The sequence below is a fragment of the Nonomuraea sp. NPDC049419 genome (genome assembly GCF_040676995.1).
Taxonomy (GTDB): domain Bacteria; phylum Actinomycetota; class Actinomycetes; order Streptosporangiales; family Streptosporangiaceae; genus Nonomuraea; species Nonomuraea salmonea.
In genome coordinates this window covers 1-115,343 of the sequence record NZ_JBFAQB010000014.1, presented here as the reverse complement: position 1 = coordinate 115,343, position 115,343 = coordinate 1, and the positions used below count along the sequence as shown (strand labels likewise).

Below are 115,343 nucleotides of genomic sequence, written 5' to 3'. Positions count from 1 at the left end.
TGGTTCCGCTACAGCGACGAGCACCCCTGGATCCTGCGCGGAGTCGATCTGTTCATCCCCTCGGGCCGGACGGTCGCCCTCGTCGGGGTGAACGGCGCGGGCAAGAGCACGCTGGTCAAGCTGCTGTGCCGGATGTACGACCCGAGCAAGGGCCGCATCACCTGGGACGGCGTGGACCTGCGCGACGTGAGCCCCGCCGATCTGCGGGCCAGGATCGGCGCGGTCTTCCAGGACTACATGGACTACGACCTCACCGCCGCCGAGAACATCATGCTCGGCGACCTCACGGCGGAGCCGGGGCGGATCCGCGACTCGGCCAGGCGGGCGGGCGTCCACGACACGATCGCCGCGCTGCCTCGTGGCTACGACACCATGCTCAGCCGCCTCTTCGGCGACCGGGACGACCAGTCGGGCGTCTCCCTGTCGGGCGGGCAGTGGCAGCGCCTGGCGCTGGCCCGCGCGTTCCTGCGGCAGCGCCAGGACCTGCTCATCCTGGACGAGCCCAGCTCCGGCCTCGACGCCCAGGCCGAGCACGAGGTGCACACCAGCCTGCGCGGATACCGGGGCGACCGGACGAGCGTGCTCATCTCCCACCGGCTCGGCACCGTACGCTCCGCCGACCTCATCGTGGTGCTGAGCGAAGGGCGGATCGCGGAACGCGGCACGCACGACGAGCTCATGGCGTCGGACGGTGCGTACGCACGCCTGTTCACCCTGCAGGCCACCGGCTACGAAACCGCGCCATCCGACACCTCAGGAGACGACGGACCGGGCGATTCAGGAGCGGGGGACAGCGTCCGCACGACCACGCCGAGCACCCGATCGGCCGGCAGGTAGCCGTAGACCCGCGAGTCCGCGCTCGACGTGCCGTCGCCGACGACCACGAGCGCCCCTTCCGGCACGCGATCGCCGGGCCGCGCCTTGGCCGCCTCCGCCACGTCACCGGGCACCAGGTCGCCCGGCACCGCGGTCACCCGCTTGATCGCCCAGGGCGGCGCCGGCGGCCCCGTGCCCCACCCCGTGGGCCGCGTCGACTCGAACACCACCACCTGGCCCCGCCGCACCGCCGCGGTCCTGCGTACCAGCACCCGATCACCAGGACGGAACGTCGGCGCCATGCTCACGCCGCCCACCCGCACGACGACGAGAGCCCGTCGCGCGACGACCGCGAGGACGGCGAGCACCGCGACGGCGCCGAGCACGTACCACACGCCCTCACCCTAGCCCGACAGCTGGCGGGTGATGGAGGGGTCGGTGATCGCGGTGTCATCGGCCAGCAGGAACGCCTTGCTGAGGATGAGCGCCAGCCGCCCGTCCTCCTCGAACGGCAGGAACAGCCCCGGCTGGAAACCGCGCGCGGAGACGATGCAGAGGTAGGCGTCGTTGGGCTCCATGAGGATGTTCGCCGACCCGAGATGGATCTTGTACGTGCGCAGATCACCTCGTACCACCAGATAGCGGTCGGTGAGCGTGCACCGGTCGGCGATGGCCGTGCGCCCGATGAGGCGGGCCAGCGCGTCCTTGCGCACCTCGGCGGAGGGCGTCAGCGGCGCGAACGGCCCGGCCTCCCAGTGGTCCCGCAGCCGGTCGGGCCCCTGACCGGCCCACTGCGGATCGAGGGTGATGGAGGCGACGCCCACGAACAGGTCGATGTCCCGCATGCCCTCGCTGAACACCAGCGGCGGCACCTCCCTCAGCGGCACGTCACGCCAAACGCCGCCGCTCCTGCGCTGGAAGCTCGCCCGGCCGATGTCGGCGTGGACCTCGTCCGCCAGGTAGTGCTCCAGCGTCGCCCGCCACTCGCCGCCCGCCATGACCCGGTGCGCGTCGCCGTCATCCTCCCAGTGCCCCTGGAACTTCGACGTCCAGCCCCGATCCTTGAACAGCGCCCGCAGCCGCCGATAGTGCACCACCTGCCCCTCGAACCGGCTGGAGTAGACGCCGGACGCCTCCTCGGCGGGCGTCAGCAGGTAGATCTCGCGGAAGGCCTGCTTGAACGGCTGGCGCAGCTCCTTGTCCTGCACCACCTCCCGCCAGCCGCGCACCTCCGCCACCGACGCCCTGGCCGGATGCCACAGCCGCACCGGCACGTCGGGGACGTGCATCCCCAGCTCGGCCCGCCACACGCCGGGCTCGACCTCGAACTCCCAGATCAGCCGCTCGGCCACCGGGTGCCCTTCGAGCTGCCGGTACGGCGGCGCCGTCGCGCCCGTGTAGCCGGCCTCCAGCGCCCTGGCGAGCGTCGCCTGCTGCTGCTGGGTGAGCTTGGCCAGCTCGCGCAGCCGCTTGACCTCGTCGGGATGCTCACGCCTGACCGCCGCCGGGACCGACCGCAGCTTCTTGGGCCCGTGCCACCACGACAGCTCGACCCCGCCGTCCGTCGAGATCACCGCCGTGTGCTCGCCGAACTCCTCCCGCACCCGCCCGTCGGGGATCCTGAACGCCACCTCCAGCCGCTCGGCCAACGCCGGCTCCATGCGCTTGAACTTGCGGTCGAGCTGCATCGGCACCCCGCCGTGCCGGGTGATGCGGCGGGCGGTGCGCAGCGCGGAGATCACCTCGGGCGTCGGATGTTCCTCCGCCGCGCGGGCGATCTCGAACAGCAGCTTCTGCGACGGCAGCGTCTTGGCCTGGGTGGGCGCCACCGCGATACCGCGGACCAGCTCGTCGAGCAGCTCGGGCAGCCAGCTCTCGTCGCGCAGGAGCGCCAGCCGCACGGCCCTGCCGAGCGTGCGCCGCTCACCGTCGTCGAACGCCTTCTCCGCCCGGTAGGGGATCTCACCCGCGTGGATCGCCACGGCGCGATCGCGCGCCATCTCCAGCGCCGTACGGGCGAAGCCCACATATCCCGGCAACCCGCCGATCCACTCGATCGGGACGGGCACCGGCTGGCCGTCCTGCATGCGGGTCTCGGCGAACAGCGCCCGCAGCTCCACCTCCCAGCCGAGCACCAGGTCGATCTCGGCGACCGCGATCGGCCCGTGCTGCCCGGCGAGCGCGGCCCGCACGTCGGCGTCCATGCCCGCCAGCCCGGCCGCCACCACGACGGCGGGCCAGCCGTACGTCTTGGACAGCATGAACCCGACCAGCTCCCGAGCCGGCTCGACCAGCTTCTCCCTGGTCCGCGCGTCGAGCGCGTAAGGCGCCGGTCCAGTGGCGATGGGTGATCCGCTGCCCATGCCTGCGAGACCGACGCTCAGCCGAGGCACCTCAGGCCAGCGGGTGGGATCGTCGGCGGTGCCGTCGATCAGATCGCAGAGCCGCCGCGCGAGCGGGGACAGCCCATCCACGTCAGCCACCCACCAGCGGCACGAGCGAAGACCTCACGTCCACGTCAGCCACCCACCAGCGGCACGAGCGAAGACCTCACGTCCACGTCAGCCACCCACCAGCGGCACGAGCTTGACGAACGACACGACCGGGTCGGCGTCGAGGTCGATCTGCACGTCGAGGTCCATGATCTGCCGGTCGCCGACCAGCAGCAGGAACCCGTTGCGCGCGAACGCGGCCTCAGCGGCGTCGGCCTGCTTCTCCCAGTCGAGCTTCCGCGCGGCGCGTAACCGGTAGCCGTTCAGCTCGGCCTCGGCATCGGCCGGCTTCACCAGCCCCCTGAAATGCCGCTTGGGGGCGGCGTTGTGGCGTGCCACCTCCTCGCGGACGCGCAGCCGTACGAGCTCCCTGGCCGAGATCCGGTCAGGCAGGCCCGGCAGGGAGAACTCCTCCAGGGCCCGCCCACTCGCGGACTCGTCACGAAACGTCACCGATGCCATCGGCCATCCTTCTGTCGTCGGAGATCAGGTGGTGGCGTCATCTATAGCAGCGCCGAACGACAGAACCCGCGCTCAGTCGGTGACCGACCGCCACCTGGGCGGAGCGCCCTACCAGGACGTCTGCCCTCAGTAGCTCGCGAGCCGCCGATCAACCAGAGGCAGCAGGACGTCGATGGGCTCGCAGGCGGTGCACCGCCACAGCCGCACGGTCGCGTCTCCGTGCGCGGTGGCCACAAGTTTCCCGTTGACGGATAACGAGATCCCGCCCACCCGCGCCGCGAAGCCGCCCACCGTTATGGGCAGGGCGGCCACATCGGTACGCCAGATGCGGACCGTCCCGTCATTTCCCGTCCCGGCCACCCAGCGCCCGTCCGGACTGAACGCGACGGCCCACACCATGCCCTGGTGGCCGCGTAGCACCAGAGGTTCCCCCTGGCCGGACGCGGGCCAAACCCTGACGGTGCCGTCGGTTCCCGCGCTGGCCAGCTGCCGCCCGCCGGGGCTGAACGCGACCGCGTAGACCAGCCCCCGATGGCCACGCAGGATCACGGGCGGCAGATCGCGGTGGGCGTCCCAGAGCCGTACGGTGCCGTCCTGCCCAGCGGTCGCCACCCGGCGTCCGTCGGGGCTGAAGGCGGCTTGGCGGATCTGGTCCGTGTCGGCCCATCGGACCAGCGGGGGACTTCCGCCCGTCAGGTCCCAGATGCGCAGCGCGCCGTCCTGCCCGGCGCTCGCCACCCGGCGTCCGTCGTGGCTGAACGCGGCGCTCCACACCGCACCCTTGTGACCACGAAGCAGCACCGGCTCCGTGTCTCCGCCGGTGACCCTGATCGTGCCGTCCATCGCCGCGCTTGCCACCCGCTGCCCGTCGGGGCTGACGGCCAGGCCGGTCACCTGGTCGTCGTGGCGGGTCAGCACGCGGTGCGTGCCGGCGTGCCGGTCCCAGCGCCGTACCGTGCCGTCCGCGCCGCCGCTGAACACCTGCCGGTCGTCGGTGCCGAACGCCGCCACCCACGCCTCTCCCTCGTGACCGCGCAGCACCGATACCCGGCCCATCCCGTGCGGGTCCCAGACCCGTACGGTCCCGTCGTCGCCGGCGGATACGAGCCTGGTCCCATCGGCGCTGAAGGCCGCGCCCCACACGACCCGTTCGTGGCCGCGCAGGACCAGCGGATCACCGGCGCCGTTCGGCGACCAGACGCGGATGGTGGCGTCGTCGCTGGTCGTGGCCAGGAAGTGTCCGTCGCGGCTGAAGGCCAGCCCCTCCACCGAGCCCTGATGTCCCTGCAGCACGACGGGCGGCAGGTCGCCGGCGAGACTCCAGACACGTACGGTGCCGTCGGTGCTCACGCTGGCCAGCAGCCGCCCCTCAGGGCCGAACACCACGTTCTTGATCGCCGCCGTGTGCCCGCGCAGAACCCGGGGCCGGTCGGGCCGCCTCAGGCCCCAGAGGCGGATGGTCGCGTCGCGGCCGGCACTGGCCAGCGTCCGCCCGTCGGGGCTGAACGCCACGTTCCACACTGGACCGTCGTGCCCGGTGAGCGTGATGCGTCCGGTCTTGCCGGACAGGTCCCAGATCCGGATCGTCCCGTCGGTGCCCGGGACCGCCAGCCGCCCCCCGTCCGGACTGAACGCAGGACCCAGCGCCTCGCCACGATGTCCGCGCAGCACGACCGGCGGCTCGGCCGGCAGGCCGTCTCCGCGCCACGGCCACACCCGGACCAGGCCGTCGGCCGAGCTGACGGCCAGGCGTGTGCCGTCCCGGCTGAACGCCACGCCCATCGCCCGTCCCAGCCCGGGGATCGTGGCGCGTAGATGGTCCTCCACCATGCCCTGCCGCAGGACCGACTCGGCCTCGATCGTCGGCCACAGCCGGTACGCCCGTCGCGCCAGGTTCAGCCCGCGCCCCGGGTCCAGCGCCAGTTCGGCCCGCGCCTCGGCGGCGAGCTGCCGGGACAGCGCTACGTCCCGCTGCTCCCTGGCCTGACGGCCCTGCAACACGGCGACCCCGGCGAGCACGCTGACCACCACCGTCGTCGCGGCGAGCGCCGTCCACGCCAGGCGGGTGCGGCGGCGCCGTACGGCGGACCTGGCCGCCTCCCGGCGCCGGCCCGCGTCGAGAAACGCGCGCTCAAGGTCGCTCAGCGTGTCGGCGGGACGGTCGAGCCAGGTCGCGAGGCGAGTCCCGTGATAGAGGAACGTCTCGTCGCGGCCGTGCTGCTCCCATTCGACGGCGGCCTCGGCTAGCCGGCGCAGACCGTTCAGCCTCTCGCGGTCCTCCTCGAGCCAGGTACGCAGGCGCGGCCAGCCGTCGATCAGCGCCTCGTGCGCGACGGTCACGGTGTTCTCCTCGGCCACGACCAGCCGCGCCTCGATCAACCTGTCGAGCACCTCGGACGTACGCCGCCCCGGTCGCCCAGCCTCCAGTTCCGCCCGCGACGCGCGCCTGCGGGTGTCCCTGGTCCCCTCGCCGGGCCTGGTCAGGCGCAGGAACACGTCCCTGGCGATGTCCTGGCCCGCCGGATCCAGCTCGCCGTAGACGTGTTCGGCGGTCTGCGAGATCGCGCCGCGCAGGCCGCCCGTCGCCAGGAAGGCGGCCACGGTGAGCGAGGCGCCCGCACGGTGGCGCCAGGTCTCCAGCAGCGCGTGCGAGACCAGCGACAGCGCCCCCACCTGGCCATGCGCCTCGTCGACGACCAGGTCGACCAGCTCGGGATCGACCTTCACGCCCGCCTGCCGCGCCGGTCCGGTGATGACGGCGCGCATGTCGTCGTCCTCCATGGGCCCGATCAGCACCTGGTTCTCCTGGAGCGCGGCCACCAGCTCCTCATGCTGGGCGCAGTGTCCGTAGAAGTCGGCCCGGACGCCCAGCACGACCCGCACCCGAGGCTCGCGGGCGGCGCTCAGCAGCGCGGCGATGTAGTACCGGCGTTGCTTCTCGTCATGGCAGAGCGTGAAGACCTCCTCGAACTGGTCCACCACGACCGCCAGCCGGGCTCCATCGGCCGTACCGGTCATGGCCTGGGCGCACAGCAGGCCGACGCTCTCGGGGGAGTCCAGCAGCGCGCGTTCGACGGGGGCGGCCGCGATCCCGCACAGACCGGCCAGCCGGATCGCCAGCTGCCGGAGCGGCCGCTCGCCCGGCGTGACGAACGCGATCCGCCACGCGGATCCGCTCTTGGCGAGGGCGGGAAGCAGCCCCGCCCGCAGCAGCGACGACTTCCCCGCCCCCGAGGGGCCGAACAACGCCAGCAGCGGAGTGTCCGTCAGGCGTTTGCGCAGCCGCCGTACGAGGCGCTCGCGCCCGAAGAACAGCGGCGCGTCTTCCTTTCGGTACGACATCAGCCCCAGATACGGTGCCGCATCGTCCGCGGGGGAATCGGCCGACGCGAGCTCACGCATCAGGGAATACCACCGGCGCTCCCACCGCGCCCGATCGCCCTCGCACGCCTCGACATACCCGAGCGTCACCGCGAGGCTCGGAACGACCGTTCCGCCCGCCGCCTCGGAAAGCGTCGTCACCGAGAAATGGGCGCGTTTCGACAGCTCCCGATAACTGGGCTGTCCTGCCTTGAGCCTCAGCTGTCTGAGCTCGAACGCGAATCGGTGGAGTGGGTCGTTCTCCGGATCCAGCACACGCTCAGGACGTCCCATCGCCCCCATCCCCGGGCAGTGCGGGCCAGCGTCAACGCATGCTGGCACTTTCCGGCAAGGCCCGTCAAACCTTTTGACCGGCTGACTCCGTGCCTGGTCGGGCTGCGCGTTGTTTGTCCGGTGGCCTTCGCCCTCGCCGGACAACCACCGGCTCCCTTACAACGGGGACATGTCGCCCGCCGTACCTCCATCCAGGCCGGCCAGGAGCGGCCACTTCCCCTTCTTTCAGTTCTGCGAACGGAGAACCATGCGTAAAAGAGGAATCCTGTTCACCACGCTCACCGTGGCCCTGGCGACGCCGGTGGTCGCGCTGTCGGCGCCGGTCGCCCAGGCCACCGCCACCACCCAGCAGGCGGCGGTATGCGAGTTGCACATCGGCCGCACGACAAAGAGCGGCAACACCATCATCGGCTACGGCAGCCAATCGCAGGACTGCGGCACCGGCGGGACGTCCCAGCTGGTCATCCAGCGCCACCGCTGGAGCGGCTGGACGGACGACCTCGCCACCGCGACCGTCGTGGGCCGCGGCCACGACGTCTACGTCCGCTACAACTGCTCGGGCACCGGCACCCACACCTACCGAACCATCCACAGGGGCCGGACGGTCGGCGGCTCCCCCGAGTTCAAGGAATCCAACCACCTGCGCGTCTCCTGCTGACACTTGCGCTGTTCGCCCTGTGATGCCGCGTTGACCGCCTGGCAGCGGCCGGCGACCGACCTCCATGAGCCGCCCCGTGCGACGAGACCTTCTCTCTCGCGTGTCCCGTCGCACGGGGCCCGTCAGGACCACGGCAGACGGACCCACATGTCGGGTGGACCGACGACGGCCCGCGCATCGACGGGCCGAAGCCCCGCCGCTGCGCAGCAGTAGGCCACGGCGTGGCCTTGATAGAGGTACTCGGCGAGAATCTCCTCCGACGTCAGGTGCCCGCCGGCATCGCCCCCGCCGGGATGGGTGTCGGCGTCTTCGACCGTACCGTCGCGAGCCACGATGCCCTGGTTACCGCTCTTGGGATTGGCCGCCACGCCGTAACAGACGCTCCCCACGGAGAGAGGCCCGACCACCTCCGGATCGGCCGGAACGTGCCCCCAAGGCTGGATCACCACACATCCCCCAGGAACGTCGCTGAGCCCGACGACCCGCGAACTCCCATCGAAGTCGGCCAAGGGATCCCCCAGGATCGCCGCGACGGCGTCCGCATCGACCGGCCGGGCCCGCAACCGCCGAACAGCCTCGACCGCGGTGACTCCGGCGACACACGCAAAAGCCGCTCCCTCCTGCCCACATCCCCCGAGAACGGAGATCAGCCGCCGCGCCTCCACCACCGCCGCACTCTCGGCCGGCGACAAACCCGCCTGCCCTGCCGGCAGCGGAAACAAGCCCGGCTCAGGACCGGCGAGCGCAAGCCGCCCAGGAGCCCACCCAGCCATCATCGACCGCCACGGATCCGCCCCGGCCGCGACCAGAACGCGAGCATTGTCGAAGCGACGCGCAAAGACAGCCACCCACAGCGCGGTCCGATCGTCGTACTCGGCATCCACATCCTCCACCCACCCGACCAGCTCCGCCACGGTCTCTGGGCTGCCCCACTCAGCCACAAAATGCAAGGGTCGCCCCTCGTACCCGCCAAAGGCGTAGACCCCCGAATTTGCATCCGCCCCTGCGTCAAGCCGAGCACGCACCAAGGCCAGATCAGCCCACCCGGCCCCACCGACACCGCCCCACCCACCGAACCCGAATCCGCCCACGACACTCCTCGGCTCGCACTGACTCGAGTGAGAAGATCATGCCGCACCCAGCCGGAGTGCTGCACCGCTTGAGGGACCATGACGCACGGACTATCTGAAAGGACCGCGAACCGGACAGGTTCGACGCACTTACCCTTCTATGACTCTCCGATTGAGCTCGATTACCGAGAGTGCCACAATGTGGTGGCGTGTGCGGCGTTGCCGAGCTGGGCGCTGAAGACGACTGGGATGCCTGCCTGACTGCAAGACCGAAAACCCCGGCGAAGAATTGGAGGGACCGGCGTGCTGACCGGAGCCGCTTCCCGTGAGCTCCCGCAATGGTCCCGTCAACGCCGACCAGGACTTGCCGCACTTGCCGCACTGCTGGTGCTCGGAGGCGCCCTGACCTCGATGACGCTCGTGATGCGCGCCGACGAACGCATGTCCGTCATCCGCGTGGTCGGCCGAGTCGGCGCCGGCCAGCCCTTCGGAGGCAACGCGCTCCAGGAGGCAAGCATCGCCGACGATGGGGCCACTTATTGGCCCTGGTCACAACGCGATCAGCTGGCAACCACCGTGGCAACGGTCACGGTCCTGCCGGGAACGCTGCTCACGAGAGCGATGGTGCTGGGCGCCGACGGCGAAGCAACCACAGGAAAAGCAGTCAGAGTGGGCCTAGCCCTCAAACCCGGCCAAGCCCCCTACGACCTGCAACGAGGAGAACGCGTCCAACTCATCCACGTACCCGGCCGCAGGACCGGCTCCGCAGCCCCAGTAGTCATAGCCGAAGAAGCCATGATCGACGGCGTGAACTACACGTCCGGCTCAGCCGCCCAGGCCACCGTCATCGTCGACAGCGTGGCGGCACCCACGGTCGCAGCTCACGCCATCAGCGGCGAAATAGCCATCGCCGCCATCCGCCCCAACCCCTGATCCTGTAATTCGTTGGCACCTACTGGCGCATAGCTCGCCGGACCGCTGCCAGCAGATCACAGGAGCTCCATGCCGAGCAATTCTGACTTCATGGTGTCTGTGGGGCTCTGGCCAAGAGGCATCGACCCCTCAGGGAGCGGAAGAGGGCTCAGGGGTTCCGTTGGGCCAGAGGCAGGTGGAGTTGGCGCCGAGGGTGAGCACACCGTCGGCCGCCCAGCCGATGGCCATGAGAAAGTCTTCAGGGCGGGAGTGCGCGTACAGTTGCAGCCCGCTCTCATTCTGCCCCGAGATGTAGTGGCCCTCTTTTTCCCAGTACGCCTTGACATCGGCGAGCACCCGCTTGAGCGCATCCTCATTCTTGGGGAGGCCGCGCAGGTGATATTCGCGGCCGACCACGATCCGGTCTTCGGAGCCTCCATCAAGCGGGCCGAGGCAGGGGTCGTCGATGAGGCTGGGCTTGTACAGGTCCACCTGCGGCTTGGGGCTGATGACACTGATCGTGCCGTTGATCAGCTGCTCGATGCGGTCGAGCGCCTGAGCTTTGGTGATCGTGGGCTTGTGGGCCGGCTGGTTCATGGCTCCTCCCGGGACTTCGCCGGGTGCGCATCCGCTGACGAGGACCGCAGCGGCGATGATCAGGCTGGCGGCGCGGAACATCTAGTCTCCCGTCGGCGTGGGCGAAGGCTGTGCAGTGGACGACGGCGGGGACACCGGTTCGGGTGACGGGCGGGGCTGAGGTGACGGCGATGGGGGTGGCGCTTGTTTCGGCGTCGGAAGCACCGTGACGCGATCGTACTGACCGTTGATGATGAATCCCATGTTCCTCAGCGATTCGGACTGCGCTTCCCAGTAATCGGAGTGTGTGCCGATGTCATAACCCGTGAAGGCAAGAGGGCCTGACACGGGCTTCGGATCGACCACAAAGCGGTTGGCGCCGAAGGCGATGTTGCTGGGGTCGGTGCCGAAAGGGCCGGCGCCGTTCGGGAACCAAGGGTTCAGGACGCCCGAGATCGGGTTCCGCCCGCCGCTCAGCGGAAGATGTCCCAGATCAGCGATGGGATCATGAGGTGATTCGCCGACCCATACGTGCTTGACTCCGAGATCGTTCGCACGGGCCGCCATCGTTCCTGGACTTCCCACCAGGATGAGTTGGTCGGCGAACGTCCCCTTCCGCGCTTGGGCAGCTATGCCGGTGACCACGCTGCCGTAACTGTGGCCCAGCACCGTGAACCGCGGTGTGCCGGTCGGTCGGTGCGTGGCGTGGAGACCGTCGAGGAAACCGGCCAGCGCGCCCGCCCCGGTCTGGGCGAGACGAGGTGACGCTACCGAGGAGTCAGCCATGAGCACGCCGGCGTTGAGCTGCGGTGCCTCGTAGCCGAGCCAGATGGTCGAAGCGACCTCGGTGCCGGGTGGAACATTATGGGCTCGCTCCCACAAGGCCATGGCACGGGCTGCGTCACCGCCGACCCCCTCCAATGTGCTTCCTGTACCCGGTACGGAGGTGACCACCGAGTCGGCCTTATCGGGATCTCCGAAGGAAATAGCCGTCTTACCGAGCCCGCCCAGTTCGAGGTGGAGTAGCAGCGCCGGCGGCCGGCCCTGCAACCCACCCATCGCCAGACTTCTTTCAACGGCTGCGATCTGTCGCTGTTCCGCGTCCAGCGCACTCATTTCCATGAGTAGGTGAGAATGTCGCGCTCCTCGCTTCATGTTCTCTTCAAGCTTGCGCAGTTCCGCCAACTGCTTGGCGACGGCGCTCTTGCGCAGGCTCAGATACGCACGGTTCGCACTGTCTCGCGTGGCGGACGGTACGCCGTTGAGCGAGCCGACCAGTTGCGGCGCGGCGTTGATGAGCTGTTGGCGGGCGGCCGGGTCGAGCATCTGCCACCAGGCGCTGACGCGGGAGGCGAGGGTCGAGTCCCTGCCGCTGTTCTGCGCCTCCAGCACCTTCTTCAGCGCCTCGGGGTCGCCGTTCGCGGCGGAGGTGAGCAGGCCGCCGAGGCCGTTCGGGTCGGGAGCGAACCCGCCGAACAGCCCGAAGCCGAGCGCGGCCGCGTTGGCCATGTCACCGGCGGGGCGCTGCTGCAGCACGGTCAGTCGTCTGCGCAGGTCGGTGGCCTGCCCGGAGGCCCAGGCGCCCACGGCCCCGACTTGTTGCCCAGGCGCGGCGCTGACGCATGCGGTGCCCAGCGCTGCGGAGAGCCGGCTGCCCGCGGTGGGCAGTTCGTGGCCGGCGCGCTCCAGGTCGGTCACCATGCGGGTCATCGCCTCTACGTCCATCCCCGCGTAGCCGCCGCGCGCGGACGTGCTGATGGGGAGCGAAGTCGAGAGCGAAGGCGCCGTGGCGTTGCCGCCGAGGGCTCGAATCCGCTCGGCGATTTGTGCTGCCGCGGTGTCGAAGGCCAGCTGGAGCCGGGAGCGCTGGTCCTGGGTCGCTTGGGTGAAGGGGGCCGCACCACCACCGACCCAGGCGTGGGCCGCCATGTGGCGCATCGTGGAGTCGAGCGCGCCAATGTGATCGCCCGCCAGTCGCACCACGCGACTGAGTGCTTCTTCTAGACCGGCTGTCTCGCCTGCCACGGATGAGACGATCTCATGCTGCACACCTTCTCGTCCGCGCGGCATGCGGACTCGTTATGGGAATCGCCTGGACTGTGGATTTGCGGACATTAGTGAGCGTTCCCGGAAAATCTGAGGAAGAGCTTTGCTGGGGTACCGTCGAATGCATTTCTTAGTACCAACAGAGCCGCTCACGGATACTCGTTCGTCTCCTGCCTGTGGAGAAATGTCGGTTCAGCCGGCGGTTGCCTTGGCGTAGTGGAAGACCTCGGGTGGTAGGCGGTGGTCCAGGCGCCAGGTGAAGCGGACGGGGCGTTCGCCCTCGTGGCTCACGTACCGCATCGGCCCCGCGTACGTGTACGGCGGTGCGCCCAGTCCTTCGTCGCGCTTGGACTGCCTGATGAGGAGGTGCACGGTGGACTCGCCCGACATGTAACGGCGGGCGGTGGGGGCGGCGGAGCGGAGAGTGCTCTGCGACTCCCACTGGAACAGGTTCTCGCTGATGGCCCGGTCGGCGTAGAGCGTGGTGGGGGAGTAGTGGTCCGCTGATTTGTCGATGGTGACGAAGAACAGGTCCGCCTGGTGCTCCTGTACGTATTTGACGCCCTCTCGCATGTGCGCGGGCTTGTCGATGCCGAAGGCGGCCAGGACCTCGTTCTTGCTGTAGCGGGCGTGTACGTGCAGGGGCACGACGGGGTCCAGGGGCGGGGCCACGTGACGGAGGCCGGAGCGGAGGACGTTCGCCAGTTCTTGCAGTTCCGCCGCGCGGACGCCGGTGAGGCGGGCGAACCGGGCTTCCATTCCGGAGGTCGGTTGGGTGCCGCCCCACATCATCGCGTCCAGCATGGCCATCAGGCGAAGCTCGCGCGGTGATCGGGGAGCTCGTCCGGCCAGCACTTCGGCGAGGAAGGCGAGGCGTTCGACGTCGTCGATGTGCAGCATCCGGCCGAAGGCGCGTCCGAGCGCGTCGTCGCCTGGTGCGGCGCCGAAGCCGGCGGTGTGGCGCAGTGAGGCCCAGCCCTGGCGGCTGCGGCGGTAGAGATCTTCGACGTCGAGTCCGGTTTCCTGCAGGAACGTGGGCAGGGTGACGTCTCCGAGGTCGCGGAGTTCGCGTGCGAGGTCCCGCCAGTTCAGGTTGAGGGCCTGGCGGACGTTGTCGAGGACGAGGCGGCGTACGTCGCGGTCCAGGTCGATCACGCAGCCGGCGGGCAGCGTGGGGAAACCCTGCTCGATCTCCCGGGCGATGCCGGTACGGCTGGCGCCGGTGAGTGCCCGGTAGCGCCGGTCGAAGCGGAACTGCTTGTGCTGGTGGCCGACGAAGTCGAGCACGGTCAGGCAGGGCTTGTCGTCGGCCAGCCGGAGTCCGCGGCCGAGCTGCTGGAGGAAGACGGTGGCGCTGTCGGTGGGGCGCAGGAACAGGACGGTGTCGATCTCCGGGACGTCGACGCCCTCGTTGAAGAGGTCGACGGTGAACACGGCGTTGACCTTGCGGTCGCGCAGGTCGCGGAGGGCTTGGTCACGTTCGTCCCGGAGGCTGTGCGCGGTGACCGCGACGGAGGGGAGTCCGGCGCGGGTGAAGCGGTCGGCCATGAAGCGGGCGTGGTCGACGCTCGCGCAGAAGCCGAGGGCCCGCATCCGTCCGACATCGCCGACCTTGCGTTGCAGCGCCTCCAGGATCACGGCGGCGCGGCGGTCGTTGCCGGTGTAGACGTTGGAGAGCTGGCCGATGTCGTAGCCCTGGCCCCGGCGCCAGCCGATCTGGCTCAGGTCGGTGCCGTCGTGGATGCCGAAGTACTGGAACGGGGCCAGCAGTCCGCGTTCCAGCGCCTCCCATAGGCGCAGTTCGGCGGCAATCCGGCCGCCGAACCAGTGCTTGATGTCCAGGCCGTCGGCGCGTTCCGGGGTGGCGGTCAGGCCCAGGAGCACCTTGGGCCGCACTCCGGTGAGCAGTTTGCGGTAGGTGGCGGCCTCGGCGTGGTGGAACTCGTCCACGATCACCATGTCGTAGCGGTCCGGCTCGGGGAGCGGGTTGGCGTCCAGGGTCTGGATCGAGGCGAACACGTGCCGCCACTGCTCGGGGCGGGCGCCGTCCACGTACAGCTCGCCGAACGTCTCGTCCCGCATCACCTGCCGGAATGTGAGCAGGCTCTGCCGCAGGATCTCCTTGCGGTGCGCGACGAACAGCACCGACTCCGCCTGCCCGGCCGCGCGCAGCCGCCGGTAGTCGAGCGCGGCGACGACGGTCTTGCCGGTACCGGTGGCCATGACGACGAGGTTGTGCCACCGGTCGTGGATCTGCCGTTCGGCGTCGAGCTCGTCGAGGATCTCGCGCTGGTAGGAGTACGGACGGACGTCCATGTGCGCGAAGTCCAGCACCACGGCTTTGCCGCCCGACCGCTCGGCGGACAGGGCGCGGTCGAGCCGATGGGCGTCGCGTGCCGGGTCGTAGGGTTCGAACGACGGATCGCCCCAGTAGTCGTCGAACGTGGCGGCGAAGGTGTCGATCAGGTGGGGCTGTTCGGCCTGGGCGAGGCGGACGTTCCACTCCAGGCCGTGGCTGAGGGCGGTGCGCGACAGGTTGGAGGAGCCGACGTAAGCGGTGGACAGGCCGTTGCCGCGGTGGAACAGCCACGCCTTGGCGTGCAGCCTGGTCATCCGGGTGTCGTAGGAGACGCGGATCTCGGCGCCCATCTTCGCGAGGCGGTCCAGGGCCAGGCGGTCGGTGGCGCCGATGTAGGTGGTGGTGACCAGGCGCAGCCTGCCACCGCGCTGGAGGAATTCGTCGATCGCCTCGGCCAGCACCCGCACACCGTTCCACTTCACGAACGCGCACAGCAGATCGACGTGGTCGGCGGAGGCCAGCTCGCGCTTGAGCTCGTGGCCGATCTCGGGCTGGCCGCGGCCGTTGACCAGCAAGGCGCTGCCAGTGAGAGGGATCGCAGGTCGCGCGGGGAAGCGCACGTGTCCGCCCGCGTCCCTGCCTGTGGCGATGCCCAGCAACTCGTCGGCGGCTTCCACGAGCTCCTCGGGCGCGGCGGCCTCGGGCACCAGCTCACCGATCAGGCCGGCGATCCGGTTGACGATCTCCACCTGCCGCGCCAGACGTACCGTGTCGCTCTCGCCCCGCACAGAGCGCAGCGCGCGGCGTGTGAGGGCGGCCAGGTGCCGGGCCAGGGTGACGTCAGAGTCGGCGGGATCCAGTGACCGGCGATCGATCAGGTCGCGATCGGACACCGCACGCAGCAGGGCGTCCAGTTCGCGAGTGATCAGATGCTGGTAGACACCCGGCTGGAGATCGCTCACGTCGGCGACTATAGAGCGCGGCCGGCTCCCGCGTGGGCTCCGCACTGACCGATCGGGGACTGGGTCGAGCGGGTCGCCGAGGTCCGGCGCTGGGGCCGGGGTGGTGAGCGGGCTCCGCACAAACCGCTGCTCCTCCTGTACGCCCTGGGCCACTTCCAGCGGCACGGCAACCGGCCCATTTCGTTCAGTGCCGCCGAGGCCGTCGTCGCGGGACATGGTGCTCGCGCTGGCCGGCCGGTCCGCCAGGCGGCCCCAGCCAGGACTGGGCGTCGTCGGACAGGACCACATCGGCTGGCACAGCGACCAGGTGTTCCGCAGACCCGCCCGCGGCTTAGGCCGCGAACGTTTCCCTTGAGCCCGTCAACTGTGCTGGGGTGGCTCCAGGAGTTGTCCGGGGGCCGGTGTCGAGTGGTGTCTGCTCGGCTGGGTTCTGGGTCGGGTGCGGAAGGGGGCGAGGGTGGTGTGGACTATGTCGGCGGCGCCCCAGTCTGGTGCGAATTGGGCGATGACGGCCAGGTGTTGGCGTAGTTGCAGGATGGGCATGCGGTTGCGCCAGCCGGGGTCGAGGTCCGTCAGGTCGGCGTACAGGTCGAAGAATGCCCTTGCTTCGGGGGGTGGTGCGGTCGTCCAGAGGTGGGCGAGGTCGACTTCGGCCCAGGTGTACGACACTGCCGGGTCTATCAGCGCGGGGGGGCCGTCAAGGGTGGACATGACGTTCTGTGTCCACAGGTCGCCGTGGGTCAGGCAGGCGGGCCTGGGCGGCAACAGGTCGGGGAGGCGGTTGCAGAGGCGTTCGAGTGCTGCTCGGTCTGCGGGGTCGAGGGCCTCCTGGACGCGGGGTTCGGTGAGCCAGCGCAGCAGGCGGTGCTGGGCGAAGAAGTCGTAGCCGTCGTCGGTCCAGGTGTTGAGCTGCCGGCGGCGGCCCAGCCAGTTGTCCTGGTGCCAGCCGAAGCGGGGGTGGCGGGTGGTGGTGTGCAGGTGGGCGAGTGCGTGCGCGAACTGCTCCCAGAAGGCCTCGGTCGTCGGGCGGGGGTGCAGCGTGGACAGTACGAGCACGTCGCGGTCGGCGAGGATGATGTCGGGGGTGGTGATGCCGCCTGCCTCGCGCAGCACGGCGAGGCCCTCGGCTTCTGTGGCGAAGACGTCGTCCGAGGGCGGCTCGGTGAACGCCTTGACGAACACCGACGTGTCGTCGCCGCGGCGGGCGAGGCCTGCGGTCGCGGCGAGGCCTCCGGTGGCCGGCTCGACGGCGGTGATGTCGGTCAGGCCGGCCGCGTGCAGGCGTTCGAGCAAGAAGGACCCCGGCGCAGTAGACATGAGGTCATCTTGCCTGGTTTGTGGCGGCAACTAGGAGAAAGTCGCTTATATGGCAGCGCCGGCCCAGGTGAGGTCTGTCGCGCGACGGCTTTGAGCCCCGCTCAACCCGCCGCGCCGCTCCTCAAAGTCTTCACATACTGCCGGACCCGGTCGGGGTCCTGGGGGAAGAAGCCGGCCCAGTCCGCGTCCAGCCGATGCCACAGTGCCGGTTGTCCGGGTTCTGGGGTCAGCGGCTCGGCCGGGTGGGCGATCGCGGCATAGGACATCGACAGTGTCAGCGGCAGGTCCGGGTGGAACGAGCGCACGGCCACCGCGGCGGGCCGGTCCAGCAGCTGTGGGCGCAGCCCGCACTCCTCGGCCAGCTCTCGTGCCGCGCCCTGGCGCGGGCTCTCGCCCGGTTCGACCTTGCCGCCCGGCGGCACCAGGCCGCGCCATGGATGCTGGACCAGCAGGATCTGCTCCAACCCAGGATCCAGCACCCAGACCTCGGCGCCCAACGGCTCCATCGGTCCGTCCAGCGCCGAGCGCAGCCAGGACCGGGCCTGATCGAACTCCAGCGTCGCGGACTCGGCATCGAGGGCGGCGGCCTCCAAAGAGCGTTGCTCCCACGGGTCACGGATCACCGCGCCAGGCTACGGCGCGGCGCTGACAACGGAATCAGGCGTTGTAGCCGCCGTGGGCGTCCAGTACGGCGCCCGTGACGTACGACGCTGCCGGACTGGCCAGGAAGGCGATCGCGGCGGCCATTTCGTCCGGGTGGCCCATGCGCTGCAACGACAGCGAGCTGAGCAGGGCCTTGATGATTTCCGGGTCCGGGTGTTCCATGCCGTCCGTCATCATGCCGGCTTCCACGACGTTGGCGGTGATGTTCCTGGGGCCGAGGTCGCGGGCGGCGCCCATGGTGTAGCGCTCGACGCCGGCCTTGGTCGCCGCGTAGTCGGCCACGCCAGGGACGCCGGCTCGGGTGCCCAATCCGGAGCTGATCGTGATGATGCGGCCGCCTTCGCGCAGCACCTGGGAGGCGGCCCGGATGATGGCGATGACGCCGAGGTAGTTGGTGGCGTGCATGCGGTCCAGGGCGGCGGTGTCGGCGTTCGGGTCGTCGACGGTGGCGTTGATGGAGATCGCGGCGTTGTTGACGAGGATGTCCAGGGCGCCGAAGTGGGAGATCACGTTGTCGATCAGGGCCGGTGCCTGGCTCGTGTCCGACTGGTCGGACTTGTACGCGGCTACCTTCGCTCCCTTGGCCCGTACCTCGTCGACGATGGCCTGGGCTCGCTCGTCGGAGCTGACGTAGGTGAAGGCGACGTCGGCGCCCTGGTCGGCGAGGAGCCGTACGGTCGCGGCTCCCAGCCCGCGGGATCCTCCGGTGACCAGGGCGACCTTGCCGGTCAGTGGCTTGTTCATGGTTCTCGTCCTAACTGGTTGGCCATCTCCGACTGTCGTAACGCTAATAGTTACGACGACATGTCGCAACCATAGCTGTTACGACGAGCATGTCGTAACATCGGGAGTTGCGACCGGGAGGGACGACAGCATGAGCGCCAACAGCAGGTTGACCATCGCCGCCCACGCGCTGGCCTGGATCGGCCTCTACCAGCGGCAGGGCCATGAGGTCGCCACCTCCGAACAGATCGCGTCCAGCGTGAACACCAACCCCGTCGTGATCCGGCGGCTGCTCGGCGACCTGCGCAGGGCGGGGCTCGTGGAGTCGCGGCGCGGGCTGGGCGCGGGCTGGACGCTGGCGCGCGACCTGGAGTCGATGACGCTGCTCGACGTGTACGAAGCGGTGGAAACCGGCCCCCTCTTCGCCCTCCACCGCGCCACTCCGGACCAGGATTGCGTCGTGGGCCACGGCATCCAGCCGGCGATGCGGCGCATCTACGACGGCATCGAGGAAACCCTCCGGGGCGAGCTGGCCCGCGTCACCCTGCAGAACGTCCTTCAGGACGTCCTCGCAGCACCTGAAGACGTCAGGTCCAGGGCCACCTCCAGGCGTAGGTAGGCGTCGATCCAGGTCTGTTCGGCCGTCTCGGTCGCGAACGCCGTGACCGCCCCGGAGATGCGGTGGAGGCCGAACGTGGTCAGCCGGCGGGCGGCGGTGGCGAGGCGGTCGTCGTAGGTCGGTGGGAGGTGGGCGAGGCCGTGGTGGGCGGCTTCGGCGAGCAGGGCTCGGGTGTCGGTCAGGACGGCGGTGAGCGGGTCGGACGGGCCGGGCTCGGCGATCGCGAAGGGGGCACTGGCTCCGGCAGCTTCCAGGTCGGGGACCACGACCCGCTCGCCGGTGGACAGGCCGATGGGGTCGATGACGATGCCGCCCGCGCTACGGCCCACGACTCCGCTGACGTAACGTAACCCGCCTTCCAGGACGGCGGCCAGCGCGTCGAGGCGGCCAGGAGCGGCGGTGGTGTGGGTGGCGGTGATGGTGGCGGTGTTGCCCGCTCGGTCGGCGACCAGGGCGTCGAGGCGCTGGTCGCCCGGGACGTACGCCGTGGAAAGCACCTGGGAGACGGCGACGACGCGGACCAGCTCGGCTTCCACCCGCGGGCGGATCGGGCGGAGGGTGAGGGCGTCGAGCTCGCGGCCGAGGGCGGCGAGGTCGGTGACCAGCAGGGACGGTGAGAGGTCGGCCCAGGCGCCGCGCGACGCGCTCACCGTCGTCTTGGAGATGCGTCCGGTGGCCAGCCGCACGGTACGGCTGGCGCTGCGGACGGCCGACTCCGTGACGAGGTCGCCGGTGGCCAGGTCGGCGAGGGTGGTGCCGGCGATGCGGCGGCCCGCCGGCGCGGGGCCGTCGTCGTCGCCGTCCCATTCGCGGCGCAGTACGAGGACCATCGCGCTGGCGCTGTGGGCCAGATAGACCTCGGCGATGCGGCGGCCGGCGAGGCCGCGGATGCGGCAGCCCAGGCTCTCCAGGCGGGCCCGGCGCAGCGGGGTCTCGGCGGCTTCGGTGGTGCCGAGCACGCTGCCGCGGAGGGTGGCGTCGGGGCGGGTGACGGCCCGGTGCCGGGCGTGGAGCTCGGCGAGGTGGCTCGCGAGCAGCTCGGGGCGGTAGTGGGCGCTGCGGTCGCGGTACGCGGCTAGCTGTTCTGCGAGGTCGCCGACGGCCAGCAGGGGCCAGCGGGCTCCGGCGGCGTCCAGATCGTGCTGTACGTCGGCGATGGTCGCGTCGAGCCCTTCCCCGAGGTGTGCCGCGCCCTCGCGCAAAACCGTGCCGGCCAGCTCCAGGGCTCGTTCCAGCCCGGATCCGGTGCCGGGTCCTGGCGAGCCCCCGACGTCCACCCGTGCCTCCCGCACCCCTGGATGCAGCTCGTCGGCCACCCGGAACGCCCACACGGCGAGGGCGATGAGGTGGTCGCGGCTGCCCGCGACGGTGTCGGTGTGGACGAAGCCGAGGTCGCCGGGGATGAGGAAGCGTACGGTCGCGGTGGGGAGCTCGACCTGCGGGGCAGGGGTGCGGCGGACGCGGGCGGTGTAGCCGGCCTTGAAGGTACGGCGGGCGGCGGTCATCAGGCGGGCGCCGATCCGCAGAGCCAGCTCGTCGTCGGTCACGTCCCCCGGCGACCAGGCGGCAGCTTCCGGGGCACGATCGGCGTGCCGGCGCTGGTACGCCAGCACCACCGCGACGACATGCCGGCACACCCCATGCGCACCACACGTGCACCGGGCCACGTCGAGCCCACCGGACGGCAAGCTGGCGGTGGGCCCGCCCGCGAAGTCGCCGTGCACGGTCCCATCGGCATCGGTACGCAGGTCCGGCGCGGCCTCCTTGCCCGCCCGCTTGACCAGCCCCCGGTTGGTGAGCGCGGCGAGGGCGTCGGTGGTGAGCCCGAGCAGATCCGTCCTCATCGGCCCACGTGCTCCGCGACGAAGGCCGCCAGCTCCCCTGGAGTCATCGCGCCCACGGACGCCCCGGCATCGGCCAGGCGCTGGGCAAGCTCCCGGTCGTAGTCGGGATTGGCCTGCGAATCGAGCGCGGCCAGGCCGAGGACCTTGCTGCCCTGTTCGACCAGGCCACGGACGATGCGTACGAGCCGGTGGGCATCGCCGCCCTCGTAGAAGTCGGAGATCAGCACGACGATGGCCCGCCGCGGCCGGTCCACGAGCCCGGCGCCGTACGCCGCCGCCCGCGCGATGTCCGTGCCACCCCCGAGCTGGACTTTCATCAGCAGCTCAACGGGATCGTCCACGTCCGAGGTCAGATCGACCACATTGGTGTCGAAGGCAACGAGGTGGGTGCGTACGCCGGGCAACCCCCACAGGCAGGCGGCGGTGACCGCCGAGTGGATCACGGAGTCGGTCATCGAGCCGGACTGGTCCACGAGCAGGATCACCTGCCACTGTTCGAGGTGGCGGCGGGTGCGGGTGAAGAACAGCGGGTTCTCGATCACGACCTTACGGGTGTCGGGCTGGTAGTGGCCGAGGTTGGCGCGCAGCGTCCTCGTCATGTCGAAGTTGCGCGCCACCCGCAGCCGGCCTGGCCGCCGCAGCTTGGTGCCGGAGAAGGCGGTGCGCACCTCGGTGGCGAGCTTGTTCATGAGCTCCCGTACGACCTGCTCCACGAGCCGCCTGGCCAGCCGCAGCACCTGCGGGTTCATCAGGTGTTTGGTGTGCAGGACGGCCTTGAGCAGGGCGGGGTTGGGCTCGATGCGGGCGAGCACGTCGGGGTCGGTGACGAGGTCGTGGATCTCGTAGCGTTCGACGGCGTCGCGTTGCAGGCGTTCGACGGTCTCCTTGGGGAACAGGCGGGTGATGTCGTCGAGCCAGTCGAAGGTGGTCAGGTTCGACGGGCCGTTCCCCGACTGCCGGACGCCGCGTTCGCGCAGGTCCTCGTCGCGGCCGTACAGCCACTCCAGGGCGGCGTCGCGGCCGGCGGACTCATCGTCCAGGCGGCCGCCGCCGAGGCAGGCGCCGCCGGCCTCGCCGAGCAGCAGCCGCCACCGTTCGAGAGTCATAGGAGCCCCTCCCCGCGCAGCGCCGTGTCGACGCGTTCGTCCAGTGCCATGCCCGCGGCGACCAGCTCCGGCGGAGCGTCCAGCCGCAGCAGGTCCCGGGCGGACATGCCGGAGCGCAGCTCGACCAGGCGGGTGGCGATGAGGTGCCGCTCGCGGGGCGGGAAGTAACTGAACGCCTGGCGCAGCGCGGGCAGGGCCACCAGGAAGTCCTGCTCGGTCATCGCCTCGACCAGCTCGTCCAGCAGCTCCAGCATGCCGCCGGTGTGCAGGACCTCCTCCCGGGCGAGCGCGAACAGCCCGGCCAGCCAGTCGCCGGCCGACTTGGGGACGAACGCGCCGCGTACCGCACGTACGGGATCAGCAGCGGTGCCGCGCAGCGACCAGGTCAGCCCGAGCGAGGCGCCGCGCAGGTCGGGCGGCGCGTCCTGGCGGGCGGCGACGCGGTCGGCGACGCCCAGCGCCGCGTCCACGTCCAGGCCGAGCTGAGGGCCGGCGTGCCGGAGCGCGTCGCGTACGGCGGCCATGGCGCCGATGCGTCGCGGATCAGCCGGTACGGACCCGCCGCGCACCCCCTCGGCCAGCCACAACACCCGGAGGGCGGCGGCCCGCACGACGGTGCCCGAGGTGATCGCGAACAGGTCGTCGTGCCGCCACATGCCCAGGGCGACGGCGAGGGTACGGCCCAGCGCGCCCAGGTCGGCCGCCGCGCCGATCGCCCGCTCAAGGTCGTTCAGCACCCGCCCCGCCAGCTCGCCGATGCCGCACAGCGCGGCATCGAACAGCACGTCGGTCAGCCGGCCCAGGCCGGCGTCCCTGATCCGCTCGGCGAGGACGGACGCCGCCGCCTCCTGCGGGTCCACGCCGTAGGAGCCCGCCTCGATCAACGCGGGCATGCGGTCGTCGGTGTCGGTCAGCGTCCACTGCTCGACGCGGAGCCCCGACGCACCGCGGACCACGCCGGGAATGCCCAGAACGCGCAGCCTGTGCAGGAACCGGCTGCGCTCGCGATCGGCGGGATCGCCGAGGTGGAGGCGTTCGTCGCCGGGGCCGCCCAGCTCGGCGAGCACCGCATGGACCAGCGGCGGCAGCGGCGTCGAGGGGTGCAGGCGGCCTGTCCGGTCGCCGCTGAGCGCCGCGATCATCTCCACGACGACCGGATGGTGACCGGCCTGGAGACGTCCGCGAGACGCCCAGGGCAGCGGGGTGTCGAGCGCCTCGCCGACCAGCGCGCCGGCCAGCCCGTCGAGGACGTCCACCCGCGCCGGATGCGGGTGGCCGCGCAGCAGCCCGAGGGCGTCGGCGGTGGCACGCGCGGCGACCAGGTCGGCCGTGGACACCGGCTGCCGTCGGGAACGCAGCCTGGCCGTCACCGCCTCGATGAGCCGGCGGGCGGCTTCATCGGGGCCGTGCTCCCACAGGTCCTGGTAGTAGCCGGGCGACGGCATGCCCGCCTGGTAGCCGTCGAAGGCGTCCAGCCGGCGGAACGCGTACGGCACCAGATAGCTGCCGGCCACCGCGCCCTCGGGCGGCCGTGGCACCTCCGGCCAGCTCCGCTCGCCCCGCGCGGCCAGCCGGATCAGCGCGGGACGATGGAACCCGCCCGTGACCACGACCACCGGCCGCTCGCCCGCCTCCCACGCGGCCGCGCGGACCCAGTGCGCCATGTACGCCTCGCGCGCGGCGTCGTCAGGACCGGCCTCGGCGTCGCCGCGGACGAGGTCGAAGTACGTGGCCAGCCGTTCGGCCAGTCCGTCGGCCGGTGCGACCTCGAAGAGGTGGTCCCACAAGGCGTCCGCGTTGTCCACATCGAAGGCCCGGCAGAGCTTGTCCGTCACCTCGTCGTAGCGGGCGTCGGCGTACCGGTTGGCGAGGTCCGCGAGCGCGGGGTGCCAGGCGGGCAGGTCGATGAAGCGCAGCTCGGCGCCGGTTTCTCGGCCCGCGCTCAGCGCGGCCCATTCGGGGGAGTAGTCGCACAGCGGGGTCCACGAGCTGTGGCGCCGCTCGTGGTCGCGGTAGCCGGTGTGGACGGCGATCGGCAGGTCGTGGCCGAGCAGCAGCTCGTCCATCCGATCGTTCATCTCGGCCGGGCCTTCGACCAGCACGTACGCGGGACGTACGGCATGAATGGTCTCGGCGGCCAGCCGGGCGCAGGCGGGACTGTGGTGCCGCACGCCCAGGAAGACGACCCCCATCGCGTCAGCCCGGCAGGAGGTGGCGGGCCTCGTACAGGGCCTGCCACTGGTCGCCGTGCCGCCTGCGCTCCAGGTATCTGCGGAGCTTGGCCAGATCGTCCGGGCTGTCCTTGGCGGCCGTGCCGGCGAGGCAGGAGACCAGGTCGGCGGCGGTGCCCGGCTCGCCGCGCAGGAACCAGCCGCGCAGCCCGACCGCATGAGCGACCGACACGGCCTCCGCGGTGCTCATCACCCCCGACAGCCGATCGGTGGTGTCGCCACGCGCCGTCTGCCCCTGGCGCAGCTCACGGAAGGCGGTGACCAGCACCTCCAGCACGTCGCGGCGCGGCGGCGCGGTGACGCCCGAGCGCTTGAGCAGCGCCGTCGCCTCCGCCTCCACCAGCGCCAGCTCGGTCGCGAAGTCGGCGATCGGGAAGACGGTCTCGAAGGTGAAGCGGCGCTTGAGCGCGGCGCTCATCTCGTTGACGCCCCGGTCGCGGGTGTTGGCGGTCGCGATGACCGTGAACCCCTCCCGCGCGTACACCATCGACTCGGGACCGCTCAGCTCCGGCACGGCGAGCACCCGGTCGGACAGCGGTGACAGCAGGCAGTCCTGCACCTCCAGCGGGCAGCGGGTGATCTCCTCGAACCGCACCACCTTGCCCTCGGCCATGCCGCGCAGCAGCGGCGCGGGCACCAGCGACCGGGGGGAGGGGCCCTCGGCGACCAGCAGCGCGTAGTTCCAGGAGTATTTGATCTGGTCCTCGGTGGTGGCCGCGCCGCCCTGGATGGTGAGCGTCGAGGTGCCGCTCACGGCCGCGGCGAGCAGCTCCGAAAGCAGCGACTTCGCCGTGCCCGGCTCGCCCACCAGCATCAGCCCGCGGTTGGTCGCGAGCGACACCAGAGACCGGTCGATCAGCGAAGGATCGCCCACGAACTTGCGGCTGACGCCCAGCGTCTCGTCCCCGAGGACGAACCGGCGGGCGGCCCGCAGGCTGAGCGCCCAGCCGGGCGGCCGGTCGCCGGTGTCGTGCTCCCGCAGCCTGGCCAGCTCGTCGGCGTAGCGGAGCTCGGCGGGAGGCCGCTGGGCGTTCATCGGGCGATGTCCTTCAGGTCGCGGAGGATCTCGGAGGCGGTGATCGGGTCGAGGTCGTCGAAGCCCGGCGTCATCAGGGTCTGCTCTTCTGCGAAGTCGGGGTGGCCGACCACGATGCCGGGATCGAAGCTGATCGTGATGATCCTGCCGCCCGGTACGTCCCGCTCGATCCAGAACTGCCAGCCGGCGTCCTGGGGCGCGCCACGCCGCCAGCCGCGCCGCTCCAGGCCGATCACCGCGCGGGTGGGGACCTTCGCGGCCTCGATCTCGGCGATCAGCTTCGGGTCCGGCTCGTACGTCTCCCTGTCCAGCTGCTGGAACGGCTGCAGGATCTCGTAGTCGGCGAACACCTCCGCCCACGCGGCCAGGTCGTCGCCCAGCTCCAGCGGGTGCACCACGCCGACGAGGGCGTCCTGGGGGAGCGGCAGCGCGTCGTCGTTCACGTCGGCGAAGCTGCGGTCCTCGGCCACCCGCAGGGTGCCGGTGAGCCGGCCCGACGGGTCGTACGTGCCCCAGACGAGCCGCCGGACGATGTGCCACAGCAGCGGGTGGCCGACGAGCAGCCTTCCGAAGTCGGCGGCGCTCCAGCGGCGCCGGTCCACCATCGCCTGCTCCAGGCGGTGGATGGTGTCACCCGCCACCGAGCGCACGTCCTTCTTGAGCCCCGCGAAGCGGCGGTAGGCGGCGGGCGCGAGCTTCTGATCGTCGTTGACGCCCGGCTTGGGGAGGTTCTTCAGCCGCTTGCCGGCCGCGTCCGTGACGTAGGGCTTGAGCTGCTCGTCGAAGCCCACCACGAACTGCCTGCGCCCGTAGTCGAGGGTCAGGCTGCCGTCGTCGGACAGCCCGAAGCCGGGCACCAGCCGGTCGGCCAGCTCCTGCGGTGTCAGGCCGAGCTCGGCGGCGACCTCCTCCATCTTGAGCTTGGCCCGGTTCTTGAGCCCGGCGAACTTGCCCTTCTCCGCGAGCCCGTGCAAATGCATCAGCGCGACCTCGGAGCCGATGGAAGCCAGCAGGTCGAGGCCGGTGACCGCGCGCGCGTGCCCGTTCTCGCCGGGCCAGGCCCTGATCAGCGGGGTCAGCCGGCGTACGGTCTCGTCGTCGCCGAGCAGCGCCTGCGCGTGCATCACCCACTTCTCCGTGGACGGATATCCGGCCCCCTGCCAGCGCTGGAACAGGCCCCAGGCGAACTCGGCGAGGCTACGGCCCTCGCAGGTCTCCTTGACCACGGCCAGCCCGGCGTACGGCTCGCCGAGCTTGGAGATCGCCAGCATCGTCATCAGGTGCCGGACCGCCTCGGCGGGCAGCGCGCCCGCGCCGCCGCGCAGGTGGATCGGGGTCATGATCGCGACCTCCGTCCACTCGGGCAGCTTCGGCATCGTGGCCGGCAGCACGTCGAGCGGGTCGGTCACGAGCAGGCCGGCGATCGCGGCTTCGGCGGCCGGTCCATAGCCTGTGGCGGCCTCGGCCACGGCGTCCCGGTGGCCGGTCGCGACCAGCGTCACCAGTGCCTGCTCAGCCCGCTGCCTGGCGGTGCCCGGCTTGCCGAGAGCCGGCGGGATCAACGCTCTGGCGGCCGCCGCCGGGTGGCGGTGCAGCCAGGCCAGGGCGGTCATGCGTACGGACTTCAGGCGGCTCAGCCAACCGGCCATCAGCACGGCGACCTCAGGCGCGGCGAACGGCAGCAGCGACGCGGCGAGCGAGCTGGGCGCGCGGCGGGCGCTGTCGAGCACCATGGGCAGCGCCGCCGTCCCGAACCTGGCCACCACCGTCGGCATCCAGTCGCCCGCGCCCCACAGGTCGCCGGGACGCCACTGCTCGATCAGCGGGGCGGCCATGTCCTCCGGCCCCGCGACGAACAGGGCGATCTCGTCGGCCCAGTAGCCGTCCGCGCCCTTGGCGATATTGCGTGCTATGTCCTTCCAGCTCCGGTGCCGGTCCCATGAGGTGTTGTTCGTTCTCGCCCGCCAGCTGTCCTGCTCGCCCGGCGCCCACACGAGGGCCGGCGCGTCGGTGCACGTGAGGCCGTTGACCACGACCGTTTCAAGGGCTCTGCGCTCCCGGGTCCAGGGCGGGCTGACCAGCACCTCGGGCAGGGCCTCCCGCGGAGCGGCGGTGGTGTCCACGAGCTTCTTGAGGCGCTCGTCCGCCAGGTCGGGATGGGTGGCCACGTGGGTGCGCAGCAGCAGGTCCACGATCTTGCCGTCGTACTCGGGCAGCAGCCGCATCGCGCGGCGCGGGAAGCGGGCGGCGGCGCGCAGGAAGGCCGGCTGCACGTACGTCTGCTCGACATGGCCGAGGAGCGCCCGCATCGCCGGGTCGTACGGCAGCTCCGCGAGCACGCCCAGCAGCCGCTTCCTGGTGTCCGTGCCGTGGAAGCCGGCCGTCCAGAAGGCCAGCAGCGGCACGGCCGCCTCCCCCATGCCGTCGATGACCGTGACGGGCAGGGCGAGGTCGTCCCCCACGGAGTAGGGCGGCACGAGGTCTTTGATCAGCTCGGCCTGCTCCGGTGTGCTGATGGCGGGGAGCAGGCGTGGGGCGAGGGCCGGGAGGTTCTGGCGCACTTCGGTGCAGTCGGCCGTCACCCAGCCGGTCTCGGTGGGCGCCAGGTAGGAGGCGGCCACGCGGTGATGGAGCCCGCTCTCCCTGCTCACCGCCAGCGCCGCGACGACCTCGGCGTACTCGGTGTCGGGCACGGTGGCCAGGACGGCGCGGACCCGGGCGTCGATCCGCTCCGTGGCGTTCCCGCCGTACCACCTGTCGGGGGCCGCGCCGCTGGGCACCTGCCGGATCTGCAGGGTGGCCCCGTGGTAGGCGTACTCCAGTGAGGCCAGCTCGGTCACGGCCACCGCCGCGAACGCCAGGCCGCGTCCGGCCAGCCAGGCATCGGCGAACAGGGACAGCTTCTCGCGCTCGCTGTAGGAGAGGGTCGCGGCCATCGCCGTCGCGACCACCGCCGCACCCAGCGGCGTGCCGCCCGGATCTCCCGCCAGGTACGCCGCGCCCGCAGCCGCGAGCTCGGGGTCCTGGCACGTCGCCACCATGCCGGCGAGCGCCTTCCGGTGCTCGCCCAGCTCGGCGGCCAGCTTCTGGGGCGCGCTCGCATCCGGCCCCGGCACGGCGACCTTCGTTCCGCCGCGGCGGGGGTGGAGAGCGCGCAACCAGGCAACCGGCCACGTCAGCCGGTCCTCATCCGCGCCGCCGCCGCCGGTCGCCTGCGGCGTTTCGTCCTCCGTGTAGCCCTTACGCGCCTTCTCCGCCACCAGCTTCTCCGCGGCCGCTGCAGCGGTGGCGTCCGTGTCGAACGACTTGACCTGGGTCTGCCCGGCCGCGCCGATCCGCCCGTACCGGATGTGCAGCTCCGCCCCGTCCTGCCGCACCTCCCAGAACTTGGCCGAACCCCCGCCCACGAACGTCAGCCTGCGCTCCACGCCCATACCGCTCCCACCGCCCTGCCTCATCGTGATCGACAGCGGCGAGTATGGCGGCACCGACCGACAAAGCTCTGCGACCGGTCAGCCAGGGGAGTCGTTCACCCACCTATGCGGCACCACCAATGGTCGTATTCCACGCTTACGGCCATCAATTCCATGTCTCCGGTCATTCTGTTCACGGTCGCATCGCGCTCTCGTACTCTCCCCGTCATGAGCGCCCCTTCGCCGACGGCCGGCCGCCGGCACTTCGTCCTGCATCGCTGGCCCACCGCACTGGGACTGGCGGTCGCCATCCTGTCCCTGGTGACCGGCAGCAACGAGGAGTCCCTGGCGATCACGCTGGCCGTCGCCGCCGTGTGCTACCTCGCCGCGGCGGCGCTGGGCAGGCCCTGGACCGTGTGGCCGGCCGTCCTCGGCGCCAGCCTGGTCGTCGTCGTCAGCGAGCTGATCGGAACACCTTGGTGGGCCGGCCTCGGCGGCACGGCCGTCGTCCTGGTGGTCGTCGGCCTTGCCCTGCGCGTGTCACGGCCCGCGCTCCTCGCTCAGGCGCTCGCCGTGGCCGGATTCGGCGGTGCCGCCGTGATCGCGGTGTTCATCGCACCTCAGGCAGGCGTGATCGTGGCCGGCCTCGCACTCGCGAGCCACGCGATCTGGGACGTGATCCACCTCCGCCGCAAGCTGGTCGTGGCGCCGTCGCTGGCCGAAGCCTGCATCTTCCTCGACGTGCCGCTGGGCCTCGGCCTCATCATCCTCACGTACGTCACCTGACCGGTCGCCATGGCGCGGTTCTCTGGCCGGCGAGCCGAAAGCGATGCCGGTAGGCCGACGGCGAGACGCCGAGCACCCGCAGGAACGCCCGCCGCATCGTCTCGGCCGAGCCGAAACCGCAGGCACGGGCGACGGCCGGCACCGCTTCTTCGCCGGACTCCAGGAGAGCCTGCGCCGCTTCGACCCGGAGGCGTTCGACGAACTGACCGCACGTCATCGCCAGCTCCCGTCGGAACAGCCGGCTCAGGTGGCGCTCGCTGACGGCGAGCGCGCCGGCCATCGTGGCGAGGCGGTGATCGCCGGACGGGTCAGCGGCCACGAGGTCCAGCGCCCGGCGCAGCGTCGCAGAACGCGGCCCGCCGGCGGCGTCGCGGGCACGGAACTGGGACTGTCCACCGGGACGCTGCAGGAACACGACCAGGTACTTCGCGACCGCACGAGCCCGATCCTCACCCCGATCCTCCCCGACGAGCGCGAGAGCGACGTCAATCCCGGCGGTCACCCCCGCTGAGGTGACGACCGGCCCATCCCGCACGTAGATGGCGTCAGGCTCCACCCGCACCCCGGGATACATCTCCGCCAGCGCCGCACATGCCTGCCAGTGCGTCGTGGCCCGCCGCCCATCGAGTAACCCCGCCTGCGCCAGGACGAACGCCCCCGTACACACCGAAACCACCCGCCGCGCACCAGCCGCCACCCGCCGTACGCCGTCCACCAACCCCGGCACAACTCCGGCGAACTCATCCCGCGGATAACCCGGCACCACCAAGGTGTCCACGTCACCGCCCACCTCGGACAGCGCGAGATCGACGCCCAGCGAGACGCCGACATCGGTGCGTACGGCCCGCCCGTCCACCGAGGCCAGCCGCACCCGATACCCACCCGCGCTGTCGAACACCTGGACAGGCCCGGCCACATCGAGCAGCAGAACACCGTCGGACACAGCGAAGACGACATCACCGGTCGCGCTCATCACCATCTCCCGGGGCATCGAGGCAGTCCCGGCGAACGGAGCAGTGCCGCGTCGGGGGACACCGCTCCAGCGTAGTCACGGCCGTGGCCGGCCCGGCACCGGCGAACGCCCAGCATGCCCCATAGGCGGTATCCGCACCGGCCGGAGGACTGGTGCGTGTCACCTCTAAGGTGGTTTTTCGCAACAGGAGTCTGGAACGACGGGGGTTCGTAGTGCAGCGCGTCAGCCGACGGATCAGCACCATCGCAGGAGCGGGCGTTCTCGCACTGCTCCTGGCCGGCTGTGGAGGCGCCGGCGCCGGCGCCGGCGTTGAGAAGCCGAAGACGGCGGACAAGACGCAGGCGGCGGACAAGCCCGCGTCCCCCGGTACGCCGCTGACGCTCGACACCGCCCCGCGTCGCGTGAACTACACCGACCGCGACGAAAAGGTGCACAAGCTGACGCTCAACCCGACCCGGCTCACGCGCGGCTCGGCGAGCGACCTCGACGGGGTGCGGCTCGACGACGACATGCGCGGGATGGTGCCGCACTACCTCACCGTGTCGATCACCAACGCCGGTACCGGCGCGGTCGAGCCCTCCATGGCCGTCAGGAACTTCCGCGTGGCGCTCGCCGACGGCACCGCCGGAAAGGCCGTCCAGTTCTTCAGCGGCAACCCGCTGGCCACGCCCGGCACCGGACCGCTGGAGACGTGCATCGCCACGAAGGCGCCGGAAAGCTTGACGGCCGGCCAGGCGGCGACCGAGTGCCGGGTCGTGCTGCTGCCCGAGGACGCCAAGCCCGCCACCGTCTCCTACAGCGACGAGTCCGTCACCAGGACGTGGAAGGTGGAGGGCGGCGACCTCGGCGGCGGCGTGCTGGCCGCGGGCAAGCCGGCCAAGGTGACGTGGAAGGACACCGACGACAAGGACGTGCCGCTGACCGTCACGCTGAAGAGCGTGCGCAGGGCCGGCGCCGGCGCGCTCGCCGGCTACAAGCTGAACGCCAGGCAGAAAGCCGCCTCGGTGTACTTCGTCACGCTCGCGTACCGCAACAACGGTAAGTCCAAGCTGTACCCGGGCATGGACGACGCGGTCTTCCTGCGTACCGAAAGCGGACAGACCCTGCGCAAGCTCACCCTCATCGCGATCGGCAGCAACGGCCCCAAGGGCTGCCCGTCCTCCCAGCCGTACGGCATGGTGCAGCCCGGCAAGAGCGTGCAGCAGTGCGGCGTGTACCTCGTCGACAAGGGCGACAAGCCCGTCACCGTCACCTTCTCCTCCACCGCCGAGGGCGCCGAGCCCGTCACGTGGAAGGCCTCCTGAGACGGCGGTCAGGAGCTGTCAGGCGGCGCAGCCTTGCATGGGGATACCGGCCCTTGGGCCTCTCAGCCGTTTCTGACCGCCTTGCTCACCTGGGAGGGTGAGGTGCGCCAGGGGGCGCCATGGCCGGGGAGCACCCAGGATGCCGGCAGCCCGGCGATCCGGTCGAGGGAGGAGAGTGCTTCGGCCGGGTCGTCGGTGAAGGGCGCGGGCTGGGGGCCTTCGCGCCCGGTGAGGACGTGCCGCGTGGTGAGGGCGTCGCCGACGAAGACCGCTTCGGCGAGCGGGACGTGCACCGCCACGCTTCCCGGAGAGTGGCCTGGCATGCCCACGATCACCGGATTGCCCGGCAGGTCCAGGACGTCGCCATCGCCGATCTCGGTGACTTCGCCGACGTAGCGGGTGCGCAGACCGTTCTTGCGGAGGGAGTAACCGAAGAATCCAAGCGTCGGCCCGAGGCGCATGGGGCCGAACGCGACCTTGGGCTTGTCTCCCGTACGGGTGCGGACGGCGTCGGCGGCATGCACGAACACCGGTACGCCGTGTGCGCTTCGCAGGCGTTCGGCGAAGCCGATGTGGTCGGAGTCGCCGTGGGTCAGGACGAGTCCGCGGATGTCGCCGACGGACTTGCCCAGGGAGCGGAGTTCGCGCTGCAGGTCCCGCCAGTGGCCGGGCAGTCCCGCGTCGATGAGCGTGATGCCTTGGGGGGTGTCGACGAGGTAGCACGCCACGAGATCGTTACCCAGGCGGTGCAGATGGGGTGCGATGTGCATGGGGCTTCTTTCGGGGTGTTGGAGCGTGTCTTGGTAGGCGGCCGGCATGGGCTTCGAAGCGTTCTAAACGTTTAGATCAGGTGCAACGATGATGGTCGCGCACGTGGGCTGTCAAGGAGGGAGCGGGTATGGCGCTGACGATGGCCGACGTGGCCTGGCTACCTGCGCTGCCCGTCCGGTTCCGGTCCGCGTAGACCGGCATCGCGCGCGACCACCGGGGGCGCCGCCTCCAGCTCGGTGTCCGTCGCCCCGAGCCCGGAGAAGCCCGGGTGGGAACAGCCGCAGCTCCGCCGGATCGCGAGCGTGGCCGCCGGAGGGGTGTCAGGCGCGGGTTCGCCGAGCAGGTGGCGTACGGCCCGGCGGGCCATCTCGGCGAGCGGCTGTTCCACCGTGGTGAGCGGCGGCACGGTGAACGCGGTCTCCGAGCTGCCGTCGCAGCTGATCAGAGCGAGCCTGCCAGGCACCTCGATGCTCGCCGCGCCGCAGCCGGCGAGCACGCCGACGGCCTGTTCGTCGGTCGCCGCGACCAGCGCCCGCGGCACGGCCTCCAGCCCGGCCACGAGGCGGGCGGCGGCGGCCCGGCCGTACTCGGAACGCAGCAGCTCGCCCGGCACGCCGGTCGCTCGCCAGGCCGCGACGCGGTCGCCCACGGGTCCCTCGTCGGTGGGGCCGGCCAGGAAGTCGACCCGGTCGTGCCCGTGCTCGCGCAGGTGGGCGACCGCCGCGGCGACCCCGGCGGCGTTGTCGGCGGCCACGAGCGTGGTGTCCGAGCCGGGCGGCCGATGGTGGACGTGCACGAGCGGGACGCCGCTCTCGGCCGCGAGGCCGGCCGGGTCGCCGGCGCCCGGGGTCGAGACGACGATCAGGCCGTCGACCTGCGCGCCCAGCAGGGCGTCGATCACGGCGGCCTGGCGCCGCCCGTCGTAGCCCGAGTTCGCCACGACCATCAGCTTGCCGGAGGCGGTGAGGGCCTCCTCCAGCCGCTGGCCGAGGGCCGCGAAGTAGGGGTTGACCGTGTCGGGAAGCACGACGCCGACCAGGCCGGAGGAGCCGGAGCGCAGCGCGGCGGCCACCCGGTTGTGCCGGTATCCGAGCTCTGCCGCGGCGGCGAGGACACGTTCCCGCGTGCGCGCCGCGACCGGCCGCGGCCCGCCGTTCACGACGTAGCTCACCACCGCGATCGAGGTTCCGGCGCGGCGGGCCACGTCGGCCATCGTCACCGCCATACCCGCTCCCTTCTTGACAGCTCACGTGCGCGGCCACCATCGTTGCACCCGACACTGAATCTAAACGTTTAGAAAGTCCGTTTCCCTCCACGGAGCCGTGATGAAACTGATCGTGGACACCGACACCGCGTCCGACGACGCCGTGGCGCTGCTGCTCGCCGCGCGCGACAGGCGCGCCGAGCTGGAGGCGGTGACGACCGTCGCGGGCAACGTCCCGCTGCGGCAGGCCACCCGCAACGCGCTGCTCACCCTGGAAGTCGCCGGGATGGACGGCGTGCCGGTGTTCGAGGGCTGCGACCGCCCGATGGTGCGCCCGCTGTCCACCGCGCAGCCGGTGCACGGCGACGACGGGATGGGTGATCTCGGCCTGCCCGGCCCCGCCCGCCATCCCCATGCCGGGCACGCCGTCGACGTGCTGCTCGACCGGGCCCACGCGCGACCGGGCGAGTACACGCTGGTCACCCTCGGGCCGCTGACCAATCTGGCCGCCGCGCTGCTGCGCGACCGCGACCTGCTGGGCCGCTACCAGCAGGTGTACTGCATGGCCGGCGCGCCCGACGCGGTCGGCAACATCAGCGCGACGGCGGAGTTCAACGTCTGGGCGGACCCCGAGGCCGCGCACGTCGTCCTCGCGGCGGCCGATCCCGGCCGGGTCACCTGGATCGGCTGGGACGTCTCGCGGCGCGACGCGGTGATGACGCCGGCCGACCAGGAACGGCTGATCGCCCTGAACTCCCCGCTGGCCGGTTTCACTCACCGCATCAACCGCAAGGTGACCGAGTGGGCCGCCCGGGTGACCGGGCTCTCCGGTTACGACCTGCCCGACCCGGTGGCCATGGCGGTGGCGCTGCGCCCCGGCCTGGTGGCCGAGCGGGAGACGGCGCACGTACGGATCGCGCTCGGGGACGAGGCCCGGGGCCAGACCATGGTCGACCGGCGGCTGACCGGCCCGCCGCCCAACGTCACCCTCGTCCGCCGCGTGCACGAAAAGAGCTTCAAGGACCTGTTGTTCGGCCTGCTGGCGCCGGAGGAGGCACACGCATGATCGGCCGTTACGAACTGCACTGCCATCTCGACGGTTCGGTACGGCCCGCCACGGTCGCCGAGCTGGCCGCGCAGCAGGGCATCACGCTGGGCGGGCCGGTCGAGTCGCTGGTGGTGGCCCCGCGCGAGTGCGGCGACCTGATGACCTACCTCACCTACCTCGACCCGGTCCTGCGGGTGCTGCAGACCCCCGAGGCGCTGCGCCGGGCGGCGCTGGAGCTGGTGCACGACTGGCACGCCGACGGAGTCGTGTACGGCGAGGCCAGGTTCGCGCCGCAGCTGCACGGCGAGCGGGGGATGACCCTCGACGAGGCGGTCGAGGCGGTGGCCGACGGCCTGGCGGCCGGATCGGAGCAGACGGGCGTCCACTGTGCGCTCCTCCTGTGCTGCCTGCGCCAGCAGCCGCCGGAGGTCAGTGAGCGGGTCGTGGCCGCCGCGCTGCGCCACCGAGGATCGGTCGCCGGCGTGGACCTGGCCGGCGACGAGAGCCGCCCCGGCGCGCCGCACCTGCCGGCGTTCGCCGCCGCGCACGCCGCCGGGCTCCCCGTCACCGTGCACGCGGGCGAGGCGGCCGGGCCGGAGAGCGTGTGGGAGGCGCTCGACGTGCTCGGCGCCGCGCGCATCGGCCATGGAGTGCGGGCGGCGGACGACCCCGCCCTGCTCGACCGGCTCAGGCGGGACGGCGTCGCCCTGGAGATGTGCCCGACCAGCAACCTGCAGACCGGGGCGGTACGCGAGGCCGCCGCCCATCCTGCCGCCCATCCCGCCGCCCATCCCGCTGACCGCCTGCTGGCCGAGGGGCTGGCCGTCACCGTCTCCACCGACGCCCGCACCACCTCCGGCACCACGATCGCCCGCGAGTTCCAGCGGATGGGCGAGTGGTACGGCTGGACCGAAGACCACGAAACGCGGTGCCAGGAACACGCGCGGGCCGCCGCGTTCGGCGACGTGCCCGGCGGCCGTGCTCGGGCTCAGCATGGCCGCCGGCTGCCGCCCGATCTTTCGACGCCTGACGCCATGGACGTCCCAGGTGACCTGGCCCCCGGCCCGAGCCCGCGCCCGGTGTCCGTCCTGCGCGCCACACCAGAGCACCCGCGCGAGCTGTACGCCACGGCGCGCCCGGGAGACGAGCTGATCACCGGAGGTCTCGACCGGCAGGCCCTCGACCGCGACGACCATCTCGCCGCGCCGGCGGCGACCTCGGGCGAGCAGAGCGACCAGGTCGCCGTCGCGGTGTCCGGTCCACGCGACCGTGTCACGGCGGTGACCGAACACCTTCCTCACCGTTCGCAGGACGCGAAGCGGCACGATCAGGGCCCGCTTCTCCCCGACGCGGACGGTCGGCGGCGGCGAGCCGAGATGTTCCCCACGGCCGATGACCGCCGGTTCGACACCCTCACCACGGGCGACGAGCGGCGCATGCTCACGGACTTCCTGCGAGCGCAACGTTCGACCCTGGAGGTGAAATGCTCCGGCCTGGACACCGAACTGTCCCGCCGGTCGGTCAAGCCCTCCACCCTCTCACTGCTGGGGCTGGTCCGCCACCTGGCCGATGTGGAACGTCGCTGGTTCCGGCGCGTCCTGGCCGGCCAGGACGCACCGCATCTCTTCTCCTCGGCCGCGCGGCCCGATGAGGACTTCGACGGCGCGGTGCCCGATCGGCGGGTCGTCGCGGAGGCATGGGAAGCATGGCGCAGCGAGGTGGCGTTCGCCGACGCGTTCACGGCCGACGCACCCGACCTGAACCTGGAGGGCCACGACGAGTGGCGCGGACGGGTGTCGCTGCGCTGGGTGCTCATCCACATGATCGAGGAGTACGCCCGGCACAACGGCCATGCCGACCTGCTCCGTGAACGGATCGACGGAGCGATCGGACTGTGAGGACGGCATGCGGCCGTCACCACCCCAGGCGCTGTTCAGTGCCTTGCGCGCGCCTGCCCACCCTCGCCGGCAGCGGCTACGACGGTGCCGGAACCGGCATTCGTACACCGATCCCGGCGGCACGACGAAGCCACGCAGGCCCCCGGCTGCTGCAGGACGCCGGGCCGCGTTCAGAGCTGGGAGCCGCCGCCGTCCACGGGGAGTTCGGCCCCGGTGGTGAAGGTGGCCTCGAAGGCGAGGAACACGACCGCCTTGGCGACCTCGGACGGTGTGCCCATGCGGAGCATGGGGTTGTCGGCGGCCATCTGCGCCTTGGTCTGGTCGGCCGCCTCCTTGGGCATCGACTTCTCCAGGATGCCGCTGTCGATCGGGCCGGGGCTGACCGCGTTGACGCGGATGCGGCTGGGCAGGAGTTCGCGGGCCAGGCTGCGGGTCATGGAGCGCAGTGCGGCCTTGGTGGCGGCGTACGCGCTGAGCATGGGCAGGCCGAGCACGTTGGCGACCGAGGTGGTGAGCACGACGCCGCCGCCCTCGGCCATCAGCGGGGCGAGCTTCTGCACCGTGAAGTACGGCCCCTTGGCGTTGATGGCCATCAACTCGTCGAACAGCTCTTCGCCGGTCGCCTCGAAGGGGGCGAAACCGTTGACGCCGGCGTTGGCGAACACGGCGTCGACGGTGCCGAACTCGGCCTTCACCCGTTCGGCCAGCGCGTCGATGTCGGGGAGGGAGGCCGCGTCGCTGCGGACGGCGATCGCGCCGTCGCCGAGCTCCTCAGTGGCGGCGTCCAAGGTGGCCTGGGTACGCCCGGTGATCAGGACCCGCGCGCCCTCGGCCACCAGCAGCCGCGCGGTGGCCAGGCCGAACCCGCTGCCGCCGCCGGTGATCACAACATTCTTGCCCTCGTACTTGCCCATATCGGACAGCCCTTTCAGATGTATTCGGGTTACCGGTTCTCGTCCTCAGCGGGACGTCCCTCAGTCAACCGCCGCTCTCACCTGGGCGTCCAAGACCTGTTCCGCACCTCGTCATGCAGGATCCGCATAACGGATACGGTGATGACGTGTCCGAAACAGGAGTGTCGTCGCAGCCCGCCATCGATCTCGACCTGCGGTTGGTGCGCTACTTCACGGTCGTGGCCGAGCACCTCAACTTCGCCCGCGCGGCCGCGGCACTGCACCTGGCCCAGCCGTCGCTGAGCCGGCAGATCCAGCGGCTGGAGGACGTGCTCGGCGTGCGGCTGCTGGAGCGCACTCCTCAGGGCAGCCGCCTCACCGTGGCGGGCGCGGCCTTCCTTCCGAAGGCGCAGGCGCTTGTGCACGCTGCCCAGCAGGCGGCGCTCACCGCCCGCTCCGCCGCCCCGCCGCGTACGATCACGATCGGCTACGTCGAGGACCTCGTCATCTCGCCCGCGGTACGAGACCTGCGCCGCCGCCATCCCGGCGCCCACGTCCGCACCCGCCACCTGGACTGGGACGAGACCGCCGCCCTGCCCGAGCGCCGGGTCGACGCGCTCGTCGCCCGGACGCCGCTGCCCATCCCGACCGACGGCCTGCGCGTGACCGTCCTGTACGACGAACCCCGCGCGCTCCTCCTGCCCGCCACCCACCCGCTGGCCGGCAAGGAGTCGGTCACCGCCGCGGACTTCGCCGACGAGCCCCTCGTGGCCTGCGCCGGCATGGCCGCGCTGTGGACCGGGTTCTGGCGGCTCGACCCCCGTCCGAACGGCGACCCGGCCCCGCTCGGCCCCATGATCGTCGACACGTTCGAGGACAAGCTCGAAGCCGTCGCCGACGGCAGGGCCATCGCTCTCGTACCCGCCGACGACCCGCGCCCCGCCCTTCGGGACGACCTCACCACCGTCCCCGTCGAGGGGATCGAGCCCTGCCAGGTGGTCGTCGTCACCCGGAACGACGACCGGAACCCGCTGGTGGCCCACTTCGTGCAGTCCGCGAAGAACCTGCTCCGGCGCGACGCCTGAGCACCCTGACGTCGCTCATGGCGCGCATCGCCCCTGCTCATGTGGGCTCCCTGCTGCTGCGGAGCCTCACATTTGCCCGGCCTGCGTCGTCATGTTGGAGAGGGCGGCGACTGGTGCCCCCAGAACGGAGTGCGGAAATGAAGGTTTTCATCGCTGGTGGGCGCGGCCGTGTGGGGTCCCGCCTCGCCGGCGACCTGGAGGCTAGGGGCATCGAGGCGGTCCCAGGAGGACTTGAGGACGGAATCGACGTGATCTCGGGCAAGGGGCTCGCCGAGGCTCTGGTCGGAGTCGACACCATCGTGAACGTCCTCAACACCCCCCGCTTCGATGCGGAGGGGGCGATCTCGTTCTTCGAGGGAGCGATCAACAACCTGACCGCGGAGGGCAAGCGCGCGGGTGTGCGTCATCACATCGTGCTCTCCATCGTCGGCGTCGGAGAGGGGGACGCATCTGACATCGGCTACTACCTCGGCAAAGTGGCGCAGGAGAAGGCCGTGCGATCCGCTTCGATCCCCGCCACCATCATCCGGGCCACTCAGTTCCACAGCTACGTTCCCGTCCTCATCGACCAGCACACCGTGGACGGAAAGGTGCTGGCTCCGAGGTCATTCATCCAGCCCGTCGAGCTGGACGAAGTCGTCGATCTGCTCGCCGAGGCTGTCACGACGCTGGAGCCGGGAAGTGTGGTCGAGATCGCTGGACCTGACCGCTTCTACCACGACGACCTCTTCCGTGCCACTCTGGCTCATCGCGGAGACCATCGTGAGGTGGTGACCGTGGACGGACAGGAGCCTCTCGAGGCCATGGTTCCGCGCGGCGCGTACCGGACGGGCACCGTGCGGTACCCGATTGCAGGGATCCCCACCGCCTGAATGCGATGATGAAGGAAGGCGGGAACGTCTGACCGCCGGAACATAGGTCAGGCGTGCCGCGCTCCAATGGGAAGGGTTGCCCCATGCCGGAGGACACTCCTGCCGAATCAGCGGAGATCGGAGGAGCCGAGCGTGATGAATCACGGGCTCTCGATTCGGTCATGGCGGAGCGACATCGTCTGCTGTCGCTGGCGTTTCGCATGGTGGGCACTTTGGCCGATGCCGAGGACGTCGTGCAGGAGACATATGCGAGGTGGTGCCGCCTCGAACCCGAGGAACGCGACAAGATCGCCGCACCTGCGGCATGGCTGATGCGAGTTGCGAGCCGCATCTCACTCGACCTGCTGGGTTCCGCGCGTGCGCGGCGAGAGACGTACGTCGGGCAATGGCTACCGGAGCCGGTTCCCGCCGGCCTTTTCGCAGGCACAGCGAAGGCGCCACCGGATTCCCGTCAGTTTGCCGCTGATCCGCTTGAACGTGTCACCCTCGATGATGCCGTCAGCATGGCATTGCTGACGGTCCTCGAGGCCATGACCCCGGCGGAGCGAGTGACGTTCGTGCTGCATGACGTGTTCGGGGTCCCGTTCGACGAGATCGCTGGTGTCGTAGGTCGTTCGGCCGCAGCAACAAGGCAATTGGCAACGTCCGCACGCCGCCACGTTCGACGAGGAAGACGCGCACAGGTCTCTCCACGCCAGCATGATGAGGTCGTTCGGGCATTCCGTGACGCGACTGTCGGCGGAGACATCGAGGATCTGCTCCGCTTGTTGGCTCCAGACGTCGAACTACGAGTAGACGGCGGCGGCTTCGTCAATGCCGCATCTCAGGTCATCCGTGGGTCGGATCACGTAGCCCGGTGGTTCATGGGAGTGATGCGCAAGCAGCCCGCCCTCCGTCTTGAGCGACGCGATACAGCTGACGGTCTCGGTTACATTATTCGCGACAAAGGGCATCGATACGGAATAATCACCTTCGACGTCAGTGATGAGTGCGTCACGAACGTGTGGTTGATGCTGAATCCAATGAAGCTGACGTATTGGTCGCTCGACTAACAGGTCATCTCATTCGGTAAGCCGGCGGTGTGATGCGCCGGTCGCGTAGCCATCGCCGCAGGTGATGGTAATGGCGGCACTGTATGCCGCCGGCCAGGCGGAAAGCCTCTCGGCCCACCAAGGTGACCTGGCGGCACTGGCCGAGTGGCGCGCGAGGCTGAACGACAAGCCCAAGGAGGTCAACCCGTACGGCCTCGGCTCCGGCTCGAAACATCAGTGGGCGAGTTTGACGATCTTGCTTGAGTAGACCGCTACGGACCAGCGGGCCTGGCGGTTGGGGTGCCCTGCCTGGACCTTCACCTTGCCCGAGACGGTGATCGTGGCGCCTTCGGGGACTTTCCTGCTCCACAGCATGGCGTTGGTCTCGGTCGGGCGTCCCCGGGTGCAGATCCATGCTCCTTGGGAGGCTTCGTCGCCGATCCGGTACGTGATGGTGAGACGGCCCGCCAGGTCGCCCGTGCAGCGGTGTTCGACGCGGAAGTAGCCGCCTGGGCTGGTGACCGTCAGTTTGAAGGACGATGTGCGGGGCCACACTCCCGAAGCCTGGCCGGCCAGTTTCAAGGTCCCCAGGGTGCGGGGGAAGTCTTCGATGGATGCCGGCTCGACGGGCTGGGCCGGTGGTGTGTACTCGTAGACCGCTACGGGCCAGTCGGCGGGTTGGCAGGGTTCGATCTGCTTGCGGGCGCACGGCTCGTTGGCGGTGTCGAAGGTAATGGTCACATGGTCGGCGCTCTTGGGCACGTTGACTGCTTCCAAGGCCATCCGCTCACCCGTCAGGCACTGCTGGAACCAGCTGCTTGACGGCTTGCCGTTCACGAGGACCCCGGGTCCAGCGAAGCGGGTGGGGTTGTCCTTGGGACATAGTGCGGCCACCTCCAGCGGCTTGCCGGAGACCGGGACGGTGAGCGATGCCTTCTTCGCTTCTTTGGTGAGGGTGGCGAACGCCAGGCGGTGGTAGGCGGAGCCGTCGTTGGAGGTGAACTGCATCGGCAGCCCGGCCGGCGGTTCGACGGCTGCGGTCGTCTCGCGGTGCGGCGGGGTTGGGCCGGGGGATAGGACCGTGGGGACGAACATGGTGGCGGCCGCTACTACGGCGGCTGCTGCGAGGGCGGTGCCGGTGGCGCGGTGGCGGGTGTCGCGGCGGATCCGGCGTTCGAGCTGGGTGATGCGTCCGCGGTTGTCCGGCGCGGCGGCGCTCATGTCGTCGAACAGCTCATGCAGGTCGCGCAGGGTGGGCGTCATCCCAGCTCTCCTTCCGTACGGGACGCCACCGCCGGCGGCGCGATCTGAGGGTCGATGCGCAGCTTGGCCAGCGCTTTGCTGCTCTGGCTCTTGACGGTGCCGATGGAGCAGTTCAGGATCTCGGCCACCGTTGATTCGGGGAGGTCCTCGAAGAAGCGCAGCACCAGGACGGCTCGCTGGCGTGGTGGTAAGCGTCCCAGGGCGGCCCAGAGCACGGCCCGTTCGTCGGTCATGCCGATCGTGTCGTCCGGTGCGGGGTGGTCGGGGGGCGCTTCCGTGGGAAGTTCGCGTCGCCAGAGGCGGCGTCGCCAGGACAGGTGGGTGTTGATCAGGACGCGGGTCACGTAGGCGTCCGGGTGCTCGCCGACGCGGCCCCAGGCTCGCCATACGCGTACCAGGGCGGTTTGGAGCAGGTCTTCTGCTTGCGTCCAGTCACGGCAGAGCAGGTACGCGGTGCGTAACAGTCGCGGCGAGCGCGCCTCGACGTACGCCACGAACTCCGCCTTGTCTCGCATCAGCCGCGCCCTTTCCGTCGTACCGGCTCCCCTTATTACCTGGTGGAAGCCGCCAACGGTTGCCCTCAGCGCAGTACTACGGAGTGGGGTGACCGGTGTTCTCGGGGCCGGTGTCTCAAGGGATGGGCCGAGGCGGTGAACAGCTGGATGTCTGGCGCCATGGAAGCGGGGGACCTCCATGCTCCCCAGGAGGCATGTCAGATGGCCCTGGGGTGAGCGAACCCAAGCGAGAGAGGCGTTGTCAGTACTCCGGCCTATGCGGGCTCGGGAGAAAGATCTACCATAGGCCGCCACCCTACGCCGGCTGGCGACGCCGGAACGGGGCGAGCGTGGTGCGGACGATGTCGGCGGCGCCCCAATCGGGAACGAACTGGGCGGCAAGCCGGCACTTGCCGGCCTCCGCAAGAGAGCGCCGTCCAGATGAGTCTGGACCGGAATGTCCCGCCAAGCCGCTTGGGGGGCGAAAAAGGCGACGAGTTCCCGTTCGCCTGTCCCCTGGAAGGGGCCCAGCGCGCCACTCCTTCCTTCAGCTTCGAAGCCGGACGTCTACCAGAACGGGTCGATGTACGGACGCGCTTTCACCCGGGCATGGATGCGGCTCAACCAGGGCTGCCGTATCGCTGGTGATTGCTCCAGCGTGCTGAGGAACACCCGCCCATCAGGGCGGAAGAGGGAGTCCGGCAGGAGCGGGGGTGGATCGTCGCGGCGAACGTCGGCGGCCATCCCGCGCGCCCCCGGCACGAGCCGCCCGCTTCGGGAACACCGCCTCAAGCAAAGGGTGCGCCAGCTCACCGCCGGCAACCGAGTCCTCGACGGACGGCTCAAGGCCACTCGCTCCAACGTCCGTTTCCCAGAGCGGCGAATCGCCGACTTGGAGCCCGCCTCCTCGACCACGGATCGGGGACGTAGTGCCTTCGCCACTACACCACGGCCCGCAGCAGCCGAGGGACGGAATCGGGTTGCAGTGGCGGCCGCCGGGCCGGGAAAGTGCCACGATGACGGAGATTCTTCTGTTGCCTGGCGGTGGGCGGAGGTCCACGGACTGGCGGCTCGCTGCGCCGCTGCTGGAGGCTGCGGGGTTACGCACGGTGGCGGTCGACTTGCCGGATCTGGGCTCGTGGTCTTGGGCCGGAGCCGTCGAGTCCGTGGGTGAGGCGATCAACGATCACGGCATGGAGCATCCGGCGGTGGCCGGGCACTCGCTGGGCGGCATCGTCGCGGCCCTGTGGGCCTCAGAGCATCCCGAGTGCCCGCTCGCGGTCAATCTGGACGGGCATACCAATCCCACGGGGCCCTTCGACGGAGTCGACCCGGTCGGCGCTGAGCACACGATGCGCGCGTTCCTCGCCGAACAGACGGCGGGCGATCCGGAGATGACCCACTTCATCGCGCAGATGGACGCGCTCGACCTCATCGCCGTCTACCGGGCGGCCCGCTGTCCCCTTCTCGTCGTCTCCTCCAGCGGCTCGGACCTGAGTGCGATGTTGCCCCCGGCCGTCTCGGTGGCCTTTGATGCCTACGTCCGCGGCTTTGCTCGCGAACTGAAGACAGCCGCCGCGCATACTCCGCTGCTCTCCCTCGCCGACCTGACCACCGGCCACGACATGCACCTGGAGGCTCCGCAGGAAGTGGCGCGCCTCATCCTCGGCCACCTGAGCCCCGGCCACCGTCCGACCCCGTAATGGTCGGCTTCCTCCCACCACGGCTGAAGACCATCCAGCGCCCGCTTCCGCGTGATCACGGCGGAGCGGGCGCAACCAAATCACCCGTGGAACCCGGACGAGCAGACATCCGACTTCCGAGGCGCCGACTACGTGCCGGTAGCGGAGGGCCACCTCAACGGCGCCAAGTCTCTCCAGTCGCAGCGCCGCTACCTGAAGGAGCAGAGCGCACAACTACGACCAGGGCATCACACCCCAATCGAGGTTCACCGTGGAGGCGGCCCACGTCGAGTCTCGCCGGTCTCCGCACGCGAAGTCGCCGGCCTTTTCCTGCCAGTACGGCACATTGCGACTGACCGTCGACCGCCTCGACCACTACAACATCATCCGGCTGTAGCCCGAGCCAGAGGTGTGCTCCTGGGCAGCCGCGACGCCCCCGCGACGCCCCCGCGGTGCCCCGTTCGGCCATGCTGAGCGCCACTACGCCCGCGTCATCTCCGTGGCCGACGTGTTCCCCTTCGTCACCGGTCCGCGATCGTGATCGCCCTCAGGGCGGTGGTGAGGCTCGGCGTCGTCGCTGGTGCCGGTCAGGCGGCGGGCCGGTAGCCAGGGATGTCCTCGACACGGTAGTAAACCGGCAGGCCGCGCTCGGTGGCGATCCGCACGTCCTCATCCGCGCCGGTCGACGCCCCGGGCAGGCGCAGGACCGCGTCGCAGTGCCGCAACAAGCGTTCCGCGGTGGGGTACATGATCTGCTCGGCTACCGGGTCGGCCGGCCCGGTGCCGCCCGCGCCGCGCAGGACGGGCAGGGCCACCCATTCGCCGATCATCGGGACATGGCCGCTGCGGAAGATCGGCCATGCGGCCTCCTCCAGCCGGGCCAGATTGTTCGCCATCAGTGCGGGGTCGTCACCCGTGCCGGAACGGTAGGGACCCGCGATCAGAATCATCACGTTGCGGAACTATAATAGGAAAAAATCGGAAGAAACAAGGAGAAGCGTGCATGCTGGCCGCCCAACGCCGTGAGCTGCTCCTGGAACGCCTCCAGCTGAACGGCCGGATCGTCGCCAAGGACCTCGCCGCCGAACTCGGCATCTCCGAGGACAGCATCCGCCGCGACCTGCGCGATCTGGCGGCGGCGGGTTTGTGTCAGCGGGTGTACGGCGGCGCGCTGCCCGTCTCGCCCGCGATCGCCGACTACGCCACCCGCCAGGGCGTCGAGGTGCCCGGCAAACAGCGCGTGGCCGCCGCCGCGGCGGCGCTGATCAGGCCGGGCAGCACCGCGATCCTGGACGGCGGCACCACCGCGCTCGCGGTCGTCCGCGCCCTGCCGCTCGACCTGCGCGCCACCGTCATCACGCACAGCCCCACCGTGGCCAGCGCGCTGGCCGAGCATCACGACGTGGAGGTGTACCTGATCGGCGGCCGGCTGTTCAAGCACTCCATGGTCGCCTGCGGTGCCGCCGCCGCGGAGGCCGCACGCGGGCTGAACGCCGACCTCTTCCTGCTCGGCGTGACCGGCGTGCATCCCGATCTGGGGTTGACCACCGACGACGCCGACGAGGCCGCCATGAAGCGCGCCCTGGCCAGGCAGGCGGCGGACACGTACGTGCTGGGCAGCGCGGAGAAGATCGGCGCCGCCTCCCGGTTCGCCGTCCTGCCGCTGACGGAGGTCGCGGGAATCGTCACCGACGTCGACCCCGGCCACGCCACGCTGCGGGCGCTCAGCGTGCCCATCATCCACGCCACCTGAACGATGAACGCGGCGAGTCAGGAGGTGCGTATTTTTTCACGATTGTGCGTGATGCTCTATAGTCTGGATCGTGCCCGCCCCCGTACCCGACCTGCCGGCCAGGATGGAGCTCAACCTGGCCGGACACGCCTGTCATCTGCACCGAAGCTTGGCAGGCGCGACCGTCCTGGAGACCGACGACCTCCTGATCGCTGACAGCGGCCTGAACGACGACACCTTCAACATCGTCGCCGCGGCGCGCTTCACCCCAGCCACCGCACCGGCACGCATCGCCGAGACCGTCCGGACACTGGCCTCCACCGGCCGCCGCTTCTCCTGGTGGGTGGGGCCCGCCTCGTCACCGCCGGACCTGAGCGCGCAGCTGTCGGCGGCCGGCCTGCCGGCGACCGAGCGGGAAACCGCCATGTGGGCCGAACTCGACGACACCCTGCCGCCGCCCGCCGCGGAAGGACTGGACATCCGTACGGTGACCGAGCACGGTCAACTCGCCGACTACGCCGAGATCCTGGCGGCGAACTGGTCCCCGCCCGCCGACACGGTCCGCCGCTTCTTCTCACGGGCCGCTCCGCAGGCGCTGGCCGCCCACAGCCCGGCCCGCTACCTGGTCGGTTACGCGGCGGGCCGGCCAGTCTGCTCCGCCGAGGTCTTCCGCCACGCGGGCGTCGCCGGCATCTACAACATCACCACCCTGCCCGCCCACCGCCGGCGCGGCCACGGAACCGCCATCACCCTCGCCGCACTCCACGCCGCCCGCGAACGAGGCCATCGCATCGCGGTCCTGCAGGCCTCCGCGGCCGGCGAGCCCGTCTACCGCCGCCTAGGCTTCCGCTCCTGCGGCCATTTCACCGAGCACGCCACCAACACCACCTGAGCGTGGCGGCACCACGAACGCGCGATGCACGCCGGGGCGTTCCAACCGATCGACGGCCTACTGGGCTCTGGCGGGAACAGTGCCGCGAACGTCTTTGACGTTTTCATGAGGGCAAGGAGACTGCCGGGGGCTTCGAGGAGACCCTGACGGTGCAGGAGCGGGTGGCCCGTACGCGGGACAACCTGGCCGCCTTCATCGCGAAGGTGGTCGCGCAGGCCAGGCGGTCGCCGTCACCGTCAGCGGCCCCTTCCGGCTCGGCCGGGACGCGCTGCCGCCTCCCGTGAGTTCGAGGCCCTGCGCTACGAGAACGTACGGATGGTCTTTGACCTGGTCGTAGATGCGGCGCAGCCACAGCTGCCGAATCGGCGCCAGTTGCTCCAGCGTGCGGAGGAACACCCGCTCATCAGGGCGAGAAGGAGCGGTCGGCAGCAGCGGGGGTGAACCATCACGGCGGTCGCGGTGGTCGTGACGCACGACCTGGCGACCCGCCTCGGCGAGCCGGGTACAGAACCCCTCTTCCCACCAGATCACCGATTGTGCTCCGCCGGCGATCAACAATACGGAGGCATCGGCCGGGACGCCGAACGCCTCGCAGCACGGGTCTGTCCCGTCGATGACGACCGCTTGCCGGGTCGTGGCTCGTTCCTTCAGGTCGTGGCGGGGCGCGGTTCGGAAGAGCCCAGGTCCGTCGTCGGATGCTTAGCTGATGTCGTCGGCGTTGTCGGTGGAGGTCGTTGAGGGCTGACCAGTTGGCCTGTGGGGCGTGTCGCCGTTCTGCCGGGCGTGTAGCAGTTCGAAGGCGCGTTCTTCGTACCGGATGCGGGCCGGGGAGAAGTCGTACGGCATCTTGCCGATGGCCTCCGACGCGCTCATCGTCGTCTCGCTCTCGTCCTTGTCCGCAGTCTCGTCGTACTGCTCGAAGAGGTCGTCGTGCGTTTCCTCCAGTCCGGCGTCCTCGATGGCGGCGAGCAACGCGGTCTCGTGTGCGCACCGCTGGATGGCGAGGGCGTCCACGCGGGGGTCGTCGGGGGAGACACTGTCGTCCAGGGCCGCCTCGGCCTCCGCCAGGCGGTCGTCCTCGGCCCGCAGGTCGGGCCGGGCGGCCAGGACGATGAACCGGTCGGCCTGGACGGCAGCGCCGAGCGGGCCGAAAATGCGCTCGGTGACCAGGAGGGCATCGAGGTCAGCAGGGCGCAGGGCCCCGGGCGGCACGTGGCGCAGTCGGCCGGTGACCAACGGGGAGAGCAGGCCAAGGGGGTTGCCGGACTCGCGCAGGTGGCGGACGGCGGTCCGCTGGTGTTCGATGGCGGCTGCCTTGGCGGTGAGGGAATCCTCCAGCCGGGCGAGCGACTGCTCGATGTCGACGGTGCCCTCGAAGGCGGTGCGGATGTCGTCCAAGGGGATACCGGCGTCCGCCATCTTGCGGATCCACAGCAGGCGGATCATGTCGTCGTAGCCGTAGCGGCGGCGGTTGTCGGCGCCCCGCTCCGGTTCGGCAAGCAGCCCGATGGCGTGGTAGTGGCGGATGGCTCGGGGGGTGGTCCCGGTGAATGCGGCAGCGTCGCCGATCTTGACCCAGCGGGGCGTCGCAGGCAGGTGCATGAAGGAAACCTCTCAACGTCGTGCTCACCGTCCACTGGACCACATGCCGCTACGGCATATGCAAACCCCGCCGGCGTCGAGTTCGCGATCGGGGGTCCCAGTGGATCCCCTCGGAGATCCATTGACGCGATCCGTACACGGAAAGGTCCCCTGACGCGACCTTGATCAGCGCGCACAGCGTGACTCGCCAAGAAGCCCTTATGCCAAATGTGGCTTATCGCAGGTTGGCAAAGGCCGACGCTCGCCTCCCGGACCAGGTCCGGGAGGCGAGCGCGGGCGGTCGGTTGCGGGTTCGGGTCAGTGCAGCTCCGGCTAGTGCGTACGGGCGTCCTGATCTTGTAGCTCTTTCGACTGCCCCGGGTACGGCCGGCAGTTGTGCAAGCTGATCCTCTATCCGGGTTGCCCGGCGAGTCTGGTCGACGGCAAGTGCCCGTTCAACGCCGTCTCTCCGAGTTCGATCTTGCGAACATTCGTCGTTGAGAGGCAGGCTGAGTGTGGGCTCCCACTCTCTCAAGAGAGTTTCATCCCGTTCATCCGCCTCTGTCTATTTTGCCAGGGGGTCCGCCACTCCCGAGCCGCCCTGACAAGCGGTCTGTCACAGGCACTTAGCAGGATCATGTGTCGGCGTTGCACCCCTTCAGCGTCACCACGTAACGCGCCAGCTCTTCCGTCGTGACGCTCTCCTCCCCCATGGGAGGTGGCCCCTCCATCACCTTCACGTCGCTGTAGGGGGAGAACGTCGGGGTGATCTCAGGGGCGGGCTGCTGCACCGTCGCCGGCGCATTCTCGGCGATCCAGGCATCGATCAACTTGTCCGTGTACGACGTCGACATCAGGCAGGATACGCCGACCGGCGCTGCTGCCGGAATCGTCGAAACCGCGGCCAGACCCACGCCGATCAGGACTGCGATACGCCCTCCCACTGCCGCCTCCCGACCGCTTGGATTAGAGACCTAATGTGCCCTACCTAGATCACAGACAGAACAAGAAGGGCCAGGTCACCCGTAGGTGCGTCGGCCCTCATTGCACGTCACGCTGCCCTCAGCAGCGGCGAGGTCACAGGGGGACTCCAGGTCCGCCCCGGCGACTCCAGCAAATGTGGCATCATCAGGCGTTCGGCGCGTCTGGCCTCGGCTAGTGAGTTGGCTTGGAGTTCTGTAGTCACCACTTGTGTTGCTTCGTGTAACTGGGTGGTGACTAGGACCCGGTTGAGTGTCTCAGGTCATCGGAAACCGGATCAGCGATCACGATCAGGGAGAGTGTCGAAAGCCAGACTGATCATCACTGCGGTCGTCGTCGAGGGCCGCTCCCAGACCGAGGCCGCCCGCACCTACGGTGTCTCCAAGGGTTGGGTGTCGAAACTGATCGCGCGCTACCGCGCCGATGGGGGGCGGCCGCGGAACCGCGTTCCCGGCGTCCGAAGACGTCCCCGGCCGCCATCGACGCCGACGTCGACACCGACACCGACACCGACACCGACACCGTCGAGCTGATCGTCCGGCTGCGCAAGGAACTCAGCGACCGCGGCCTGGACGCCGGCCCGGACGCCATCGCCTGGCACCTGGCACACCACCACGCCCGTACCGTCTCCAGCGCCACCGTCCACCGCACCCTCACCCGCCACGGCCTCAGCGAGGCCGAACCGAAGAAGCGGCCACGATCGTCCTACATCCGCTTCCAGGCCGACGCCCCGAACGAAACCTGGCAAGCCGACTTCACCCACTGCCGGCGGGGGTTCGCCCCGAAGTGTGGACACCGAGATCCTGTCCTGGATCGACGACCACTACCGCTACGCCCTACACGTCAGCGCCCACCACCGCATCACCGCATCACCACCGATCGTCCTCGACACCTTCCGCGCCACCATCGCCCGCCACGGCATACCCGCCTCCACCCTGACCGACAACGGCATGGTCTTCACCACCCGCCTGTCCGGCGGCCGCGGCGGCCGCAACGCCCTGGAACACGAACTCCGCCGCCTGCACATCCAGCAGAACAACAGCCGCCCCCATCACCCCACCACCTGCGGCAAAGTGGAACGCTTCCAGCAAACGATGAAGAAATGGCTACGCACCCAGCCCCGGCCAGCCCGCCACCATCACCGCCCTGCAAACACTCCTCGACCGCTTCACCGGCACCTACCACCGGCACCGCCCCCACCGCTCGCTACCCCACCGCGCCACCCCCGCCGCCATCTACACCTCACTGCCCAAAGCCCTGCCCACCACCAGCCGCGACCTCGACACCCACACCCGCGTACGCCACGACCGCATCGACCAAGCCGGAGTCGTCACCCTCCGCCTCGCCGGACGCCTGCACCACATCGGCATCGGCCGGACCTACGCCCGAACCTGCGTCATGCTCCTCATCGAAGACCTCGACGTCCGCACCATCAACGCCGTCACCGGCGAACCCCTCCGCGAGCTAACCATCGACCCCACCCGCGACTACGAGCCACAACAGCTCAGAAGGTAACAAAAACCCCTCGAACCTAAGGCCCACCGCAGGTTCGAGGGTTTCCGATGTCGTGCGACATCACAAAGTGCCCCCGGCAGGATTCGAACCTTGCGGCACCCGCTTTAGGAGTCCGATAACCAACGAGGTTGCACCATGAGTGTCACCTGCAGCTTTGCTCCCGCAGCTGAGTTGCATAGGAACCAGCGGGAACGCATTGGGAAACGATCATGTCTGTGTGGTCGTTGGCCTCGCGTAGTGGCTGTCGCCACTGCGGCGGTGAGCTTGACACCACGATGCTCGGGTGACGATACCGTCGGTGAGCCGGTACCGGGCGTTCTCGCCAAAGGTCTACGCGCTAGGTCCGTCGCGTGGTGCCGGGAATCACGTCGATATGCAAATGCTCCTTGATGAGGGTTTTGAAGGCGGCGCCATTGATGAGCGTGATCCTGTTACGCTCGGCGAAGCGCTCGCTGGCTCGGCTGAACCACGATGTGGTGACAAGGACGCCGCTGACCACATTGTGGGCTTCCATTGCGCTACTGAGGGCGTGGACGGCTGCCAGTCCAACCGTGCCTGACCATCGCTTCGCCTGAATAAGACAGACACCACCGAACAAAAGGTTATTGCTTGTCGCCACAGCGTCAACGCCGCTGTCCTCGGACACCATCGTCGTCCACGTGTCGGTACCCATCGCAGTGAATAACTGTCGCACTAGGTGCTCAAACTCGGAAGGTGAGAGCTCAAGCAAATTACGGGGTGCCTCGAGATTCGACGCGACATCCGTGCTTTGTGGGCCTGTTCCCAAGACTTCAGGACGCCCCCTCGCACTGGGTGATGATGTATCCAGGTTGAACGCTTCCCTGGTATATGTGATGTAGCCGGTGGCCCTGTTGTGGTCGCGGTCGCTGTCTAGACCCCACACTTGGACGGTTCCGTGGAGATCGGCAATGGCCAGATGGGGGCGGCGGTCAATCTCAACGGTGCACATGCTGGTGATGTCACTGGGATAGAACATGTGGGTAGGCACTTCGATGCGTTCCTGCCTCACGGCCTCACCGTAGAAATGTAGAGTCCCACGTCGGTCGGGGGTTGTTGCCGAGAGATGAAGGATCCCACGTCGGTCAGTGTCTGCATCCCAAATCTGGATGACCCGGTTTTGATCGGCGATGACCAGATGGGGGCGGCGGTCAATCTCAACGGCACACATGCTGGTGACATCGCTGGCGTAAACAACGTGCTTGCCGCCTCCATCGCGTTCTAGGCTAGTGGTTGCATCCCAGGCTTTGACAACCCCGCTTTGGGTGGCTATGACGAGATGGGAGAGGCCACCAATCTCAATGGCACATATCCTTTGTGCCCTATCGGATCGAGATACTTCATGGGGCAGTTGCGTACCGGTGGGCGCGTCCCAGATTCGCACAGACCCCTCATGATTGGCGGTAGCTATGTGAGGGCGCCCGCGAGCTTCGAAAGCGCACATGCTGTATATTTCGCCGGCATATGCGGCAAGTCGATTGCGTTCAGCGCCGCTAGCAGCATCCCAGATGCGCACTGTACAGTCATCGCTGGCGCTGGCAATACAGGGCCTACCATCGATCTCGATCGTGCATACGTCGTAAGCTCTGATGGGATGTCGACCAGTGGAAGTTCGGAATAGATGCCGTTGCCTACCTGTGGTTGCATCCCAGATTCGGACTGTCCCGTCGCGGCCAGCGCTGGCCAAATGAGTACGATTATCGATAGTTATGGCGCACACGCTGGTTACGGCACCTATGTGACCTCTCAGTTGATGGCGTTCTCGACCAGTCGAGGCGTCCCATGTCCGCACTATCCCCTCTTCCTCGGCGCTGGCAAGGTGAGAGCGGCCGTTGATTATGATCGAGCAAACACCCCATACCGGCAATTTGCGGTGCAGCTGCTTACGTAGGGGTTTTATCAGAGGTGGTGCAGCCACACTCTGGAGGGGCGATGGAGCGCCGGATTCAATGCTCTGCATCCCCTGAAAAGATGATGCTGCGGGCGCACTATGTGATGTTGTCAGCACAGGGATTGCCACTTGGCTGAGTATTTGGACCGCTTCCGGACTGATTAGTGCGAAGGGTTTCTGATCTCCGTCGATACGCTGCTCACCGATGTCCGGAGGCACAGGCAGGAGCGCGGAAAAAGTTTCTTTGGAGATCCCGGCCCACCCCTCGACTAGAGCCGAGATCCGCTCGATGACGTCCAGTGAAGTCGAGCGCGGCTGCATTTCTAGTAGCGCCTTGCGTGCGTCGTCAATGAATTCATAGCGGTCACCTCCCACGGGGCGGAGTAGCCCACTGAGGAGAACTTCGGCCAGATGCCGTGGGTGTTGGGCTTCCTTGGGAAGCATGACGCGTTGAATAAGTCGCATCACTGGCAGCGTTGGCGTGGAAGTCGCGATGCAGGCGGCAAGTCGTGCTGCCTCTGGGGATGCGATAGCGCAGAAGCGGCGCACCCGGTCCGTTGCAGGCAGCCCAGTTTCCCGGGTGACGCGCTCTGCACGGGACCGGGGCGTAGCCCTGACAAAGGCGACCGAGGTCGACAGGCCCTCACCGACAGGCCCAGCGATCAAGCGGGCCCAGTCCCCGAGCCAATGAGGAGTGAGTTCGACAACCGGTACGGGGAGCCCGTCTGATGAGGCTCTGCGTCTTTCGCGAGGGGTGAAGCCCAGTTCCGTGCTGGGCGCTGCCCGCCGTACTGGCTTAGCTGTTCCGGGGACCGGGGGAAGCCCTGTCCGTCGCCACATCCGCTCAGGCAGCGGCTGAAGCACGGCCACAGGCCCGACAGAAGCCCAATTATGCAGCATCCTTTGGGCCTCCCCGTTCCACCAATGTCGTCCTGAGCAATCGCTGAGGACGAGCACAAGGCGACGGCCGGATGGGTCGGCAAGTGTCTGCGGAGACAACGTCGGGCCTGTGGACTGCATGGTGATCCCGTCACCGACCATGAAGCAGAGCTGGATGTCACGGAACGCACCCAGCCGAGAGAGTGCTTCGCGTAGTTCACCGATGAGCGGCGTCCACATCAGCATCGACGGGCCAGTGTCGGCGACTAGCGCTAAGTCAAGCCAAGGTTCAGCAACTGACGTAAGGATGGGAAACCACCGGCCGGTCTCAGCAATCCATTCTGCGGTGGCTGTTTCGTTGATGGCCGTTGCAGTCAGGGACGGGGTGCGGCGTTTGAGCGGGCGCAGCGCCCGCTGAACAGCGAGCGTATCGCCGAGCATGGTCGCAGCCGGCGCCTGAATCGGTTGCCCGCCGGAGCCCACATTGCGCGGTGGCGAGGTGCCCTTTAGAGCGTCATGGTCGGAGTTGTCGCTGTCATGTTCTGTGTCGGAAGGGTCGTCGTGCTGTCGGTGCAACGCGTGCAGGTCACTACTATCTGGCTCTGAGGGGACGTAGCGTGCCGTACCGGGTTCGGGTGGAGTCGATGTAGGACGACCTCGTGGTAGTGAAGGTGCTGCTGGCCCGGAGGAAGGGCGGTCTGTAGTCGGCATCTCCTTGGGGGTGAGATGACCAGCCAGCCAGACGATTTCCGCGAGTTCTAGTGTGGTGAGGTCCGGATCGGACGCACGCAGTATGTCGCGTAGTTGTATGAGAGGGTCAATCGCCATTCATCGGCCCTCCATCGAGAAACGGCATGATCCTTTCGGCGAGCGCCGCACGATCTACTGAGCCGTGTTTGGCCGCCTCACTGGTCAGGTAGACCGCGTGTAAGAGTTGGTCTGTGGCGAGCTGTCCTTTGGTCTTACGGCTGAGAAATAGTTCCACGAGATCATCGCTTTGCTCTGCGAGATCACCCATGTGGGCGGTCAGGATTTCCCGAAGCTTGGTGGCGTCTGGTTCCCGCAGTTCCAGACGGATGCAGCGGCGTAGGAAGGCCGGGGGGAACTCGCGCTCGGCGTTGCTCGTCATGATCACGAGAGGAAAAGCGTTGCAGCGGATCACACCATTGCAAACGGGCACGTGGTCGTTGTCGGCGGTCGTGACCGTGCCCGAGCCGTCGCCATGTCGAGCTAGTTCCGGGACCGGGAATTCACCCTTTTCGAAGACGGTTAGCAAATCGTTGGGCAGATCGATGTCGCTTTTGTCAATCTCGTCGATGAGCAGTACACGCGGGTGTCGGTAGGGCAGCAGCGCGGTGCCTAGCGGACCAAGCCGAATGTAGCGGCCGATATCGTCGCTCTTCATATCATCGGACTTGCTCACCTCGTACAGGCGGGTGAGCGGGTCGTATTGGTATAGGCCATCGCGTAGAGTTGATCTGCTCGTAATGGGCCAGTACAATACTGGGCCCAAGCCGAGTTCGCGCGCTACCGCGTAGGCGAGAGTGGATTTGCCAGTCCCGGGCCGGCCAGTCACCAGGAGGGGGCGGCGCAAATAGAGGGCAGCGTTTACTTGTTCGACCGTCTGCGGGTCGGGGCGATAACTGGCCGCTTGGTGATCGTCATCGGATAGCGGCGCAGGTTGCTTTAGGAGAGGGCTGCCAATAAAAGTGCGCCATTTCGGTGGGTTTGGGAGTCGGTCGATAGCCGCCTTTTCGTCGCCTGAACCGGTGTAGATATGCCAGTTCGCCATGTCGTCTGTCCTTAGAGGTCTTCAGGCATATAGGCAGGAGGGTCGGGCATCCGTTCTGGGTCGTCCCAGAGCAGCGCTAGGTTCCGGCCGGGGTGTGGCTCTTCTGGTGGTCGGTCGAACGCGTCCAGTCGAGTCCTCCGGATAAGCTCCGGCAGATCCACTGGCGCAGTTACGGCGACCCGGGACGCTAAGTGGCTGGCTGGGCAGTTCTCGTGGACGTCCTCAGGACATGGATCACGTGACCAGATGATCACAGGAAGCCCGGCGTGAAGGGCTTTGCCTAGAGATTTGTCGTCTGGCCGAGCTGGGCAAACTAGTACGCAAGCCTCACTTTCCTTTTTCAGTCGCATGTAAAACCGCGTTGGATCCTCGCCATTACAGGCAAGTAGTTGAGGGGCCTCTGGTATGCGGCTGCGCAAGCTCTTTGTTCGCGCTGCCCAAGGATCCCATTCATCTAAATCGATAAGGCGATCGACGTACCGAAGTACCGCCCGTTGTGTAACCACCGGTGTATCTCTGCCGTACTCCCACTCCTCAACTGGCTCATTCAGCAGGGATTGCGGCAACACAAACTCAATCGTCGGAGTAGTTCCTGCGACCTGACGCTTCATCGTCGTGAGGCCGGTCTCGACGTGGGTGCGTATATCAGCTGCGGAAGGGATTGTAGTACGCCACGATTGTAGATTGGGCTGATCGTTTATGAGAACTGAGACCTCCAGGTCATGGCCCTCCCGGAGAGGATCGAGTCGGACGACTATGGCGGTCTCCAATTTGGTGGAACCGATATCGGCGCCCAGGTGATTGCAGATCCACCGTCTCAGGTCGCGCTGGGTTGCCTCAGGGGTAAGTGTTCTGGCAACCGCTGGCAAGAAGCGAGACAAGCGCTCCTCTCCGTGTAATTCCTCGCCGACATATCGAATCGCGTCCCAGACCGTGTGAAAGTCTCGATGCCCACCGACGCCGGGGAAGAGTTGGCACATTAGGTGGCGCAGGTCTGCGTTGCTGGTGGCCCCGGTCACGATCTGGCGCAGCGCTCGCCGCTCCTTCTGAGGCAGCCATCCTAGGTCGAGCAGGTCGTCAAGTTCTTCCCAGTGTCGGCGGATCGTTTGGATGGGCAACATTCGGCCGGTCAACTGCTGCGGATTGGGCGAGTAATCCGTAATTATGCCGACCACTCCACCAGTTGTGTCGCAGTAGACCGCGGCACCGCTGAATCCTTGCTGCGGAACTTCGGCATATGGTGTGATAGCGCGCAGATGCTGCCACTCCCCGGCCGTATCAGTCGAGATCAGTGCGAGCTCCAGAGGAGCCCCCACATGGAGGTGCGGTTTGGGGAAGCCGTGAGCTACATACTTTTCGGCTCTGCTCGGTTGCCGGAGCAATAGCTGGGCCGGCGGGAGGTCCACTTTCGAGCCGAGCTTTAGGACAGCGATGTCACCAGGCTGTCCTGGTGCACTCCACGGTCCGATCATGTGCACGGTCGCTGGAACCTCCAGAAGATCCTGTCGTTGAGCTTGGGGGAAAGCGACCTGGAGATCACTCTTCTGTCTCACGACGTGGGCACAGGTAAGGACTAGGTCGGCGGCGACCAGCAGCCCAGCCCCCAGCGTCTGGGACACGTTGCCGCGAACCTCTTCAATCCGAGCCCGCCATGCGCCTCTCACGGCGACTCAGTCGTGCTGCGCGGCGAGACGCTCGGGGGCCTTCCAGCGGAGTTTGACCGTAAGATGCCCCTCTGCCTTAGCCTTGGCGATCACCGCTCCGGCTTCCGAGGCGAGCTTCACCCCGAACTCGACCTCTACCTCGTCCGGGCCGATGGGTACATCGCGGAACGTCTTCAGCGTCGTCACGGCCGCGTCTCGGACGTGGGTGAGTGCATCTTCTAACCGGATTTTCGCGTCGCGAATAGCATCGGCGCCAACGCCCGCGGGTGCCCAGTCTCCGCGATTCACGTCCTCGTACGCGGTTTCCACTAGCACTGAGCCCCCATCGATGCTCCACCGCACAAGCTCGTCCACTCTGGATTCCTGTCTGTGTCAGCCTCGGGTGCAGACCCTGCGAACCCCATGAAGGTCCGGTGGCCGAAGTGGATGGCACGATCCACTGCAGCCTCTCGCTTGCTCAAATGTGGGTTACGGCGAGCAGTCTTGGACTTCGAACGCGGTAACGATCCCGTATCAGTTGCGACCGTCAGGAGCCGTGTCAGGACTCCTTGCTGTCGGGGCTGTCCTCGCCGCCAGCCCAAATGAGAACGGTTCGATCGGCTGACAAGATGCGGCTTCGCTTGCGTGGCTCCTTGATGACGAACACCGGGACGCCTTCTGGGATGTTGAGAGTCTTTCGCTCCTCCGGCGAAGGCATTCGGGCAGTAACCTCTGCTGCGTCTCGTACAGTGACCCGCTCCGTAGGCAGTTCCGGGCGGACGTAGGAGCCTTCACGCTTCACGGTGACGATCAGCCCTTCGCTCCGCAGCACCGAGAGCGCCTGTCGCACAGCGACCCGCCCAAGCTCGTACTCCTGCATCAGCCGGGTCTCTGAGGGGAGTGGCTGACCGGGCTTCAGCCGGCCCGCGGCGATGTCCGCGCGGATGATGTCGGCGAGCTGGCGGTGCACCGGACGATCGGAACCGAAGTCGATCACAACAGGTCATCATCACAACACCACTTCCTCATCTGCTCTGGTAGGCATATGCTCATAAGGGTTTACGTGCAGGAACGTTGCCACACCGCGAGGCGGGAGGTCAGGTTAATGGCACAACCGACAAGTCCGGAAGGGGAGGAGTGGCCATGTCCGGGGTTCGCCGCGCACCCCTGCAACTGGGCGGCGCCTGCGGAGGTCGCACTCGACTGGCGCAGTGAGACGAGGAAGGTCAACAGTCCGAATCGGCAGCGGGTCATCGCCTACACCTGCTCCTGCCAGGAGACTTCCTACGAGTTCCTCGCGGCCGGGGGCCTGTACCGCTTCCGGCGCGTGAGCCGGAGAACGCCCGAGACCGTCGCGTACGCCGGCCCCTGGCACCGGGTCAGGGCGGAGATGCTCTGGGGCCTTCTGATCGTCGGCCAGGCGCAGTGATGGCACCGCGTCGCCGACGGCAGGCCAGGCGGCCCAGAAGGCGAGGGCCGCGACGACCGGACCCGACCACCGGGCGGAGGAGAGGGAGACTTCGCCGGCCATTGAGTCGGCGCGCATTACCGGGCGTGAGCGCTCGTCCTAGCCTTGAGTTCGTTGTTGCTCGGCAAGGGAGCCTCATGACTCACGGCAAAGCTCAGCCCGCCTACGCCACCCTGGCGGACGACCTCCGCCAGCGGATCGCCAGTGGCGAGTACCCACCAGGCGGGATGATCCCGTCCGAGACGGCCCTCATGCAGGCGTACGGCGTCGCTCGCGGCACCGTACGGCAGGCGCTCGCGGAGCTGGAGCGCGAGGGCCTGGTCGTGAGCCAGATGGGCCGGGGCCGCAGGGTCCATGGCCAGGCCACACCGGACGCGAAGCCGACCACCCGTTACGAGGAGGTGGCCGGCCAGCTCCGCGCCGCTATCAAGGCCGGCGAGTTCCCCCCGGATGTGCGGCTGCCTGGTGAACCTGTCCTCGCCGAAAGGTTCGGTACGGCGCGCATCACGGTACGCAAGGCCCTGGAAGTGCTTCAGCAGGAGGGCCTGATCGTCGTCATCCCCAGTAAGGGCCGTTTCGTGGCGACCAGCTCGCCACCGGGCAACACGAACAAGAAGGGCTGATCCATGACCAAGACCCCCACCCCCCAGGGCTTCCGTCAGCAGGACGCGTACCGAGCACTCGTCGCGGCCTGCGAACACGCCGGGCTGGACAGCCGCGACGCGTCGCTGATCAGGCTCGGGGAGAACGCGCTGTACCGGCTCGCCTCGGCACCCGTCGTCGTGCGCATCGCGCGCAGCACCGATCTCCTCTCAGACGTGCAGAAAGAGGTGGGGGTCGCCAGGTGGCTGGAAGAGGTCGGCTTCCCGAGCGTGCGGCTGTTCCCCGACTGTCCGCAGGCGACGGTGCATGACGGGCGGGTAGTGACGTTCTGGCGGTACGAGCTCAGCCAAGGGCCGGCGCCGGGCTTCACCGATGCGGCGGCGATGCTCAGGAAGCTGCACGACGTGGTCAAGCCCATGGATCTGCTGCTGCCGCTGTTCGACCCGCTGGCCCGCGTGGAGGACCGTCTCGACAGCGCCACCACCATCGCCGAGGAGGACATCGCGTTCCTGCGGCAGCGGGTCAAGGACCTGTACGCCGAGTACAGCACGCTCGACTTCGCCCTGCCCGCCGGCCACATCCACGGCGACGGGCACAAGAACAACCTCCTCCGCCGTCCTGACGGCACGGTGATCCTGCTCGACTTCGAGGCGTTCGCCTGGGGGCCGCGCGAGTGGGATCTCTGCACAAGCTTCGGCCTCCCGTTCCGCGGCTTCGGGTGGATGGTGCCGGAGGAGTACGCACAGGCTGTGGCCGCGTACGGCTTCGACATCACCGAATGGCCGGGCTTCCACACCATCCGCCGCATCCGCGAGGTCACCATGACCACCTGGCTCATGCAGAACGTCGACCACGGCCCCGAGGTCCGCGCCGAGTTCGACCGGCGCGTTGCGTCGCTGCGGCACGACGTCCTGCCGCGCGCCTGGCAGCCGTTCTGATCGGTTACCGCGCCTCCGCCCGAGCGTGGGCAAGTCGCGTCTCAGCGAACGCCTGGAACTCGCGCACCCTTGGATCGTTCCCGTAGGGCGCGAGCTGCTTGACGAAGTCCCGTACGTAGCGGCGCGTCCTGGCCGATCGCAGGTCGGCCACGGTCGTCACGACCTCCCGCGCCACGGCGAGCCCGTGTTCCAGCTCGCCGCCGGCCACATGACTGGTGGCCAGGATGGTGCGGACGAAGGACAGGCTGCGCACGTACAGGCTCTCGGAGAGCTGCACGCTCTCCAGCACCCGATCGCGAGCTCGGTGATGGTGGCCGAGGTCGCGGAAGCAGTGCGCGAACTCGGCCGCCAGCTCGGCCTCATCGAAGTACCGCAGCCACACCGGATCGTCGTCGGGCGTACGACGCTCGAACCAGCGCTCGGCATCTCCGAGCGCTCGGCTGCACGCCGCCTCGTCTCCCTGTGAGGCCAACGCCCGCGCCTCCATGGCGCTGAACAACGCCATCGCCGTAGGCGTGGCCGCGCCCTGGGCGCCCATCGTCGCGGCCCGCGCCAGGTTGACGGCCATGCCGTAATGGCCGAGGTAGTTGGCCTGGTGGCTCATCCCGGCCAGGATGCGCCCGCCGAGCATCCGGTTGTCGGCCTCGCGGGCCAGGTGCAGGGCCTTCGTCATGTATCGCTGGGCGAGGCCGTGCAGGCCGGTGTCGTACGCCATCCAGGCCGCGAGCCTGAGCATGGCCGCCGTCTCCGAGAGGAACTGCTTGCCCAGGGCCGTGTCCGGCCGTACGTGCTTGAGCAGCGGTTCGACCTCCATGGCGAGGTACTGCACGACGGTGGACCGGGCATGGCCGCCGCCGAAGCGGTAATCGAGCTTGGCGAACATCGCGGTCGTCTCTCGGATCGCCTCGACGTTGGAGACGGTGACCAGCCGTCCTTCAGGGGCGCGTCTCGGGAGCGGTACGGGGTTCACGAGCCACGTGACCATGGAGTCGTTCCAGGAGTCCGCCGAGACGTCGCTCTCGACCACCTGGGGGTTGGCCGACAGGTCGCCGGAGACGAGCGCCGTCACGCCGCCGGCCAGGGAGTCGGTCTGCTGCTTGCGCGTGGCGGGGGAGAACGGGATCGCCTCGGCGTACAGCATGCCGATGTCACGCACGCTCACTCGTTCGCCCAGCTTCCTGCTGAGAGCCTCGGCGATGAAGTGCGGCGTCATGCCACGGGGGTGCATTCCGTCGAGCCAGCGTTTCACCGACACGTGATCGCAGCGGATGTCCGCTCCGTGGCCGGCGGCCACGTCCTGCACTCGCCTCGCCAGCGCCTTGTTCGAGCACGCGGCGCGCTGCATGACCGCTGCGAGCTGGTGATTCGGCTCTCGGAGCTTCATGGCACTCCCGGCGCGCAAGGGGTCGGCAACCCTCTGTGATCAAGATGTCGCCCACAGTTTGCACCCCCTCCCGGCCACTGTGCACCCCCAACCGCTCAATTGCACCGTCTTTTGAACGCTGCCGTACCCCCTGACCTGCGCGGTTTTCTAGTGCCACGAACACGGCGGCTCTCGAAAGGAGCTTGACGGAGCCGCCAAGCCTGTTCTATACCTGTACAGGACAGGCTCTCGCGAGAGAGCCCGGCCGACCAGGAGAGACAGGCCCGATGACGACCAGAAGGGATCACCATTCATGCCTGCTCTCCGACCCCGGCGCTTCCTGCCCACGGTGCTGATGATCCTCGCGGCCTTCTTCGTGGTGACTCAGCCGCACAAAGCCGCGGTGGCGGTTAACGCCGCCGTCGACGGCATCCAGAAGATCACGCAAGCCCTGACCACGTTCAGCAACGGTCTCGGCTGACTTCCACCAGACAGAACAAAGCCGGGGCGCGGTCCACGTCGCCAAACCTGATCCGCGCCCCGGCATCCCCAGAAGGGTTCTTCCATCATGACCCACGGGTCCAGCGACACTGACCTGTTCGCTCGCCAGGTGCTCTGGGCGTCCGTCCATTGGACCTGCCTCGTCTGCGGCGGCGTCGAGGAGATCTCCCCTGAGGAGGAGGCTCCCACCCCGCCGATCTGCCCGAGCTGCCACCGGCTCGCCGTCGCGGAGGCGCTCGCGACCCTGCTGGCGGTGCGCCGATGAACGAGTTCCTGTACGACCTCCGCGACGACGTGCTCAACGCCGGCCCGGCCTGCGAAAGCGACGACGCCGACCTGTTCACCGGCCCGGACTCCTTCGAGCCCGAGCCGGACGACGAGCGGGAGGCACGCGAGGAGAAGGCCAAGGCGGTGTGCCGGGGATGTCCGGCCCGCGTCGCCTGCCTGGTCTACGCCCTGGCCGTGTCGCCCGAGGCCGGCGTCTGGGCCGGTCTCACCAGTGACGAGCTGCGCGCGCTGCGGGAGGTGGCCGCCTGATGGCTCGCTTCCAGTGCTCCGACTGCGGCCAGCGCTCGCGTAGCGCGTACCGGTGCCGGGGCTGCGGCGTCGGTCGCCAGGTCGAGATCTGCTCGGCTCACGGTACGCGGTGCCTGCCCGGCTGCCGCCTGTGCCGCATCCTCGTCCGCTCTCAAAGGGAGTCCGCATGATCGCCGTACTGATCCACCTGGCGGTGTTCGCCGCCGGCTTCCTGGTCTGCGACCTCGTACGCATCGCCCAGGAGCGCTACCGCCTTCGCCAGGTCTTCGCCGCCGGCTCGGTGGACAACGTGCTGCGCATCTGGTCCCGCCACCCGGCGAACTGGTGCGACCGGCCCAACTGCCCGCGCTGCCAGCGGAGGTGGGGCCGATGACCACAGCCGTCTACGGACCCCGCCCGCTGACCGAAGGGGAACAGACCGCCGTCGCGGTCACCGCCGCCGCTGTGGCCGGCCTCGGCCTGCTCGGCTTCGTCATCAGCTTCGCCACGGTGGCTGAGGCCGCCGAACCGTCCTTCGGGTGGTTCGCCTGGATCGTTCCACTCGGGATCGATCTCGGCATCGCCGCCTTCTCGGCGCTGGACATCGTCCTGGCCCGGCTCGGCATGCGCGTTCGCCTGCTCCGGGTCGTGCCCTGGACGCTGACGGCCGCCACGGTCTACCTGAACGTGGCCGGCGAGGACACCCTGTTCGGGATCATCGCCCACGCGATGCTGCCCGGCCTGTGGGTGGTGGCGGTGGAGGTAGGCGCGTACGCCATCCGCAAGCGCGCCGAGCTGGCCAGGCCTGACCGCATGGAGTCCATCCGGCTCTCGCGGTGGCTGCTGGCCTTCCCGTCCACGTTCGCGCTGTGGCGCCGGATGGTGCTGTGGGAGATCCGCTCGTACCCGAACGCCCTCGGCCGCGAGCGCGACCGCATCCTCGCTCGTACGGATCTGCAGGACCGGTACGGCAGGCTGTGGCGCTTCAAGGCCACTCGGCGCGAACGGGCGCTCTACCGCCTCGGCGAGCTGGCACCGCAGCACATCCAACTGGCCTCCGAGCCTCCGGCGCTGCCACCGAAGCCCAAGCATCGGGCACCGAAGAAGAACGCACGACGGCCCCGCGCCGACGTGACCGACCTGATGCCGCTCGGCTGGCGGATCGCTACCGACCACCAAGCACGCGGCGTCCCGCTCACCCGTGACCGGCTCCGCGACGCCATCCGCCGGACCGGCCGTTCCGTGTCCACCGACCGTGCGGGGGCGCTCCTGGCCCGCCTGCGGTCGGAGGCACCGCCCGACCGGACCACGACCGCCGGACCGTCCGCGGGCGGCCCGCACGGTCCGACCGCAACCACGAAGACGAAGGGCGCGGCCCCCACTCCGCCAAGAACAGTGGCCGCGCCCCGCCACCCCGCACCCATCAAGGCGAACGAGGCGTACTCATCATGACTCACGACCCGCACAAACCCGGCCGCGAGCTGGAGGGCTTCGAGTGGGCCGACTCCGGTGACGCGGAGGTCGTACCGCTCGACTCCCGCCGCCGCGCCCGCCAGCCTGAAGAGCCCGAAGACTTCGACCACGAGACCATCGCCGTGGAAGACGACGTCGTCGGCCCACCGGTGGACCCGCCCGACGAGGACGCCGTACCGGTGACCACCGTGACCACGCGCCGCCGCGCGCCCATCATCCCGGCCTGGCTGCGCACTTGGCCGTCCTTTCGGGCGATGATCGCCTGGCAGCTCCGCGACGCCGCCTACGTCATCGGCTACCACTCAGTGCGCTCACCGAAGTACCTGATCAAGGCGCTCTGGTACGCCGTCCCCGGCGTCTTCAAGTTCATCGGCCGGCTGCTCCACTGGGCCACGGCCGAGGAAGGCAACTGGGCACTGCGCCAGTACGCCGCCGACCGGAACGACGCCGAGACCTGGCTCAAGCTCGACAGGCAACGGCAGCGCCAGTCCCGCTGGCGCTGGTCGGTCCTGCTGGTCCTGGGCGTCGCCGCGCTGGCCGGCCTGCTGGCCTTCCTGGTCGCCGACCTGCCCGGCTGGGTACGGCTCGGCACGCTGGTGGTGGCCGTACCGCTGCTGGCCAGAGCAGGACGCCCGACGGACCGCCCGATCACCGACCGCGTGAGCGAGGCACCCCGCTACCGCAAGCTCACCGCCGAACTGGTCCGCCGCGCGCTGCTGGCCTGCGGCATCTCCGGCATCACCCAGGCGGTGAGCAAGGATCCGAACGCGATCAGCTTCCCGCAGGAGATCCACCGGGACGGCCCCGGCCACCTGGCCATCGTGGATCTGCCGTTCGGCGTGGAGGCCGCCGAGGTGGTGGCCCGGCGTGGCCGCCTCGCCTCGGCCATGCGGCTCCCGCTGGACCAGGTCTGGCCGGAGCCGGGCGCCGGCCACCCCGGACGGCTCGCGCTCTGGGTCGGCTACGAGCCGTCGTCCCAGATGAAGCAGCCGCCATGGCCGCTGCTGCGGGACGGCCAGGTGGACGTGTTCAAGCCGTTCCCGTTCGCCACGACACCACGGATGGAGACCGTGAACGCCGAGCTGATGTTCCGCAACTGGCTGTTCGGCGGGCAGCCCGGCTCGGGCAAGACGTTCGGGCTGCGGCTCGCGGTGCTGGCCGCCGCCCTCGACCCGCGCGCCGAGCTGCGCATCTACGAGCTGAAGGGAGTGGGTGACTTCAAGGTCCTGGAGCCGATCTGTACGGAGTACGGCAACGGCTTCGACGACGAGACGATCGGCCGGTGCGCCGCGATGTTCGGCTGGCTGTACAAGGAGTGCGAGCGCCGCTCCAAGCGCATCGCCCACTACAACGCCCTCGGCAAGGCCCCGGAGAACAAGGTCACCCCGGAACTGGCCTCGCTCAAGGGCTCGGGCCTGCACCCGCTGATCGTGGCGGTGGACGAGATCCAGGAGCTGTTCCTGCACCCGCAGTACGGCAAGGAAGCCGGGGAGATCTGCGAGAAGGTCATCAAGCTCGGCCGCGCGCTGGGCGTGATCCTCCTCCTGGGCACCCAGATCCCGGACAAGGACAGCCTGCCGACCGGCATCACCCGCAACGTCAACACCCGCTACTGCATGAGCGTCGCCGACCAGACCGCGAACGACATGATCCTCGGCACGTCCATGTACAAGCAGGGCTACCGCGCCACGGTGTTCCAGCCGGTCGTGGAGGCCGGTTGGGGCATCCTGGCCGGCCTCGGCAAGCCCGCCGCCCGCCGTTCCTACTACCTCGACACCCGCGACGCCGAGAAGGTCGTCGTGCGCGCCAAGCAGTCCCGTGGCCTGGCCGGCACGCTGCCCGAGCCCGGCACCCAGGAACGGCAGGACGCGTACGACCTGCTGGCCGATCTTGCCGAGGTGTGGCCAGCGGGGGAGTCGGCGGCCTGGAACGAGGCCCTGTGCACCCGCCTGGCCGAACTCCGTCCCGAGGTCTACTCAGGCTGGAAGTCCGAGCAGCTCACCAGTGCGGTGAAGCCGCACGGCATCCGGGTCGCCGACATCGGCCGCCGCATCGACGGCAAGCCCGTCACGCGGCGCGGCATCCGCCTGGACGACCTCACCGAGGCCATCGCCGAGCGTAACCGCCAGAAGCGTTCCGGCTGACCCGTCAGGGGGCTGCTAGCGATAGCACCTGACCCTGCTATCGCTAGCACCCCCGCTAGCAGCGAAAACCCTTACCGGCCAGGCCGTTAGCACGCTAGCGGCCCTCCTCGGCCACGCCCGAAAACCGGCCTTGGAGGCCCTCGTGAACCCCGTCCTGCTCGCCGCTATCACCTTGACCATCGGCACGATCTGTTACGCCTCGCAGTGCTACGTGAGCCCGTTCGGGCGCTGCCGTAAGTGCCACGGGAAAGGCCGTGTCCCGCAGCGCCGGGGCACCCGGTACTGCCGCCGCTGCGACGCCACCGGCCTGCGCCTGCGCATCGGCCGCCACGTCTGGAACTACGTCCGCCGCCTCCACCACGACCGCTGAACCGTCAACGGCCCCGGCGCACAGCCACCAAGCACGACGCCGGGGCCACGCCCCAACCGATCACCGGCCCCGAAAGGCCGACTCAAGGAGCACCACCCAGCATGACACCTCGCCCGTCCCGCCAGACGCTGCCGTACGCGCTGGCCGCCGCCGCCCGAGGCTGGCACGTCTTCCCGCTCACGCCGGGGGACAAGGTGCCGCTCAAGGGCTGGAAGTGGAAGGAGCACCACACGACCGACGCCGACACCATCCGCCGCTTCTGGAGCGGCATCCCGTACAACATCGGCATCGCCACCGGCCCGTCCCGCCTGGTCGTCATCGACCTCGACACCCCGAAGCCGGGGGAGCGGTCACCTTACTCCCGGCCCGGCGTGAACGACGGCGCTGACGTCCTGGCGCTGCTCTGCGAGGAGGCCGGCCAGCCGCTACCGCTGGAGACCTTCCAGGTCCGCACCCGGCGCGGCGGCACCCACCTGTACTTCACCGCTCCCGAGGGCGTGACGCTCGGCAACACGTCCGGCGCCAAGGGGCAGGGGCTCGGCTGGCTGATCGACACCCGCGCCGACGGCGGTTACGTCGTCGCACCGGGCAGCTACGTCGATCTCCCGGACGGCACCGGCACCTACGACGCCATCCACACCGCAGACCCCGCGCCGCTGCCGTCCTGGCTGGCGGAACGGCTAACCCGACCCGAGCCGGGGGTGCAGCCGGTGCGCGTCTCCGACGTCGTGGCCGCGCTCGGCGATCGCTCCACCGGCTACGCGCTGACCGCTCTGCAGAACGAGCTGCAGCACGTCCTCGACGCCCAGGAGGGCACCCGCAACCACACCTTGAACACCGCCGCGTACGCCCTCGGCAGGCTCGTCGCCACGGGCCTGCTCCCGCACCACTTGACCGAGGACGCCCTGCACACCGCCGCCCAGGCCATCGGCCTGTCCCCCCGAGAAGCCGCCGCCACCATCCGCTCCGGCCTGACCGCCGGAGCACGCCGACCACGCCGGGGGACCGCATGACCAACCCACTCGACGCGAACACCATCCTGGAGAACCTCGACGCCCATGCCACCATCACCCGCCTGCACCGCGACCAGTCCGGAGACCTGAGCATCGGCCTGCCGGTCCCGCCACCGGCCGCCGACCCGGCGATGTTCTACGGCCTGCCCGGCGAACTGGTGAAAGCCGCGGACCCGTCCACCGAAGCCGATCCTGTCGGCGTGCTGGTCTCGGCCCTGGCCGCGTGCGGCGCGGTGATCGGCTCCGGCCCGTACGTCCAGATCGGCAACACCCGCCACCCGCTCCTGATCTGGCCGCTGCTGTTCGGCCGCACCGGCTCCGGCCGCAAGGGCCAGGCCACCGACACCGCCGAGATCTTCCTGCACAACGCCGGCATCGGCTACGCCGACCTGTGCGTCACCGGCCTGTCATCCGGCGAAGGGCTGATCGAACGCATCCGCGACCCCGACAGCCCGGACGACCCCGGCGGCACCATGGACAAGCGCCTGTCGGTGACCGAGCCGGAGTTCTCCACCGTCATGGCCCGCGCCAAGCGCGAGGGCTCGACGCTCGGCACGATGCTCCGCCAGGCATGGGACGGCCGCACGCTCGCCGTACTGACCCGCAACGCCTACCGAGCCTCGAACCCGCACATCGCGATCATCGGCCACATCACGCCCAAGGAGTTCCGCCTGCGCGTGGCCGAAGCCGACATGGCCGGCGGCAGCTACAACCGCTTTCTGCCGATCTACGTCGAGCGCTCCAAGCGCCTCCCGATCCCGGAGGGTGTGGCACCCGACCTCCTGGCCGCACTGAGCGGCAGGCTCCACGACGCCATCAAGCAAGCCCGCCAGATCCGCCGCATCGCCCTGGACGAGGGAGCCCGCGCGTTGTGGTCGGCCGAGCTGTACGAGGAGTTCACCGCCGCCGACGACGAGGACCACGCCTGGACGGAGTTCACCCGCCGCTCGGCCCCGTACTGCTTGCGCATCTCCGCCCTGTACGCCGCCCTCGACGCCCGTCCGTGCATCACCACCGCTGATCTCGGAGCAGCCGCCGCCCTGGTCCGCTACTCCATCGCCTCAGCTGTCTTCGTCCTGGACAAGCAGTTGCGCGACCCGAAAATCGACCGCATCCGCCGCGCCCTGGACCAGGCCGTCGGCACCGGCCTGACCCGCTCGGAGATCAGCGCCCTGTTCTCCCGCAACGTCCCCAAGCAGACCTTGGACGAACTGCTGACCAGCCTTACCGCCACCGGCCAGTACGAGACCTTCACCACGCCCACGGGCGGCCGCCCATCGATCCGCTACCGCCGCACCTCGAACGAAGAAAGAAGAAACAACCCGTCATGACCCACGCAGTCCGCGAATCGCAAGACGACCCTTCGCACGTCGGCCACGACCGAAGCCGCTCACCACCCTCCCGGCCTCCTTGAGCACCGGCCTGTTCTTTCTTCTTTCTTCGTCCCGATCTTCACCACGGCCCACAGCCACCAAGCACGGGGCCGTACCGCACCCAACCATCCGTGCATCTCCAAGGAGCCGCTCTTGGCCACCGGCACCACCACCGCCCAGCGAGGCATGCTCACCCTCGCCGACCTCTGCGCCGAACTCCAGATCTCCCGCTCCACCTTTTACGACTGGCGAGCCAAAGGCCGCGCCCCGCGCTGCCTCAAGCTCCCGAACGGCGACCTGCGCATCCGCCGCACCGACCTGGACCGCTGGCTCGCCACCATGGAGGACGTCGCCTGATGAAGAACCTCACCTACAACGTCCGCGTCTACTCCATCGAGGTCCGCAAGAACAAGGACGGCAAGGTCACCTCCTACCGCGTGGCCTGGCAGACCACCACGAAGACCTGGAAGCGCTCCTTCAAGAACGCCGCCCAGGCCGACACCTTCCGAGGCGCCCTGCTCACCGCCGCCCGCAGCGGCGAAGCCTTCAGCACCCTCACCGGCGAGCCCGTCTCCTGGGGACGCACCGACCCCCCAGAGATGAGCTGGTATGACTTCGCCTGCAAGTTCGCCGACATGAAGTGGAAGAACGCCGCCGCCAAGTACCGCCAGGACATCGCCCGCGCCCTGACCGCCGCCACACCGGCCATGTACACCACCACGCGCGGCAAGCCCGACGACCGCACGCTCCGCTCCGCCATGCACCGCTGGGGCTTCAACACCAAACAACGCCAACAGGCACCCGAAGAGGCCGCCGCCGCACTGCGCTGGCTCGCCGACAACACCAAACCCATCTCCGCACTCACCGACGACGCCGGCCTGGTGCGCGACCTGCTGGACTCCGCCACGTCCCTCCTGGACGGCACCCGCGCCGCGCCGAGCACCGTCCGCAAGCACCGCATGCTCCTGTCCAACGCCCTCGACTACGCCGTAGAACTCAAGCTCCTGCCCGCCAACCCACTCAAGGCCCTGAAGTGGAAGCCGCCAGCCAACGCCTACGGTGTAGACCGCCGCAGCGTCATCAACCACACCCAAGCCAAGGCACTTCTGGCCGCCGTTGCCGCTCAGGAGCCGAGCGGCAAACGCCTGGTGGCCTTTTTCGCCCTGATGTACTACGCCGCCCTACGCCCGGAGGAGGCCATCAACCTACGCCGCGACAACATCACCCTCCCACCCCTGCGCAAGAACGAGGAGACGGGGGAGAGGGAAGAGCTGGCCGATGCTTGGGGGGAACTGCATCTCCTCAAGGCCGCGCCGTATGCCGGCCGCGACTGGACCGATACCGGCCAAGCAAGGGAGGAACGCGCTCTCAAACACAGAGCCGCTGGCCACACCCGAACGGTACCCATCCCACCGCCGTTGGTGCGCATCCTGCGAGCCCACCTCGCCGAATTCAACGAAGGGCCACAAGGCCGCCTCTTCTACGGCGTCAAGGCCGACGACCTGCCCTTCATCACCTACCGCCGCGCCTGGAAGGCAGCCCGCAAGAAGGCTCTGACCGAGATGGAGTTCGCTTCACCCCTGGCCGCCCGCCCGTACGACCTACGCCACGCCTGCGTGTCAACATGGCTGAACGCGGGCGTCTCTGCACCCCAGGTAGCCGAGTGGGCCGGGCACAGCGTCGATGTGCTTCTGCGTATCTATGCGAAATGCATTGTGGGTCAGGACGAGGCTGCCAAGCGAAGGATCATCGATATCCTAATTTAAGCGGTAAGCGCAGGGAGCTCGAATCTATCTCGGGCTCCCTGTCGGCAGTATGCGATTGGATCCACTACCCAATCTTCCTAGGTAGCATCTGTTCGTCTGGGCCAGACTTCTCAACTTGTCTCTTCACGATCTGATTTGTGAGATGAATCGTCCCGAGGTACCAATAAAAGATCCACTCCAGGTACAGGTCGCTGTCGTAATCTGTCTTCTGGTCAGCCCGCTGGTGTCGTATGCCGAAGCTGTTTGCGATTTGGAACAGACTCCCCTCGTCCTTGGTAAGGAGATGCGCCTGCACCAGCGAGCGTCGTCGCTCCAGGATCCCCGCCAGGGAAATTACGGCGTGACGCTTGTCGAGCACATGGCTCCCCCGGAAGCGGAACTGTTCCATCGCATGATTGAGTTCGGCAGAGTCGGCGTCATGCACGTTCTCCACGGAGCGAACCGCTGAGACTAGATCTTCGACCCCGGAAGGTCCGATCTGCTCCAGCCTCCCGCTCTCGGACAGCGTCAGGTCGATATCACCCTCTGCAAGTAGCTCGTTGACGCGCCAGCGATAGACCGAAAGGCCTGTGTGCAAGTCAAAATCGTCATAGTGCCAACCGCAACCTCCATAGTTATGATGAGTCGCAGTTGTCGGTCGCCGAACATGATCGGCGAGAAACTCGATCATGTCGAAAAGGTCTTCCTCGGTATAGACCTCATGGTAGCGCGTAACCGGCCACAGCTCATCTCGCATCAGTGCTGAATGGACTGCCTCTTGTGCGGAGACGCCCAGTTCCCCGAGAGAGTTGCCGTCGACACATTCCGCTCCAAATGCCCAGGAGAAATAGCCGGCCTGTTCAAGGCGCTCCACTACGCGCGCGAATCGTTCACAGACGGCTGTGAAGGCGATCGGATGGGAGCGAGCATCGGGCTCGCCGTAACGGCGCTCTGACCAGTACGGCACACGCTCAGGGATGCGGGGAAGTGAATCGACATGATCACTAAGTTCCTGTAGCCACTGCAGCGCGGGGGTCTTGCGTTCCGCTCCAGAGGTGGACGTACCCCAAGGATCGGCGTCCCAGGCGCTTGACTGCAGGAGCGTCTCCCATTCGGTGAGCGCTTCACGGTTGCGGAAGATCTCACGTATGGAGTGCTCTACCTGCCGAGCCCAAGACCCGTCTGCTCGGGCTCCTGGGTGTGAGTGCCGACGTTCGTGCAGCTTCAACAGTCGATCTAGTTCGGACCGGATCAGGGGTCGAGGCCAGTCCGTCTCGAATGCCCGGGAGGAGAAGTCGGCAGAAGTCACAGAGTTAGTGTGGCATCAGCCACCGACGGCTGTACCACTGCGGAGGGACAGACGAGTCCATGTAGGGCCTGAGGATACGTCATCCACCCCCGGTGGATGTATGCAGCAGATATGCGTCCGCGTGATCAGGCGCAAAAAGCCGGATTTGCTAGCTACCGGACTAAGAGACCCCCGCAGCGCCGCTGACCTGCCGATGAGTGTGCGTCAGGTCTCGGGCGATACCAGACAGGGGACCCGTCTCAGCGCATCACTGATCCTGGGGTCGCCGACCACGTGGCCACGCATTTACGGCATCCTCAGGTTGGTGCCGCTGTAGCCACTTGCGTGCGGCCTCTTCTCCGAAGCCGTGTGACCGAAGGACATCGAGGGCGGCCGCTCGCACGGCACGCTTGTTGTCTTCGCAGTTCAGGTGAGCCTTCATGCGCGCGACCACATCGTCGAGGCCGTAATCGTAGCGGCCGTTGACCTTCTGAGCGAACAACGGCAGCAGTTTGTAGAATCGGCGTTCACTGATCCCGACCTGCGTCCAAGGATACCGGTCCGGCGCCTCACTTTTCCGGAACTCCATAACGGCGATGCTTGCCTTCCGGCGCACATATCGACGGGTCGCCTCCGCGCCCTGCGCTGGGTCGAATCCGGGCCGGATCAGGTGTTCTAGCAGCGTCGCGGCCGCAGAAGCCTTATTCGGAGCCCGGGTCGCACGCCGAATGCGATCGACCTGCCGTGGGTACGCCATCGCGACAACATTCGCAAGCGCTGGCTCATCGCCATCGATATAGCCGTGCCAGTACCCCTTCAAGACCACCTGGCACGCAATCTCGTAGGAGGTCGAGTTGGGGTCAACAGTGATCGTTGGTATGCCGTTCTCGTGGATGGTCTTCGCATACCTGTTCCACGGCCGATCGATGGGGCGCTTAACCTGCTCGGTCCAGATGCGCGCGGTGAAGGCCCAGTTTGCGGGTTGTCGTGTCATGGGAGCTGCGATCAGAATGGCCTCGGCGGCGGCGAGTGGTGCGACTTCACCGCCAGTCATTGTCTTGTCCAACAGCAGTTCGACGAGCCTTCCATCATCCTCGGTCTCGCTTGTCACCCAGATGAGACGGCGGGCGATTTGGATCCACCATCCCCCCACAGAGACCCCGAGGATTGGGACGTAGAAGTAGACGGCAGGGTCCATGACACGGCGAAACAGTTCTTTTCGCTGTTCAGGACCCACGTATGTGCCTAGCCACTCGAGGATATAGTCCCCTGACAGGCCCCCCATTTGCGATGCCCCGGCGACGTATTGGCCGGCGAACCAGAGCCCGTCAACGATAGGCGCTGCCTTCTGGACGGGATCAGCCAAAGAGGAGACCTGCAGAACAGTCGCTCTCTGCGGATCGGCTGGGTCAGGAATCTCCCATACTCCCGCTACAGGTTCCATCGAGCCGACCCGCAGGTCTGGGACATCCACGAAGGGTAGGCCGTTCGGCTCAAAGACTGCGGTCGCTCGACGCGGTGGCTGAAAGCTACGGCCAGACAGAATGTCAATCTCGCGCCCGGCCTGGATGAGCACCTCCCTCAGCACGCTGCGGTCAGGCTTGCCGCCGATCTGCTGTTCCGCCTCGTCGAGAAGGCTCTCAGACCAATGTCCCATCGGGGCAGTATACGAGGGCATGGAGCACCAGAATCTCAGTCGAGTGCAGGCGCGGTCGGGTGAGCCCGAGCAGGAAAACGTCCGCGCGCCTGAGGATCAGTCAGATTTGAGGCCACGCTTCAAGCTGATCTTCTTCACGGTGACTGCACTGACGGTCCTTGCGCTGATGCTGAGCGTGCTGCTGGCTGTGCTCGGTGGCGACTCCGAGCAGGTGAGAGCCGCTTCTGAGGCGTGTTCCACCACCTACAAGATGGGCTTCGGGGCGATCGTGGGACTTATCGGTGGCAAGGTGGCGTAGTTCGGTGCTCAATCACCTGCTCCTGGGAAGGCATTGGGAACGATCAGCCGCAAATGATCAGACACAGCCGTACGCCACCGGACACACAAGAAAGCCCTCGACCCACGTTTCCGCTGGTCAAGGGCGCTCTATCGCTGGTTGGATCTGGTGCCCCCGGCAGGATTCGAACCTGCGGCACCCGCTTTAGGAGAGCGAGGGTAGAGCAGCCCGGAGGCGTGTGTTGACCTGCTTAAACGCCCTGTATGGCTCATGTCGCTTGCTTGATCATCCCGCGCATGTCCCCACCGCGACACCATGACGTGTGCTTGCAAACAGGTGACGCGCGCCGCGGACAGCAATTCGTCGAGCTGGGTGCAAGCGGTCCGTTTGGCCGCGGGGTGAAGCAGTTAGTAGACGTTTCACGGATGCGGTGAGCTTCATCGCAGATCAGCACGTCCAAGCCGTTCGGCTCGGCGTCGGTGAAGCTGCTGAAGTACCAAAGAGGTTCTTGATCCGGGTGCTGCCTCGGCCGGGGGTAGCGACGCATGGTCTGGGTGAAGGACTGGGAGCCGGTAGCGTGCAGGGCCGAGTGGCCCTGCCTGAACACCTCGCCGAGCAGGGACAGGGCAATCACACTCTTGCCGCTGCCGGGGCCGCCGGTGACGCTGACGACCTGCTTGGAGTCCGCGCTTCTGGCCCTATCCACGGTGCGCATGACCATCTCGTACACGACCTGCTGTTCGTCCAGCACCGTGAACTGCTCGCGATCGCGGATTTCCTTGGAGGTACAGGTCATGAGCTGCTTGCTCGGCGTGACCGCGCTATGGAGGAGGCGATCAGCCGCGTCTGCGCCGGGTTTCTCGGTAAGGCGCTCGCCCGAGTAGCGGAGGAACTCGCCGCGCCGCTGCTTGGTGAACAGGCGGCTGCGCTCGTCGAGAACTTGATCGGACAGGCCGTCGACGCGCTCGCTGGTCAGCGGAAGCTTGTACTCCACGAGCATCTCGACCCTGCGCAAGCCGGCGTCGGCCAGATCAAGGGCGAGGGCTGGCAGGCCGCGTTGCCAGGATCTGATCTCGGCGGGGGAGGGGCGTTGTCCGCTGGTGTTGCGGCAAGTGCTCGGCGATCAGCTCCGCGAAGGCGGCCTCATTTGGGGAGGCGAGCAGGTTCTCGACAGACAGCCGCAGTGCCGTCACGGATTGTCCCCCAGGCAGCACGAGAGAACTCGTGCGGGCGGGGGCCTATCCGCTTCGGCCGAAGCCGTACGAGCGCGAAGCCCGTCGGGCCGTATCACATGGTCGCCAAAAGAGTAGCGAGGGCGTCCCGTTCTCGGAACCGGCGAGCGAAGGATCTCGCTGCGCTACAGGTCTCTCGGCAGCCGGGTGTGCGATGTCATTGGGGTGGCCGCAAAGCGCACTGAAGCGCTGGCAGGGAGGTCGATACCAGGAGCATGTTCCCTGTATGGCGACTGAGAAACTCAACAGTGAGAGACGATCCCCGGAGGAACTCCTTGACGAGATCCGCGCGGACGCGGCAGAGCGAGACCTGTCGGCATACGCGGCCGAGATTGCGCTTCAAGCGTGACCGTGACTGGTTGCTGCGACTGGTGAACTGGCTGGAAGAAGAATGCGGTCCAGTCACTGACGACGAGTGGGCGGCAGCAATGGAGAAGATGGAAGATCGCGATGCGGAGCAAGCCGGTGGGTGTTACGTTCTGTTCCCATGAGCGGGGACGCTCGGGTCCTTGGCTGCATACCCTCTGCCAACTCGATACATACGAGCAAGGGGCGACATAGTGCAACATCAAGGCGAATCAGGTAACTTCATGTTCGGGAAGGTTGCTACCGCTGAAGTTGGGAAGCAGACAGAGAGGTATAGCTATGGCCGTTCCAGACAACTTCATTGTCCGGCTACGTCACGAGGTCGCCGAATATAAAGATACGTTCTCCCTTGCGCAAGACGGTGACGCATTTGCGCGCTGGGCACTGGCGTTTGTTCACGATCTTTCTGGCGATGATGCATATAATCAATGCGATACCCTCGGCAAAGGCGATTCAGGCCTAGACGGTTATCTCCTGGATCCAGAAGCTGAGATTTTCTACCTCAGCCAATCGAAGTTTTCCGCTGATCAAAGCACACTAATAGACCCCGAACCTTTAAGGGTCTTCGTTGGCATCCTGGACATGCTACAGAATCCCAAGGCATGCGAAACGCGTGGACAGAAAATCATGCAAATCGGACAAGCGTTCCGAGAGGCTTTGGCCAGCGGCTGTCGGCCCGTCCTGCAGTATTTCATTTATGGCAGAATTTCAGACGAGAGTGAGCGTGAAATTAGAGCTCGAGCGAGCGGCCACCCGCTACGACCCGAGGTAGAATTTTGGACTCCGGAAAAATTCTATCGAGAGTACCTCAACAAAGAGGAATCAAAGGATCTCGAGGGAACTACCATAAAGCTCCGAATGATTGAAAACCAATATTTTGTTGTCGATGGGCCATCGGTGGAAGGTATTTCCTCCGCCTTGGTCGCAAATCTGGATGGCGCAAATCTTGCAGAACAAGCCGAAGGGCATATGCCCAGAATCGTGGCTGCAAATATCAGATATCACCTAGGCCATCAAAACAGGGTTAATCAACAGATCCGCCGGACACTGGATGATGAGACCCAACGTAAAGGGTTCTGGTATTACAATAATGGAATAACTATAGTCTGCGATAGTTTTTCGGTCGATCCGGAGACGAGTGAAATCGCACTTACGAATCCGCAAATTGTGAATGGCTGTCAAACCGTGACAGCTCTTATTAATAAACGAGACAAGCTTGGGGGCGCAATTCTCCCTATCGCCGCCCGGATCATTTCGCGAACGCCTGGTGAGCTAGGCACGACGCAGCTCCTAAAGATAGCCGAGCACACGAATTCTCAGTCGCCTGTAAAACAAGAAGACCTCAAGTCGAACGATCCTATTCAGGTTAGACTACAAGTCTACTTTGCCAACCTCCCCACTCCATGGTTCTATGAGAGAAAGCGTAGGGAGTGGCATTCGCTTTCGCCGGCCCAGCGTAGCCGTTTTACGCTAGCTCGTCGTATCACAAAAGAGGACGTTGGACAGCGGTGGCGGGCGTTCGATGGGCATCCTGCAGAGGCCGTTAGCGATAAGGAGGAGATGTTCTCGCCACCCCTTTACGGAGAGATATATCGCGAAGACAGAGATGTCAGGCTGTATCTACTGGCCTACGTTTGGTATGAAGACTTCTGGCACTTACTGGATAAGCCGAATGAGGGCATCCGCGTCAAGCTACTCCCGTCATTTAATGAGCGACTCCTAAATAGGGTTCTGCGGTGCAAGAAGCTATGGGTCATGCATTGCGTATTCGCGATGAAGGTGATGCTGCGGCAGTATTATACAGAAATGGATGGAGAAAAGGCGGATCGCATAATAGACATTATGCGCAAAGATCCGCGCCAATTTGATGGCGGGAGAAAGATAGTCTTAAGAGCGTTCAAGCAATGGGCGGATGCCATCGGTGATGACACGGACATGAGAGTGGCCCTCAAGGATGTCGACGCCGCAAGAAAATGGGAAGACAACCTTCTTGACCATCTAGAAATGTATGAGAATATCTCGCTCCCGAAACTGTCATAGATGAGTCCTGAGTCTCGGCGCAAGAGAGTTTTGAGTTGGAAGTTACCATACGCAAGCGTCCTCTGCTGGCTGCGTGGCGGCTGTGTGCCTGGGTTATTTGACCCGAATGAGGCATGCGAGGGTGGCTGGCCAACGGCTCAGCTGTGTAACTGCCTCGAGTAGATAGGCATTGAGGCAATGGGGCGCCTCACTCAGAGCAGCGTGAAGTGCGCGGTGGAGGTCGAGTTTGCGTACCAGTCGGATACTGGTCAACCTCTGGCGCCAGAGCGCAATCTGTCATCTCTCAGCAACGCCTCGAGCAGCTGCTCCCTTCGAGTGTGTTCTTAGTTGTCTGTCTATTACCCAGCTGCTTCAAGATACGCTCAAGTTCAAGGGGCCTCTGTTGTGCTCGTGGAGAATGTCGTAGACGCGGTGTGCAGGGAGCTACCCAGGTGTGGCGAGGAGCACGGACACTGCATTCATCGGGAGTGGTGGCCTTCTGCGGCATGGTTTGTATGGTCCCGGTTAGGTGCGGCAATGAGAGCAGGATGGGAGTTCGACAAGCGAGCAAGTCTATGGCTTAGCATGGCGGTGACATCCTCCGACAGCAGAGCTCAAGCCGCGATATCTGTACTGGCCGCTGTCGTGGAGCGGGCCCGTCTCCACGACAAGGAGGTTGGAAGGCGCATTGCTCCTTCCACGCCATGTCGCTACGAGCCTGGTGCTGTCCGCGACCGTCCCAAGCGACATCAAGTTTCAACGAAGCCGGGGACGATTCAATCAATCCAGCTCAGTGACCTTCATCAAATCGACAGGTTCCGTATCGGGTTGCTTCAGGAGCGCGAGGAACTCGTCTACGGTTGGCACGTGATCTGCCGCCCGAAGTGTCTGAGGTTCCTCCCACAAAGGGATCTGGGACATGCCGCCAGCGCTCCTCGCCAGTCGCCGGTTATCTGTCAGGTGTCAGACTTCAACCCTACTCTCGTGACGTCCATCTGGCCTGAGATTGATCAAGCCTGAAGGCGATCTCAGCGGCCCCGGCCCTCTCTGCCGACGGGTCTATACGGCCGCTCAGGATGCATACGGTTGTACTGGCAGACGACATGTTCTGGAATCTCTCTGCTGGTGTCGAGCTCGACCCGAAGCCTCCGTGCCCACTGGAGGACATCTGAGTACTGAGCGCCATCGGTTGTAGAGCCGGGACCGGGCTTCCAGCCGGCGAGGATGGCGGCCTTTTCGATGGCCTGGACCCTTCTAGACGTCCTGCCAGGAAGTCGCAGCTCGGCGATGGCGTTGTCAAGAAGATCGTCATAGGTCGTTGTCCGTCCTTCGGAGATCAGCCATCGGATCAGGGCCACCAGCTCGTCGGAGCTGTACGTTGTGATCGCTCTACCACCTAACCGGGGTGGCCGCTGGGGACGAGGGCTCGTGATGCTCGGTTCTTGACGGGTGGAGGTTGACATGCTTGCGGATGGCGTAGTCGCCTTCGAACCATGTCTAGTGATCTCCCAAGCTGCACTGTCAGCGTCCTCGGCGGTGTGCGAAATGCGTGGAAGGCCTTTGCCCCAGCTAAACCGGAGATCGGGGCACCTCAGGACCTGAACGTAGCCGTTTGTGATCGTCACTGCCTCCGCAGGCGAGCGGATGATCAGAAGAGGCTTGAAGGGGTCGAGGTCAGCTTGGACGCCGCGTACGGCTAGTGCATCGCGAAGCTGGAGGAGGTGCTTAAGATCCTCGCTGTCTTTGGCTGTGACGGGCTTCTGAGACCGCCTTTTTGGAGAGATGGACGGCCTCGGCGCCGCTGAGGATCTCAAGATCTTCCTGGCCGCGCCTTCATGGTCATCGATTGGATGAATCGAGAGGGAGCGCCCTTCTCCCCAAACGAAACGGCTGTTGGAGATGAATGCCTCTATCTTGCCCGCTGTGACCATCTTGACTTCCTGCGGTGCTGAGATGATCAATGCGGGCACCGCAGGGTTCAATTGACACTCGACGCCGCCGGCAATGAGTGCCTCCTGCAGGTTGCTGAGGTATGGCAACGCAGGTGATCTGGGGGTCGCGACACTCTTCAATGACCGTGATGTGCGTGTCGGGCTTCTTCTCGAGGTCGAGGAGGGACGGCGCTTGTAAGCGTCTACAACGTGATCCGGAAGGCGACCCCGGGATGCCACCTGGTAGCCGTTGTCGCGTGCCCACTGGCGGATCTGAGCTGACGCGATTTGGTTGGAGCTGACGCCCGTGGGCGGTTGCTCGCTACTGACTGTCTCGTCCGAGCGCGCGAGGGCCTTGAAGAGGTCATCCAGTGACGGAACCGCTGCCTTCCGTTCAACATCGCCGTTTGCGGTCGGCTCGCCAACAGTCATGTTTCTACTCTCACTCGTAATGTCACGCTATGGGCGAAATGTTCCGTTTAGCATGGATCGGTCAGCGTCTCTGGCGAACCTTGCTTGACCTCTCACGGTTCTTCCGGCGTCAACCGTTCCAGCTGACACTGAGGCATACACTAGGGGTCCGACAGATTCCAGTGCTGGTCGCACGTTGTTAGCGCCTACTTGCATTGAGTGTTGTAGGCGATATTTACGGTCGTCCGATAGGCACGATAGCGACTATTGACTACTGTCCCTATTGGCGACGTTGGGGCAGTATCCCTGTAACTTTGTCTGGCCGGCACAACCCCCGTGGTGTCAGTCGGTTCTGGTAGACCTTCAGCGTGCTTGGATCGTGTTCAAAGGAGGCGGGCATGGGCTCCGGTCGCATTCTGGATGCACTTGCTGCTGCCTCCAGCAATGATCGTGCTGATTGGATCGCTACATATGGTGCCGAGCTGGCGGCTCATGGCGGAGGTGAGTCGCTGGGTGACTTGCTGAAGATCTCGGTCTGCGAGCCCGTCGACATCCGTCGGTACTGCTCTGCGGAGCGAGCACGGGACATTCTGCTTGCCAATTCTCTTCAAGATCGTCGTGTCTTGCTCCAGACCACCGTTCCAGAGCTCAGAGGGTTGACAGGCTGCGACCAGCGGACGCTCAAGGATGTCCTGAACGCGCTTCTCGCCTCTCTGGTAGAGGGTGACGTGCGTGATCGTGGTGAAACGGTCCAGAACGAACCACATGCTACGTTGCACGATCTTCTGGAGCTGTGGACCTCTTCGCTCGATGATCGTCAGCGCCTGATCCTCCGTCATCGTATGGCTCGTCGCGACCGCAGTCTTGATGACCTGGGCAACGAGCTTGGTGTCAGCCGCGCACGCGTTGGTCAGCTAGAGAAGAAGCTGGCCGACAACTTCGCTGCATGGCGGCAGAGCAGCCCGGTTGCGGAGCGGATCGGCCAGTTCCATTGGTGGGTCTTCAATGGATCTTCACCGCTCATGACGTTCGAGGCTGTCTCGGCACGAGTTCCTGAGCTGTCGGATCTGGTTCACCCAGTCGGAATTGAGCTGTCCAATTTCCTTGAGATGCTTCTGCCTGATCTCGATGTCGATGGTCCCTGGTTGGCGACCAAGCCGCTTTCAGATCTACGTGATGTGACCTTCTACTCAGCCACACACCGCGAGAAGCGGTCGGATGGCGGCTACGACCTCGACAAACTCCAGGCGGAGCTGGGGCTGGATGACTATGCGTGGTCGTCGTGGCTTGAGTACTGCGGTCTCCGTAAGGCCGCTGGCATCGTGGTCCGCAAGGGTGCCTCGCAACCCGAGCTCGCAGTCGCGGTCCTGGCCGCTGCGGGTCATCCATTGAGTGTGGAGGAGATCGCGGAGCGGCTTCAGGTGGATGGGGTGCGATCCCTTCGAGGGCGTTTGCAGGCCGATGACCGCATCGCGCGGGTGGGGCCCAATTCCTATGGACTGCCTGAGTGGAACCTCGAGACGTATGAGGGCATCCGCGAGGAGATCGTGCAAAGGATCGAGCGCGGCGGTGGACGTGTGCTGCTGGCTGACGTAGTAGATGAACTGGTCGAGCAGTTCGGGGTGTCCCCGGCCAGTGTGCGTGCGTACGCGGCGCGACGGGAATTCTCTCGCAGGGATGGGTGGATCAGGCTGGCAGGGAATGGAGACGATGGGCCAAGCCAGGCATCCCGCAAAATGCCGACTCCTGGAGAGACCCGTCGGTGCTTCTTCCTCAGGGGACAGTGGTGGTTCCGTGTAGACATCAACAAGGAGGTACTGCGCGGATCGGGATTTACGGCGCCACGTGGCGTAATGGCCTTGTTCCAAGTCGCAGAGGGGACTGAACGCGTCTTTGCTGCTCTGGCCCAGGAGATCCGCATCTCCTGGGCAGCACCTCAGCCGCAATTTGGAAGCATCCGTTCACTGGTCACACAGCTTCAAGCCAAGATCGGAGATGTGCTCTGGCTCGCACCGACCGACCGTGGCGCGGTCCGGGCTCGGCTGGTTCGCGCCTGGAACAAGACCGAAGATGACGAGATCGCGCTTCGCTCAGGTGTCCAACGGGGACTGAGCGGAGAGGACCTGCGTTTGGCAGTAGCCGGCGCCCTTGCACTCTCTGTGCAAACCTCATGGGCTGCTCTCGTGATGTCCCTACGTGCTCGTGGCGATCTTGACCTCGCCGAAATCGTGGAGGGTTACACCCTGAGTGAGTCTTGTCGAGCGCTCGATTCCGTTCCTGGTCTGGATGACTTCTTCGCTGCGCTCGGCGGGCGGTGATGGCTGACATGCTGCGCACCTTGACCCTCGAGGACAGTTACAGGAGCGACCGCAGCAACGTCGTAGGTGAGTTCTATGTCCCCTGCCTCTCGCTCGCGAACCGATACGACCGAGCAGTCGGATACTTCACCAGCAAGTCTCTCGCACTGGTCGCTCGCGGGTTGGAAGGCTTCGAACGTAACGGCGGTCGTATTCGACTTATAGCCAGTCCGCATCTGACGGACGGCGACATTGATGAGATGCGGGCTGGGTACACGTACCGGGAGATCATCGCCAAGGCGGTGCTACGTGAACTGGACCCAGACACCGAGCGTCCCAGCAAAGAACTCGCTGGACTGGGGCTTCTCGGGCGGCTCATTGCCCAAGAGGCAATGGATGTGAAGATTGCCATCGTCCATGGCAGGGAAGGTCTCGCGCTCTATCACGAGAAGATCGGCCTCATCTCCGACAAGTACGGGGATACCGTCGCATTCACCGGTTCCATGAACGAGACCAGCTCCGCCTTTCTTGACAACTTCGAATCGATCCAGGTCTTCAGATCGTGGAACGAGAACGACAAGGGCAGGGTGGACATCCTCCGATCCGACTTCGATGAGTTGTGGGCCGGACGCACACCAAGGCTCGAGATTCTTGACTTTCCCGCTGTCGCGAAGGAGCGATTCATCGCATTGGGCGAGCGCGCCGGCGAGTTGTCGAACGAGACCAAAGATCCTGAGCCGCTGGTCGTGTCTACCGATCTGACGACCTTGGGATGGGCGCGATTGCCGCATGATGTCGAACTGCGGGACTATCAGAAGACTGCGATAGCGAAGTGGCTGAGCGCCAATGGCCGTGGCGTGCTGCAGATGGCTACCGGCACAGGAAAGACGATTACCGCATTGGCAGCACTCGACCAGATAGGGCGACAGCTTCACACTCGCGATCTGTCCTTGGTCACGGTGGTGGTGGTCCCGCTCCTGGACCTTGTCGAGCAGTGGTCGGCAGAACTTCGCAACTTCGGCGTTGTACCGATCAAGTGCCGCGACCTGGCTGCGTCATGGGAGCCGGCGGCACGCAATGCGCTAGCCGCTCTTCGGGCTCGCCGAAAAGGCAGCATCACATTGGTGGTCACCAATGCCACCTTCCGCGCGGCAGCCTTCCAGGCGCTTCTTTCCTCCATCGATCTCCCTCTGCTGGTCATTGCCGATGAGGCACACCATCTAGGAGCAGAACATCTGCGGACGGCTCTGCCGGCACATGCCCAGTTCCGCCTCGCACTTTCCGCCACACCGGAGCGATGGTTCGATCCGGCGGGCACGGATGCCCTGAAGGACTACTTCGGGGACATTCTCACCAAGCTGGGCCTCAAGGAGGCGATTGACCTAGGGGCGTTGACGAGGTACAGATACCACCCCGTCCTCGTTCCCCTGGGCGATGACGAGGCAGAGCAGTACACCGAGCTCACCGTGAAGATTGGCGCGCTTATGAGATCGCAAGAGCCAGACTCGGTGAGTGAGGATGACAACTCACCGCTCGGAATGCTGCTAGGGATGCGGTCGAAGGTCCTCGGGCACGCTCGTGCCAAGATGCCGGCCCTTCGAGAGGCGCTGGAAAGACACAGGGACAGTTTCTTCCAGTTGATCTACTGCGCCGAGGGCGGAGCACCGCTGATTGACGGCGGGACCGGGCCACGTCAGGTCGAGCAGGTTCTCGAGCTAGCGGGCAAGGAGTTGGGTCTCAGGGCTCATACGTTCACCTCCAGGGAGCACAAGCGGCAACGCCGAGATCTGCTCCGATCGTTTGCGACTGGGCGTGACCTGCAAGTTCTTGTGTCGATGCGCTGTCTGGATGAGGGGGTCGATCTCCCGGATGCTCGCGTGGCGTACATGCTCGCGAGCAGCACCAACCCTCGGCAGTTCATCCAACGCCGCGGCCGGATCCTTCGAAGGGCGCCAGGGAAGAGTTTCGCAGAGGTCATCGACTTCGTGGTGACACCCCCGCAAGACCCTGCCTTGTTCGAAATTGAGCGTCGGCTCTTCCGGCGAGAGCTCGCTCGATGCGTAGAGTTCGCCGGATACGCGGAGAATCACGGGGAAGCCCTCGCCAAACTGAGGGAACTGCGCGATTATTACCAGCTTCTTGATGTGTGAAAGGTGGAGAGCGGCCAGTGAGCGACCAGAACGAGCGCGAGATCGTCGGTCGTATCTATGCGGAACTAAGCGATGAGGCGAAGAAGCTTGTCGTGGACGTTCTGACTTTGGAGAAGGAAAACCTGCATCTGGGAGACACCGCGACGGTAACGCGCAACGTGAGCGACCAGATCATCCGGAGGGTTGAGGGCGTCGTCAAGTGAAGCTGCTGTCGATCGAGCTCGAGAACTTCAGACCGTACGGTGGGCGGAACCGCATCTCGTTCGCTCAGGAGCCGGGACACAACGTCACACTGATATATGGCACCAATGGTGGCGGTAAGACGACCTTGCTCAATGCCTTCACCTGGGCTCTCTATGGGCGTCTCAGCGCAGATGTCGAGCAGCAGGACAGACTGATCAACAATCGGATCTGGCAGGAAGCCCGCCCCGGTTCGTCGGTGGACATGTCGGTGACCGTTGAGTTCGAGCATGAAGGCCGCACTTACACTGCGCGCCGGTTTCTCACAGCGGAGAAGCAGAATTCGGACCAACGTTTGCCCAAGGCGCAGCTCCTTCTCCTCGAGCGTGACGACAGGGGTGTCACCAAAGAGCTCAAGAGCGCCCAGGGACATATAGACAAGATTCTTCCCGAGCGCCTGAGCAAGTTCTTCTTCGTCAACGGTGAGCGCATCGAGCAGCTGGTTCGAAAGGAGGCCTACGCTGAGATCCAGCATGCGATCAAGACGCTCCTTGGCTTGGAGCAGCTCGAGCGAGCCCTCAAGCACCTCCCCACGGCAGCGAACAAGCTGCGTCACCAGTTGAAGTCCGAGGGAGCCAACAGCGAGCTCGCCGAGCGCCTGACCGCTGAGATCGACGCCGTCTTCAAGGAGACGGAAGAGAAGAAGAAGGAGAAGGAGTCTCTCAACACAGAAGTTCAGCATCTCAAGGACGAGATCGAGCTGCTCGCGGCACGTCTTAAATCCCTGGACGGTGCCAAGCAACTTCAGCTGGAGCGTGAGCGCCTGGAACGGGAACGTGCGAGCGCCCATGAATCACTGCGCAAGCTCGAGGACGAGCGGTCTCGGGTGCTCGCAGACTCCGGTTATCTGGCCTTCATACCTGATCTGCCTGAGAAGATCATCGCTGCCTGCGACGCACTTCGAGAGCGTGGTGAGCTGCCCGCACCGTTGAAGCGCACGTTCATCGAAGACCTTCTCATGGAGGGCGAGTGCATCTGCGGTACCCATCTCACCGAAGGCTCGCGCGAGCGAGCAGCGCTGGAGACGTGGCGTGAGCGTGCTGGCCTTGCCGAAGTGGAAGCGGCATGGAATCAACTTCGCGGTGCGGTAGCCGGCTTGGAGGAGCGGCGTCGTGGCACGATGGACCGGCTGGCGGAGACGGATCGCCTGATCGGGGAGGCATCCGACAAAGAGCGCATGCTGGTTGAGCAGCTCAACGAGGTTTCCATCGAGATCAAGAAGCTGCCGCAAGAGGACATCAGTGCAATCGAAGTGCGACGCAGCAAGATGGTCGACAAGTTGAGCGAGACGAGTAGATGCCTCGGCACGATCGACGAGCGTCTCGACTTCCTGGCCAACCAGAAAAAACAGAAAGAGGAGCAGGTCGACAAGATCCAAGTCAAGGACGAGAACAACCAGCGCATCCAGCGCCGGATCGCCGTGATCCGAGAGACCGAGACCGCGCTCCGGCAGATCCTTGAGCTCTTGTCCGACAGCATCCGCCGCCGTCTGGACACCCGTATCCGAACTCTGTTCAAGCAGGCGTCGCTGAAGAACTACGAGCCGGAGCTTACGCCGGGATTCCAGCTGGAGTACTGGGAGCTGGTAGGCGATGAGAAGGTCCCGGCCCCCAAGTCCACTGGTGAGAACATGCTGCTCTCACTCTCCTTCGTCGGCGCAGTCGCGCAGGAATGCCGCGACGCTGCCACGAATCCGAACCCCTTCTTCGGAGGCGTCGGCGGTGAGTATCCGATTGTCATGGACGCGGTATTCGGCAACTTGGACGACGACTACCGTCGGCAGATCGCCCGCTTCCTTCCGGAGATGACCTCTCAGGTAGTGGTTCTGTCCAGCAAGGCCCAAGCCGAAGGGGTTGCCGAGAATTCGCTGCATCCGCGCGTGGGCAAGCAGTATGTGATTACGACCCATACGACGAAGAGTGACTTGCAGGACGTTACGGAGAAGATCGCTGTGAACGGGAGAGAGTACCCGTACCAGGTGCTGGGATCCTCCTTCGACGGCGCGGAGTTCACTGAGGTGACGCAATGATGTCGAGCCCCAGTGAGCAGCGAGTTCGTCGGCCGAAGGGACATGAGAGTCTGATTCAGCAACTGAGCAAGGACGGCGACGGTCCATTCACCAGTATGGCGGCGACCCTACTCTTCGCAGCATCCGTCGGCTACGCCCATGAGCGTAGGGAGCAGTTCAGTGAGACCGGGGAGCCCATTCGGTACGAAGTCTTTCGTCGCTCTCCGACTGCCGAAGCATTCATCGACTCCCTCGGGGTTCTGGAGCACCCTGGCGACGCTTCCATCCTGAGCGAGGAGCGCCTTGGGGAGCGGGTCACAATCTTCGAAGAGTATGCAAACGGTGGTCTCAACTACATCCAAGGCGAGATCAACGCGAGCAAGTCGCGGGTTATGGACGTGCTGTTGGAGATGGTACGACGAGCTGATCGGGATCAGAGGTCGGTGGGGCTCCCCCCAGAGCTAGGCCAATTCTTCAGCCCTCCGGAGTTCTGAACCCCATGATGGCCATGTGACTCTCACAGAGCAGACGGGCGGCGCTTGGGAAACCGAGCGCCGCCTGACCGCGATCGGCAGAACGGGACTTTCCGTACCCGCACGTCAGGCTGTGGTGGATCAGCAGATCACGTCTGACTCGTCGGTCCTGGACTATGGGTGCGGACGAGGGGATGATGTCCGGGCTCTACAGAGGATCGCCATGAGGGCGGTCGGCTGGGACCCCCACTATCACCCCGAAGGCAGCCTCGACCCATCGGATGTCGTGCTGCTGACTTATGTCCTCAACATCATCGAGGACCCGGAGGAACGGCGTCGTACGCTCGTTAAGGCATGGGAACTTGCCAAGGAGACCTTGGTGGTCTCCACTCGACTCACCTGGGAGAAGTCCAAGGTCAAGGGCACGGGTTTCGGCGACGGAGTCCTTACCAGCCGGCGGACGTTTCAGCACCTGTTCAGCGCTGGCGAGCTCCGAAGCTACGTTGAGGACGCCACAGGCGTCCGGTGCGTCTCTGCGGCTCCCGGAATCGTCTACGCGTTCAAGCGCGATGAGGCGCGCCTGGGCTGTCTGGCTCGTCGGATCGCACCCGCGGCCATTTGGCTGGCCTCTGACGACGCGGCATCGGCGATAGCCTCCGTAGTGGACTACACAGAGCGACGCGGGCGGGTGCCGCGCGTAGAGGAGATGCCGACGCAGATGGCGGAGCTCCTAGCCCATTTGAACACCGCAGAGCTGCAGCGGATCGTCCGGGTGTCGGCCAATCCCGAAAAGGTCGCGGAAGGTGCGAAGAAATCCACCTTGACCACGCTGCTGTTCCTAGGTGTGGAGCTGTTCAACGGGCGTGGTCCCTTCGGATGCCTCCCACTTTCCACACAGCTCGACGTGAGAGCGTTCTTCAGCTCCTACAAGGAAGCATGTATGCGGTCCGATCGTCTGCTGCTCAAGCTGCGCGACGACGCCTATGTCCGTGGCGCGATGAACGGGTCAAAGGTCGGCAAGCTCACGCCAACAGCCCTGTACGTGCATCGCCGGGCAATTGACTACATGCCCGTTGTGCTGCGGCTGTATGAGCACTGCGCTTCGCTCGCGGCAGGACGTCCACAGGAGTGGACCCTGGCCAAGCTGCGCCATCAGGGTAGGGGGGTGAGTTGGCTGGACTATCCGGAGTTCGACACGGATCCGCATCCGCGGCTGCGATCGTCCTACATGGTCGATCTCGCCACATTCAAGACCTCGCACATGTCCTACGAGCAGTCGGAGAACAGGCCGCTACTCCATCGCAAACATGAGTTTCTTCACCCGGATGACCCCGCTGTCCCGAAGTATCGGCGACTTACCGACAGCGAGCTGCGAGCAGGCCTATACGCCAATCCCCATCTCATTGGGACAGAGCAGGGCTGGGAGGCCGAGCTGGTCCGCTGCGGCCGCCAGCTCCGTGGTCACCGCCTGATCAAGAGGTACTGACCGGTGCGATGCCGGCTTGGTACTCGGCGATGATGCTCGCGAACTCGTCGACTTCCAGTGCCTGAGCCTGGTCGGGGAACCAAGAGAGGCGCAGTCCATTGCTGGCCTGTTCTTCGGGTAGCCCCATCGCCGCGAGGACATGGCTTGGGGTGTATGACGCACTCGTACAGGCGGATCCGGTGGCCACCGCGGCGTAGTTTTTCAGCTGCAAGATCAAGGCCTCGGTGTCCACACCCTCGAACGACAGGTTGAGGATATGCGGGACCACGTGCTCTTGGTCACCATGGAGGTTGAACCGGGTCTTGCCGAGTCCCTCCAGCAGACGGGCGCGGAACTCGCTGGCCGCTTGCAGCCACTGCGTACGTTCGCTTTCGAACACCTCAAGAGCTTTGGACAGGCCCATGATGAGCGGAACGGGAAGCGTGCCGGGGCGGAGCTTGCGTTCCTGGCCGCCTCCGTACATCAGCGGGGTCAGCGGCACGGAATCACGCCCGCGGCGTCTGATGAGCAGGCCGCCCACCCCCTTGGGCGCTCCAATCTTGTGCCCGCTGAAGCTGACGAGATCGATCGGTGCCCGAAGGTCGTCTGGCAGCTTGCCGAAGCCCTGAGCCGCGTCAACGTGAAGATAGGTGGCGGTGGAGCGGAGATGTTCGGCCAGCTCGGCGACTGGCTGGATTACGCCAGTCTCGTTGTTGACCTGCATGACAGACACCAGAAGCGTGTCGGGGCGTAGCCGTTCCAGTACGGCTTCCGCGCTCACGCGACCGGAGGGCCCCGGCTCGATCAGCTCGACCTCGAAACCCTGTGACTGTAGGTGCTCCAGTGGCTCCAGTACAGCCTTGTGCTCAATTGCGGTGCTGACGATGTGACGGCGTTCACTCTTAGCGCCGAAGGGTGCTAGACCCAGGATGGCGATGTTGTTGCTCTCGGTTGCACCACTCGTGAAGATCAACTCATCCGGGCGGGCGGCGAGGTGGGCTGCGATGCCTTCACGAGCGCGGGCTACCGCCTTCTTGGCGCGCGTTCCATACTCATGGGTACGCGAGCCCGCATTGCCGAAATCTTGGGACATCCAGTGCAGGACGACCTCGGCGACCTCCGGGAGCACCCTCGTCGTTGCCGCAGCATCCAGGTAGGCGACCACATGCACACCAGCTCTCATACTTGTTGGCGTCACGTCACGTGAGTACGTTAAAACGCACACGTACTTACGGTACCGTGGACCGCGTGGGATCACACGCGCTGGCACAGCAAGGCGGAGACGCCACCACTGCGGGCTTTGAGTACATCTTCCCAGCTATCCGCGGTGTGCAGGCAGGGCGTGAGTATTACGTATCGATGTGCCCGTTGCGCCTCATCCCCAAGATCTTTTTGTTCGATGAGGACGAGCTGGCGCCGGAGGTCCGAGCGCAGCGAGTCCTGAACAAGGGACGAGTGCCAGCGCTCGCGCGGTACATCCTGGAGAACCCCGACGATTACGTCTTTTCTGCGCTAACCGCCTCCGTGGATGGCGCCATGCGCTTCGTGGGGGTCGCGGACCAAGGGCCAGGGTTGCGGGTCGGTCAGTTGCACATCCCGATGGCCTCGCGCTTCCTGATCAACGATGGTCAGCATCGGCGTGCAGCCATCGAGGTGGCACTCAAAGAGAACCCATCACTCGGTGATGAGACCATCGCCGTCGTCTTCTTCCATGACGCCAGCCTTGAGCGCAGCCAGCAGATGTTCGCCGACCTGAACCGCCACGCTGTGCGGCCGGCTCGTTCCATAGGCGTCCTCTATGACCACCGCGATGAGCTATCACAGCTGACGCGTCTTCTGGCGCTGAAGTGCCCAGTGTTCCGGAACTTCGTTGAAATGGAGAGCAGCACCCTCTCAGCTCGATCGCGCAAGCTCTTTACACTCAGCGCCCTGTACTCGGCGATGAGCGCCCTTCTGCAAGGGCTAAAGCTGCCTAGCGGCAAGGACGGGGAGCGCCTGTCCTGGGGTTACTGGGAAGCCATAGATGCTCTCATCCCGGACTGGGGAGAAGTGCGGAGGCGATCTCTCTCCGCCTCTGAGATCCGCAAGCAGTACCTACACACGCATGGCATCGCACTCCATGCGATAGGGCTGCTCGGGAACACACTGCTTCGCGATTCGCTTGATCCAGAGGAGTGGAAGCCGCGGCTAGCGCCGCTTCGGGACGTGGACTGGTCGCGGACCAATCCTGACTGGGAGGGAAGGGCGATCATCGGTGGTCGTGTCTCGAAGAATCACCAAAACGTCGTACTTACCGTGAATTATCTACGTAAGCAGCTCGGTCTCGAACTGACTGCCGATGAGCAGCAAGCAGAAGACGCTTACCAGCGAGGAGAGCGATGAGCACCCCGACGCGCAGTGCCGTCATGCTGAACACGCCCACCCGGCGCACCGTCCCCTTCGAGAGCCAAGGTGGACTCGCCGCGGTGGTGAACGAGCTGACCGCGGAGATCTGTGAGCTGTACCTGGCCGATCAGGTTCCTTGGGTCGTGGGCTACAGCGGTGGCAAAGATTCTACGGCGGTGCTTCAACTCGTGTGGCTGGCGCTACAAGGCCTAGAGCCTCATCAGCGCACCAAACCGGTCTATGTCATCAGCACGGACACCCTGGTTGAGAATCCGGTCGTTGCTGCTTGGGTGACTCAATCGCTGGAGACCATGCGTCAGGCGGCACAGAAGCAGCAGCTCCCGATCCAACCGAACAGGCTGGTCCCTGATGTAAAGGACACCTTTTGGGTCGGCTTGATCGGCAAGGGATACCCCGCTCCCAGGCCGAAGTTCCGCTGGTGCACCGAACGCTTGAAGATCAAGCCGTCTAATTCGTTCATCCGCCAAGTCGTGCATGACCACGGTGAGGCCATCCTGGTCTTGGGCATCCGCAAAGCGGAGAGCCAAGCTCGCGCCCGCGTGATGGAGCGCCACGAGAAGCGCCGTGTCCGCGACCGTCTCTCGCCTAACGGTAATCTTCCCAACTCTCTCGTCTACAGCCCTATCGAGTCATGGAGCAACGATGAGGTCTGGACGTTCTTGATGCAGCAGCCTAACCCCTGGGGGCATCCGAACAAGGACCTCCTCACCATGTATCAAGGGGCCTCGAGCGACGGCGAATGCCCACTAGTGGTGGATAACACCACTCCTTCCTGTGGTGACAGCCGCTTCGGCTGTTGGACGTGCACTCTCGTCGACAAGGACAAGTCCATGTCGGCGATGATCCAGAACGATGAGGAAAAGGAGTGGATGCTTCCGCTCCTGGAGCTACGCGACGAGCTCGACGCTCCCGACGACAGCCACCTGCGTGACTTCCGGAAGATGAACGGCACGATCCAGCTGTTCCATGATCGCAACGTTCCTGGACCGTACACACAAAGGGCCCGTGGGGAGTGGCTCCGCAAACTCCTCAACGCGCAGACCTGGATTCGGAAAAATGCTCCAGAGCATGTGCGGGGCATCGAGCTAATCACCATGGACGAATTGCATGAGATCCGACGCATCTGGGTCTTCGAGAAGCATGAGGTTGAGGATTCGCTGCCCCAGATCTACAAGCAGGAGACGGGCGAAGAGTTCCCCGGCGGTCCGCTCGACCAGCACCTCGCAGTGGCCGCGGATGAGGTGGAGCTGCTTCGTGCGGTGTGCGACGGAGATGACCTGCACTTCGAGACGATGCGCGAGCTACTTGCAGTTGAGCGGAAATTCCGCACGATGACTCGTCGCTCCGGACTGTTCGAAGCACTTGAGAAGGCGATCAAGAAGGGCTACTACACGGATGCGGAGGATGCGGTCGACCTAGCCAAACGCAATCAGCAGAACAAGGTCGCCCCCACTTTGATCGGATTGGATGAAGAGAGCACCGATGCTCCTGCATGAGATCACTCTTGAGAACTTCGGTGCGTACCTCGGCAAGCAGATCCTCTCTCTGAATCCAAAGCCAGGCAAGCCGATCATCCTGATCGGAGGTCTCAACGGCTGCGGGAAGACGACGCTGCTAGATGCTATCCAACTCGCGTTGTACGGCTCGCGGGCGCGGTGCAGCGGTAGGGGAAATCGATCCTACGACGCATTCCTCCGTGACAGCGTGAACCGTCAGGCCGTGCCTAAGCACGCAGCTGTGAAACTCTGGTTTTCGATCACGGTTGAAGGGCAGCAACGTCATTACCGTATTGAGCGAAACTGGTCCATCTCGGGAAAGACTGTCCGCGAGTCGCTAGCGGTCTTCGTCAACGGTGAACACGATAAGGCCGTCAGTGATACATGGGCGGCTTATGTAGAGGATCTCCTTCCGCTGGAAGTCGCATCTCTTTTCTTCTTCGATGGGGAGAAGATCGAATCGCTTGCTGATCCTGAACGGGCTGCTCCAGTCATCGAGTCGGCAGTTCAATCGCTCCTGGGGGTCAACACAGTCGAACAGCTGCGAACCGATCTGCTGGCTCTTCAACGGCGACAGAAGGTGAGCCGAGAGGACAAGGCCGCACTCGAGCTGATCGCCGCCATCGAAGCTCAGCTTGAGGAGAACGAGGTGGCCAGAGCAGATGCGCTTCAGCGAGTCGCTTCCGCAAGAGCTGGTCTCCTACATGAGAAGAAGGAGCTCAAGGCTGTCGAGGCCGCCTTCGCTAAGGAAGGTGGAGATCTCTTCCGCCGTCGGGCGGAGCTAGAAGCACAGAGTGCCCATGCGAGAGGCCGGCTCGAAGCTGTAAGGGTGACTCTTGCCAACACCACTGCAGCAGGACCGCTCCCATTCCTACTCCTTAAGGATCAACTAGAGGCCCTGCGTGCGCAGGTAGCTCGAGAGGAAGATGCGATTCGCGCGGAGCAGCTACTCGATGCCCTACACAAGCGGGACAAGGAGATTCTCTCGCTACTAGGCAACGGCATACCGGATGCTCAGCGTGAGCAGGTCGCGCAGTTCATGGAAGAGGACCGTGCCCAGCGCGCGGCTGATGCAGGCGTTCCAAGAGTGATCCAGATGTCGGCGACAGGCATCCAGCAACTCAACTCGCTTGACCAAGTTCTCAAGAGCGAGTCACAGCGTGCGGAAGAGCTGCTCATTGAGTCTGAAGAGCTCAGATCGCAGCTCGACGCGCTAGATCGGCAGTTGGCCGGTGTTCCAGCAGAAGATGCGATTGCCGACTTGATCGCCCGACAGGACAAGGTCCGTCAGCGGGTGGAAGACCTCGAGCGGGAACTCCGCGCCACGGAGGAGGCGCATGCCGCACTTGTCCGGGGAAACGCGCAGCTCCAGGCAGCCCGTGAGAAGGCATATGCCAAACGAGCCAAGGGGCTAGCCGAGATCGAGCACCGTGCCCGTGTCGTTTCGTACTCTGACCGTGCTCGTAACACTTTGGATAAGTTTGGGAAACTCCTGCTGCAACGTCATATCAGTCGGTTGGAGGTTGCTGTACTAGACAGCTTCAGCCGTCTAACGCACAAGGACGGCCTGGTTAAGGACCTCCGCATCGACACTAGCAAGTTCACTTTGACCTTGATTGGCGCGGACGGCGACGACCTCAATCCTGCACGTCTGAGCGCCGGCGAGCGTCAACTCTTGGCGGTATCCCTCCTCTGGGGTCTAGCTCGCGTGGCGGGCAACAGACTCCCGAGCGTTATCGATACTCCGCTGGGTCGACTGGATAGCCGGCACAGACAGAATCTTGTTGAGCGTTACTTCCCGCAGGCAAGCCACCAAGTGCTTCTGCTGTCGACAGACGAAGAGATCGATGATGAGTTGCTAAAGCGCCTCATTCCATCGATCGCGCATACATATACATTGGTCCACGACGATACAACGCTCACAACCACAATCGAACGCGGATACGGATGGGGAAAGACTCGGTATGTCGCTTGATACAATCCGATTGTCTCAACCGGCCAAGGATCAGTTGATCAAACTTAAACGAGTCACTGGCATTAAAAACTGGAACGTCCTGTGCCGCTGGGCTCTAGCTGTGTCTTTGCAAGACGAAACGCCTCCCCTAGTGCGTGATGTCGTTACCGATTCCAATATAGAGATGTCTTGGCGCACCTTTGCTGGAGCTTACGGGGATATCTACATGGCGTTGATTAGATCCCGATGTCAGCGTGATGGCAATGAGCCAACCGAGGAAGCTTGTGGGAGGACGCTCATTACACATCTGCATCGTGGCATTGGATATCTTGCCGGGCGACGTGATCTAGATTCAGTGGACAATCTGGTAAAGGCTGCTCTTGCTTAGCTCTTATAAGTGTAGTGAGCTGTCCCACCTGTCTTTTGTCTGATCGAAAAGGCGAGAGGCATTCGGCCTGTGGACTAGTTGACGAACACCTAACAGGCGTTATCCCGAAGCGTTTTAGACGAGGCAGATGGTCTTTGTCTCGGGCCGGTGGCGGGGCAAGAGCGGTTTTACGACTGAAACTGGGGCCATCCTCAAGCTGAGACTTGCAATTATCGTCACGACTCGTTTCGGAACTAGCTGTCGAGTCATGGCTGCGTGATCGATTAGAGAGGGAAAGGTGGCCGCTCTTTCGCTGTTGGCTGGAAGAGGACAGCAGCCGGCTGGTCGTCACGAATATTGACACTGCTCGCGGGCAATCACCTACTCCGACCGCGTAACGCAGCATACTAGAGAAGTTCGACCTCATTTTGAGGCAGCACGTGCCGTCTGGCAGTACACAGGTTGAAGGCGTAGAGTCCTGCCTCGTGACGGATCGCGTTTGGTGCGGTACGACCGGAGCATGCGGTACGGGCAAAGGGGTGGGTACACACCCGCTGAGCAGGAGCGGCGGGAGCGTGTACGGCTGCAGGCGGCCGAGTGGTTCGAAGCCGGAGAGACGACCAGGACGGTCGCCGCGCGGTTACGGGTGCACGAGCGGTCGGTGACCCGCTGGCGGAAGGCCTGGCGTGAGGGCGGCACATCGGCGTTACGGTCCAAGGGTCCGGTGTCGAGGGAGAAGCTGTCGGCCCGCCAATGGGCGCGGCTGGATACCGAGCTCCGGCGGGGACCGCTGGCCTGGGGTTATGTCGAGGACCAGTGCTGGACACTGGGGCGGGTCAAGACGCTGATCGGGCGGTTGTTCCACATCGGCTACACGATTGAGGGCGTGGGCAAGCTGCTCCATCGCCATGGCTGGTCGGTACAGGTGCCGGCCCGGCGCGCTCTGGAGCGGGACGAGGAGGCCATTGCGCTGTGGAAGGCCGAGGTGCGGCCAGAGGTAAAAGCACCGCGGCGGACCTGGGTGCCTACATCTGCTTCGAAGACGAAGCCGGGCAGGGGCTGAGGCCGCCGAAAGGTCGCACCTGGGCGCCCGTCGGCGCCCGGCCGGTGGTGACGGTCCGCGGCAGGGGTTCCGGCCGGGTCAACATGGCCAGCGTCGTCCGCTACCGCGACGGCGAGCGGCCGCACCTGTTCTACAAGCTGTACGTCTACCACGGCCGCAGGGGCGAGCCCAAGACCTTCTCCTGGATGGACTACCGGGACCTGATCGTGGCCACCCACCAGCACCTGGGCGCGCCATTGGTGTGGTGCTGGGACAATCTCAACGTGCATCTGGCCGGCCAGCTCGCCGACTTCGCCGCCGAGAACGCCGACTGGCTACGCATCGTCCAGCTTCCCGGCTACGCTCCCGAACTCAATCCCGCCGAGGGCGTCTGGTCGCTGCTCCGCCGGGCCCTGGCCAACTTCGCCGTCACCAACCTGCCCGGACTCGTCCGGCTCGTCAAACGCAAGCTGAAGAAGATCCAGTACCGGCCCCATCTGCTCACCGGCTGTCTCACCCAGACCGGGCTCACCCTCGATACCCCGGTGGAGCCATGACCGACTCTACGAATTCAACCTGTGTAGCGGCACACGATGGCTTCACTCGTCTCATACCTAAGGACCGCCTGCCTGAACGAGGCCTTCGTATTGACGAATCATCTGCGGGCTACGTCGACTCTGAGAATTGTTTACTATTTGGCTTCAGATGCGTGATCTTGCAGTGGCAAGTGATACATACCTCTCATAAGACCATGGATCGTGGTCAGAGCAGTAGACAGCGAAGTTGGCTGGATTAAGAGCACCGCGAGCATTCTGCGGCCCGGCGAACAGTTCATGGGTATCCAATGTCGCAGTACAGCCAGACGCTTCTTCGCACCGACCAGTCATACTGACAAGGCGTAAGACCCAGAAAGGCTGAGGAACTGTCACCCATCCGAGGTGTGGATTTAGGATTTTTCCAAGAGCCCATGAGCCAACATCGTATAAGCTGCCATATTTGCTCTTAACGCGATTGCACCAGCCACAGGCTAGCCTCAGATTACTGATGTCAGTCAAGCCTCCTGATGTGACCGGCCGGACATGGTCTACCTCTATCCTAAGATCCCGAGGATTAAGGCCACGCGGCCGGGTGAAATCCACGAACAGCGGTTCTGGGATTGGTGCATTGCCTGAACGGACAAGGCGGGCGCCGGCCTGGGGAGAGAACTGATAGCCGCAAAGATAGCATCGAGGGTCCGGCTGTGCATTGGACCAAAGTAACCTCCGGTCCGCCAGCGTGATGCTGTGTCTCTTTCTTGCACGCCGCTGAAGGACTTCTCCCCAGGCTATCTCCGTAAGTATTTCAGCCAGCTGCTTAACCTCATCGAGTGGAAGCGTCGGGTAGCGTCGCCGGATCTCACGGAGGATATCAATTCCCAGGTGAAGGATGTGCGAACTTTCATCGTGAACATAAATAGCTAGATCAGCTACACTTTCGATGAACCACCAGGCGTGGAGTACAGTTACATCGACCTCCAGTAGTAGCTGTTTCGGCCCAAGCATGTGGTGAGGCACCTTGAGTTTCGCGAACTCCTGGAGTGCTTCACGATCCCACCGATTCTTATCAAGCTCTTCCAATGAACGGAGGAAACCGCGTACCTGGTTCGATTGCATATCTTCTACTTGGGAACGTACTCGATGACCTTGGGAAGACCGGTAGAAGGATCCCGCCTGTATTCGGACCAAAGCGATGCCCACTTCACTTTAACGGGTCGCTGATCCTTCTTCATGCCTGTGGGGAGCGGCCATTCGCGTGCGAAGTAGGAGTCCTTAACTCCATCGAGCCAGTCTTCGAAGGTTGCATCGACATCGGCGACGTGGTTAAGCGTCTTTTTTCGCATGCACAGATATTCGAAGTAGTCAGCTGCCAAGATCGTGAGACTGACCATGTTGAAGAGGTTGCCCCTGCTGCTTCCCCATGCGTTCGGCGCCCGCATGTCATCGATGACGCCAAATTTGTCTCTTACGAGTGTGAAAAATCTGATGAAGACGGTGCGCCATGGTCCATCCGCCTGACTCCAGATCTTAAACTTCGCCTCGTCCGTATCGCCCTCAGATACAAGTTCGCTTTGAGGGAGGAATTCGCGTCGCCATTTTCTGGCGTAGTCGTTCTTCTGGCCGTATAGTTTCCCGCCTGTTAGTTCACGGAAGACTTGGACGAGACTTTTAAGAACAGTCCATTGCAGATGTTCTGGGTTATCGCCAACAATTCCGGTCTGAACCAACCCTTTGAATGGGCTTTCTTCGGCGCGAGTCAGATAGGCGACTGCACGTGAGTCGTCGAGCTGAATTTTGGCATTTCTGAGGCGTTGAGCGACTGGCTCGAGCTCCTCTTTGCTCAAACTCGTTGAGACGATCGTGCCCAGAAGAGCTTTTCCCATGGGGGTCGCCTTCTGATTAACTACAACGAATTGGAAGACATGTTCGCTGGGACTGTCATCCATAAGAAGCGACATGGGAAGCCATCTATCGTTGTGTTTGATGAGATTGCCGGCAAGCGAGTCGGGGTCAATCTCATCAGGGTCGACACTACCTTCACCAAAGAGCGCCTCCATTAGCCTCTTCTTCCCAACAGGTGTTTCGAGCGACGCCCGGGCCGCTCTAACTGCTCCACGAAGACGATGCTGTCCGTCGACTAGAACTATCGGGAGGAGATAGGATTTTACGGCTTCTTTCGTGAAACCTACTATTGAGTCGGGATCTTCTTGTGGCGGGAACTTTTCCAGTGCGGCAATACGAGTTCGGATCTCGATATAGAAGTCGACTATTCTGGTTTCTTCAGCGAGCAAGATGCCCGAAATGTCTTCCGGATCATCGGTCGACGGATCAAAATCGTCTTCACTGTCTACGTCATCCAGATCAACTTCGGGATCGTGTGGCATCCCATGCTCTTTGGCTGCCTCTGTCAGAGTTCTCTGATACCGGCCTTGCGGGATAGGGGCGCTTAGGAGCCCTGGTAGACGTTGCTCCAGTCGGTCGCGGAGTCGCCTAAGAAGGTCCAGAAGCTTAAGGTCATCGACGCTTTCGTACTCGATCACTACGTGACCAACACTTTGGTCCTCGTCGACAGGTACGAAAGTAACCGACTGCGCGCTTTGGAGGGCACCCAGTAGCGGATTCTGGACAATGTTGCGTGGATTGTCGAAGAAAGCTGAAATTTCGGCGACACGAGAGACGCTTTCTTCACGCTGAAAGCCGACCGTTTCCTCGCCATGGAGTCGCTGCCGCTGGGGAACGCCTGCCCATTGCTCGATCTCTGTGGCCGGAGCCGAGAAGAGGATGAGCGGTTTCGCCTCGGGTGTTTGCCGCATCAGGCAAGCGGGATAGCGGAAGTACATGGCTCTCCTGCTCGTAGAGGATGGTCCTGGTTATGTTAGCGTCATGAGTCTATTGATGCGAGGTCATGTAGCCCACGCATCAATGTCCAGTAATGCACTGTGTGCGTAGAGATGTCCGGAGCTTGAGGGATGGGGTCATGTGATCGTCCTGTCTTCGTGATCAGAACGATGATGCACCAGGCCATGGAGCGACCTGTGAGGTGTGCAATATGGAGATCTCGGTCGGTGGAGTCGTGATGTACGTGTTAGCGGTGGCCGGTTGTTGGTGTGGACAAGCCATACCGTTCGTGCGACCCAATGGATAGGTCGCCAGGGGAATCTGTTCAGAGGTCAGCCGCAGATGGGGATGCATCACTTCATGGGCATTACGACATCGGTCGGAGGAAGTGGGCCCCTCCCGAGACTCGCGAATCGCTGGCATCACGCCTTCGATCCCGGCGTCGGCGAAGTCCTGGTCTCCAAGGGTCCCGGGGGTGAGAAGTGCAAGCTGACTGAGACTCAGCTGTCCGCGTTGCCGGCGGTGCAGTACGAAGGGCCAGCCGCGCACTGCTGAGCCGAGGATCAGTGCTGGTCCTTGGTGCGGATCGTTGAGCTGGTCTTGGCTTAGTTTCGAGCCCTCCTACACGCTGTGGAGGCTGGACTATCTGCTGTATTGGATGGGCTGGAGCTGGCAGATGCCGCCCCGGCGGGCGGCCGAGGGTAACGAGCAGGAGATCACGCCTGGCGTGGCGATGTCTGGCTGGAGGGAAAAGGGCCGCGGAGCACCCGGACGCTTGGCTCTGCCGGGAAGACGAGGCTGGTCAACAGTCTGAGACGACTCCGCGGCCGAAGCTGGGGACGGCGCGGGGTTACGCTAGTGGCGGTGTCCGGCAGCGGATCGGGTAGCGTGATGATCGCCGGGCTGTTCGCCGCCAAGCCCGACCAGCGCCGCGGCTGATCTACCAGACCTGGCTGCGGCGGGGCTGCAAGAGCGAACGCAACTCCTTCTCTGAGGCCAACTACGCCTGCCGGATGCCGCCTACCAGCAGCTCGGAGGCCCGATCGTGCTGATCTGGAACAACCTCAACACCCACATCAGCGCCGCCATGCGCATAGATAGAGCACCGGGTCTGGCGGACGGTCATCCCGCTACCCTCCTACGTCCCCGGAGCTCAACCCGGTCAAGGGCGTCTGGGCTCACCTGAAACGCTCGCTGGCGAACGTGGCCAAGAAGACCTTGAACTGACTCGCCTGCCTGATCAACATTTGGCTGAGGAGATGGAGTACCAACATCAGCTGATCAGTAGCTACGTCGCCAAAACCGGCCTCAACACGATGCCCCCACTGTTGCTCCCGCCGTTGGTGCTCTCTAGCCGCATCCAGCCCGTCGTATACGCCCAGCTCAGCCAGCGAATGGCGGCTGTTTCTGGCGGATATTCTCAATGACCCAGGCTGTAGGAAGGTGGGCCACCCGACACTACAAACATGGGTAAATGGTTCCATCGTTCGATCTGTCAGGGCATGATGCTGTTGTGCGAGCAAAACAACGTCGCTCTTCGCATGGTCTCTACGACGGCTACGAGGAGTACAAGACAGCCTCTGATGAGGACTATCGACAGGTTCTTACCAAAGGAATGGTGGTCCCCGACACAAATACGCTACTTAATCTGTACCGCTACAATAAGCGGACGAGAAACGACCTCATTGCTATTTTAGAGCGGGTGGCGAAGCAGCTTTGGATGCCTCGCCAAGTCCTTGACGAGTTTTGGAGAAATCGCAAGAACGCGCTGGATGACTCAAAGAGCATCCTCACGGAGACAACTGCAGAGCTGAGGGCTCTGCAGCAGAAATCCGCAGAGGCGGTGAATAAGTGGTCCAACCGCCTTGCACTGCCGGGCGAGAATCTCGACTCCATCAGAGACTCGCTGAAGCGAGGATTCGAGGTAGCGATCAATCGAGTTCAAAAGCTTACGGAAGCCGAAGCTTTCATCGTGAGCGAGAACACGAATGACGATCCTGTCCTGATTGCCCTCGAGCCGTTGTTTGGGGGCCGAATTGGGCCGGCCTTCGATGACTCCGAGGTGGAAGCCCTTCTTGCTGAAGCGAATCGACGCATCCAAAATAAGATCCCTCCTGGCTATGAAGACAAGGATAAGAAGGGCGGGTTCCCTGCTGGTGATTACTTTGTCTGGGAGCAGATTATCCGGGAGGCCGAAGAGAGAAGGTGTGATGTTCTGATCATTACAGGCGATAAGAAGAAGGATTGGTGGCAAGAAGAGGGCGGCAAGAGGAAGGGGCCGCGCCTTGAGCTCATCCGCGAGCTTCGCCAACGAGCGCAGGCGCGGCTCTTTATGCTTCGGCCCGAAAGCCTCTTGCAATATGCGAAGTCTGTCCTCAACGTCGAGGTAAGTCAAAAGTCGGTCGAGGATGCCGGGCGAGTGGATCGCTTGCGAGCTGCGCTCGAACTGTCCAGTCTAACAATCGAGGAAGTTGGCGCTTTGGACACCCTGGCCGAGGATGCGGTTGGCGGTTATCTCCTTGCCAAGCTACCCCATGACCAAAATGGGGACTACTTGGAGACAGTGTTCGATATGGCGCAACTTGCTTCTAGCTCTCCTAAGCTAGAAGCTTATCTTGACGCTTTTCAGAAAAGATTTCCGAATATAACGCTCCGCACTGAAGCTCGTCGAAGAATGCGGAATCTAGAGTCGCTTGGCCTTGCATCCGTAATTAAGAATCAGGTTCGACTCACTCCCCTTGGTGAACGATTTGTTGCGGATGGGGGAAATCTGGAGCTGCTGCAGATCAGCTTTCTTAGAAGAATTAATGGAGCTGTTACAATACTCGATATGGCGAAAGAAGAATCGCCTCGAAAGCTTCGTGCAAAATTGGCTCGCACCCCACCTCAAGGAGTTAGTGCGACATAGGCGATGTTAACGTTGCGTTGGCTGGAGCAACTCAACTTGATAGAGTCGCTATAAATCTGAGTATGCTGCCCTGAAACATGTTAATGCCATAGCAGCCGCTTGCTGGTACAGATGTGGTCGTGTTGCAGTACATCGGTGTACTTTCGCCGCTGCGCGTTGGTGCTGGTCCACTGTGTGCTGTCGTGGCCCAAGCTGCCCGGTGGCAAGGCCCGACGGAGGAGGGCCGCGGCAGCCGATCGCCCCGACCACGCACGGTGAGTACCGAAGTCGGCGATCGTTACGACCTTCAAGGACTTGGTGTTGTGGGGATCGGCTTGCGGTTCAGTAACGACGAAGGGTTGTGCGGGGCTTGCCTTCTACGCAGGAGGGTGTGACGGGCTGGCGTCGAGCGCCGAGTGCGTGGTAGCAGCGGCGGAGGCGGCTGCGCGGGCCGACAGTAAGCCGTGATTGACGGTGGCATGGGCGCCCATTAGTGAGGTGAGAACGGCGTTCGCGTCGACGTTGCTTGAGTCGTGGGGACCTCGGGCGGCAGCACGGAACGTGGGCCCGCCTGCGCTGTTGTTGCATGCCTCGTGCTGTGTGGTGCCGTTCGAGGCCGGGAGCGGGTTAAGTTGGCTGCTATGGGGCAGCGCGGGCGGTGCTGGCCGCGACCGGCCGGAGAGCCGCAGCGCGGCCAGCGACCGCCCGACGCGCGGCAGGCCGCCGCAGGGCGGGCTGCCCTTGAAGACGTAGAGAAAAGTCTCATCCAGCGGCGAGTACTTGTGTGAGCATGGTGTCTACCTGCGCTTTTGCTGGTCCCAAGGAAGCTCGGTTGATGCTTGACGCCTTGCTGTGGTTCGTCGCTCAGTGCAGTTCCAGTCCCGCGAGGATCCGGTTCAGCGTCTCGCGCGCTTCGTGGACGAGAGCGATTGCGGTACCGCGCCGATTGTCGACGACGATGTGGGCGGCGGAGGGGTGAGTCTCGGTGTTGAGGGTGCCGGCGTACGCATCCCAGTTCTGGAGCTTCCACGCATCGCGCGGGTCGCCGCGAAGTCCGATGTGCTCGCGCATGGACGCGGCGTCGCTTCGCACCCACACCACCGCCACGTCGACGCCCCCGACGGCGCAGCGATTGATCAGGTGAGACACCCAGTTGGGGTTGGCCAGCTCGGCGATGAACGGAGCCGACAGGATCGTGGAGGTTCCCACGCTCAGGTTGTCGAAGGCGGTCTCCATCAGGCAGCGGTACTCAAACGGTCGCACCTCTCGTAGGTACAGCTCCGTGTGCCGGTCGTGACGGTCGCCGCCGAGAGAGACAAGGAGCCGCTCGACCAGGGGGCGGGTCAAGGTGTCCTTGTCGAGGAGGGCCCAGCTGGTGAGATAGGAGAGGAATCGGGAGAACTCGGTCTTGCCCGATCCGGCGTAGCCGGCGACGAGTGTGAGGGTTGGCTTCGAGCTGCCGCGGCCTTGGTGGCGTCGCCACGCGCCAAGGACGCCGTTGAGGAGAGTGTTCGCCCCGGCCTTGTCTGGGTGGTCCGTGACTTGAAGCAGGGTGTGTTCGATCAGCCGGTCGGCTGCGTTGTCGCCCGAAGGGTCGGCGGGCGACGGCAGAGCTGGGAGGCTGTCTTCCGATGCGGTCATTTCACCTGAAAGCGGTAGACGGAGGCCAATGGCGGTAGCTGGTCGTCGCGGTTGAAGCTGCGTGCCATCGACTGCGCCTGGTTTAGCCGATGTGGGGACAGTTGCCCTGCAGGAAGTGGCTGATTCTCAGCCGCATGGAGCGGTGCATGTCGTAGGTGTCGCGTTCGTCCGGCATCACCCAGCGCACCTCTCGGGATTCCGGGCTCGGAGTCGGCTCGCCGCTCACGGGTCGCGCTGTAAGAACGAGGGAGAACTCCTGGCGGACCTCGTCGTTGCCGGTGTAGTGAATGACGTGGCCGGGGTTGCTGTAGGTGCCGACCAGCCCCGTGATCTCGCAGGTGATCCCGGTCTCTTCGAGGGTCTCGCGGATGGCGGCCTGAGGGATGGACTCGCCGAGGTCGATGGCACCACCGGGCAGGGCCCAGTTGTCGTTGTCGGAGCGGCAGATGAGCAGCAGTTCGCCGGCCTTGTTGGTGACGACGACATTCACGGAGGGGACGAGGCTGTTGGCGGCTGGCGCTCTCGGGTCGTTGTAGTAGTCGATCCGCTGGCTCACGTCCCCCGAGCCTACTCCGCAGAGGCGCTCTCCTTGAGGACGTTGGCGTTCTTGCTCTACTCGGCCTCGCTGCCGGTTTTGACGAAGCTGCCCAGGTTGGGGACGGTGTAGACCTTGCCCGCGCTTCTGAGGCGTTCCATGGCCTTGCGTATGGTGGGGCGGGCGACTCCGAACTCTTCCATGAGCTTGACCTCGGAGATCTTGAACTTGGGACCCCACTCGCCCGAGTCGATGCGCTCGTTCAGGACTTCGAGAATCTGCTCCCAGCGGGAACGGTCCTCGTCGAACTCCCAAGTGCGCGTGTGCTCGACATATCTGGCCACGGTATGAGAGTAGGAGGGCGTTTCACGGCCCTTCACGCTGGATCGTGGAGCTTCATGGGATGCCATGGAGTAGACAGGTACTTACAGGCTTGCTAGCTTGGGGATATGGCGTTGGTGAGTGACGGTCCAGTGCCCCGTCGGGTGGGGCTTCGCGGCTGTGCTCCGGCCTGCCGCTCCGAGAGTGCGCACGCCGCGACTGGAGATGGCTCCTCGCTCACCAACGCCTGTTCGTCGATCACGGTCCCCGTGAGCGCCGCCGGCGCTCTGTCGGCGATCGCTCTTCATGAAGGACGGTGAGCCCTGTGGCAGAGGACTACGACTTTCACGGCACCCACCCCGCCACGCCACGCCCGGACGCGGTGCCGGTCAGATGGGCCATGGTCGAAGACCGTCCGCTCCCCGCACGCGTCCGGGGCTACACCTGTGAATGCCTGCCGATCATCTTCGAGGACTGCCGGGCCGGCGGACAGGGCTTCATTCGGCGGTATGACCGGTCGGTCTCTCCCTGGGTCATCGCCGAGAGTCCGCGCATCAAGGTCAGTGCCGCCGAGACGCTGTGGCGGCAACTCATCAACGGCGAAGCGAGGTGAGGACGCGCCGACCCTCGTAACCCACGCACACGTAGCGTCACAATCTGAAACTGATCTGTGACGAGCGTTTCCGCAGGTCGAAGGCCGACCTGCGGTTTCGCGTGCCCGCCGACTGGCAGTTTTTCTGCCAGTGGCCCACGTCACCCGTCTTATCGTCGAAGCAAGCGACGGCGAGAGGGAGGGGCTCGGACGTGGCAACAGAGTACGCGACGCAGGGCCAGCGGATCGCGCGGGCGCGTCACCGCAAGGGGTGGGACCAAGCCACTCTCGCTGAGAAGGTCGGCCGGTCCGTCTCCTGGCTGTCGAAGGTGGAGAACGGGCGGCTGCCGCTGGACCGCATGAGCGTGGTCGGGCAACTCGCCGAGGTGCTCGGGGTGGAGGTTGCCGAACTCACCGGTCAGCCGTACCAGCACGAGACGACGGAACTCGACTCCGGCCACGCGGCGGTGCCGGCGCTCCGGCTCGCGCTTCAACAGGCTTCGCTGCCCAGCGGGGTTCTGCTCAGCACGGCAAGAGAACCTCGGCCGCTGCAGGAGCTTGAGGCGAATGTGCGCCTCGCCGAGCAGCTGCGCCAGGACGCCAAGTTCACCGGTCTGGGCGAGGTGTTGCCTGGCATCCTCACTGACCTGATCGCCGTCACCAACGACTCGTCGGCCGATCGCGAACGAGCTGAGGCGCTGATGCTGCGGGCGTGCCACATGGCGCGGGTGTCGTCCAACCTCCTGGGACATCATGACCTGGGCTGGACCGCCGTGCAGCGTGAGCTCGTCGCCGCGCAACGGGTCGGTACTCCGGATCTGGTCGCAGCCGCAAGCTGGGACCTCTGTGGTGTGTGGCTGCACGAAGCGCAGCTCGACCCCGCCAAGGACGCGGCCCTGTCGGCGATCGACCAGATCGAACCTCACGTAGGCGGGAGCGACACCATCAAGGCGATGTGGGGTGCCCTGCACCTGCGCGCCGCGGTGGCGTACTCGCGGCTGTGGGACCAGCGCGAGGCCGAGGGCCACCTGGAGGAAGCTCGCAGGGTCGCCGAGGTGCTGCCGCGGGACGGCAACGTCTTCCAGACGCAGTTCAACCGAGTGAACACCACGATCCACGCGGTCGAGGTGAGCATGGAGCTGGGCCGGCCCCGCGAGGTCATCTCCCGCGCCGAACACGTCGAAGTCGCCCGGATCGCCTCGTCCGAACGCCAGGCCCACTATTGGACTTGTAGCGCGGCGGGCTACCACATGAACAGGAAGGACAACCAAGCGGCAGACGCTCTGCTCCGTGCCGACCGGATCGCGCCCCAGCACGTCCGGAACCGTCCACTGGTCCGCAACATCGTGCGCGACCTGAGGGACAGCGGCAACCTGCATCGTCAGCGCGAGATTCTCAATCTCGCCAAGGCGATGCGGCTGCTGTGAGCACGGAAGACGGAGGGCTATCCGCGCAATGGCTCCCCACCTGTCAGGTAACCCGGGGGCGCTTCGGCGTCCTGCCTACACAATGGGGTGGTACGTGGGTCTCAGTGAGATCGAACGACAGATCCTGCTACGTGAGCTGGCGGAGATCACGGTCGACCTGGCCGAACTCCAGCGGCGCACCGAGAGGATCACTTCTCGGCTTGATCAGGACGAGTCCGGGCGTCTAGCTCGTCCAGCCTGACTGTCAGCTTCTGCATGTGCTGACGGATCTCGCTCAGCTGCTCGGAGATGATGCGGAACTCTTCGCTGTGCTCGCCGGGAGTCGGGCCGGCGGTCTCGTCGTCGGGGGTCCGGCTGACGAAACTGCCGGCTCCCTGGCGGGTCTCGATGAGTCCTTCGTCGCGTAGGACGGCTAGGGCGTTGCCGATGGTCATCATGGCAACGCCGTACCGTTCGGCCAGTTCCCGGGCCACGGGGAGGCGCTCGCCGACCGCGTAGCGGCCCGATGCGATGTCGCGCCGGATGTCCTCGGCGATTCGCAGGTACGGCCGGCGACGGTCGGTGGATGCCATGACCCAACTTTAGCCTTTCTAGATGCCTAGGTCTCTGGGCAACCTGTAAGCAATCTCGATCCGAGTGAGCTATCTTGGGTTACAAAGCTAGATACCTAGGTATCTTGGTAGGTAGAACACCGCCTCTGAAGGAGACCAGCTCTCGTGCGTACCATCCCGATCCCCGTCGACACCTCCAAGCTCGTCATCACCTGCGTGAAGGCGCCCAAGCCGCGCCTGCTCAACAAGGACACCGGAGAGATCAAGACCGACAAGCACGGCAACACCGTCTACGAAGTCACCGTCTCGGTCGAGGACGAGTTCGGCCGGATCGAGCTCGTCAAGATCGGCACATCGGGGGAGCCCCCGATCAGCGCCGGTCAGCAGGTCAATCCGACCGGCCTGGTCGGGTACGTCTGGGAGATCGCCGGCCGGTGGGGCATCTCCTACCGCGCCGCCGCGCTCCTACCGGTGGACACGGAGCCGCTCCGTGTCTGACACCACGCTCATCATGCTCGGAGTCCTGGCCGCTTCGGCGGCCGGGCTCTGGGCCTGGCGCCGCTGGCACTACCCGTCGTTCTGGCTCGTGGTGGCCTTCCCGTTCGTCGCGATCAGCGTACGGGCCAGCTGGCGCAAGGTCGCCCTCGGCTGCAACCTCACCAAGAAGCGGCAGCGCTTCTGGTTCACCACCGTTCCCGGCCTGGTCGCCTCGACCGGCGTCGTCCGCGTAAGGCGCAAGTGGCAGCGCATCGCCGTGGACACCAAGCCGTTCATGTGGCTGCCCAAGCCCACCCGCTACGGCTGGCGGGTCACCCTGCACACCCTTGAGGGTCAGATCCCCGCCGACTACTCCGATGCCGCCGAACGGCTCGCCCACTCCTGGGGCATTCACGCGGTTCGCGTCTCGTCCCCTCGTCCTGGACGGGTCGTTCTGTCCGCCACCGTCCGCGATCCACTCGTCCGGGTCGAGAACTTGCCTACCTCGCCCGAACTGCTCAAGGTCATCGTCGGTCGCCTGGAGACCGGCGGCCCGTGGATCATCGACTTCAAGACCGTCCCGCACTACATCAACGCCGGAGCCACGCAGTCAGGCAAGTCCAATCTCGCCAATGCCCTGGTCCAAGGACTCGCGCCACAACCGGTCGCGCTGGTCGGCTTCGACCTCAAGGGCGGCGTGGAGTTCACCCCGTACAGCCCTCGCCTCTCGGCGCTGGGCACCACACGAAGTGAATGCACCGCGCTGCTCGATGACCTCGTCGGCCTGATGACCGCCCGCATGGCCCTGTGCCGTGGCGCCGGCGCCCGCAACATCTGGCAACTCCCGGACGAGCAGCGGCCCGTGCCCATCGTCGTCCTGGTCGACGAGTTGGCCGAGCTGTACCTGATGGCCGACAAAAGCGAGAAGGACGAGATCGCCAAGACCTCGACGGCTCTCCTGCGGGTGGCCCAGCTCGGGCGGGCCTTCGGCATTTACCTGTTCTGCTGCGGCCAGCGGATCGGCTCCGACCTCGGCCCCGGCGTCACCGCCCTCCGCGCCCAGTGCTCAGGGCGAATCTGCCACCGCGTCAACGACCCCGAGACCGCCACCATGACCCTCGGCGACCTCGATCCCGCCGCACTCGCCTCGGCACGCGCCATCCCCGCCGAGACGCCGGGCGTCGCGATCGTCGCCTCCCAGGACGGCCAGTGGTACCGCGCCCGCTCCTTCTACGTCAGCGAGCAAGCTGCCGAACTTGCCGCCACCACCTACACCGACCGAACGCCCACCTGGGCGGACATCGTCGCGGGCCACACCACCTCACCGACCGACGCCGACCTCGCCGAGTTCCTCGACTCCATCCCGGACCCGCGGAAGGCCTGACCCGATGCGACGCCTCGCCCACTGGCTGATGGACACCGGCCCCGTCCTCGTCCTGGCCCTCATAGCCGGAGCCGGGTCCTTCACCCACATCCGCGACACCGCCAGCGAACACGGACAGTCCGGCTGGATGGCCTGGGCGATCGCCGTCTGCATCGACCTCACCTGCGTCATGGCCGCTCGCGAGCGGCAGCGCGACAAGAAGACCGGGCGCCAGCGGCGCGGCCCGATGTCCTGGCCGGTCGTCGTCCTGACCGGCGGCATCGTCCTCTCCCTGGCTGCCAACCTGCAACAAGCCGATCCCACCGTCTGGGGCTGGATCGCCGCGGCGACTCCGGCAGCGGCTTTCCTCGTCGCAGTCTCCATGCTCGAACGCCGGACGTCGGGTCCTCGTCCCACCTCACTCCCGGAAGCATCGCCGAGTCCTCAGCCCGATGAACCGCCCGCCGTACCCGCCAACGATCGTCCCGCTCTCGTCCCGGCTGTGGACGTGGATCGGCCTGGACCTTCTCCTGCGCTTGTCGACTACGCCCGCCGAGTGGCCGACGAACACCACGCCAGGCACAGCAAGCCCATCACCCGCGACGTCCTCCGCGCCCGCCTCGGCGTCTCCGAGCAACTCGCATCCGACCTGCTCAGCATCTGTGGAACGTTCCAGAATCACGAGAGGCAATCGCCATGGACAACGACCGAAACGCCCTCATCGCCGGGCTGATCGCCCTGGCCGGCTTCCTCAAGGCCAACCCGCAAGTACCCACCTCCATAGCACCCGTCATCATCCGCGGCTTTCCCGCCAACGGCACCGACGAACAGATGCGCGCTGAGGTCGACAAGGTCGCCGTCCTGCTCGGTACGGACATCGACCGCGACCACCTCCCTCACGGCCACTACATGACCAGCATCTCCTTCGGACCGGTCACCTACGAGTTCACCGCCATCCTCGCCGCCGCCCGCGCCCGCCACGCCGCCGTGGACAGCTACCGCGACTGCATCCAGACCGACATCTAGGAGGTACGCACCATGCGCATCCGCATCGAGGGCAACCGCGCCGAACTCACCCTCGGCATGATCCACCTACGCCAGAACTTCACGGTCACGTCCATGTCGCGGGCCTTCTCCATCAGGAACCGACCGCGCCACTACCGCATCTACCTCACGATCACGCCGCGCGAGAGCCACTGATCGTGACGTCAGAAAAGATCGCACCCGGCTGCTGCTGCACCTGCAACGGCTCGGGCCTCGACGGCGACGGCGACACCTGCCGTGACTGCCACGGCACCGGAATCGACAACCACGGCGCATAGCCGAGATCCCCTCACCTGGCCACACAACCGCCAAGTTCCGCGCCAGGTGAGGGGCCATCCCACCCAGAGCACATCCGGACAGGACGGATCCATCTTGCACCACCCACACGCCATAGCCGGGATGATCTCCCGACTTCATGACCCCGACTACAACCGCTGGGCCTGCCAGATCAAGCGGGCCGGCGGCTGCCGACAGCCCATTCACTTGCGCGGCAAGGTCGAACACTACGACCAGGCCACCGGCCACCTGCTGCACCGCTACAGCACCACCACCGAACCAAACGGCGTCCTCCGAGTGCCGTGCAAGACGCGCCGCGCCTCGCGGTGCCCGGCCTGCGCCGAGGTCTACCGCGCCGACACCTACCAACTCGTCCGCGCCGGCCTCGTCGGCGGCAAGGGCGTGCCTGAGACCGTCAACTCACATCCCTGCTTGTTCGTGACGCTGACCGCGCCGTCCTTCGGAGTCGTCCACGCACGGCGGGAGAAGAACGGCAAGGTCCTGCCCTGCCACGCCCGCCGCGACGCCGAGGTCTGCCCGCACGGGCAGAAGATGTCCTGCACCGACCGGCACAGTGCCGACGATTCGCGACTCGGCGAACCGCTGTGCCCCGACTGCTACGACTACGACGGCTCGGTCCTGTTCAACGCCATCAGCCCTGAGCTGTGGCGGCGCTTCACCCTCGCCCTCCGTCGCCGCTTCGCCACACTGAACGGCCTGACCGTCAAGGCGCTGCGCGAGCACGTCAGCATCGCGTTCGCCAAGGTCGCCGAATACCAGCGCCGTGGCGTCGTCCACTTCCACGCCGTCATCCGCCTCGACGGCCCGGACGGACCCGACGCGCCACCACCGACGTGGGCCACGGCAGATGCGCTCGCCCAAGCCGTCCAGCACGCGGCTGCCGTGGTGACGGCAGAGGTCAAGCCTCTGCGCCGCGTCTTCCGCTGGGGCACTCAACTGGACAGCCGCCAGATCACCATGGACGGAGACCTCACCGACCAGGCAGTAGCCGCCTACATCGCCAAGTACGCCACGAAGGCGGCAGAGTGCGTCGGCACCCTGAACCGGCGGATCCAACCTCTCGACGACCTGAACGCCCTCCCGGTGCGCGAGCACGCCCGCCGGCTGATCGCCGTCTGCATGCGCCTCGGCAGCCAACCCGGCCTGGCCGACCTCCGGCTCGTCCATTGGGCCCACATGCTCGGCTTCCGCGGCCACTTCTCCACCAAGAGCCGCCGCTACTCCACCACCCTCGGCGCTCTTCGCGCCGCCCGCGAAGAACACATGCGCGCAGAAGAGATCTCCACCGGACGGCTCCATCTGTTCGAAGAGGACACCGTCCTGGTCATCGCCCATTGGGAGTACGCCGGACAGGGCCTCTCCTTGGGCGAACAGCTCCTCGCCGCAGCCATAACCGGTGTCCGCCTGCCGCAGATGGTCGGTGATCCTCAATGAGCAGGAGCGACGAGCTGCTGACCGTTCCTCAGGTCCTTGACGAACTGGGCGGAGTCTCCCGCCGCACCTTCTACCGCTGGCGCGAGCTCGGCCGCGCGCCGGTCTGCGTCCAACTGCCCAACCTCGAACTCCGCGTCTGGCGGAGCGACCTCATCGCCTGGCTCGACTCTCGACGGGAGGCCGCGTGAACACCACCTACGACGTGAAGTTCAGTCAGGTCCAGCAGCGCTCGAACCGCGGAATGCCGGTCTACGTCGCCCGGTGGAGGGTCGCGGGCAAGGAGAAGTCCAAGAGCTTCCGTACCAAGGGCCTGGCCAACGCCTTCATGTCCGACCTTCGGCAGGCGGCCAAGGCGGGGGAGGAGTTCGACGTTGCCACCGGCCTGCCAGTGTCGATGCTGGCGCCCGAGGCGACTGGACCGTCCCTCCTGGAGTTCGCGCAGGCGTACGTCCTTCGCCGTTGGAACATGTCCGCGGCACGCACCCGAGAGACGGACGCGTACGCGCTCCTATCGCTGATCCCAGCCCTCGTAGCCGACGCGCCGCGCCGCCCGTCCGCGGATGGTCTGCGCGAGGTCCTCCGAATTCATGCGCTGCTGCCGGAGAAGCGGCGCACGGACCTGACTCCGACACAGACATCGGTCCTGAGCTGGTTGGAAAGGGCGTCGCTGCCACTGACGGCCCTCGGGGAGGCACACGTACTTCGCACGGCGCTCGCCGCGATCTCAGTCACCTTCGCAGGCGAGCCAGCCGGAGCCAACACGGTCCGACGTAAACGCGCCGTACTGCATCACCTGCTGGAGCACGCAGTAGAGCAGAAGGTCTTCAGCAGTAACCCGCTGGACGAGATCAAATGGACAGTGCCGAAGGCCGTGACGGCTGTCGACCCGCGTACGGTGGTCAATCCAGCTCAGGCCAAGCAACTCCTCGACGCCATTGCCAAGGTCGGACGCAAGCGCGGCCCCCGGCTCAAGGCGCTGTTCGCCTGCATCTACTACGCCGCGCTTCGGCCGGAAGAAGCGGCCGATCTCAGGCAGAGGAACTGCACCCTGCCGGAATCGGGCTGGGGCCTGATCGTCCTGGAGAAAGCGCGGCCCCAAGGGACGAAGCGCTGGACCAATTCCGGTGAGACCCACGAGTCGCGCAGCCTGAAGCACCGCGCCGACAAGGAGACACGAGAGATCCCCATCCCGCCCGTCCTGGTCGCCATACTTCGCGAGCACATCGCCACGTTCGGCACCGCCGAGGACGGCAGGATCTTCGCCACGGGGACGGGCGGGACCTATTCCAGCTCGGCGCACTCCTACGTCTGGCAGGAAGCTCGCAAGCTCGCCCTCACTCCGGCCCAGATCGCCTCATCGCTCGCCGCCCGACCGTACGACCTCCGCCACGCGGCGGTCTCGCTCTGGCTGAACGCCGGCGTCCCGGCCGTCGAAGTCGCCAAGCGCGCCGGTCACAGCGTGGACGTCCTGCTAAGGGTCTACGCCAAGTGCATGGACGGCCAGCAAGAGCAGATCAACAGCAAAATCAACAGCGCTCTTGACGAGTAAGTCCAGGATATTCACCTTCGGCCCCGGTCTTCCGGGGCCATTTTACGTTCTACTGCTCGACATGCCGCGTCGCTCCGTTCCAGAGACGGCACGCTGCGTCACTCTGGCATGAATAGGCAGCGAGAGGGGGCTTATGGACAAGAACCATGACTCAACCCCGTCCTCTGGACCGCTGAGGCGACCACCGTACGGAATTCCGATCCGCCCTCGGGTCAGGCGCGATATGCCGGCCTCCCTCGAATGGCGTAAGTACTCGCCCCCGACTCCACCGCAGACATCATCGTCGCGGCATTGGACGCGCACCGCCAAGCTGCTGTTCGGGGCCGGCTTCTCGACCTGCGCGATCTTCGCTGCCTGGTCGATCATCTGTAGTCCGTTCAGCTCACCCGGCATTGGCTCTGCTCCGCTGCCCACGGCGTCAGGTGCGATTGTCCAGACCCCGACGCCGATGCCTTCGTCGACGTCCAGTGCGCTTCCTCGTACGAAATCCAACCCGGCTCCAAAACGACCGAAGGCCACCACGATCCCATCGCCCAGAAGGTGGGAACGATCAGTGGACCGTCCCACGCCGGCTCGGCATGCCCGTCGGGAGGCGGAGCCGCGACCAGTGCGAACCCGCCGAACGCCAGAGAACAGACAAACCACCCCGAAGAGTGACGTTGAGAGGCAGCCAGGGTCACTGATGGCCGCCAGATGCGACAGACTCTTCCCGCCCTCTGTCCCCGCCTTTCGCATCCGGAATTGGGCATGCCACCGCTTGTACCGGTGATCTACAGCCGAAGCAGAGGCTCTACGCCAGCGGCCTATGCCCGCTGGCCCATGACGGGATGTCGGCGGGCACGGATGACTTCACCTGAACGGTGGCTGCGGCCCAGGCAAGCCCGAGCCGCACCCCCTCAACAAGGGACCTCTCCCTGCCGATCTCCCACAGCAGGCCGGCGGCGAAGGCGTCTCCGGCCCCCGTTACGTCCATGGCATTCGTGGGGATGGCTGGGAAATGATGAGTGCCGTCCTCTGAATGCACAGTGACACCATTGGCGCCCTCGGTGACGATTGCGACGGTGTCCTCGGGGATGACGGCGAAGTCATTGCGGGACCCGATCAAATACCGCATGGCCGGGATCGTGCCGGGCGGGACGCCCGTGACCAGAGCTCCAGCGGCGGCCATGGCTTGAGCTGCGGGAGTGAAGACGTCGCGCCAGGCGGCGAAATAGACGATGTCGCCCGACGCCACCGACGCGGCGGGAATGGTGACGTCATGCAGCAGGTCAGGGTGAATGCCGATGATCGTGCGCTCGCCATCGGGTTCGATGAGCAGAACCACGGACGATGTGCGTCCTCGCAGGACTTGTACGTGCTCGACGTCCACCCCTGCCGCGGTCAGCGTGGCCGTCATCCTCTGGCCGGCGACATCCGATCCCACATAACCGACCATGTGCACGCGGGCTCCGGCTCGGCTCAACGCAGTGGCGACGTTCGCGCCGGTGCCTCCGGGACGCTCGGCACTCTCGCCGGCTTGGACGAAGTGACCGCTGCCGGGCAGGTGGTCGACGTACAGCGCGAGGTCCCAGGCGATCGGCCCGATGATCCAGAAGTCAGGCATACCTGGCCTGTCGCATCGCCCGCAGTCCTTGCGCGAGCACTTCCAACGAAGGGGGAAGTGCGACTTGCGGCGCCCAGGAAATGTCCAGCGCGTCTTGGCGGCAGCTCAGGATGCCTCCGACGATTGCAGCCACGGTGTCAGTGTCCCCACCGAGGCTGACGGCGTACCGCATGGCGCTGACTGGGTCCTCGTAGAGGCTGAGCACGTGCAGGACTGCTCCCAACGTGTCCATCACGTCCAGTGACACGCCACCTGGGCTCGGTTCCCACCCTTCGACGCTGGAGACGCCGAAGTGGTCGAGTTCCTCGGCGGCGATCATGCTCAGGTCCTGAGCGGCGCAGGCTTCGAGTGCCCAAGATCCCATGGCGGCTACCGCACTGGCGGTGGCGATGGCTCGCGCGTCGGCGTGGGTGGTCCTGGTCATACGCTCGACCAGCTGGGGTCGCGTCCGAGATGCGGTGTAAAAGTGAACGAGCGTAGGTTGCCGTGCTGAACCGACCAAAGTTCGCACAACGCTAGGACCTACGCTCGTGGC

At 66.1% G+C, this 115,343-nt stretch carries 102 protein-coding genes, 1 tRNA gene and 2 pseudogenes (1 of these 105 running past the window's edge); 57 read left to right on the top strand and 48 right to left on the bottom strand.

Annotated features, from left to right (window positions below; translation table 11 throughout):
* Positions 1-837, top strand: partial view of an ABC transporter ATP-binding protein gene (locus tag AB0K12_RS32830; RefSeq protein WP_364569919.1) — the end only. It extends 1,047 nt beyond the left edge of the window; 837 of the gene's 1,884 nt are visible here — the last part of the coding sequence; the start codon falls outside the window, past its left edge; its stop codon occupies positions 835-837.
* Here AB0K12_RS32830 and AB0K12_RS32825 read toward each other — a convergent pair.
* The 4 genes from AB0K12_RS32825 to AB0K12_RS32810 form a co-directional block, all read right to left on the bottom strand.
* Positions 729-1,211, bottom strand: a complete 483-nt coding sequence (locus tag AB0K12_RS32825; protein ID WP_364569916.1) for a S26 family signal peptidase — start codon at positions 1,209-1,211, stop codon at positions 729-731. The genes AB0K12_RS32830 and AB0K12_RS32825 overlap by 109 nt on opposite strands.
* A 9-nt stretch (positions 1,212-1,220) precedes the next feature.
* Complete coding sequence (locus AB0K12_RS32820; protein ID WP_364569913.1) at positions 1,221-3,290, bottom strand: DUF4132 domain-containing protein; 2,070 nt, start codon at positions 3,288-3,290, stop codon at positions 1,221-1,223.
* Between the two features lie 87 nt (positions 3,291-3,377).
* Positions 3,378-3,770, bottom strand: a complete 393-nt coding sequence (locus AB0K12_RS32815; protein ID WP_364569910.1) for a hypothetical protein — start codon at positions 3,768-3,770, stop codon at positions 3,378-3,380.
* A gap of 126 nt (positions 3,771-3,896) precedes the next feature.
* On the bottom strand, positions 3,897-7,172 hold the full coding sequence (locus tag AB0K12_RS32810) for a hypothetical protein (protein ID WP_364569907.1): 3,276 nt from the start codon (positions 7,170-7,172) through the stop codon (positions 3,897-3,899).
* 499 nt (positions 7,173-7,671) lie between these two features.
* Here AB0K12_RS32810 and AB0K12_RS32805 point away from each other — a divergent pair, with 499 nt between their 5' ends.
* Complete coding sequence (locus AB0K12_RS32805; protein WP_364569904.1) at positions 7,672-8,082, top strand: hypothetical protein; 411 nt, start codon at positions 7,672-7,674, stop codon at positions 8,080-8,082.
* Between the two features lie 122 nt (positions 8,083-8,204).
* Here AB0K12_RS32805 and AB0K12_RS32800 read toward each other — a convergent pair whose 3' ends face one another.
* A complete protein-coding gene (locus tag AB0K12_RS32800) occupies positions 8,205-8,996 on the bottom strand; it encodes an ankyrin repeat domain-containing protein (protein ID WP_364569902.1) in 792 nt (263 codons plus the stop codon).
* A 567-nt stretch (positions 8,997-9,563) separates the two neighbouring features.
* Here AB0K12_RS32800 and AB0K12_RS32795 point away from each other — a divergent pair.
* Positions 9,564-10,085, top strand: coding sequence for a hypothetical protein (locus AB0K12_RS32795; protein ID WP_364569899.1), 522 nt, complete (start codon positions 9,564-9,566; stop codon positions 10,083-10,085).
* Between the two features lie 129 nt (positions 10,086-10,214).
* On the opposite strand, the gene AB0K12_RS32790 is transcribed toward AB0K12_RS32795, so the two are convergent.
* The 3 genes from AB0K12_RS32790 to AB0K12_RS32780 form a co-directional block, all read right to left on the bottom strand.
* Complete coding sequence (locus AB0K12_RS32790) at positions 10,215-10,742, bottom strand: hypothetical protein (protein WP_364569896.1); 528 nt, start codon at positions 10,740-10,742, stop codon at positions 10,215-10,217.
* Positions 10,743-12,689 carry an alpha/beta hydrolase gene (locus AB0K12_RS32785; RefSeq protein WP_364569893.1) on the bottom strand — a complete coding sequence of 649 codons (1,947 nt, stop codon included), beginning with the start codon at positions 12,687-12,689 and terminating at the stop codon, positions 10,743-10,745.
* 189 nt (positions 12,690-12,878) lie between these two features.
* Positions 12,879-15,947: a DUF3427 domain-containing protein gene (locus AB0K12_RS32780; RefSeq protein ID WP_364569891.1), complete on the bottom strand. Its 3,069-nt coding sequence runs from the start codon at positions 15,945-15,947 to the stop codon at positions 12,879-12,881.
* A 51-nt stretch (positions 15,948-15,998) separates the two neighbouring features.
* Between AB0K12_RS32780 and AB0K12_RS32775 the strand changes: the two are divergent.
* A pseudogene (locus AB0K12_RS32775) lies at positions 15,999-16,148 on the top strand (restriction endonuclease); the annotation flags it as partial.
* A gap of 159 nt (positions 16,149-16,307) precedes the next feature.
* Here AB0K12_RS32775 and AB0K12_RS32770 read toward each other — a convergent pair.
* From AB0K12_RS32770 to AB0K12_RS32760, 3 genes are all read right to left on the bottom strand, one after another.
* Positions 16,308-17,264, bottom strand: a complete 957-nt coding sequence (locus AB0K12_RS32770; RefSeq protein ID WP_364569888.1) for a fructosamine kinase family protein — start codon at positions 17,262-17,264, stop codon at positions 16,308-16,310.
* 101 nt (positions 17,265-17,365) lie between these two features.
* Positions 17,366-17,887 (bottom strand): NUDIX domain-containing protein, encoded by a 522-nt coding sequence (locus AB0K12_RS32765; RefSeq protein WP_364569885.1) that lies wholly within the window; start codon positions 17,885-17,887, stop codon positions 17,366-17,368.
* Positions 17,888-17,921: 34 nt separating this feature from the next.
* Entirely contained in the window at positions 17,922-18,671 is a 750-nt protein-coding gene (locus AB0K12_RS32760) for an SDR family oxidoreductase (RefSeq protein ID WP_364569882.1), read from the bottom strand.
* 130 nt (positions 18,672-18,801) lie between these two features.
* Here AB0K12_RS32760 and AB0K12_RS32755 point away from each other — a divergent pair, with 130 nt between their 5' ends.
* Positions 18,802-19,269, top strand: coding sequence for an Rrf2 family transcriptional regulator (locus tag AB0K12_RS32755; RefSeq protein ID WP_364569880.1), 468 nt, complete (start codon positions 18,802-18,804; stop codon positions 19,267-19,269).
* Here the strand turns inward: AB0K12_RS32755 and AB0K12_RS32750 are convergent.
* The 5 genes from AB0K12_RS32750 to AB0K12_RS32730 are packed head-to-tail and all read right to left on the bottom strand — an operon-like array spanning position 19,209 to position 28,914.
* Entirely contained in the window at positions 19,209-21,113 is a 1,905-nt protein-coding gene (locus AB0K12_RS32750) for an SWIM zinc finger family protein (RefSeq protein WP_364569877.1), read from the bottom strand. The two genes, AB0K12_RS32755 and AB0K12_RS32750, sit on opposite strands and share 61 nt — an antisense overlap.
* Entirely contained in the window at positions 21,110-22,219 is a 1,110-nt protein-coding gene (locus AB0K12_RS32745) for a VWA domain-containing protein (RefSeq protein WP_364569874.1), read from the bottom strand. Before AB0K12_RS32745 ends, AB0K12_RS32750 begins: the two co-directional genes overlap by 4 nt.
* On the bottom strand, positions 22,216-24,411 hold the full coding sequence (locus AB0K12_RS32740) for a DUF5682 family protein (protein WP_364569871.1): 2,196 nt from the start codon (positions 24,409-24,411) through the stop codon (positions 22,216-22,218). The genes AB0K12_RS32745 and AB0K12_RS32740 overlap by 4 nt, the downstream gene beginning before the upstream one ends.
* A gap of 4 nt (positions 24,412-24,415) precedes the next feature.
* On the bottom strand, positions 24,416-25,486 hold the full coding sequence (locus tag AB0K12_RS32735; protein WP_364569868.1) for an AAA family ATPase: 1,071 nt from the start codon (positions 25,484-25,486) through the stop codon (positions 24,416-24,418).
* The gene (locus tag AB0K12_RS32730; RefSeq protein WP_364569865.1) at positions 25,483-28,914 is read right to left on the bottom strand and encodes a DUF4132 domain-containing protein; all 3,432 of its coding nucleotides are present in this window, start codon (positions 28,912-28,914) and stop codon (positions 25,483-25,485) included. The genes AB0K12_RS32735 and AB0K12_RS32730 overlap by 4 nt, the downstream gene beginning before the upstream one ends.
* Before the next feature lie 213 nt (positions 28,915-29,127).
* Between AB0K12_RS32730 and AB0K12_RS32725 the strand changes: the two genes are divergently transcribed.
* A complete protein-coding gene (locus AB0K12_RS32725; RefSeq protein ID WP_364569862.1) occupies positions 29,128-29,685 on the top strand; it encodes a hypothetical protein in 558 nt (185 codons plus the stop codon).
* On the opposite strand, the gene AB0K12_RS32720 is transcribed toward AB0K12_RS32725, so the two are convergent.
* The gene (locus AB0K12_RS32720; RefSeq protein ID WP_364569859.1) at positions 29,678-30,628 is read right to left on the bottom strand and encodes a DJ-1/PfpI family protein; all 951 of its coding nucleotides are present in this window, start codon (positions 30,626-30,628) and stop codon (positions 29,678-29,680) included. The genes AB0K12_RS32725 and AB0K12_RS32720 overlap by 8 nt on opposite strands.
* A gap of 242 nt (positions 30,629-30,870) precedes the next feature.
* Here AB0K12_RS32720 and AB0K12_RS32715 point away from each other — a divergent pair, with 242 nt between their 5' ends.
* Positions 30,871-31,962 (top strand): hypothetical protein, encoded by a 1,092-nt coding sequence (locus AB0K12_RS32715; RefSeq protein WP_364569856.1) that lies wholly within the window; start codon positions 30,871-30,873, stop codon positions 31,960-31,962.
* A gap of 62 nt (positions 31,963-32,024) precedes the next feature.
* On the opposite strand, the gene AB0K12_RS32710 is transcribed toward AB0K12_RS32715, so the two are convergent.
* A complete protein-coding gene (locus AB0K12_RS32710; protein WP_364569853.1) occupies positions 32,025-32,732 on the bottom strand; it encodes an MBL fold metallo-hydrolase in 708 nt (235 codons plus the stop codon).
* 158 nt (positions 32,733-32,890) lie between these two features.
* Complete coding sequence (locus AB0K12_RS32705) at positions 32,891-33,958, bottom strand: LacI family DNA-binding transcriptional regulator (protein WP_364569850.1); 1,068 nt, start codon at positions 33,956-33,958, stop codon at positions 32,891-32,893.
* Positions 33,959-34,058: 100 nt separating this feature from the next.
* Between AB0K12_RS32705 and AB0K12_RS32700 the strand changes: the two genes are divergently transcribed.
* Together AB0K12_RS32700 and add are read left to right on the top strand one after the other, a co-directional pair.
* Positions 34,059-35,003, top strand: coding sequence for a nucleoside hydrolase (locus AB0K12_RS32700; protein ID WP_364569847.1), 945 nt, complete (start codon positions 34,059-34,061; stop codon positions 35,001-35,003).
* Complete coding sequence (add, locus tag AB0K12_RS32695; RefSeq protein WP_364569844.1) at positions 35,000-36,883, top strand: adenosine deaminase; 1,884 nt, start codon at positions 35,000-35,002, stop codon at positions 36,881-36,883. The genes AB0K12_RS32700 and add overlap by 4 nt, the downstream gene beginning before the upstream one ends.
* Positions 36,884-37,053: 170 nt before the next feature.
* On the opposite strand, the gene AB0K12_RS32690 is transcribed toward add, so the two are convergent.
* A complete protein-coding gene (locus tag AB0K12_RS32690; RefSeq protein WP_364569842.1) occupies positions 37,054-37,797 on the bottom strand; it encodes an SDR family oxidoreductase in 744 nt (247 codons plus the stop codon).
* Positions 37,798-37,943: 146 nt separating this feature from the next.
* Here AB0K12_RS32690 and AB0K12_RS32685 point away from each other — a divergent pair, with 146 nt between their 5' ends.
* The 4 genes from AB0K12_RS32685 (at position 37,944) to AB0K12_RS32670 (ending at position 41,032) form a co-directional block, all read left to right on the top strand.
* Positions 37,944-38,861 carry a LysR family transcriptional regulator gene (locus AB0K12_RS32685; protein WP_364569839.1) on the top strand — a complete coding sequence of 306 codons (918 nt, stop codon included), beginning with the start codon at positions 37,944-37,946 and terminating at the stop codon, positions 38,859-38,861.
* 137 nt (positions 38,862-38,998) lie between these two features.
* Positions 38,999-39,733 carry a hypothetical protein gene (locus AB0K12_RS32680; protein WP_364569836.1) on the top strand — a complete coding sequence of 245 codons (735 nt, stop codon included), beginning with the start codon at positions 38,999-39,001 and terminating at the stop codon, positions 39,731-39,733.
* Positions 39,734-39,816: 83 nt separating this feature from the next.
* The gene (sigJ, locus tag AB0K12_RS32675) at positions 39,817-40,785 is read left to right on the top strand and encodes an RNA polymerase sigma factor SigJ (RefSeq protein WP_364569833.1); all 969 of its coding nucleotides are present in this window, start codon (positions 39,817-39,819) and stop codon (positions 40,783-40,785) included.
* A gap of 70 nt (positions 40,786-40,855) precedes the next feature.
* Entirely contained in the window at positions 40,856-41,032 is a 177-nt protein-coding gene (locus tag AB0K12_RS32670) for a hypothetical protein (protein WP_364569830.1), read from the top strand.
* Here AB0K12_RS32670 and AB0K12_RS32665 read toward each other — a convergent pair.
* Both AB0K12_RS32665 and AB0K12_RS32660 read right to left on the bottom strand, forming a co-directional pair.
* On the bottom strand, positions 40,999-42,027 hold the full coding sequence (locus AB0K12_RS32665; protein ID WP_364569827.1) for a hypothetical protein: 1,029 nt from the start codon (positions 42,025-42,027) through the stop codon (positions 40,999-41,001). The genes AB0K12_RS32670 and AB0K12_RS32665 overlap by 34 nt on opposite strands.
* Positions 42,024-42,542 carry a SigE family RNA polymerase sigma factor gene (locus tag AB0K12_RS32660; protein ID WP_364569824.1) on the bottom strand — a complete coding sequence of 173 codons (519 nt, stop codon included), beginning with the start codon at positions 42,540-42,542 and terminating at the stop codon, positions 42,024-42,026. Before AB0K12_RS32660 ends, AB0K12_RS32665 begins: the two co-directional genes overlap by 4 nt.
* A gap of 995 nt (positions 42,543-43,537) precedes the next feature.
* Here AB0K12_RS32660 and AB0K12_RS32655 point away from each other — a divergent pair.
* Positions 43,538-44,224, top strand: a complete 687-nt coding sequence (locus AB0K12_RS32655) for an alpha/beta hydrolase (RefSeq protein WP_364569821.1) — start codon at positions 43,538-43,540, stop codon at positions 44,222-44,224.
* Between the two features lie 566 nt (positions 44,225-44,790).
* On the opposite strand, the gene AB0K12_RS32650 is transcribed toward AB0K12_RS32655, so the two are convergent.
* Positions 44,791-45,156, bottom strand: a complete 366-nt coding sequence (locus AB0K12_RS32650; protein ID WP_355425363.1) for a hypothetical protein — start codon at positions 45,154-45,156, stop codon at positions 44,791-44,793.
* Positions 45,157-45,206: 50 nt separating this feature from the next.
* On the opposite strand from AB0K12_RS32650, the gene AB0K12_RS32645 reads away from it, so the two are divergent.
* Both AB0K12_RS32645 and AB0K12_RS32640 read left to right on the top strand, forming a co-directional pair.
* Positions 45,207-45,956: a DeoR/GlpR family DNA-binding transcription regulator gene (locus tag AB0K12_RS32645; RefSeq protein ID WP_364569817.1), complete on the top strand. Its 750-nt coding sequence runs from the start codon at positions 45,207-45,209 to the stop codon at positions 45,954-45,956.
* Between the two features lie 70 nt (positions 45,957-46,026).
* Positions 46,027-46,827, top strand: coding sequence for a GNAT family N-acetyltransferase (locus tag AB0K12_RS32640; protein WP_364569814.1), 801 nt, complete (start codon positions 46,027-46,029; stop codon positions 46,825-46,827).
* A gap of 192 nt (positions 46,828-47,019) precedes the next feature.
* On the opposite strand, the gene AB0K12_RS32635 is transcribed toward AB0K12_RS32640, so the two are convergent.
* The 3 genes from AB0K12_RS32635 to AB0K12_RS32625 form a co-directional block, all read right to left on the bottom strand.
* A complete protein-coding gene (locus AB0K12_RS32635) occupies positions 47,020-47,358 on the bottom strand; it encodes a hypothetical protein (RefSeq protein WP_364569812.1) in 339 nt (112 codons plus the stop codon).
* A 168-nt stretch (positions 47,359-47,526) separates the two neighbouring features.
* Positions 47,527-48,429 carry a MerR family transcriptional regulator gene (locus tag AB0K12_RS32630; RefSeq protein ID WP_364569810.1) on the bottom strand — a complete coding sequence of 301 codons (903 nt, stop codon included), beginning with the start codon at positions 48,427-48,429 and terminating at the stop codon, positions 47,527-47,529.
* 614 nt (positions 48,430-49,043) lie between these two features.
* Entirely contained in the window at positions 49,044-49,352 is a 309-nt protein-coding gene (locus tag AB0K12_RS32625) for a hypothetical protein (protein WP_364569809.1), read from the bottom strand.
* Positions 49,353-49,619: 267 nt separating this feature from the next.
* Here AB0K12_RS32625 and AB0K12_RS32620 point away from each other — a divergent pair, with 267 nt between their 5' ends.
* Positions 49,620-49,922, top strand: coding sequence for a helix-turn-helix domain-containing protein (locus tag AB0K12_RS32620; protein WP_364569806.1), 303 nt, complete (start codon positions 49,620-49,622; stop codon positions 49,920-49,922).
* A gap of 336 nt (positions 49,923-50,258) precedes the next feature.
* Here AB0K12_RS32620 and AB0K12_RS32615 read toward each other — a convergent pair whose 3' ends face one another.
* Positions 50,259-50,480, bottom strand: a complete 222-nt coding sequence (locus AB0K12_RS32615) for a hypothetical protein (protein ID WP_364569803.1) — start codon at positions 50,478-50,480, stop codon at positions 50,259-50,261.
* A 761-nt stretch (positions 50,481-51,241) separates the two neighbouring features.
* On the bottom strand, positions 51,242-51,934 hold the full coding sequence (locus AB0K12_RS32610) for a restriction endonuclease (protein ID WP_364570272.1): 693 nt from the start codon (positions 51,932-51,934) through the stop codon (positions 51,242-51,244).
* Positions 51,935-51,988: 54 nt separating this feature from the next.
* Between AB0K12_RS32610 and AB0K12_RS32605 the strand changes: the two genes are divergently transcribed.
* Complete coding sequence (locus AB0K12_RS32605) at positions 51,989-52,147, top strand: hypothetical protein (RefSeq protein WP_364570284.1); 159 nt, start codon at positions 51,989-51,991, stop codon at positions 52,145-52,147.
* 276 nt (positions 52,148-52,423) lie between these two features.
* On the opposite strand, the pseudogene AB0K12_RS32600 reads toward AB0K12_RS32605, so the two are convergent.
* From AB0K12_RS32600 to AB0K12_RS32580, 5 genes and pseudogenes are all read right to left on the bottom strand, one after another.
* Positions 52,424-54,520: pseudogene (locus AB0K12_RS32600) on the bottom strand (SAV_2336 N-terminal domain-related protein); the annotation flags it as partial.
* A complete protein-coding gene (locus AB0K12_RS32595) occupies positions 54,510-55,484 on the bottom strand; it encodes a MoxR family ATPase (protein WP_364569800.1) in 975 nt (324 codons plus the stop codon). The gene AB0K12_RS32595 and the pseudogene AB0K12_RS32600, both read right to left, overlap by 11 nt.
* A gap of 11 nt (positions 55,485-55,495) precedes the next feature.
* The gene (locus AB0K12_RS32590) at positions 55,496-57,103 is read right to left on the bottom strand and encodes a trypsin-like peptidase domain-containing protein (RefSeq protein ID WP_364569797.1); all 1,608 of its coding nucleotides are present in this window, start codon (positions 57,101-57,103) and stop codon (positions 55,496-55,498) included.
* Positions 57,104-57,154: 51 nt separating this feature from the next.
* Positions 57,155-57,502: a CU044_2847 family protein gene (locus tag AB0K12_RS32585; RefSeq protein ID WP_364569794.1), complete on the bottom strand. Its 348-nt coding sequence runs from the start codon at positions 57,500-57,502 to the stop codon at positions 57,155-57,157.
* 184 nt (positions 57,503-57,686) lie between these two features.
* Positions 57,687-58,124, bottom strand: coding sequence for a GntR family transcriptional regulator (locus AB0K12_RS32580; protein ID WP_364569791.1), 438 nt, complete (start codon positions 58,122-58,124; stop codon positions 57,687-57,689).
* A 108-nt stretch (positions 58,125-58,232) separates the two neighbouring features.
* On the opposite strand from AB0K12_RS32580, the gene AB0K12_RS32575 reads away from it, so the two are divergent.
* From AB0K12_RS32575 to AB0K12_RS32565, 3 genes are all read left to right on the top strand, one after another.
* Positions 58,233-58,556 (top strand): hypothetical protein, encoded by a 324-nt coding sequence (locus AB0K12_RS32575; protein ID WP_364569788.1) that lies wholly within the window; start codon positions 58,233-58,235, stop codon positions 58,554-58,556.
* A gap of 176 nt (positions 58,557-58,732) precedes the next feature.
* Positions 58,733-59,218 (top strand): GntR family transcriptional regulator, encoded by a 486-nt coding sequence (locus AB0K12_RS32570; protein WP_364569785.1) that lies wholly within the window; start codon positions 58,733-58,735, stop codon positions 59,216-59,218.
* Positions 59,219-59,221: 3 nt separating this feature from the next.
* Positions 59,222-60,136, top strand: coding sequence for an aminoglycoside phosphotransferase family protein (locus AB0K12_RS32565; protein ID WP_364569782.1), 915 nt, complete (start codon positions 59,222-59,224; stop codon positions 60,134-60,136).
* Positions 60,137-60,140: 4 nt separating this feature from the next.
* Here the strand turns inward: AB0K12_RS32565 and AB0K12_RS32560 are convergent, their stop codons facing one another.
* Positions 60,141-61,520, bottom strand: coding sequence for a hypothetical protein (locus AB0K12_RS32560; RefSeq protein WP_364569779.1), 1,380 nt, complete (start codon positions 61,518-61,520; stop codon positions 60,141-60,143).
* A 292-nt stretch (positions 61,521-61,812) separates the two neighbouring features.
* Here AB0K12_RS32560 and AB0K12_RS32555 point away from each other — a divergent pair, with 292 nt between their 5' ends.
* The 11 genes from AB0K12_RS32555 (at position 61,813) to AB0K12_RS32505 (ending at position 70,655) form a co-directional block, all read left to right on the top strand.
* Positions 61,813-61,980, top strand: a complete 168-nt coding sequence (locus AB0K12_RS32555) for a hypothetical protein (protein WP_364569776.1) — start codon at positions 61,813-61,815, stop codon at positions 61,978-61,980.
* Between the two features lie 87 nt (positions 61,981-62,067).
* Positions 62,068-62,265, top strand: coding sequence for a hypothetical protein (locus tag AB0K12_RS32550; protein ID WP_364569774.1), 198 nt, complete (start codon positions 62,068-62,070; stop codon positions 62,263-62,265).
* Entirely contained in the window at positions 62,262-62,537 is a 276-nt protein-coding gene (locus AB0K12_RS32545) for a WhiB family transcriptional regulator (RefSeq protein ID WP_364569771.1), read from the top strand. Before AB0K12_RS32550 ends, AB0K12_RS32545 begins: the two co-directional genes overlap by 4 nt.
* Positions 62,538-62,703: 166 nt before the next feature.
* Positions 62,704-62,910 carry a hypothetical protein gene (locus AB0K12_RS32540; RefSeq protein ID WP_364569769.1) on the top strand — a complete coding sequence of 69 codons (207 nt, stop codon included), beginning with the start codon at positions 62,704-62,706 and terminating at the stop codon, positions 62,908-62,910.
* A complete protein-coding gene (locus tag AB0K12_RS32535) occupies positions 62,907-63,968 on the top strand; it encodes a DUF2637 domain-containing protein (protein ID WP_364569766.1) in 1,062 nt (353 codons plus the stop codon). Before AB0K12_RS32540 ends, AB0K12_RS32535 begins: the two co-directional genes overlap by 4 nt.
* Positions 63,965-66,133, top strand: a complete 2,169-nt coding sequence (locus AB0K12_RS32530) for a cell division protein FtsK (RefSeq protein ID WP_364569763.1) — start codon at positions 63,965-63,967, stop codon at positions 66,131-66,133. The genes AB0K12_RS32535 and AB0K12_RS32530 overlap by 4 nt, the downstream gene beginning before the upstream one ends.
* 142 nt (positions 66,134-66,275) lie before the next feature.
* Positions 66,276-66,503, top strand: coding sequence for a hypothetical protein (locus tag AB0K12_RS32525; protein WP_364569760.1), 228 nt, complete (start codon positions 66,276-66,278; stop codon positions 66,501-66,503).
* A gap of 101 nt (positions 66,504-66,604) precedes the next feature.
* Entirely contained in the window at positions 66,605-67,516 is a 912-nt protein-coding gene (locus tag AB0K12_RS32520; protein WP_364569758.1) for a bifunctional DNA primase/polymerase, read from the top strand.
* Entirely contained in the window at positions 67,513-68,847 is a 1,335-nt protein-coding gene (locus AB0K12_RS32515) for a hypothetical protein (RefSeq protein ID WP_364569755.1), read from the top strand. The genes AB0K12_RS32520 and AB0K12_RS32515 overlap by 4 nt, the downstream gene beginning before the upstream one ends.
* A 195-nt stretch (positions 68,848-69,042) precedes the next feature.
* Positions 69,043-69,246, top strand: coding sequence for a helix-turn-helix domain-containing protein (locus AB0K12_RS32510; RefSeq protein ID WP_364569751.1), 204 nt, complete (start codon positions 69,043-69,045; stop codon positions 69,244-69,246).
* Entirely contained in the window at positions 69,246-70,655 is a 1,410-nt protein-coding gene (locus AB0K12_RS32505) for a tyrosine-type recombinase/integrase (RefSeq protein WP_364569748.1), read from the top strand. The genes AB0K12_RS32510 and AB0K12_RS32505 overlap by 1 nt, the downstream gene beginning before the upstream one ends.
* A gap of 64 nt (positions 70,656-70,719) precedes the next feature.
* On the opposite strand, the gene AB0K12_RS32500 is transcribed toward AB0K12_RS32505, so the two are convergent.
* Entirely contained in the window at positions 70,720-71,943 is a 1,224-nt protein-coding gene (locus tag AB0K12_RS32500) for a hypothetical protein (RefSeq protein WP_364569746.1), read from the bottom strand.
* A gap of 247 nt (positions 71,944-72,190) precedes the next feature.
* Positions 72,191-73,579 (bottom strand): hypothetical protein, encoded by a 1,389-nt coding sequence (locus AB0K12_RS32495; RefSeq protein WP_364569743.1) that lies wholly within the window; start codon positions 73,577-73,579, stop codon positions 72,191-72,193.
* A gap of 19 nt (positions 73,580-73,598) precedes the next feature.
* Here AB0K12_RS32495 and AB0K12_RS32490 point away from each other — a divergent pair, with 19 nt between their 5' ends.
* Positions 73,599-73,877 (top strand): hypothetical protein, encoded by a 279-nt coding sequence (locus AB0K12_RS32490; RefSeq protein WP_364569740.1) that lies wholly within the window; start codon positions 73,599-73,601, stop codon positions 73,875-73,877.
* Between the two features lie 145 nt (positions 73,878-74,022).
* On the opposite strand, the gene AB0K12_RS32485 is transcribed toward AB0K12_RS32490, so the two are convergent.
* Positions 74,023-74,092: transfer RNA gene (locus AB0K12_RS32485), tRNA-OTHER, on the bottom strand.
* 32 nt (positions 74,093-74,124) lie between these two features.
* Complete coding sequence (locus AB0K12_RS32480; RefSeq protein WP_364569737.1) at positions 74,125-74,850, bottom strand: DNA/RNA helicase domain-containing protein; 726 nt, start codon at positions 74,848-74,850, stop codon at positions 74,125-74,127.
* A gap of 883 nt (positions 74,851-75,733) precedes the next feature.
* Between AB0K12_RS32480 and AB0K12_RS32475 the strand changes: the two genes are divergently transcribed.
* Positions 75,734-77,494 (top strand): AIPR family protein, encoded by a 1,761-nt coding sequence (locus AB0K12_RS32475; protein WP_364569734.1) that lies wholly within the window; start codon positions 75,734-75,736, stop codon positions 77,492-77,494.
* A gap of 1,007 nt (positions 77,495-78,501) precedes the next feature.
* Here AB0K12_RS32475 and AB0K12_RS32470 read toward each other — a convergent pair.
* Positions 78,502-79,836: a histone-like nucleoid-structuring protein Lsr2 gene (locus tag AB0K12_RS32470; RefSeq protein ID WP_364569731.1), complete on the bottom strand. Its 1,335-nt coding sequence runs from the start codon at positions 79,834-79,836 to the stop codon at positions 78,502-78,504.
* A 377-nt stretch (positions 79,837-80,213) separates the two neighbouring features.
* Here AB0K12_RS32470 and AB0K12_RS32465 point away from each other — a divergent pair, with 377 nt between their 5' ends.
* From AB0K12_RS32465 to AB0K12_RS32440, 6 genes are read left to right on the top strand one after another with little or no spacing between them, the layout of a single operon-like run.
* Positions 80,214-82,133 carry a sigma factor-like helix-turn-helix DNA-binding protein gene (locus AB0K12_RS32465; RefSeq protein WP_364569729.1) on the top strand — a complete coding sequence of 640 codons (1,920 nt, stop codon included), beginning with the start codon at positions 80,214-80,216 and terminating at the stop codon, positions 82,131-82,133.
* Positions 82,134-82,141: 8 nt separating this feature from the next.
* Entirely contained in the window at positions 82,142-84,262 is a 2,121-nt protein-coding gene (locus AB0K12_RS32460) for a DEAD/DEAH box helicase family protein (RefSeq protein WP_364569727.1), read from the top strand.
* A gap of 17 nt (positions 84,263-84,279) precedes the next feature.
* Positions 84,280-84,465, top strand: a complete 186-nt coding sequence (locus tag AB0K12_RS32455) for a hypothetical protein (protein WP_139638311.1) — start codon at positions 84,280-84,282, stop codon at positions 84,463-84,465.
* The gene (locus AB0K12_RS32450; protein ID WP_364569724.1) at positions 84,462-86,531 is read left to right on the top strand and encodes an AAA family ATPase; all 2,070 of its coding nucleotides are present in this window, start codon (positions 84,462-84,464) and stop codon (positions 86,529-86,531) included. The genes AB0K12_RS32455 and AB0K12_RS32450 overlap by 4 nt, the downstream gene beginning before the upstream one ends.
* On the top strand, positions 86,528-87,004 hold the full coding sequence (locus AB0K12_RS32445; RefSeq protein WP_364569721.1) for a DNA phosphorothioation-associated protein 4: 477 nt from the start codon (positions 86,528-86,530) through the stop codon (positions 87,002-87,004). Before AB0K12_RS32450 ends, AB0K12_RS32445 begins: the two co-directional genes overlap by 4 nt.
* A 16-nt stretch (positions 87,005-87,020) precedes the next feature.
* Positions 87,021-88,469 carry a DNA phosphorothioation-associated putative methyltransferase gene (locus tag AB0K12_RS32440; protein WP_364569718.1) on the top strand — a complete coding sequence of 483 codons (1,449 nt, stop codon included), beginning with the start codon at positions 87,021-87,023 and terminating at the stop codon, positions 88,467-88,469.
* Here the strand turns inward: AB0K12_RS32440 and dndA are convergent.
* Positions 88,456-89,613: a cysteine desulfurase DndA gene (dndA, locus tag AB0K12_RS32435; RefSeq protein WP_139638315.1), complete on the bottom strand. Its 1,158-nt coding sequence runs from the start codon at positions 89,611-89,613 to the stop codon at positions 88,456-88,458. The two genes, AB0K12_RS32440 and dndA, sit on opposite strands and share 14 nt — an antisense overlap.
* Positions 89,614-89,696: 83 nt before the next feature.
* Between dndA and dndB the strand changes: the two genes are divergently transcribed.
* The 6 genes from dndB (at position 89,697) to AB0K12_RS32405 (ending at position 96,270) form a co-directional block, all read left to right on the top strand.
* Positions 89,697-90,830 (top strand): DNA sulfur modification protein DndB, encoded by a 1,134-nt coding sequence (gene dndB, locus AB0K12_RS32430; protein WP_139638316.1) that lies wholly within the window; start codon positions 89,697-89,699, stop codon positions 90,828-90,830.
* Positions 90,827-92,350 (top strand): DNA phosphorothioation system sulfurtransferase DndC, encoded by a 1,524-nt coding sequence (dndC, locus tag AB0K12_RS32425; RefSeq protein WP_226900704.1) that lies wholly within the window; start codon positions 90,827-90,829, stop codon positions 92,348-92,350. The genes dndB and dndC overlap by 4 nt, the downstream gene beginning before the upstream one ends.
* Positions 92,337-94,325, top strand: a complete 1,989-nt coding sequence (dndD, locus tag AB0K12_RS32420) for a DNA sulfur modification protein DndD (protein WP_364569712.1) — start codon at positions 92,337-92,339, stop codon at positions 94,323-94,325. The genes dndC and dndD overlap by 14 nt, the downstream gene beginning before the upstream one ends.
* Complete coding sequence (gene dndE / locus AB0K12_RS32415) at positions 94,315-94,692, top strand: DNA sulfur modification protein DndE (protein ID WP_139638318.1); 378 nt, start codon at positions 94,315-94,317, stop codon at positions 94,690-94,692. Before dndD ends, dndE begins: the two co-directional genes overlap by 11 nt.
* 499 nt (positions 94,693-95,191) lie before the next feature.
* Positions 95,192-95,734 (top strand): winged helix-turn-helix domain-containing protein, encoded by a 543-nt coding sequence (locus tag AB0K12_RS32410; RefSeq protein ID WP_364569708.1) that lies wholly within the window; start codon positions 95,192-95,194, stop codon positions 95,732-95,734.
* Positions 95,644-96,270, top strand: coding sequence for a transposase (locus AB0K12_RS32405; protein WP_364569705.1), 627 nt, complete (start codon positions 95,644-95,646; stop codon positions 96,268-96,270). The genes AB0K12_RS32410 and AB0K12_RS32405 overlap by 91 nt, the downstream gene beginning before the upstream one ends.
* A 144-nt stretch (positions 96,271-96,414) precedes the next feature.
* On the opposite strand, the gene AB0K12_RS32400 is transcribed toward AB0K12_RS32405, so the two are convergent.
* Positions 96,415-97,329, bottom strand: a complete 915-nt coding sequence (locus AB0K12_RS32400) for an HNH endonuclease signature motif containing protein (protein WP_193319098.1) — start codon at positions 97,327-97,329, stop codon at positions 96,415-96,417.
* Positions 97,330-97,370: 41 nt separating this feature from the next.
* Complete coding sequence (locus tag AB0K12_RS32395; RefSeq protein ID WP_364569700.1) at positions 97,371-99,089, bottom strand: hypothetical protein; 1,719 nt, start codon at positions 99,087-99,089, stop codon at positions 97,371-97,373.
* A 1,472-nt stretch (positions 99,090-100,561) separates the two neighbouring features.
* On the opposite strand from AB0K12_RS32395, the gene AB0K12_RS32390 reads away from it, so the two are divergent.
* Complete coding sequence (locus AB0K12_RS32390) at positions 100,562-101,995, top strand: PIN-like domain-containing protein (protein ID WP_364569697.1); 1,434 nt, start codon at positions 100,562-100,564, stop codon at positions 101,993-101,995.
* Between the two features lie 843 nt (positions 101,996-102,838).
* Here AB0K12_RS32390 and AB0K12_RS32385 read toward each other — a convergent pair.
* The 3 genes from AB0K12_RS32385 to AB0K12_RS32375 form a co-directional block, all read right to left on the bottom strand.
* Positions 102,839-103,615 carry an AAA family ATPase gene (locus AB0K12_RS32385; RefSeq protein WP_364569695.1) on the bottom strand — a complete coding sequence of 259 codons (777 nt, stop codon included), beginning with the start codon at positions 103,613-103,615 and terminating at the stop codon, positions 102,839-102,841.
* Between the two features lie 82 nt (positions 103,616-103,697).
* On the bottom strand, positions 103,698-104,171 hold the full coding sequence (locus tag AB0K12_RS32380) for an NUDIX domain-containing protein (protein WP_364569692.1): 474 nt from the start codon (positions 104,169-104,171) through the stop codon (positions 103,698-103,700).
* A 56-nt stretch (positions 104,172-104,227) separates the two neighbouring features.
* Positions 104,228-104,494: a winged helix-turn-helix domain-containing protein gene (locus AB0K12_RS32375; RefSeq protein ID WP_364569689.1), complete on the bottom strand. Its 267-nt coding sequence runs from the start codon at positions 104,492-104,494 to the stop codon at positions 104,228-104,230.
* 302 nt (positions 104,495-104,796) lie between these two features.
* Between AB0K12_RS32375 and AB0K12_RS32370 the strand changes: the two genes are divergently transcribed.
* Entirely contained in the window at positions 104,797-105,084 is a 288-nt protein-coding gene (locus AB0K12_RS32370; protein ID WP_364569686.1) for a hypothetical protein, read from the top strand.
* A 191-nt stretch (positions 105,085-105,275) separates the two neighbouring features.
* A complete protein-coding gene (locus tag AB0K12_RS32365) occupies positions 105,276-106,490 on the top strand; it encodes a helix-turn-helix transcriptional regulator (protein ID WP_364569683.1) in 1,215 nt (404 codons plus the stop codon).
* 188 nt (positions 106,491-106,678) lie between these two features.
* Here AB0K12_RS32365 and AB0K12_RS32360 read toward each other — a convergent pair whose 3' ends face one another.
* Positions 106,679-107,062, bottom strand: a complete 384-nt coding sequence (locus AB0K12_RS32360) for a winged helix-turn-helix domain-containing protein (RefSeq protein WP_080044968.1) — start codon at positions 107,060-107,062, stop codon at positions 106,679-106,681.
* A 144-nt stretch (positions 107,063-107,206) separates the two neighbouring features.
* Between AB0K12_RS32360 and AB0K12_RS32355 the strand changes: the two genes are divergently transcribed.
* From AB0K12_RS32355 to AB0K12_RS32320, 8 genes are all read left to right on the top strand, one after another.
* Positions 107,207-107,539: a hypothetical protein gene (locus AB0K12_RS32355; protein ID WP_080044969.1), complete on the top strand. Its 333-nt coding sequence runs from the start codon at positions 107,207-107,209 to the stop codon at positions 107,537-107,539.
* Positions 107,532-108,902 carry an FtsK/SpoIIIE domain-containing protein gene (locus AB0K12_RS32350; protein WP_364569679.1) on the top strand — a complete coding sequence of 457 codons (1,371 nt, stop codon included), beginning with the start codon at positions 107,532-107,534 and terminating at the stop codon, positions 108,900-108,902. Before AB0K12_RS32355 ends, AB0K12_RS32350 begins: the two co-directional genes overlap by 8 nt.
* Before the next feature lie 4 nt (positions 108,903-108,906).
* A complete protein-coding gene (locus tag AB0K12_RS32345) occupies positions 108,907-109,614 on the top strand; it encodes a DUF2637 domain-containing protein (protein WP_364569676.1) in 708 nt (235 codons plus the stop codon).
* The gene (locus AB0K12_RS32340) at positions 109,578-109,907 is read left to right on the top strand and encodes a hypothetical protein (RefSeq protein ID WP_364569673.1); all 330 of its coding nucleotides are present in this window, start codon (positions 109,578-109,580) and stop codon (positions 109,905-109,907) included. Before AB0K12_RS32345 ends, AB0K12_RS32340 begins: the two co-directional genes overlap by 37 nt.
* Before the next feature lie 12 nt (positions 109,908-109,919).
* Positions 109,920-110,081 (top strand): hypothetical protein, encoded by a 162-nt coding sequence (locus AB0K12_RS32335; protein WP_364569670.1) that lies wholly within the window; start codon positions 109,920-109,922, stop codon positions 110,079-110,081.
* 243 nt (positions 110,082-110,324) lie between these two features.
* A complete protein-coding gene (locus AB0K12_RS32330; RefSeq protein WP_364569667.1) occupies positions 110,325-111,656 on the top strand; it encodes a replication initiator in 1,332 nt (443 codons plus the stop codon).
* Positions 111,653-111,844, top strand: coding sequence for a helix-turn-helix domain-containing protein (locus tag AB0K12_RS32325; protein ID WP_080044974.1), 192 nt, complete (start codon positions 111,653-111,655; stop codon positions 111,842-111,844). Before AB0K12_RS32330 ends, AB0K12_RS32325 begins: the two co-directional genes overlap by 4 nt.
* A complete protein-coding gene (locus AB0K12_RS32320) occupies positions 111,841-113,205 on the top strand; it encodes a tyrosine-type recombinase/integrase (protein ID WP_364569663.1) in 1,365 nt (454 codons plus the stop codon). Before AB0K12_RS32325 ends, AB0K12_RS32320 begins: the two co-directional genes overlap by 4 nt.
* 790 nt (positions 113,206-113,995) lie before the next feature.
* On the opposite strand, the gene AB0K12_RS32315 is transcribed toward AB0K12_RS32320, so the two are convergent.
* Positions 113,996-114,808, bottom strand: a complete 813-nt coding sequence (locus tag AB0K12_RS32315; protein WP_364569660.1) for a PfkB family carbohydrate kinase — start codon at positions 114,806-114,808, stop codon at positions 113,996-113,998.
* Positions 114,801-115,319: an ADP-ribosylglycohydrolase family protein gene (locus tag AB0K12_RS32310; protein ID WP_364570269.1), complete on the bottom strand. Its 519-nt coding sequence runs from the start codon at positions 115,317-115,319 to the stop codon at positions 114,801-114,803. Before AB0K12_RS32310 ends, AB0K12_RS32315 begins: the two co-directional genes overlap by 8 nt.
* Positions 115,320-115,343 lie beyond the last annotated feature (24 nt).

What these genes read in the sequence shown, in the direction of transcription:
- AB0K12_RS32665 (WP_364569827.1), bottom strand. Translation starts at nt 42,027, where the DNA reads ATGACGCCCACCCTGCGCGACCTGCATGAGCTGTTCGACGACATGAGC.
- AB0K12_RS32335 (WP_364569670.1), top strand. Translation starts at nt 109,920, where the DNA reads ATGCGCATCCGCATCGAGGGCAACCGCGCCGAACTCACCCTCGGCATG.
- AB0K12_RS32755 (WP_364569880.1), top strand. Translation starts at nt 18,802, where the DNA reads ATGAGCGCCAACAGCAGGTTGACCATCGCCGCCCACGCGCTGGCCTGG.
- dndD (WP_364569712.1), top strand. Translation starts at nt 92,337, where the DNA reads ATGCTCCTGCATGAGATCACTCTTGAGAACTTCGGTGCGTACCTCGGC.
- AB0K12_RS32565 (WP_364569782.1), top strand. Translation starts at nt 59,222, where the DNA reads ATGACCAAGACCCCCACCCCCCAGGGCTTCCGTCAGCAGGACGCGTAC.
- AB0K12_RS32445 (WP_364569721.1), top strand. Translation starts at nt 86,528, where the DNA reads ATGATGTCGAGCCCCAGTGAGCAGCGAGTTCGTCGGCCGAAGGGACAT.
- AB0K12_RS32725 (WP_364569862.1), top strand. Translation starts at nt 29,128, where the DNA reads ATGAGCGCCCCTTCGCCGACGGCCGGCCGCCGGCACTTCGTCCTGCAT.
- AB0K12_RS32410 (WP_364569708.1), top strand. Translation starts at nt 95,192, where the DNA reads ATGCGGTACGGGCAAAGGGGTGGGTACACACCCGCTGAGCAGGAGCGG.
- AB0K12_RS32530 (WP_364569763.1), top strand. Translation starts at nt 63,965, where the DNA reads ATGACTCACGACCCGCACAAACCCGGCCGCGAGCTGGAGGGCTTCGAG.
- AB0K12_RS32520 (WP_364569758.1), top strand. Translation starts at nt 66,605, where the DNA reads ATGACACCTCGCCCGTCCCGCCAGACGCTGCCGTACGCGCTGGCCGCC.
- AB0K12_RS32740 (WP_364569871.1), bottom strand. Translation starts at nt 24,411, where the DNA reads ATGGGGGTCGTCTTCCTGGGCGTGCGGCACCACAGTCCCGCCTGCGCC.
- AB0K12_RS32660 (WP_364569824.1), bottom strand. Translation starts at nt 42,542, where the DNA reads ATGCGAGACAAGGCGGAGTTCGTGGCGTACGTCGAGGCGCGCTCGCCG.
- AB0K12_RS32330 (WP_364569667.1), top strand. Translation starts at nt 110,325, where the DNA reads ATGATCTCCCGACTTCATGACCCCGACTACAACCGCTGGGCCTGCCAG.
- AB0K12_RS32745 (WP_364569874.1), bottom strand. Translation starts at nt 22,219, where the DNA reads ATGACTCTCGAACGGTGGCGGCTGCTGCTCGGCGAGGCCGGCGGCGCC.
- AB0K12_RS32655 (WP_364569821.1), top strand. Translation starts at nt 43,538, where the DNA reads ATGACGGAGATTCTTCTGTTGCCTGGCGGTGGGCGGAGGTCCACGGAC.
- AB0K12_RS32710 (WP_364569853.1), bottom strand. Translation starts at nt 32,732, where the DNA reads ATGCACATCGCACCCCATCTGCACCGCCTGGGTAACGATCTCGTGGCG.
- add (WP_364569844.1), top strand. Translation starts at nt 35,000, where the DNA reads ATGATCGGCCGTTACGAACTGCACTGCCATCTCGACGGTTCGGTACGG.
- AB0K12_RS32705 (WP_364569850.1), bottom strand. Translation starts at nt 33,958, where the DNA reads ATGGCGGTGACGATGGCCGACGTGGCCCGCCGCGCCGGAACCTCGATC.
- AB0K12_RS32340 (WP_364569673.1), top strand. Translation starts at nt 109,578, where the DNA reads ATGGACAACGACCGAAACGCCCTCATCGCCGGGCTGATCGCCCTGGCC.
- AB0K12_RS32470 (WP_364569731.1), bottom strand. Translation starts at nt 79,836, where the DNA reads ATGACTGTTGGCGAGCCGACCGCAAACGGCGATGTTGAACGGAAGGCA.
- AB0K12_RS32595 (WP_364569800.1), bottom strand. Translation starts at nt 55,484, where the DNA reads ATGGCGAACTGGCATATCTACACCGGTTCAGGCGACGAAAAGGCGGCT.
- AB0K12_RS32570 (WP_364569785.1), top strand. Translation starts at nt 58,733, where the DNA reads ATGACTCACGGCAAAGCTCAGCCCGCCTACGCCACCCTGGCGGACGAC.
- AB0K12_RS32690 (WP_364569842.1), bottom strand. Translation starts at nt 37,797, where the DNA reads ATGGGCAAGTACGAGGGCAAGAATGTTGTGATCACCGGCGGCGGCAGC.
- AB0K12_RS32495 (WP_364569743.1), bottom strand. Translation starts at nt 73,579, where the DNA reads ATGGGACATTGGTCTGAGAGCCTTCTCGACGAGGCGGAACAGCAGATC.
- AB0K12_RS32360 (WP_080044968.1), bottom strand. Translation starts at nt 107,062, where the DNA reads ATGGCATCCACCGACCGTCGCCGGCCGTACCTGCGAATCGCCGAGGAC.
- AB0K12_RS32555 (WP_364569776.1), top strand. Translation starts at nt 61,813, where the DNA reads ATGCCTGCTCTCCGACCCCGGCGCTTCCTGCCCACGGTGCTGATGATC.
- AB0K12_RS32535 (WP_364569766.1), top strand. Translation starts at nt 62,907, where the DNA reads ATGACCACAGCCGTCTACGGACCCCGCCCGCTGACCGAAGGGGAACAG.
- dndC (WP_226900704.1), top strand. Translation starts at nt 90,827, where the DNA reads ATGAGCACCCCGACGCGCAGTGCCGTCATGCTGAACACGCCCACCCGG.
- AB0K12_RS32760 (WP_364569882.1), bottom strand. Translation starts at nt 18,671, where the DNA reads ATGAACAAGCCACTGACCGGCAAGGTCGCCCTGGTCACCGGAGGATCC.
- AB0K12_RS32460 (WP_364569727.1), top strand. Translation starts at nt 82,142, where the DNA reads ATGCTGCGCACCTTGACCCTCGAGGACAGTTACAGGAGCGACCGCAGC.
- AB0K12_RS32770 (WP_364569888.1), bottom strand. Translation starts at nt 17,264, where the DNA reads ATGTCTACTGCGCCGGGGTCCTTCTTGCTCGAACGCCTGCACGCGGCC.
- sigJ (WP_364569833.1), top strand. Translation starts at nt 39,817, where the DNA reads ATGCCGGAGGACACTCCTGCCGAATCAGCGGAGATCGGAGGAGCCGAG.
- AB0K12_RS32575 (WP_364569788.1), top strand. Translation starts at nt 58,233, where the DNA reads ATGGCACAACCGACAAGTCCGGAAGGGGAGGAGTGGCCATGTCCGGGG.
- AB0K12_RS32670 (WP_364569830.1), top strand. Translation starts at nt 40,856, where the DNA reads ATGGCGGCACTGTATGCCGCCGGCCAGGCGGAAAGCCTCTCGGCCCAC.
- AB0K12_RS32545 (WP_364569771.1), top strand. Translation starts at nt 62,262, where the DNA reads ATGAACGAGTTCCTGTACGACCTCCGCGACGACGTGCTCAACGCCGGC.
- AB0K12_RS32815 (WP_364569910.1), bottom strand. Translation starts at nt 3,770, where the DNA reads ATGGCATCGGTGACGTTTCGTGACGAGTCCGCGAGTGGGCGGGCCCTG.
- AB0K12_RS32645 (WP_364569817.1), top strand. Translation starts at nt 45,207, where the DNA reads ATGCTGGCCGCCCAACGCCGTGAGCTGCTCCTGGAACGCCTCCAGCTG.
- AB0K12_RS32505 (WP_364569748.1), top strand. Translation starts at nt 69,246, where the DNA reads ATGAAGAACCTCACCTACAACGTCCGCGTCTACTCCATCGAGGTCCGC.
- AB0K12_RS32345 (WP_364569676.1), top strand. Translation starts at nt 108,907, where the DNA reads ATGCGACGCCTCGCCCACTGGCTGATGGACACCGGCCCCGTCCTCGTC.
- AB0K12_RS32750 (WP_364569877.1), bottom strand. Translation starts at nt 21,113, where the DNA reads ATGAGGACGGATCTGCTCGGGCTCACCACCGACGCCCTCGCCGCGCTC.
- AB0K12_RS32700 (WP_364569847.1), top strand. Translation starts at nt 34,059, where the DNA reads ATGAAACTGATCGTGGACACCGACACCGCGTCCGACGACGCCGTGGCG.
- AB0K12_RS32515 (WP_364569755.1), top strand. Translation starts at nt 67,513, where the DNA reads ATGACCAACCCACTCGACGCGAACACCATCCTGGAGAACCTCGACGCC.
- dndE (WP_139638318.1), top strand. Translation starts at nt 94,315, where the DNA reads ATGTCGCTTGATACAATCCGATTGTCTCAACCGGCCAAGGATCAGTTG.
- AB0K12_RS32810 (WP_364569907.1), bottom strand. Translation starts at nt 7,172, where the DNA reads ATGCGTGAGCTCGCGTCGGCCGATTCCCCCGCGGACGATGCGGCACCG.
- AB0K12_RS32390 (WP_364569697.1), top strand. Translation starts at nt 100,562, where the DNA reads ATGGTTCCATCGTTCGATCTGTCAGGGCATGATGCTGTTGTGCGAGCA.
- AB0K12_RS32630 (WP_364569810.1), bottom strand. Translation starts at nt 48,429, where the DNA reads ATGCACCTGCCTGCGACGCCCCGCTGGGTCAAGATCGGCGACGCTGCC.
- AB0K12_RS32790 (WP_364569896.1), bottom strand. Translation starts at nt 10,742, where the DNA reads ATGTTCCGCGCCGCCAGCCTGATCATCGCCGCTGCGGTCCTCGTCAGC.
- AB0K12_RS32680 (WP_364569836.1), top strand. Translation starts at nt 38,999, where the DNA reads ATGAAGGTTTTCATCGCTGGTGGGCGCGGCCGTGTGGGGTCCCGCCTC.
- AB0K12_RS32465 (WP_364569729.1), top strand. Translation starts at nt 80,214, where the DNA reads ATGGGCTCCGGTCGCATTCTGGATGCACTTGCTGCTGCCTCCAGCAAT.
- AB0K12_RS32605 (WP_364570284.1), top strand. Translation starts at nt 51,989, where the DNA reads ATGAAGGATCCCACGTCGGTCAGTGTCTGCATCCCAAATCTGGATGAC.
- AB0K12_RS32475 (WP_364569734.1), top strand. Translation starts at nt 75,734, where the DNA reads ATGGCCGTTCCAGACAACTTCATTGTCCGGCTACGTCACGAGGTCGCC.
- AB0K12_RS32395 (WP_364569700.1), bottom strand. Translation starts at nt 99,089, where the DNA reads ATGTACTTCCGCTATCCCGCTTGCCTGATGCGGCAAACACCCGAGGCG.
- AB0K12_RS32560 (WP_364569779.1), bottom strand. Translation starts at nt 61,520, where the DNA reads ATGAAGCTCCGAGAGCCGAATCACCAGCTCGCAGCGGTCATGCAGCGC.
- AB0K12_RS32805 (WP_364569904.1), top strand. Translation starts at nt 7,672, where the DNA reads ATGCGTAAAAGAGGAATCCTGTTCACCACGCTCACCGTGGCCCTGGCG.
- AB0K12_RS32735 (WP_364569868.1), bottom strand. Translation starts at nt 25,486, where the DNA reads ATGAACGCCCAGCGGCCTCCCGCCGAGCTCCGCTACGCCGACGAGCTG.
- AB0K12_RS32490 (WP_364569740.1), top strand. Translation starts at nt 73,599, where the DNA reads ATGGAGCACCAGAATCTCAGTCGAGTGCAGGCGCGGTCGGGTGAGCCC.
- AB0K12_RS32325 (WP_080044974.1), top strand. Translation starts at nt 111,653, where the DNA reads ATGAGCAGGAGCGACGAGCTGCTGACCGTTCCTCAGGTCCTTGACGAA.
- AB0K12_RS32795 (WP_364569899.1), top strand. Translation starts at nt 9,564, where the DNA reads ATGACGCTCGTGATGCGCGCCGACGAACGCATGTCCGTCATCCGCGTG.
- AB0K12_RS32540 (WP_364569769.1), top strand. Translation starts at nt 62,704, where the DNA reads ATGATCGCCGTACTGATCCACCTGGCGGTGTTCGCCGCCGGCTTCCTG.
- AB0K12_RS32385 (WP_364569695.1), bottom strand. Translation starts at nt 103,615, where the DNA reads ATGACCGCATCGGAAGACAGCCTCCCAGCTCTGCCGTCGCCCGCCGAC.
- AB0K12_RS32315 (WP_364569660.1), bottom strand. Translation starts at nt 114,808, where the DNA reads ATGCCTGACTTCTGGATCATCGGGCCGATCGCCTGGGACCTCGCGCTG.
- AB0K12_RS32550 (WP_364569774.1), top strand. Translation starts at nt 62,068, where the DNA reads ATGACCCACGGGTCCAGCGACACTGACCTGTTCGCTCGCCAGGTGCTC.